The following is a 115,343-nucleotide window of genomic DNA, read 5'->3' on the forward strand; positions in this document are numbered from 1 at the left end:
CAAGTTGTTCTTCATAATCTCTTAATGATCTATCTTGCTCTTCGTCAGAGACAAGAAACAACAAGATAATCTTAACAACTCAACGCTTCGCGCTTCGTTCGTTTCAACATATCTCGTTGGTATGCGCCCATTATAGGGCAATTTCCTACACGCGCAAGCGCTTTTGACTGCTTGCTTTATCGAGTGTAGTTTTTTTATGCACCAAATTGGGTCAATTTTATACAAAATAATTATAAGATCTTGTTTTAAAGCAAAAATATTAATTTTTATATTTCTGCTTTAATTTGTATTACTTTTTCTCGGGTGCTGCTTTAACAGTCACACTAACGATTTTTACTGCTTGCTTAGGTACATTTTGATGCATTCCGAAGTTTGCAGTCGGAACTTGAGTGATTTTATCGACCACGTCCATACCTTTAGTAACTTTACCAAACACGGCATAGCCTGCATTCATCTGGCTTTTATTTAAAAAGTCATTATCTACTGTATTAATAAAGAATTGGCTGCTTGCAGAATTTGGACTATTGGTACGCGCCATCGCTAAAGCGCCACGGATATTTTTCAAACCATTATACGATTCATTTTGAATAGGAGCTTTGGTTTGCTTCTCTACCATGTTGGCATCCATTCCTCCCCCCTGAATCATGAAACCCGGAATCACGCGGTGAAAGATGGTGCCGTTATAAAAGTTATCCTTTATATAGCCTTCAAAATTTTTCGCTGAAATAGGGGCTTTATCATTAAAGAGCTCTATTTCAATATTTCCCATAGATGTTTTCATTTCTACAATCGAGTTTGCCGCGATTGCTTGCAAACTCATAAAGGCAGCACTCACAGCGAATAGCGTTTGTTTTAACATTTCTTTACTCTTCTACTTCAAGTTGTAATTGTGAATGTCTATATATTAATCGTTCATTATAAATAAAACAGCATCTCTTTTTGAGATAAAACGAGAATGACAATGAATGAAGAATTAATTGCTAAAAATTTTCATCATCCTCCTTGGCATTTACATGGTGATGCCTTTATTTTGAATTATTGGTTAACACCGAACTTTATTAAATCTAATCAAGCTTTCCGGCTTGCTCCCTCTCCGATTGGACGCGTTATACAGATCATGTTGGTTCGTTATCATAAATCCCCAGTGGGGCCATATGATGAGCTGCTGATTCTCGATCATCCATTAATGAGCAAAAGACATTTATCTTCGATTCCTAAAATTTATGTATCTACCCAAGCCTCTGTGATAAATGGTCAACGTTTTTGGGGAATTCCAAAACAATTGGCTCAATTCGAATGGGTGATCAAAGATGATGTGGTGTATTGTAATATTTCATTTCAGCAGCAAGAAATGAGTTTGCATCTACAAAAGTACAAACATAGTCAGACTTTTTATATTAATAGCCATCACATACCTGCACAGCTACTCAATATTCATCAGACTTGGCAAGGTTTACATTATCAGTTCAGCCCGCAATTTCGTGGCAAGCTATGTAAACTTAAACAAGCCTCTTGGAAAAATACGCTGGATATCTTTCCAGATTTTTCTCAAGCTAAATATTTACAGAGTTTTTATGTTCCCGAATTTAAACTCACGCTACCTTCAGCCAAAATGAATAAAAAATAAAAAGGTGTTTCACGTGAAACACCTTTTACTTAGATAGTCGAATTTATTAAAAAAGCTTAAGCGTGTTTATCCCAAAACCTTCTATAGTTTTTACTGATTTCAATGAAGTACTTTTTAGCTCGATAAGAAACTGGGGTTAAATTCACGAAGCCATGCGCTTGATCACTATATTCCTGATAATGCACTTTTACGCCCCGATGACGTAACTTATAGGCATAAATTTCACCTTCATCATGCAATACATCATGACCCGCGGTAATCACAAATGCAGGAGGTAATTTTTCATGTTTGCCATAGGTCGGTGAAACCATCGGATCATCCAGTTCAACTTGATGAGTTTGTACATAATAGTGAGTTACAAAATCGACATCTTCACCGGTCAGAACCAAGCCTTCTTTATAAGCATGGAAGGATGGATGACGGCTTTTAAAATCTACCGCAGGATAGAGCAGCAATTGCGCTTGCGGTGCATAAACTTTGTTGGCACTGCGCTGGGCAACGACCGCACTAATATTGCCGCCGGCGCTATCCCCGGCGACCGAAATTCTGTTTTTTAAGATTTTAAACTGTTTTCTATTTTGATATACCCATGCCAGTGCATCTTCACAGCTTTGAATGACTTTTCTTGGGCTGGCTTCTGGTGCCAATGGATAGTCAATACTCAGTACCTGAACTTTTGCATGTACGGCAAGTAAACGACACACCTCATCATGAGAGTCTAGACTCCCCACCACAAAACCACCGCCATGGTAAAACACCACCATCGGAAGTTTTTTATTCGGTGCAGGATGATAATGCCGCGCGAAAATGGTGCCACTATGTAAAGGCAGCCGTATATCTTCAACCCGCTTTACTGGCGTGGGCTTACTCTTAATTGCCTGCATTTGTAAATCAAAATTTTTACGCGCGTGGATAACATCTTCACCAATGAAACCGCTATTGCCCTGTTTTAACTGAGCGGCCATCATGCATTGAATTAAAGGATCAAGTTCAGGATATTGGTGCGGATATCTTAAAATTTTAACTAAAGACTTTTGTGCAAAAACCGGTAACCGATCCAAGGTACGTGCTGCCGTGCCTTGCCCTTTTTCTATCATTGTCTGTAGCGTTCGATTAAAAGCAACCATCGATATTCCTTCCTTTTATTATATTCTTCACATTTTCTACATGATCGGCAAATAAGTGACCATACTCTTATATAAGTCTAATCATCTGTATACACAGTAAAAACATTCATACGCTAATCTTCTTTTTATATCTTGTCATTGACAATTTCCATGTATATTTCGGAGTTTTTTGCTACTCCTTAAAAGAAGAAGGGTGCAAACCATGACTAAAAAACTGATTATACTCGGTTTAACCACTACATTTTTAGCTGTAGGTTGTGTGGCATTTCCCGAAGATGGCGGTTATCACAATGGAGCTTATGATAATCGCTATGACCGTCGCTATGATCGGAATTCTGATAATCAATATGACCGAGAGCGGGACCGTCAACGTTGGGAATATCAACAACGTCAAAATCGAATTGAGCTTGAACGCAAAAAACGTGAGCTTGAACGTCGCCAGTGGGAACAAAATCGTCAAAAGCAGTCTGATTGGGAGCGTAAAAAACGTGAACAGCAACATCAACTAGAACAGCGTAAGCGAGCTGCTGAACAAAATCGAAATAACCAGTCGAATTGGGATCGCAAAAAGCGTGAACTTGAACGCCAACGCTCAGAGCAACAGCGTAAAAAAATTCAACAGCAAGGTAAATCTCAAGAAAAACGTTGGGATGATCATCGTCGCGATACTGATAAGCGCGTTCGAGATCGTCGCGACAATTAAAAATTCTGTTATTTACTCAATGCCCTTTTAACAAAGGGTTTTTTTATAAAAATCATGAGCATCAACATATAATGCTGTAAAGATTTAATTGTTATACAACGGCAGGACAATAATTGACTTAATATCGACTTAAAATAAGTCATGAACAATAGCTTGCTTTATTTTAGGCAAAAAAAAGCTTACCCATAGGTTGGGTAAGCTTAGAAAACAGATTTCACAAATACCAATAAGAAACTACAGCGATAGAATCTGTGTGAGATAATAATTAACCTGTGCTTTTTTGTAAAATAGATAATTTATTTCATAATGATCGTTTTTAAGTATAAGTTGGGTATTCCACCTCACAACATTAATTTCGCTTGGTATTTCCTATCTCTTCCCTATCTTATTTCAAACACTATCCGATATACAGATTGATAGAGCGCGACAAAACTTGATTCTTCCATTAATTGATAATCAAGTTTTCACATAGGCTGCTTTGTTGTTTTATCTATTCGCTCATTATTGACCTATAAAAAAGCTCATAATTTTTACCTGAATGTTCGAAAAACCCTGTTTTTTTGATAATTTTACTCAAATTAAACAGATTTAATTGATTGTCTCGCTTGATTTTTTATCGCCTGCCCCGACCTTTGTATTAATCATGAATTTTATCACTCATGGCAGTTCAGGATTAACCCAGTTAGCACTGAAGCCAAAAGGACTGTACATGTTTAAGAACCCATTTAAACGGAGTAAATCTATGGCGGCTGAGCAAAATCAACAAGCTCAAGATCTAGGACAAGAGCAAGCTGATCAACAAACCACACAAACTCAAGCTGAGACACAACAAGTTGAAGTTGCAGTTGAAGATTTACAAGCCCAGATCACTAATTTGCAAGAAAGTTTAAAACTTGAGAAAGCACGTACAGCCAATGCAGTATATGAAGCGCAAAAAAGCGTGGAACGCATTCAACGTGATGCTGAAAAGCATAAAGAAACTGTGATTGAGAAGTTTGCCAAAGAATTACTCGACACTGTCGATAATTTAGAACGCGCCATTCAAGCTGCAGGAGATATTGAATCTCCATTACTTGAGGGTGTGCAACTTACATTGAAATCACTGTTAACTACACTAGAAAAATTCGGTGTAGTTGAAGTGGATATGAATAATGGTTTCAATGCAGACTTGCATCAAGCAGTGGGTATCGCACCTGATGTTAAAGCAGGTGAAATTGGCACTGTATTGCAAAAAGGTTATACCTTATCGAACCGTTTACTTCGTCCAGCAATGGTCTTAGTCGGTCAATAAGGTAAAGAAATTCGAGAGTTTTTCACTTTTTTTAAGGAAATAAACTTGAAAAATTTTGAATGGCTCTCATATCGGATAACAAGCAAAAAACATTGCAAAAAATAATTTTGAGGAAGCATCCAAATGGCTAAAATCATTGGTATTGATTTAGGTACTACAAACTCTTGCGTAGCAGTACTTGAAGGCGACAAAGTTAAAGTTATCGACAACGCTGAAGGCACTCGTACAACTCCATCGATTATTGCGTATAAAGATGGCGAAATTTTGGTCGGTCAATCTGCTAAACGTCAAGCAGTAACCAATCCTAAAAATACATTATTCGCAATTAAACGTTTGATCGGTCGTAAGTACCAAGATCAGGCGGTTCAAAAAGATATCGGTCTTGTACCTTACAAAATCATTCAAGCGGACAATGGCGATGCTTGGGTTGAGGTAAACGATAAAAAATTAGCACCACAACAAGTTTCTGCTGAAATCTTGAAAAAGATGAAAAAAACTGCAGAAGATTATTTGGGTGAAACTGTAACTGAAGCAGTAATTACTGTTCCTGCTTACTTCAATGATGCGCAACGTCAAGCCACTAAAGATGCTGGTCGAATTGCAGGTCTTGATGTTAAACGTATCATCAACGAACCAACTGCTGCGGCACTTGCGTTCGGTATGGACAAAAAAGAAGGCGACCGTAAAATCGCGGTTTACGACTTGGGTGGTGGTACTTTCGACGTATCCATCATTGAAATTGCTGACCTAGATGGCGACCAACAAATCGAAGTATTGTCGACTAACGGTGATACCTTCCTGGGTGGTGAAGACTTCGATAACGCTTTAATTGAATACCTGGTTGAAGAGTTCAAGAAAGAACAAGGCTTTAACTTAAAACAAGATCCACTTGCGTTACAACGTTTGAAAGAAGCTGCGGAAAAAGCAAAAATCGAGCTTTCTTCTTCTAACGCAACTGAAATCAACCTTCCATATATCACTGCTGATGCGACTGGTCCTAAACACTTGGTGATCAACGTAACTCGCTCGAAACTTGAAGGTTTGGTTGCTGATTTAGTTGCTCGCACCATTGAGCCTTGCCGTATCGCGCTTAAAGATGCCGGTCTTTCAACAAGTGAAATCTCTGACGTAATCTTGGTGGGTGGTCAGTCTCGTATGCCACTTGTACAACAAAAAGTACAAGAATTCTTCGGTCGCGAGCCACGTAAAGACGTGAACCCTGACGAAGCTGTAGCAATGGGTGCTGCAATTCAAGGTGCTGTACTTTCAGGTGACAAAACTGACGTATTGCTGCTAGACGTAACTCCGTTGACTCTTGGTATTGAGACTATGGGCGGCGTGTTAACAGCGATTATCGAGAAAAACACCACGATTCCTGCGAAGAAATCTCAAGTGTTCTCAACAGCTGCTGACAACCAACCTGCTGTAGACATTTCTGTGTTCCAAGGTGAACGTAAAATGGCGCAGCAAAACAAATTGCTCGGTAACTTCCAATTAGGCGACATCCCACCTGCTCCACGTGGTGTGCCACAAATTGAAGTATCTTTCGACATCAATGCTGATGGTATCTTGAAAGTGTCTGCGAAAGACAAGAGCACAGGTAAAGAACAGTCAATTCAAATTAAAGCAAACTCTGGTTTGAGCGATGCTGAAATTGAAGCAATGATTAAAGATGCTGAAGCGAATGCTGAAGAAGATCGTAAGTTCGAAGAACTGGCTAAAGCACGTAACGAAGCAGATGCACTTGTATCGTCCGCGCAAAAAGCAGTGAAAGATCTTGGCGAACAAGTGACTGCAGACGAAAAAACTGCAATCGAAACTGCGGTTTCAGAGCTTGAAGCTTCAACGAAAGAAAATGACGTTGAAGAAATTAAAGCGAAAACTGAAGCACTTCAAAACATCATCATGCCAATTAGCCAACGTGCTTATGAAGCAGCTCAAGGCGCTCAAGGTGGTGCTGAAGGTTTTGACCCGAACGCTTTCCAAGGTGATGCAGGCCAATCTCAAAAAGCGGACGACGGCGTTGTTGATGCTGAGTTTACTGAAGTTAAAGATGATAAAAAATAATTTGTCGCTTTAATTTGGCTTTAAACAGTTAAAAAAGACCGCGCGAAAGCGCGGTTTTTTTATTTTTATAATTCGAATAAATGTTATACAGTCATTAAAATAAATAACTTTTTAAGCCCTTATGCGCTTGGTTGTACTCTGCCTTTTGGTCATGTTCTTTTTGCTCATGACTTATCAAACTCGAACTCATCCCCAAATTCGGCATAATAATGTGTTGGATCGTATTCAGCACCCATTCGACACACGTCTGCGTTATCGTATTGCAGAAGTCGATCCGCGTTTTGGTTTAACTGAAGATGAAGTGCAGCTCATTAGCCAACAAGCCACGGATATTTGGAAACAAGGTACAGGCAAAGATTATTTTGTCTATGATCCAAATGCCAAACTGGCGATTCATTTAATTTATGATCAACGTCAAGATGAATCTAATCAACGCCGCCAACAACTGGGCAATATCGAACAAGAGCAGCAGATCTGGTCGAATAAAAATCAAAATTTCAAACAATTTAAACAAGAAATAGACCGTGCTAATGCCCTGCTCGAGGCTAAAAAAATCCAGCTTGATGACCAATTAAGTCAATATAATCAGAAAATTGCCGTGATCAATCACAATGGTGGTGTAAAGCCTGCACAACGCGATCAATTCATACAACAACGTCATCAATTACAACAACAAATTTTTGCCCTAGAACAGGAAATCAATGTGTATAACCAAAAAATTCAGCAATTGAATAGCCATGTAGATGAACTGAATCAAATTAACCGTCAGTTAAATCAATCTGTTGAGCAATTTAATCAGCGCTTTCGACCGCATTTATTCGATAAAGGCTTATTTAATGGTAAGCAAATTAATATTTATGAGTTCGTGTCAGCAGACGATTTACGTTTAACTCTGGCGCATGAATTTGGACATGCACTGGGCTTAAAACACAATCAAGATCCTCAAGCGCTGATGTATCCGCTAATGAAAGATCAACAGATGCAAAATTTCAGTTTATCGACAGCGGATTTGGCCCTATTTCAGGCACGTAAGGCCAAGACTGAGATACAATGCAAAAATCCCTTACTTTTTATAAGTATATGCATAGTAATAGAGCGGTAAATAGGCTCATTTCATGTTATTGTGATGTCAAGAAATGACAACATAAAATCTCTGGAGACGCGTGTGAGTTACTACCATATTCTGATTGAAATGAATGATCACATTAGTACAATTGAGCAAACACGTGAGATTGAAATCTTTGATATTATTGAGATTCAGCCTTACCTCCATTCTATTTTATTGCCATTTTTAAACGAACAACTGATCGAGCTGGAAGATGAAAATCTTGAATTTAAAGATATTCTGCATTTGGAAATAAAACAGACCTTATTACCTATTCAGCATCTGATTGAAGAAGAACAACGCCTACTGCCAAGCGATACAGATGTCACTATTACAGCGCATGAAATTTTTAACAATCGTGATTTAAGCCAAGACGTGACCACTGTTATTTTTGATATTTTAGAAGCGGCTAAATTAGAACCCTAATAAATTCTCTATTTCATAAAAAAAGTCCTCCAAATCAGGAGGACTTTTTAATTTTTTTATTAAATTGAGAAGGAAGAACCACAGCCACAGGTCGTGGTTGCATTCGGGTTCTGAACCACAAAACGTGAACCTTCTAAACCTTCAATATAATCTACTGCTGAACCAACAAGATATTGGTAGCTTAGAGAATCAACCAGCATCTTCACGTCGCCATTGACAAATTCCGCATCATCTTCGTTCATACTCTCGGCGAAGTTAAAACCATAAGAAAAGCCTGAACAACCGCCACCTGTAACATAAACGCGTAACATTAATTCTTGGTTGCCTTCACTATCACGCAATTGGCGTACTTTATTCGCAGCATTGTCGGTCAGCACCAGAGCTTGGGCATTCATGTTGGATTCCTCTGTTCAATTCAGTTGCCTTTAAAAGATAAAGACCATATTTGAAGTATAGCATACCCAATATATGGTCAGTATTTGAAGATTTAAAGTCAAATCTGAGTATTTTTCTCAAGATTGTTTGTAGTTCTCATCTTGAAGACTACATTCAAAATTCTTCGGATCTTCCTTACAGCGGAATTGCCATAATAATTTCATCATATGCTTATCATATACACCACGTTTGGTTAAATCGACACGCGATTCGCGCATCATTTTTTGATAGCCTGGCTTATCTACTGCAGGAATTTGCATCCAATATTTTTGTGGAATATCTGCTTTCATTTTACCTAAAATACCAAATGCACGCGGTAACTGACTTCTTACCCATTCACGTGATTTTTGTCCATAGCCTGCTGGAAATTTATCTGGACGGATAATAATATTACCAGTCACTTGTAAAATTGGATAATTTACAATTGCGCCTTTATTACCTAAACCTTTATATAATTCTAGAGGTTTAAATACGGCAGCAGGTGCACCAATTATATCGACCTGACCATTGTTAAATTTGGCCCCAAAATTGGTAACATCCGCACTGACCGCCTGTGCACCAATTTGCTGAACCATGATTTTTTGTGCTTCATCATAATCTAGCACTGCAATTTTTTTACCGGCAGCCTTAGCGACTGTGTTAATGCTACGGTCATTGACCATTAAAAAAGCATCTCCAACTGGAATGACACCCACTACTTCATATTTTCCACGTAGCATATGTTTGGCAAAAGTCGGGCTGGCTAAACCTTGCATCACTTTAACCGCAAGTTTTAAATCAGGAATCGCACCAATAGCATCTAGAGAACCGGTAAAATCGTTAAACTGGCGACCCCGCATACCTGTGACACTAATCGCATCGCATTTACCTGCTTTAAAGTCTTCAGCAATAACTGCTTCGTTTTGACCGACACGTAATTCAATATCAGCCCCCCAATTTTTGGCTGCTAATTGATAATCTTTCATTAAGCTAAAGACATCACCACTTTTACCCACCAAATCGAATACGCACATCACCTGTTTTGCTTGACTAACACCCGTTACAGCACACAGACCTACACCAAGTAATAGCGCTTTAGACCATTGCATCATGAATTTTTCTTCCTTGTGTCTTTGTTTTTATTCAGTTAAAAAATGAATTGTTTTAAGTTTTTATTCATCCTAAATTACATGCTTTCTAGGCTTGTTCTTCTTTTTCTGATAAAAATTTTTATCATTATTTTTTAAGATTACGCCTTTTTTGACTGACAACAATGGCAAAAATGACATATTCAATTCAAAAAAAAGCCTAGATTTAAGCTAGGCTTTCTTTTTGAAAATCAAGATTATTCGCCGCCAAGTGAACATTCGAAATTCGCTTTATCGACAGAACAGCGTGCTTTTTTCAATACCGTCATCATGCTTGCATCGTAAACTCCACGTTTGGTCATATCCATACGGCCTTCGCGCAACATTTTTTGATATTTGGTTTTATCATCTGCGGTTAAGTTCATTTTAAATTTGGCTGGAATACTGGCTTCAAGACGATTAATCATCGCAAAACTTTTTGGCAAGTTTTTCACGAACCAATCACGCGATTTTTGTCCAAAACCAGCTGGGAATTGATCGGGACGAATCACAAAATCTGACGTCACTTGCAGTACCGGAAAATTGAACATTGCCCCATTTGTACCTAGACCTTTGTAGATTTCTAAAGGTTTGTACGCATAGGCAGGCGCACCAACCATATCGACCTGACCATTATTAAATTTCGCCACAAAGTTCGATACATCCGAAATTACTGCCTGTGCCCCTACGCGTTGCACCATGATTTTTTGCGCGTCGTCATAACCCAATACTGCAAATTTTTTGCCTGCTGCTTTTTCAATAGAATTGATACTCTTATCACGTACAAAAATAAAAGCTGAACCTAAAGGTGCAATACCGGCAACTTCATATTTTTTACCGCTTAAATTGCTGACCATTTTCGGTGCATTACGCTTATCAAGCGCAAATGTAATTGCACGCTGCGCAATGGCATTGCTTGGTGCGCCGCCGAGAGCATCAATAGAACCCACAAATTTATTGTATTGACGTGCACGCATTGCCGTCATAAAAACGCCATCACATTTGCCCGCTTTAAAATCATTATCCGCAACAGCTTCATCTTGACGTGGAATTAAATTGATATCAACGCCCCAGCCTTTGGCAGCCAACGCCCATTCCTGTGCCATTTGATAAGACTCACCAGATTTACCCAGTAAATCAAATACGCAAACATCCACTTTTTCTGCTTGTGCTGTGGTCGCTAAACCAATAGCAGACAATGCAGCTACTGCCAGAATCGTTTTTTTCATTAGAGTGGTCCTTTTAGAATCTTGTTGTTTGACGAGTTTCCATCCATGGCACAAATATTATGCAAATTTATTAAAAAAAAATAGAGCATTTACTCCATTTTTTTTCAGCTTAAATGTCAATTGATTTATATTTTTTTAATTTAATAATAAAATCAAAATGTTATATGAAAATTTTATACACTATTAATAAGTAAATTTTAGATATTTTACAAATTACTACAGAACATTATTTTTATTCTCCATTCAAAGAACACTCAAAATTGGTTCGTTCCACAGTACAACGGGCTTTTTTCAATACTGTCATCATCGCTGGTTCATAAATTCCTTGTTTGGTTAAATCAACCCGTCCTTCACGCAGAATTTTTTGATATTTTACTTGGTCTTCTTTGCTTAAATTTATGCGGTATTTTGCCGGAATTTCAGCCTCCATACGTTTAACCATCGCAAAACTTTTCGGTAATTGTTTGACGAACCAACTACGAGATTGCATGCCAAAACCTTCGGGAAATTTATTTTTACGTATAATCAAATCGGCGGTGACATTCACTACTGGAAAATTAATCATTGCTCCTTGCGTACCTAAACCCTTATATATTTCTAGTGGTTTAAAGGCATAAGCAGGTGCGGCAACAATCTCGACTTCAGCTTGATTAAATTTTTTGATGAAATTTGAAATCTCGGACATGACCGGAACAGCACCAACACGCGTGACCATAATTTTTTGAGCATAATCATAATGTAATACAGCGAATTTCTTGCCTTCTGCGCGAGCTAAAGAATTAATTGAACGATCACGGACAAAAATATACGCCAAACCAATTTGTCCAATTCCTGCCACTTCAAAAGTTTCCTTGCCCATGGTATTGATTAGACGTTTTTCATTACGTTTATCAAGTACATAGCTTATAGATTTTTGTGCTATATCATTACTCGGCACCCCACCCAGCGCATCAATTGAACCCGCAAATTTATTGTAGGCACGCGCACGCATTGAGGTCATGTAAAAGGCATCACATTGACCTGATTTAAAATCTTGTTCAACTTTAGCTTCATCTTGATAAGAAATAAGAGTGACGTCTCCTCCCCATTGCTTACTGGCCAAAGCCCATTCTTCAATCAATTTATAAGATTCACCGGCTTTTCCCAACAAATCAAAAACACATATATTTTCTTTTGCCTGTGCCAAATTTGAAAGACTGAAGAAAAGTCCAGTGGATAAAATCAAAATTCCTTTTTTCATGCTAATCCCTAATTTTTTTTATATATTCCCTATGAAATGACTATAATGTTGTTTTAATGGTAAAAATAGAGACTTAATTCTATTTCTGATAAAAGGCTTATTTCGCACAACTTATCACCTTTTTATTTATTTACTTAAAGTCCGTGTTTTATCCACATAATAATGCCTCAGTCTTTTTCTTTTCTCGGTCACTTCCTTTAGAATACACACACCATTTTCTCATTTAGATATTTTAATGATTCAGTTAGATCAACTTTCTATACGTCGCAGTGGACGTGTTTTATTTCAAAAAGCATCCATGCAACTCCATCCAGGCTGGAAAATTGGTTTAACTGGTGTAAATGGTGCAGGAAAATCCACGCTATTTTCTGCTCTACTCGGTGGCATGGAATCGGATGGAGGTTCTTTAACTCGTCCTGCGGTTTGGACTGTTGCGCATATGGCACAGGAAATCAAAGCTTTAAATATGAAAGCGATTGATTTTGTGTTGTCTGGCGATGAAGAGTTTTGGGATATTCAAAATAAACTAGATCATCCAGAAAGCTTAAGCGATGATGAACTTGCACATTTATATGGCCGTTTTGACGAAATTAATGGCTATACTGCACCGTCTAAAGCATCACAATTGATGGCAGGTTTGGGTTTCTTTGAACATCAGTCACAACTGGATGTTTCAAGCTTCTCCGGCGGTTGGCGTATGCGTCTAAACCTTGCGCGTACCTTGATGAGCCGTTCAGATCTGTTGTTACTCGATGAGCCGACTAACCATCTAGATTTAGATGCCATTCTGTGGCTAGAGGACTGGTTAAAAGCCTATGAAGGTACATTGATTCTGATTTCGCATGACCGTGATTTCTTAGATGCAATTACCGATCATATTTTACATATCGAAAATCAAGAACTGATTCTATATACCGGCAACTATTCAACTTTCGAACGTACTCGTAGTGAACGTTTGGCTCAACAACAGCAAGCTTATGAAAAGCAATTAGAAACACGCGCACATTTGCAGAAATATATTGACCGCTTTAAGGCACAAGCCACTAAAGCCAAGCAAGCACAAAGCCGGATTAAACAACTTGAACGTATGCAAGAATTATCTGCAGCGCATGTTGACACCCCATTTACCTTCTCATTCCGTGAACCGACTAAAATGAGTTCGCCGCTGCTTGAACTTGAGCATGCGGATATTGGTTATGGTGATAAACTGATTGTGACCAATGTCAGCCTACAAATCACCCCGACCAGCCGTATTGGTTTGCTGGGAATGAATGGTGCAGGTAAATCGACACTGATTAAATCGTTGGTCGGTGACTTACCCCTGCTTCAAGGGACCCGTAAAGATTCTGAATTACTAAATATCGGTTACTTTGCTCAGCATCAAATGGATGCTTTGGATGGTAATGCCAGCCCAATGCTGCAATTGTCCCGTATTGCCGATAAGAAAATCAGTGAAGCCAGTTTGCGTTCTTTCCTCGGCAGTTTCGGTTTTAGTGGCGAACGCATGGATACCCCAAGTGAAAGCTTCTCGGGGGGTGAACGTGCCCGTCTAGCACTGGCACTGATTGTATGGCAACGTCCAAACGTGTTGATTCTGGATGAACCGACCAACCATTTAGACTTGGATATGCGTCATGCATTAACCATGGCATTACAAGATTTTGAAGGGGCTGTGGTGCTGGTATCGCATGAACGCCAACTGATTGCCAGTGTTTGTGATGAGTTAATCTTAGTGCATGGCGGTCAAAGCCGTGAGTTTGATGGTGATCTCACTGCATATGCAGACTGGTTACGTCAAGCGCGCATCGACATGATGAAGTCAGGTCAACAACATGCTGCACCTGTGAAATCGCAAGTAGAAGTTAAACCGACGATTTCTAAACTGGACAAAGAAGCACAACGTAAAGAAGCTGCGCGTCGTCGTGAACTCAGTCGTCCTGTTCGCAAGAATATTGAAAAAATTGAAGCTCAGATTGCCAAAACACAACCACGTTTAGCGGAAATCGAAATATTACTCGGTGATAGCGCATTATATGAAGCAAATCGTAAAGGTGATTTGTTAAAGCTTATGAATGAACAAACTGAGTTAAAAGCGAAATTGGCTGAAGCTGAAGAACAAATGTTAGAGCTAATGATGGAATTGGAAGAGCTAGAAGGTGCTTGCGAATAAGCCAATCCAACACTCTTAAGTAAAACTAAAGTGATGCTTATTTTATGATCGCAGTACAATTTCAAACGTGTACTGCGATTTTTTAATTTTTCTACATAATACGTTTATAGCAATATCCCTTACCAAGATGTCAGTATCTTTAAATTTAAAAATCCCCCTCTATTAATTTTAAATTCAAAACAGACTTTTCAAATTTAAAAAAAATTACCCACATTACACATAAACCAACTTTAAATTTAAAATAAAAGCATCAGTTTAAGTTGTGGATAAATTAATTTTCACATACTTATGAAACAAAAAAAACTTATCCACATTCGGATTTTCAAAAAATAAGATTTATTATTCATCCTGTTGGGGCTTTTTACGTTTTAAAAACCTGAGTTCGATAATTTTCCAAGTACCTTCATTGACCCATAATTCTTGAATCTTTTTCTGATCTTCCAAACCAATCAAAACCTTACAGTGTGTTAGGTCTCGATCAAACTCGAACTCTTCAAATTCTATCAGTGGTTGTTGCGGTTTCCATACACCATTTTTCACGGCATGAGCAATACGTTCATAACGGGTAAAATTGCTTTCAACTCGACCTTCCTGCTCATAAACCACTTTAAATTGCTCATGTTCATACTGAGCCAATACCTCAAAATTACCGGTAAAAAATGCATTGCTCCAAATGTCCCGAATCTGTTCCAGTTGATTATCCATTGTACTAACCTCGTAATATTGCATGATGATCTCCTTTGCACAGGACTCATCATGACAGAGGAATAAGTCACTTTTATAAAATATAGATGGCTAAAAGTTAATCATATTTAAATGAAAATAGCATAAAAAAAGCACCCCGAAGGGTGCTTTTTACAATTTAACTGATCAATACATTAAGCATCGATATCTGCATTTAAAGCATTTTCCTCAATGAAGGCACGACGTGGTTCTACATCATCACCCATCAAACAAGAGAACATACGATCTGCTTCAATCGCATCATCAATGGTAACTTGCAACATGTTACGGTTTTCAGGATCCATGGTGGTTTCCCAAAGCTGCTCCGCATTCATCTCACCCAAGCCTTTATAGCGCTGAATCATCATGCCGCGACGTGAATCGGCTAAAATATGCTGCCATACTTGATGGAAAGTGATGACATTGATTTTACGATCACCTTTCTGCAAATACGCGCCGTCTTCAAGCAAGCTAAACCAGCTCTTCGAATTTTGCAGTAAACGCTTATATTCACCAGAAGCCAGTAGTCCCGAATCAAGTAAATACGACTGCGGCAAGTTGTGTACATAGATGGTCACACGTGGCCAGTAATGTGCCACTTTAGAACCATCAGCATGTTCTTTTTCAAACACTTCTAAACTGATTTCAGGACGTAAACTTGGTTGATATTTTTCAATCGCAATACGTAACTGTTCAGACCATTGTTTCACATACTCTTCATCTTGATTTTGATCAAGTTTAAATGCATCCAGACCCAATAACCCATCCAGCAAACTTGCAGGATAACGTACGGTTAAACGGGTCAAACTTTTCTGTGAAACCTGGTAATCTTCAATGACTTTTGCCAGGGCCTGACCTGAAATTGCAGGAGATTCAGCACTAATATGCAAAGATAAATCATCAATCGCATTTGAAATCAGGAAGGTTTCTAGAGCATCATTATCTTTAAGATATTGCTCCTGTTTACCTTTTTTCAATTTATACAAGGGTGGCTGTGCAATATAGATATAACCGCGTTCCACAAGTTCAGGCATTTGACGGAAGAAGAAAGTCAACAGTAGCGTACGAATGTGCGAACCGTCGACGTCAGCATCGGTCATGATAATGATTTTGTGATAACGCAGTTTATCCGGATTGTATTCTTCACGACCAATACCACAACCAAGTGCGGTAATCAGGGTGCCGACTTCTTGCGATGAAATCATTTTGTCAAAACGTGCACGTTCGACATTCAGGATTTTACCTTTCAGTGGCAGAATCGCCTGCATCTTGCGGTTACGGCCCTGCTTGGCTGAACCACCCGCAGAGTCACCTTCGACCAAGTATAATTCAGACAATGCTGGATCTTTTTCTTGGCAATCAGCCAATTTACCTGGAAGACCTGCAATATCCAGCGCGCTCTTACGACGTGTCATTTCACGCGCTTTACGCGCCGCATCACGTGCACGCGCCGCATCAATAATTTTACCGGCAATTGATTTTGCCGCTTGTGGATTTTCCAGCAAATAAGCAGAAAATTCCTTGTTCATCGCCTGCTCTACAGCAGGTTTCACTTCACTTGAAACCAGTTTTTCTTTGGTTTGTGAAGAGAATTTTGGATCAGGCACTTTCACTGAAACAATTGCAGTTAAGCCTTCACGTGCATCATCACCCGTCACCGCGACTTTTTCTTTCTTCAGAATATTTTCACTATCCAAATACTGGTTTAAGCCCCGGGTTAATGCTGCGCGGAAACCGGCTAAATGCGCACCACCATCTTTTTGCGGAATATTGTTGGTAAAGCAGCGCACATTTTCCTGATAGGTATCATTCCACTGTAAAGCGACTTCAACAGTAATCCCTGTTTCCGGCACTTGACTGGTAAAATGGAAAATATCATTCAAATGGGTTTTGCCCTGATTGATATATTTTACGAATTCAGAAAGACCACCTTCATAATCAAATACATGTTCAGCATCGATACGTTCATCACGCAATACAATACGAACCCCGGCATTCAAGAATGAAAGTTCACGTAAACGACGCGCTAGAATATCAACATTGAAAATGGTTTGGCTAAAGGTTAATTCACTTGGGTAAAAACGAACGGTGGTACCCGATTCGATTGTTTCACCAATTTCACGTAACTTATAAACTGGATCGCCATGCTGATATTCTTGCTCATACACTTTACCGGCACGACGAATATTCAGTAATAATTTACTCGACAAGGCATTTACAACCGAAACACCCACCCCGTGTAAACCACCAGATACTTTATAGCTATTATCGTCAAACTTACCGCCGGCATGAAGAATGGTTAAAATCACTTCAGCAGCAGATACACCTTCTTCTGGATGAATATCAGTTGGAATACCACGACCGTTGTCTGAAACACTGACTGATTCATCTTCATGAATGGTGACTAAAATTTCATCACAATGACCTGCCAAGGCTTCATCGATGGCATTATCCACCACCTCAAATACCATGTGATGTAAGCCTGAACCATCGTCCGTATCACCAATATACATACCTGGACGCTTACGCACAGCATCGAGGCCACGTAATACCTTGATACTAGAGGAATCATAAGCCTTTTCATTGGTTGGTTCTGTTTGAGAAGCAGCTTGATCTTCTGAACTCATGGTTTCTCCCTAGTGAAATATAGGTCTATCCAAAGATGGTTAAAATCTAAAAAACTATTGCACAACAACTTGAACTTGACCGTTTTCAACATTGAATAATTGATATGAAATAGACAAATCATGTAAATGTTTTTTTACTGATTCGTGCTCTAAAGTGGTAATAAAAACTTGACTACCCAGTTGGCTCAATCGCTCAATTAATCGTCGCTGTGCAGTTAAATCTAATTCTGCTGTCACATCATCTAATAATACCACAGTTTCCTTGTTACAGGCATGCAGCATTGCAATCTGTGACAGTTTTAAGGCCACAATCAGCAGCTTTTTTTGACCGCGTGAAAGCACCACATCAGCATCACCCAGTGTTGTTTTTAAACGTAAATCTGCACGATGCGGACCATACTCGGTATAGCGTCTATCCAGGTCTTTTTGATGATGTACAGTGAGGTCATGCAGCAAGCCAAGCTCGGTATGAAAACCAGGAACATATTCCATCTGAATATCCAGATTAGGCAATAAGTGTTTTAAATCCTGCTCAAAGTAAACCTTCCACTGTTCCACAATTCCACTGCGCTGTGAATGCAGCATTTCACCATATTCGGCTAGCATTTTATTCCATGGCTCTAAATCATTCAGATTAAGATTTCGTCTCGATTTCAACAAACTGTTGCGCTGTTTTAAGGCCCGTGAATAATACTGCCAGGCATGATAAAAATCCGGTTCCACGTGGAACATCAGCCAGTCTATCAATTGGCGACGTGGTTTGGCTCCGTAGTCAATAATGTCGGTACTTTGTGGATCAATATGCTGTAAGGGTAAAATTTTAGCCAACTGACCTTGGGTCGCGATATTGTCGCCATTCACTTTAATCAGTTGCTCACCGGATAACAGTTTTTGCATACCAATCTTTTCAGTCGCAGATTGCGCAAAAACAATTGCGTCACTTGTTTCATTCTGAATATAATTCTTTGGGATATGGGTTCGAAAAGAACGTCCGGTCGCCAGCAAATGAATGGCCTCTAGAATCGAGGTCTTACCTGAACCATTTTGGCCATAAAAGACATTAAACGGCTGCAACTCTTGGAGTGCAACCGCTTTTAAATTTCGAACACGTTCTATATTTAAACGCGTGATAAACATAATTTGATCTGCTAAGAAGTCTGCAAATTAAACCCGCATTGGCATGACAACATAGGTTTGATCTTGTTGCGCTGGATCGTGTACTAATACAGATTGATTGGCTTCAGTCATGGTCATATAGACATCATCACCATCCAACGCACCGAGTACATCCAATAAATATTGCGCATTGAACGACATTTCCATCGGTGCATCCGCATATTGAATGGCTAGATCTTCAATCGCTTCATCTTGCTCTGGGTTATTGGCACGCAGTTGTAAAGAATCAGCGCCAAAATTCAGGAATACACCGCGCAATTTTTCATTACTTAAAATTGCGACACGTTGCAGGGACTGTTTGAATACATTATGAGCAATCGATACGTTTTTATCGCCACCACGTGGAATCACACGACGGTAATCCGGGAATTTGCCATCAATTAATTTGGTGGTGAAACGAACCGTGATATTGCCCTGTTCTTTGTCACGGCTTGGTGCACTAATGGTCACGTTCAATAATTCACGACCAATCAGTAGAGACAATTGCTCGTCTTCAATGCTGAGTAAGCGCTGCAATTCTGCCACTGCTTTGCGGGGCACAATCGCTTGGATGGCTTGGGTGGCGGTGGACGTTGCTGCGGTTTCACATAAAGCCAAACGGTGACCATCAGTAGTCACGGCACGAAGCTGGTTTTGATCAATTTCAAGCAGAGTACCGGTTAAATAAAAACGTACATCTTGCACTGCCATCGCGAAAGCAGTTTTTTCAAACAAGCGTTTTAACTCACGCTGAGTTACCGTTACTTGCGTACCTTGAGCATTTTCACTGCTCAATAATGGATAGTCTTCAGCAGGCAAAGTACCCAACACAAAACGGCTATTGCCCGATTTTAAAATGCAGCGATCTTCAGTAATTTGCAGGTCAATCAATGCCGCAGTCGGTAATGATTTACAAATGTCCATCAGCTTGCGTGCAGGTACAGTCGTTTCACCAGTTTGCAGGCATGCACCTTCGGCTAGCGTCGTACTGGCAACCAATTCCACTTCCAGATCTGAACCGGTAATGGTTAATGATTCATTACTGACTTGAATTTTTACATTAGACAGGATGTTTAAAGTATGGCGACGTTCAACCGCTCCTACGACATGTGACAGAACATTAAGTAAGCTTTCTTTCGCGATTTTCAAACGCACGGTACATTCCTCTAACAACTGAAGATAAATAGTAAATAAATGTTTTTTAGCAGTGTACTATGCGGCAGAATATGCCGCATTGCAAGAATAGAATTTGATCAGATTCAATCAGCTTTGCAACAAACGTTGCAGGTTTTTATAGTCTTCATTAAAGATCGGATCTTCCTCACGAAGACTCAATACTTTCTCACAGGCATGCATCACGGTACTGTGATCACGACCGCCGAAGGCCATGCCAATTTCCGGGAAACTATCGCCAGTGAGTTCACGCGCCAACCCCATCGCCAACTGACGTGGACGCGCATAGATACGGGTACGTTTAGGTCCGACAATTTCTTTCAGCGGAATCCGGAAATATTCACTCACTACACGCTGGATATTTTCAGTACTGATGGTTCGGGCACGAATCGCGAGGACATCTTTTAACGATTCCCGCACCACCTCCAAATCAATCGAGGTGCCTTTAAAACGTGAAATAGCCACGACTTTGTTCAGTGCACCTTCCAGTTCACGTACATTGGCGACGACTTGTTGAGCCACAAACAAAGCACAATTACGCGGCAATTCTACCCCGATGTTTTCCGCTTTTTTCAATAAAATTTCGATACGTGTTTCAATATCCGGCGGTTCCACACCCACAGACAAGCCCCAGGAAAAACGCGAAACCAGACGTGCATCCAGTTCAGTCAGTTCTTTAGGATAACGATCTGAGGTTAAAATGATCTGTTTTGATTCATCCAGCAAGGCATTAAACGTATAAAAGAACTCCACCAAGCTGGCTTCTTTGCCGGCCAGCAAATGAATATCATCTACCAGCAATAAATCCAGCGAGCGACAATTTTTCTTAAACTCTTCAACCTTGCCTTGTTGCAAGGAACTGACAAAATCTTGCACAAAACTTTCGGCAGTCATATACATGACGCGCGCATTGGGTTTGGCTTGCAATAATGCATTCCCCACCGCTTGCATTAAATGCGTTTTACCCAAACCTGTGGGGCCATACAAAAATAAAGGATTATGTTGAGAAGCCCCTAACTGAGTCAAAACTTTACGACAGGTTTCCGCTGCCATTTGGTTCGAGCGTCCTTCAACAAATAACGAAAAAGTAAATAATGGATTTAATAAACGCTTACGGCTATTTTTAGGGCCTGATTCTTCTTTTTCTTTTCGCGGTCTAGCCATGGGGGCGGCAACCGATTGCAAAGCAGCAGTCGTGGTTGCAGGTTGTTCATTGGCGGATAGAATGGCACCCGGACGGGAATCGACCAAAATTTCGACTTTGCGTACCCGCCCCTCAGACATTTGTTCTGCCAAGATCGTGATCAGCTCAAGATGGTGTTCCTGAATATAACGGGTCCAATACGGATTGGGTGCATAAAGTTTTAATGTGTCGTTAAGCTCTTCAGCCACCAAAGGGCGAATCCACATTGTAAAGACATTACCCGAAAGCTCTTGTCGCAAACGAGTTAAACAGTCAGTCCAAAGCATGTGAAACCCCTATTTATTCCATTAGTTATAAAAAATCGTTTTGAGCCCGAACAAGCGGGTCGCCATTCTATCGAAGTTATCCACATCTGTCATGGCCCAATTAAAGAAATATCACTCAAAAAAGCAAATTTCAGTTTAAATTTAAATTCAAATCACGGTGTGGATAAGCTTACCCTCAAGCTGTGGATAAAATATACCATAAAGTTATCCACAATTTAATACAATTATAAAAACATGGATATCCACAATTTAAGATATTGTTTACAAAAAATAAAAATAGCTTTTCCACAGAAAAATGGCTCCCTAATAGTAATAAATTTAAATTTATAAATTTGAATTTAATTATAAGAACCCTTGCCCATGGGGATAACTTCCCATATTTTTAAATTTAAATTCAAAAGTCAGGAGAATAATCTTATCAATACTAAGTTGTGGATAATATTGTGAATATTTCTGTTTATAACTTATGTTTCATTATTAATCAAATGCTTATATTGTGTGTAAAATTAAAACAATTTTTAATGTGATAAAAAAATCTTAGATTTATCATTTGTCAAAAAAATACCTTATTTTGAAAGAAATTTTGTTTTTAATTGACAGATCAATGAATGAACACTAAAATCGCGAACCTTCATAGAAGATCATTTTTGGAGTTTCAATATGAAACGTACATTTCAACCATCAGAATTAAAGCGTAAGCGTGTTCATGGTTTCCGTGCTCGTATGGCTACTAAAGCTGGTCGTCAAGTATTAGCTCGCCGTCGTGCAAAAGGTCGTCATAGCTTAACTGTTTAATTAGTTAAGTTATTACGATTTTGGGTGTTATGACACTTTATGGCTTCAGCACAGACGTACGTATACGCTGTGCTGCCGATTATAAAAGTGTGTTTGATGGTGCGCTTTTTAAAGTGCATCAACCCCATTTCTTATTTTTGGCAAAAAATTCCGAACAGCCTTGTAGCCGTTTGGGTATTGTTGTTGCCAAGAAAAAAGTGCGTCGTGCACATGAAAGAAATAGAGTGAAACGTCTTGCTCGCGAAAGTTTTCGCCTTCATCAACAGCAATTAGATTTATTAGATATTGTGGTCATGCCTAAAGTTGGTATTGAAGCAATACCTAATGCAGAATTGCAACAGCAATTACTATTTGCTTGGCAGAAATTGCAACGCCTTGCCAATAAGCATAAAAAGATAGCTCCCTCCCCACAAAAGTAGAGAAGGCCAATGGTACGTTTACTGCATTGGTTGATTCGATTCTATCAGATCGCGATTAGTCCTTTATTGGGACCCCGCTGTCGTTATATTCCAACATGTTCTCAATATTCTTTAGAAGCAGTCCATTCTTATGGTGCTGTGCGTGGTGCGTGGTTAGCTACTAAGCGTATTTGTCGTTGTCATCCTTGGGGTGGTTCGGGTTATGACCCGGTTCCGCAAAAAGCAATTCGTTTTATTTCATTTCAGCAAATGGATTCTCAAACGCTTCACGTTGCTGTACCCTTTCGTGATCGTTTATTGAACCGAAATCACTCTAACTACTTGGGATAATAGATATGCAACAATGGGCCAGGTTTGCAATTCTAGGGGCTATGTTTGTCGTCGCATATTTGCTTATTTTGGCTTGGCAAAAAGATTATGGTCATGCAGAGACTAAACCGCAGCAAGAAGCTGCCGTGGTTTCGCATGAAGTATCTGCAGATTTGCCAAATGCTCAAACAGCTCCGGCAGCGTCTGACGTGCCTCAAGCAAATATTGCCACTCAGCAAACTACAACAGATGCCACTGCACCTGTAAGTCAACAGCTTATTTCAGTACAAACTGACCTTTATCATCTTTGGATTAATCCTAAAGGTGGTGACATTGTTCGTATTGAATTACTCAATCATGACAAAAATAAAGACAGCGATGAACCGTTTGTCATGCTGGAAAGTGATGCGAAACGTACTTACGTCGCTCAGTCTGGCCTGATTGGTTTAAATGGACCGGACAGCAACCGTAATGGTCGCCCGGTGTATGAAGTTGAAAAAGCAACTTATACTTTGGCTGATGCTAAAGCTGAAACAACAAAAGATGGTAAGGCGGTTAAAGTTTTATCGGTACCAATGATCTATAAAACGGCTGATGGTGTAGAAATCATCAAAACATTTACCTTTAAACAAGGTGAATACCCGATTATTGTCAACCACAAAGTTGTGAACCGTAGTGCTCAGAACTGGCAAGGTCAAATGTTTGGTCAAATCAAACGTGACAATTCGGATGATCCAGGTAAATCAGACCAAGGTATTTTTACCCTAGGTACATTCCTGGGCGGTGCTTGGGGTACACCTGATGAACACTACAACAAGCTTAAATTTGCCAACTTCAATGAAGAAAAATTGAATGTTGAAGCGAAAGGCGGCTGGGTTGGTATTGTTCAGCATTATTTCGTAAGTGCCTGGATTCCAGGTGATCTTAAACTGACGCAAGCCAATGGTCAGCCATATAGTGCGAAATTAGAATCGCGTCAATCTACTGATAATATGAATATTATCGGTTTTACTTCACCGATGATCAATGTACCTGCCGGTACTGCGGCTGAGTTGGATGCAACCTTCTATTCAGGTCCTAAAATTCAGTCTGAATTGAAAGACCTAGCGATTGGTTTAAACCAAACCGTGGATTATGGCTGGTTATGGCCAATTGCGAAGTTATTGTTCCTGGGGCTGCAGTTCTTCCATAACATTGTAGGCAACTGGGGCTGGTCAATTATCTTGTTGACTGTGTTGGTGAAACTAATTCTTTGGCCATTGTCGTCTAAGAGCTACCGCTCTATGGCGAAAATGCGTGTGATTGCACCTGAAATGCAACGCATGAAAGAAGAGTTCGGTGAAGACCGTATGCGTTTCTCCCAAGAAATGATGGCGCTGTATAAACGTGAACAAGTCAATCCATTATCAGGTTGCTTGCCACTGCTTTTACAAATGCCGATTTTCTTGGCCTTGTACTGGGTATTGATGGAGTCTGTAGAACTTCGTCATGCACCATGGTTAGGCTGGATTCAAGATTTATCTGCAATGGATCCATGGTTTATCCTGCCGTTATTGATGGGTTTGACCATGTTCATTCAGCAGTCTTTAAATCCGCAACCGGCTGATCCGATGCAGGCAAAAGTCTTCAAAATCATGCCGATTATCTTCACCGTATTTATGTTGTTCTTCCCTGCGGGCTTGGTGTTGTACTGGATTGTCAACAACAGTATTACCATCTTGCAGCAAAGTTTGATCAACAAAAGTGTGGCGAAAGAACGCGAAAAACGTGACGTTGTTTAAGTAACGACTAATTGCGAGTAGCTGAATAAATCCGCTTAAGATGGTAATCTTAGGCGGATTTTTATTTGGCTATGATTTGGGATTTTTTAGGTGAATTTTATGCAAAACCGAACAACGATTGCTGCAATTGCAACTCCGCCCGGACGTGGTGGTGTGGGGGTGATTCGTCTGTCAGGTCCAAAATCCTATGCCATTGCAGAAGCCTTGACGCAAAAGGCTTTACCCAAAGCCCGTTTTGCCGGCTTCCGTCAGTTTCATGAGGCAGCGGGTGAAGTCATGGATGAAGGCCTGGTGATTTGCTTTCCAAACCCAAACTCCTTTACCGGTGAAGATGTGGTGGAGCTGCAAGGTCATGGTGGCCCGGTCATTCAAAATGCTTTATTAGGTCGCTTGCTGGAATTGGGTGCAATTGCGGCCAAGGCGGGTGAATTTTCCATGCGTGCTTTTGAAAATGGCAAGCTGGATTTGGTGCAAGCGGAAGCAATTGCCGATTTGATTGATGCAACGTCACAAGCAGCGGCACGCTCAGCAGTACGTTCACTACAAGGGGCATTCTCGACCCGAGTGAACACCGTATTAGAAAAGTTAATTCATCTACGTTTGCATGTAGAAGCGGCTATTGATTTCCCGGAAGAAGAAATCGACTTTTTGGCGGATGGTAAAATTCTGGCTTTGCTGGAAGATGTGCAAAGTTCAGTCACGGCTGTGCAAAAGTCTGCCCGCCAAGGCCAGTTGCTGCGTGAAGGCTTGCAGGTGGTGATTGCCGGTAAACCGAATGCAGGGAAATCTTCGTTATTGAATACTTTGGCCGGAAATGAACGTGCGATTGTCACCGATATTGCCGGTACCACGCGTGATGTCCTGCATGAAAAAATTACTCTGAAGGGCTTGCCGATTACCCTGACTGATACTGCAGGGCTGCGTGAAACTGGCGATATTGTCGAAAAAGAAGGGATTCGCCGCGCAATTAAAGAGATTGAACAAGCCGATTTGTTGCTGTTGGTGTATGACCTAAGCCAAGGTGAAGAGCCTTTGCAACTGGCACAAAACTATTTTGCCGAACATCTGGAACCACGTCGTCTGATGTTGATTGCCAACAAGTGTGATTTAACCGGTACTGCTGCTGAAATTGGCGATTATCAGGGCTTTCGTCATATTACGGTCTCAGCCAAGCAGGAAACTGGTGTTCAGGCGCTTATAGATGCGATTACAGCACATGCAGGCTTCCAGCCAGAAGAAGATACCTTTATTGCGCGTACACGTCATTTAGACGCGATGAAGCGTACACAGGTGTATTTGGCAGAAGCACATGAGCAGTTAGTGGTGTATCAAGCGGGCGAGTTAGTAGCTGAATCTTTACGTTTGGCACAAAATGCCTTGTCTGAAATTACCGGTGAATTCAGTGCAGATGATTTATTAGGAAAAATCTTTGGATCATTCTGTATTGGAAAGTAATCCAATCGATTTAAAAGAAAAGCCCTCAATTGAGGGCTTTTCTTTAAGCAATTTTCTTATGCCAAACTATCAGTGCAAGACACAGTAAACCAACCCCTAGGCAGAATCCTAAAACACCCAGCATTAAACCAAAATGATCGGCTAAATAACCTACTGCAATAATCGGTATAATCGTGCCTAAGTAACCAATAAACAAATAGGTCGACATTACTGCAGCACGATTATCGGTCGTGGTCATCTGGTGAATTAAACCGAATGCCCCCATCAAGCCAAATCCATGTCCTACACCGACCAAAATATCGCTGATAAAGAACAAAATGCTCCACTGCATACTCATACATAAGCCCAGTAAAATAAAGCTGAGCACGAGCGTTATCAGTCCTAAATTCAGGCTTTTGCCAGCAGGCAAATTTTTAGCAAGAAATTGTACGATGGCGGAAACCATTAAAATGCTGGCAATGGCTGAGCCACTGACCAGAGGTCCATGCCATGGAATCAGATTTTTCACAAAAGATGGGGAAAGCGAGGCAAATAAGCTAAATGCTCCAAAAGCACTAAATGCAGTGAAACCGGCAATAAAGAACAAGGCTTGATGTTGGACTGCAGGCATTTCTAAATGCGGTGCGATTGAAAAAGGTTGGGCTTTAAATTGTCGGACTTTAACCAGAAATAAACCAAAAAAACATAAAACCGCAGCGACAATAACCGGTAAATAAGGGGTAACTAAAGGCTGGCTAGAGAACTGGGCAATCAGCCCACCAATAAATGGTCCTAGTCCAAAACCAATCACGGTAATGATAGAACTTAATTGCGGTGCATTTTGCTTATGACTGTCTGGAATAGTGGTAATTAACCCGAGCATTGCAGAGGTGCTGATCAGTCCGGAGGCGATTCCAATAATAAAGCGACCTAATCCCAGCCAAAGTGCATTCGATGCAACAGAGGAAAGCGCTAAACCCAATATCACAAACACGATACCAATTTGTAATGTACGTAGAAATCCAAAACTGTTGCTGGTTCGGCCTAAAAATAACAAGGTCGCCAGACAGCCGAACATATAGGCGACAAAGATATAAGTAATATGGCTGGGTAATAAATGCCACAGCTCTTGATAGATCGGATATAAGGGACTAGCAAGCGCAGTTCCAATGGTTCCAATACAAAGTGCCAGGCTGACCATTAAAAATGGTCGCCATGATTGTTGAGTCGTCATGTAGGGTCACAGAAACAGCCGCTAGATTATGTGAAAAATAGCGAATATTTACAGAGGAAAAGAAGAGCTATAGATTAATTCTTATCAGCCTCAGAGGTCAATTTAGAAGATGTAAATCATTTAACTATAACGCTTTAATAATTTTAAAAATTCAGTAAGTTCCTGTTCATTAATTTCAGTCTGTTCACCAATCACGTGATGACGTAAATGTGATTCGATCAATTCATTCATTAGACCATTCACGGCGCCTTTAATGGCAGCGACTTGCTGTAATACCGTAATACATGAATGCTCAGGGCTGTTTAAGGCTTGCTCTACGGCGTTCATTTGCCCTTGTAAACGTTTGACTCGATTCTGAATTTTCTTGTCTTGATGTAAATGACCCAACACAACTCTCCAAAAATAAATATACTACGGGGGAGTATATTTAAGCATTAAGATTATGCAAAAACCCCCATTGACCAGAACACACGCTCATCAGTTTGATGAAGGTAATCCCCTCGCCCAAAAACGCATTCTATGGGCCACTATTCTAACGGCAGTGATGATGCTATTAGAAGTGATTGGAGGATGGATTTACAACTCTATGGCATTGCTTGCCGATGGTTGGCACATGAGTTCACATATGCTGGCCTTGGGACTGGCTTATTTTGCCTATCGTTCTGCACGTCATTATGCAGAAGATAGCCGTTTTAGTTTTGGCACCTGGAAAATTGAAATTTTAGCCGGATATAGCAGCGCGATCTTATTGATGGTGGTGGCGATACTTATGGCGTTCCAATCAATAGAACGACTAATAAATCCCATAGACATTCATTATAACCAGGCCATTCCAATTGCCATTTTAGGTTTGGTGATTAATTTAATCTGTGCATGGTTGCTGCATGATGATCACCATCACCATCACCATCACCATCACCATCATGAAAATGAACAGCAACATGAACATCACCACCATGATTTAAACCAGAAAGCCGCCTTTATGCATGTAGTAGCAGATGCGGTGACTTCTGTATTTGCGATTATTGCGTTGTTTGCTGCCAAATATTTGGGATGGGGTTTTCTGGATGCACTCTTGGGGATTGTCGGTTCAATTCTGGTGGCAAAATGGGCGATTGGTCTGATCAAAGAGACAGGGAAAACCTTACTCGATGCAGAGATGGATCATCCTGTGGTTGAGGAAATTCGCAAAGTGATTGCAGAGTTTGCGCTGGTAGAAATTACTGACCTACACGTCTGGAAAGTCGGCAAAGGCAAATTTTCCTGTATTTTGGCCTTAGCCACCGATTCCAACTTGAATGCCGACCAAGTTCGTGAAGCACTTTCTATTCATGACGAAATTGTGCATGTGTCGGTGGAAATAAATCCGCTGTAAATCAGGTTCATGTTCCACGTGAAACCTATAGGAGCGAATATGTGTGCTTTGCGTAAGGGCAGCTAAAATTTTAAGATTATCTGGCTAGTTTTTGAGTAGAATCAACAGGAAAGATTTTGAAGCAATGAGCAAAACAGATGATTAAAAAAACATTGGCATTCGCCTTGGTTAGTTTTATTTCCAGCTTAACTTTGGCAAATGTTGATACGGTTAAAACTAACCTGGGTAAGCAACATCCTAAATTGAAGATTGAAAACATTCAAACCACCGAGATGAAAGGCATTTATAGCGGTTCAATGGATGGTCAAGTAGTGTATTTGGGGGAAGATGCACAACATATTCTGGTTGGTTCAATGTACCGATTAAGTGATCAGAAAAATTTGACCAAAGATTTAGTGCTTGAGCAGAACAGTATTGAATGGAAAAAACTGCCTTTGCAGGATGCAGTAAAAAGTGTACGAGGTAATGGTAAACGCCAGATCGCAATCTTTTCTGACCCAAATTGCCCATATTGCAAACAACTTGAGGCTGAAATAAACAAGTTAAATGATGTCACTATTTATACTTTTATTTATCCAATCAAAACCCAGTCTATTGCTGTTTCCAAACAAGTGTTTTGTGAAAAAGATTCCGCCTTGGCCTGGTCAAATCTGATCAGTAAAGGTATACAACCTAGTTCGAATAAAAGCTGTGCCAACCCGATTGAGCGTAATTTGAGTTTGGGCAAATCTTTAGGTCTAAATGGAACTCCCGCAATTGTTTTCTCTAACGGTTTTAAAGTAATGGGTGTTCGTTCTGCGCAAGAAATTCAACAAATTTGGAAAGAATTAGGTTTATAAACATCGTAATTGACCAATAAAAGCATAAAAAAAGCACCTGATCAGGTGCTTTTTTTAACGGTAACATTGATTATTTTAAATCAACATTTAAACGCGTGATTTTTTAGTGACCATATTATAAATGAACAAAATAATGAGAGCGCCGATCACGGAAGCAATAAAGCCTGCTGCTGAGTTTTCATCGTAAAGGCCGAGTAAACGTCCACCGTAAGTCGCTAGTAAAGAACCTGCAATACCCAACAAGGTGGTCACAATAAATCCTGATTTATCATTTCCAGGATGAATAGCACGCGCAATTAAGCCTGCAATAAAACCTACTACGATGGCAACTATAAGTGTCCACATATGTCTTCTCCATTTATCGTTTGTTTATATCTTTTCATTACGCTTTCATTTTTATAATTAATCATTTATGCAAAAGGAAACAGTTGAGTCCTGCTAAAAACTGTTGTTTTTTTGTTTAGGATTAAATCCAGTGCATAAAAAAGTGGCCTGGGGCCACTTTAAATATAGGAGATCAGTCTTAAAGACCAATTTCACCAATAAATGGAATGTGACGATATTTCTGGTCATAGTCTAAGCCGTAACCGACAATAAACTTATCCTCTACTTCAAAGCCTAAAAATTTCACTTCAAGGTCAATTTCACGACGTGAAGGTTTACTGATTAAAGTACACAGTTCAATAGAATTTGGGCTACGGGTGCTCAAAATTTCCAGTACTTTACTCAGGGTATTGCCTGAATCAATAATATCTTCAACAATCAGAACATCTTTACCGCGAATTTCGCCGTCCAGGTCTTTTAAAATTTTAACATCACGACTTGAAACTGTACCGCCACCGTAACTTGATACCGTCATAAAGTCGAGTTCATGCGGTTTGCTAATTGCGCGACATAAATCAGCCATAAAAATAACTGAACCACGAAGTAAACCAATCAAAACAAGTTCTTTGTCACTATTGGCATAGTGAGCATCAATTTTTGCACCAAGCTCTTTGACTTTCGCATGAATTTCTTCAGTTGAGATCATTACGCTCATTTGAACGGTCATGGGTAGATACCTAAAAGCAGATCAAAATAAAAAAGGTGTTGACCAGCAACACCTCAAAAGATGTTTTAATTTTAATACATCTGCTCAAGAGATGCATCTTTTTTGCGCCTGAAAGTGTATCAAGCCTTGAGCTGTGCGCTATCACGCTTAAGTAGTACCGCACAAAACAGGCCTATTCCAATCAGCAAGAATATCTTTTTACGGGATATTGTTGTGGTCTTATGCTTTGACATATACCGCTTCTCCATAAATATAAGTGGCATGGATATTACGATCATCGCCCATGGTCATTAGGGCAAATAAAGCATCTTCTATACCTTTAGTACGTTCTTGACGCAATGCCTGCAGTGCTGTGGCTTTTAAATCCAGCACAATAAAGTCGGCTTCTTTACCCAGGTTAAAGTTCCCCAGTTTATCGTCCAGATCTAAAGCTTTTGCTCCCCCCAAAGTGGCGTGATACAAGGACTCAAATGCCGAGAGTTTATCGCCCTGAAGTTGTTGGACTTTGTAGGCTTCATTTAAGGTTTGCAGCTGGTTAAATGAAGTGCCCGCACCTATGTCTGTGCCTAAGCCGACTTTGACCTGTTTTTCCCAGGTTTTTTTCAAGGGAAATAAACCACTGCCCAAGAATAGGTTGGAGGTGGGGCAAAAGGCAATCGCCGAGTTGGTCTGGTGCATACAGTCCCATTCAGCTTCTTCTAAATGCACGCAATGGGCAAAGACCGAGCGCTGCCCTGTTAAGCCATAGTGATGATAGACATCCAGATAGCCTTTTTGTTCTGGAAATAGCGCTTTGACCCAAGCAATTTCATTCTTGTTTTCACTTAAATGAGTATGTACATAGGCATCTGGATATTCAGCTTTCAGCTCTCCTGCCCGAGCAAGTTGTTCGGGTGTAGAAGTCGGTGCAAAACGCGGGGTAATCGCATACAGGTTACGGCCTTTGCCGTGCCATTTTTCAATCAGCGCCTTAGAGTCCTGATAAGCACTTTCTGCTGTGTCACACAGATCTTCAGGTGCATGACGGTCCATCATTACCTTGCCGGCAATCAAACGCATTTGCTGCTGTTCTGCAGCTTCAAATAAGGCATCGACCGATTCAGCATGGACTGTACAAAACACCAAGGCAGTGGTGGTGCCGTTTTTTAATAATTCCTGCACAAAAAATTGCGCGATTTTGTCGGCATAAGCTTTATCTTTAAACTGTAATTCGGTTGGAAAAGTATAGGTGTCGAGCCATTCTAATAACTGTTCTCCATACGCACCGACCATCTCGGTTTGCGGGAAATGAATATGGGTATCAATGAAGCCCGGCACAATCAACTGTTCAGGATAATGCTCAAGATCCGTATTTTCATTTAGTACATGTTGCCCCTCTTGCCATGTTCCAAACCAGGTGATTTTTCCAGCGCTAGTGATGAGCAAACCATCTTCAATATAACGAATCGCTTGAGGGATATCGGAGGCTTGGGTGACAGTGTGTTGAATATCAAGAAAGCGACCACGAACGGCGCGTTGAGCCTGAAGAGGAGACATGCATTAACCTTTTAATTTCTCATTTTTTCGATTGATTGTACCTGAATTTTTTCCTTTAAACCCCATCCCCTCAGTTTTAAGCCTGCCCCTGTCCTATAAATTAAACCTGATATTTAGGATTGGAAAAAGTGCTCATAAATTATAATAGATGCAATAAAAAAGCCTTCCATCTCAAAGATGAAAGGCTTAATCATTTTATTTGAAAATTACAGTTGCTCTTGCTTCTTGTTATATCGAATCGATAACCAGGTGGTAATTGCCAGTACAATCACAATAAAGCCAAGTGAAATCCAGATTGGCATATGGAACACATCGAGCATTAGCATTTTGAAACCAATAAACAGCAGGATAATCCCGAGACCATAGGGTAAATAATGCATTTTAGATGCCGCACCTGCCAGTAAGAAGAACATGGCACGCAAGCCTAAAATCGCCATTAAGTTTGCGGTTAACACAATAAAGGGATCACTGGTCACTGCAAAAATAGCCGGAATAGAATCCACCGCGAAAATAACATCGGATGCTTCAACCAAAATCAACACCAGGAATAATGGCGTTGCCCATAACACCCCGTTTTGACGCACGAAGAAGTTATGGCCATCTAGATGCGGCGTAATACGCATACGTTTGCGTAACCACTTGAGTAAGGCCATATCTTCAATATTCGGGTTTTCTTCATGACCTTTAAGAAACTTAAAGCCGGTATAGACCAGAAAGGCACCGAAAATATACAGAATCCAAGAAAATTCTTGAACGAACCATGCACCAATAAAAATAAAGATGGTACGTAAAATAATGGCACCGAGTACGCCATACAGCAGCACTTTACGTTGTAATGCCGGAGGGATGGCGAAGGCAGCAAAAATCATCAGCCAGACAAATACATTATCAATTGCCAGTGATTTCTCTAACAGATAACCGGCAAAATATTCCATGGTCTTTTGATTGGCTAAAGCAATACCCGCCGTTTGCTGTAAATAAAGCCATAAACCGCCTGCAAACAGCATGGAAACACTGACCCAGGCAATGCTCCAGTAGGCCGCTGACTTAATTTTAACGGGCTGGTCTTCTTTGTGCTTAAAACCAATGAAGTCGATGATGAGCATGATTGCCACCATCACAAAAAATGCCAGATACAACCCAGGGTTGCCGATGGATTCCATAAAAAATCTCCACACCCGACAACTGGCCATAAAAAAACCTTGACCTGTTGCCAGATGATTTAAACATCTGTGTCAACATGATCAAGGTCTTGCCTACATCTGAATACCAATATTTTGTAATTTCAGATGCTCAGATACCGACTTTTTGCAAAGTGTAATGACGATATTCTGACACGTCCACCAGAATTGCTTCTAAGGACGCTTGGAGGAGGCTACTCCCCTTGTTCAACTCAATTTTGTTTTGGATCTAATCCAAATGTGGCTGAAGAATCGCATATTTATATGAATTGTGCAAATTTTATCTAGCTTAATTACACTTTAATGAAGTCACGGCGCTGCACCAAAATGAGTGCCAACAGGGTACCGACTAAGGCAATTAAACCACCTGCCATGCCAATCTGGCTTAAACCAAAACTCGCAGTCACTATGCCACCCAGCAATGCGCCACCTCCAATACCGACATTATATAGACCTGAATAAATCGCCATGGCGACATCGGTGGCATCTGAAGCGAGGTTCAGGGTTTTGGCTTGCAATGCCAGGCTAAAGCAAATAATGCTCATACCCCAAAATAAGCTGAGCGTACTCAGGCCAATAAAACCTTGCGCCAGTGGCAGTAACAGCAACATGGAAATGGCGAGTAAAGCACAGCTTAAAGGAATCGCAAGTTTTGGATACCGGTTGCCAAATTTACCAAACAGAAAAGAACCAATAAATCCGGCACCGCCATAGATGAGCAATAAACTGGTGGTTTGCGAGGAACTAAAATGGGCAATATTCAGGGTAAAGGGTTCGATATAACTATAAGCGGTAAATTGTGCAGTAATGATGAGAATGGTTAATCCAAACACCATCACCAAGCTTGGACGTTTAAATAAGATGCCAATACTTTTCAGTGAACCTGAATTGACACTGGGCAGTTTCGGTAGGGTTTTGGCCAAGGTAAGGCAGATGACGGCTGCACCAAGTGCAATTAAGGCAAAAGTATTGCGCCAGCCATAGGCTTCGCCAATCATGCGACCAAAAGGAATACCCAACACCATTGCCAATGCGGTACCTGTCGCGAGTAAACCCAACGCCTGAAATTCTTTACCTTTTGGAGCCACCCGTACCGCTAAGGATGCAGTAATTGACCAGAATAGTGCATGGGAAAATGCAATCCCGATTCGGCTGGCCAACAACACCTTAAAATTCCATGCGAAATACGATAGGCCATGACTCAGAATAAACACAACAAATAACGCGATCAGTAAAAAACGTCGTTCGACATTTCGCGTCATCAGCATCATCGGTAATGAGATCGGGGCAACCACCCACGCATAAATGGTAATCATGATCCCGACATCGGTGGCAGGCATATTGAAACTGTGACCAATATCGCTGAGCAAGGCCACAGGAATAAATTCAGTGGTATTAAAAATAAAGGCTGCAAAAGCTAAAGTGATCACACAAATCCATTGCCGGGTCGGATTGAGTGGTATTTCAGAAGATAGGGATGACATAGTCAGATAATTTGATAAGTAGCGTTAAAGTTTAGGCTTAAATCCTAAACTTGTTAAGTTTAATCCTCAGGATGAAATGTGCTCAGCATTGATAGAAACAACAAAAAACTTAACACTATTGCGCAGCTATTTATGGCATGTTTATTTATATTCACCTGAATGAGAGAATAAAAATGTTGGAAATTAAGCACGAAGATGATGGCAAAAAAGGTGAATTTTATATCGGTGACAATCATCAGCATCTAGCGGAGATGGTCTACACCTGGGCCGGTGAAAGTGTTTTTATTATTGAGCATACCGATGTAGACGATTCGCTGCGTGGACAAGGGATAGGCAAAAAATTACTGGATCGTGCGGTGGCATGGGCACGTCAAAAAAAGGTTAAAATTATTCCACTCTGCCCTTTTGCAAAGTCAGTTTTTGATAAAGATTCCTCTATTCACGATGTTTTAAAATAATCTATTTTTAACGTATTCTGATTTCAGTCAAATAAAAAAGTGAGGGCTAGCAATGCAATTTCAACATAATGATAACGGCCAACAGGGTGAATTTTTTACTTTGAATGATGCAGGTCAACGGATTGCAGAAATCAGTTATATATGGAGTGGTGAGCATAAAATTATTGCCAATCATACCTGGGTAGATGATGCTTTGCGTGGACACGGCGTTGCACGGCAGTTGCTGGATGTATTGGCGGAGTTTGCCCGTCAAAAAAGATTGAAAATTGTACCAACCTGTTCTTATGTCGATGTAATGTTTAGACGCGATAAAAGCTTCGCAGACGTCAGAGCTTAGCTTTTAAATAGATTGAAAAAAGCCCAAATACTGGGCTTTTTGATGTTTTTAAACTATTGCCCTTCAATGATGACTTTCATTGCTTTCTGGTCTGCAGCATGTTTAAACACATCATAGGCTTTCTCAAATTCATTAAATTTAAAATGATGCGATGCCAGTTTTTCCATCGGTAATTTTCCAGAACAGCAGGTTTTAAGTAGCATGCCGGTAGTATTGGCATTGACCAGACCGGTGGTAATGGTCAGGTTTTTAATCCATAACTTGTTGATTTCGAAATTCACTGCTTTACCATGCACCCCGACATTGGCCAGATGTCCGCCTTCTTTAACCACATTCTGACAAATATTCCAGGTGGGTTCTGCACCGACCGCTTCTATCGCACAATCTACCCCTCTCCCGTCGGTAATGTCTAAGATGCGCTGAATCGCATCTTCCTGCATGGAGTTGATGGTGTGTGTTGCACCCAATTCTTTGGCCAGCGCTAAACGGTGATCATCAGTATCTACAGCAATAATGGTGGAAGGTGAATAGAATTGTGCAGTCAGCAAGCAGCCCGTACCAATCGGTCCCATGCCGATAATGGCAATACTATCGCCAGGTTTGACGTCGCCATAGCGCACGCCAATTTCATGCGAGGTCGGCAATACATCGGATAAAAATACCGCCACGTCTTCATTTAAACCTTCAGGTAATGGGTAAAGCGAGGTATCGGCAAAGGGAGTACGCACATATTCTGCGTGGCTACCATCAATCATGTAACCCATAATCCAGCCCCCGCCATTCTGGCAGTGCGCATAAAGTTGTTTCTGACAGTTTTCACAGGTTCCACAGCGGCTAATACAGGAGATAATCACCCGATCGCCTTTTTTGAAATTTTTGACGGCGGAACCGACTTCTTCAATAATTCCGATGCCTTCATGACCTAAAATGCGGCCATTAAATTGCCCGCTTATGGTTTTGGCATGTTCCTGTATTTCAGGATTTTTACCTTTCCATATGCCTAAATCGGTACCGCAAATGGTGGTTTTGGTGACCCGGACCACGGCATCGTCGGGATTAATAATCTGGGGAATTGGGCGCTCTTCAAAGCGGATATCATTTTCGCCGTAGTAGACCATTGCTTTCATTGTTGTCATCAGCTTATTCCTTTTCCATTCCCTCTCGTACATGCTATGGAGTAAATTTTCTCTTTAAAAAATTAAGGAAAAACATTTAAATAAATGAAAATTAAACAAGGATGAGAGGAAAACAGTTGATCAGAGCCTCTGCTGTATTAATAGGACATTGAAGCATTGAGCATAAATACACAGAGCTTATCTATCTAAGCTATCAACACTCAGTGACGAAGTCATTACTTGGACAGCTTTGCTTACAGAATGATCTGATTTGAATGCAGATTTAAATGATTCAAGATAAAAATGATCAATGCAGAATTTTATTTCTGCGTGTTTATAAGAAAGGGACAAGCTGATAAAAATGATCCTAATGTGGTCTTTTGACGAGTATAGTTTTAAACCAGAGATCAGCTTTGCAGATGTTAAGTTTTAACATCTGCATGGTGTAATTGTTGTTTAATGACTAAAAGCTGAACCAATCTTAGAAACATTTATAAGGATTGGGTTTTATTAAAAAGCAGGTTCTGAGATTGGATAAGTTGGGTTAAAACCATACCCAGCACTGAGGTCATCAGCATCATTTCCAACATGGCATATTCTTGGACCGAGAAAAAACATAAGGCCAAGACACCTAAACTAGAATAGATATACAGAGTATTTTGAACCCAAATTTTAAGTGTAATCCCAAGAAGGCCTGAACAAATAGCAATGTTCAGCATCTCTTCAATACCATTACGATGTAGGATAATGATTAGGCTTAAGTAGCTACAAACTAATCCCATCGTGATGAAAAGTTTTTTTAACATGCTTTTCCCCTGATTTTAGATAATTATTTGTTTTGATTTAGCTAAATCAATTTTAATACACCGAATGGTAAAAAATAAGTTAGTTTAAGCTATGCTATGTGTAAGAAAGAAATTACATTTGATTAAAAAATGACCATTATTGTCTTGAGTTAAACTTTAAAAATTAACCTGTGTGGCAGATAAGCAATTTAAAACTCACACCAATACTTATAGGTGCTTTATGCTCACCCAATTGTGCTATGCCAGTAGCCGTGTCGAATATGATAATGATTTATTACAGGATTTAAGCGACATTTTGGCTACCGCGCGTGCTTTTAATCAGGCGCAAGCGATTTATGGCGTACTTTACTATGCAGAAGGCATTTATTTTCAATGTTTGCAGGGTGAACAAAGTCAGCTAGAAAAGCTATTTGCACAAATTTCAGAGGATGCTCGTCATAATCAGATTCACCGTTTTCCAGATCATGCTATTGAAGAAATTCACTTCAAGCAATGGTCGATGAAATATGTCAATCAGCATGGGAAAATCACCACTCTGTTTAAGAAAATGGGTTTAGATAAATTCTTGCCCCATCAATTGAATCATCAGCAAATTAACCAGTTTCTCGATTTACTGTTAAAAATGGAAGAAAGCGGACATGTGACAAAAGCCAAGGTAGGTATAAAAAACCGAGGCTATCAAAATTATTTTTAAATAAAAAGCCCACATGATGTGGGCTTTTAATATTTCAACATCTAGGCTTTTAAAGCACTAATCAACTTCTGATGTAAACCACCAAAGCCACCATTCGACATAATCACCACAGCATCGCCCTCGCCTGCCTCTTGAGCCACAGTTTTGATGATGTCATCCAGTGTACGGACCACAATGGCTTTGTTCTGGGCTGCATCAATGACCGGCTGTAAATCCCAGTCCAAACCTTCCGGTTGATACCAGATCACTTCATCAGCCAAACGTGCGGAATGCGCCAAACCGTCTTTATGGCTACCCATACGCATGGTATTTGAACGCGGTTCAATAATCGCCCAAAGCTTACGTTCACCTAAGCGTTTACGCGCACCGTCTAAAGTGGTTTCAATGGCTGTAGGATGGTGGGCAAAGTCATCATAAACTTCAATACCTTTCACAGTGTCCAGCAATTCCATACGGCGTTTTACACCGCCAAAGTTTGAAAGTGCTTCACATGCAGTTTCAATGGATACACCGACATGCTCAGCTGCAGCAATGGTCGCCAAGGCATTGGCAACACTGTGCTGCCCGGTCATATTCCATTTAACAATGCCTTTGACTACACCATCTTCTAGTACTTTAAAGTGTGAACCATCTGCAGAAAGTTGCTCGGCAGATAATGCTGCTTTTTCATTGGTATCTAATGAAGTGCGAACCACAGGTGTCCAGCAGCCCATGTCTAAAACTTCATCAATATTGGTTTCAGTAATTGGGGCAATAATGCGGCCTTCACTTGGAATGGTACGTACCAGATGATGGAACTGTTTTTGAATCGCAGCCAGATCATCAAAGATATCGGCATGGTCAAATTCGAGATTATTTAAAATCGCAGTTTTAGGATGGTAATGTACAAACTTGGAACGCTTGTCGAAAAAGGCAGAATCATATTCATCTGCTTCTACACAGAAGTATTTGCCGCCGCCTAAACGTGCACTTTCACTAAAACCGAGCGGTACGCCACCAATCAGGAAACCCGGGTTTAAACCGGCCTGATCAAGTACCCACGCCAGCATCGTTGTGGTTGTGGTTTTACCGTGTGTTCCTGCAACGCCAAGCACATGTTTACCTTGTAAAACGTGGTCTGCCAAAAATTGCGGACCTGAAATATAAGGAAGACCTTCATTCAGCATATATTCCACAGCATCAATGCCACGTTTCATGGCATTGCCGACAATTACCAAATCTGGATGCGGCTGCAAATGGCTACGGTCATAGCCTTGCATTAAGGTAATACCTGCATTTTCCAGTTGGGTCGACATGGGTGGATAGACGTTCGCATCTGAACCCGTCACCTTATGTCCTAAATCACGTGCTAATAATGCGAGTGAACCCATAAAGGTGCCACAGATACCCAAAATATGCAGATGCATTCGTTTTAACTCCACTGCTTTTTTGACACATCACTTTGGTGTTGGTGGTGTCATTATTGATTCAATTTGAAAGCAACGATATCAAGGGTTTTGCGGAAAAGATAGTCTTTCTTGTATCTATTCATAGGATTGCATCATACGTTCTATGTCGCTGTTATAAGCCTATGGTTTGCTGGAAAAATCAAGGATGAAATGACATGCTTTTTTAGTGGAAAAACGTAAAATATTCACGATTAATTTAGAAAAATTGACTATGTTATTTCCGCTACTGCTTTTAATTATTTCTAACTGTTTTATGACTTTGGCTTGGTATGGTCATTTGAAGTTTTTACATGGTGCCCCGCTTTGGCAAGCGATTTTATTTGGCTGGGTGGTTGCCCTGCTCGAATACAGTTTTATGATTCCTGCTACTCGATTGCTTGCACAACAAGGCTGGGCGGTGGGGCAAATGAAAATTACCCAAGAAGTGGTGACGTTACTGGTGTTTGTGCCTTTTATGATTTTTCTGTTTAAGCAGCCTTTTAAACTGGATTATTTATGGGCGGGATTGTGTCTTTTAGGTTGTGTATATTTTGTCTTTCGTAGTCAATAAACTGACCACTGCCCTATTTTTACTAATTTATATAAAAAAGATGGAAAATATCCAGCCGCTTGAGCGGTTAAATTTTGGTGAGATGAAAAATCAGTCTATAATATCGGGCTTGTAATTCATTTAAAGCTTGGCACTTGTCGAGATTTATCCTTCCTTACATCCGTTTATGGAATATTTGCAATGAATGCGGCTGCTGCAGACACTCAACCTCTCGTTGGAATTATCATGGGTTCTCAATCTGATTGGGCAACTCTCGAAAACACTGCCAATATGCTTAAACAACTTGGCGTCCCATTTGAAGCGGAAGTTGTTTCTGCGCATCGTACGCCAGACCGTTTATTCGAATATGCTGAAACAGCACGTGAGCGCGGTATTCAGGTGATTATTGCCGGTGCTGGTGGTGCAGCGCATTTACCCGGTATGTGTGCAGCAAAAACTGATTTACCAGTTTTAGGTGTACCTGTGAAATCTTCAATCCTAAATGGTGTCGATTCATTGCTTTCAATCGTGCAAATGCCTGCAGGTATCGCAGTCGGTACATTGGCGATTGGTCCTGCTGGTGCAACCAATGCCGCGATCATGGCAGCACAAATTTTAGGTTTAACGCGCCCTGAAATTGCAAAAAATGTTGCCCAATTCCGTGCTGCGCAAACTGAAAAAGTGGCGAGCAAAAATATTCCTGGTCAAATCTAAAGCCAAGCTTAAAACGGGACACACGTTATGGATAAAACCATCGGTATTTTTGGTGGTGGTCAACTCGGCCGTATGATGGCACAAGCTGCTCTACCGCTGAATATTCAATGTACCTTCTTTGAAGCCAATACAGATTGCCCTTCCGCAGCGATGGGTCGGGTGATCTCAAGCAAAGCTGAAAATGGTTTACAACAGTTCATCGAAAGTGCAGATGTTTTCAGCCTGGAGTTTGAAAATACACCGCTGGCAGATGTTGATGTTTTAACCAAGCAAAAAGAACTGCATCCACCACGTCAGGCTTTGGCCACTGCGCAACACCGTTTGCTGGAAAAAGCTTTATTCGATCAACTCAAGATTCCTGTTGCCCCGTATAAAGCAATCGATTCTTTAGATAGCTTAAAAGCTGCAGTTGCTGAATTAGGTTTACCGATTGTTTTAAAAACAGCAACAGGTGGATACGACGGTAAAGGTCAATTCGTTCTTCGTACCACCGATCAAATTGATCAAGCGTGGGCGGAACTTGGGCCAGCGGGTTCATTGATTGCTGAAAGCTTTGTGACCTTTTCGCGTGAAGTGTCGATTATTGCAGTGCGTGGTCAAAATGGTGATGTGAAAACCTGGCCATTGGCTGAAAATCATCATCACAACGGCATTTTGTCGCATTCGATTGTACCTGCGCCAAATAGTGCAGATTTACAACCTATGGCGCAAGACTACATCACTCGCCTGCTCAATCATTTGAATTATGTGGGTGTGTTGACGCTTGAATTGTTTGTGACCGAAAAAGGCTTATATGCCAATGAGATGGCACCACGCGTGCACAACTCAGGTCACTGGTCAATTGAAGGTGCGGTTTGCTCGCAGTTTGAAAACCACATTCGTGCGGTTGCAGGTTTGCCCCTTGGTTCAACCGAAGTGGTTCGTCCAACAGTCATGATCAATATTATTGGCAAGTATCCGAAATCTGAAGATGTCTTGGCTTTAAATGGCGCACATTTGCACCTGTATAACAAAACTGAACGTACAGGCCGTAAAATTGGTCATATCACGCTAATGCCAAATGATAGCGCTGAATTAACCACTTTATGCCGTCAATTGGCGAAAATTTTGCCGGAACCTTTGGCATTAACTCAAGATATGAGCATTTAATCCTTAGATTGAATGATAAAAAAGCGGTCATGCCAATGACCGCTTTTTTTATGCCTGAAGTTCGGGCATGATTGCGCCTCTTTCGAGCTCATGCATCGTTTATCGGAAAGAATAGAAAATAACTGTATGTAATTTGTACAATCCTTTATAAATAGATTGCATAAAAAACAAACAAATAGAATTGTTCCGTATTTAAGTTTTACTGCTGTAAAATGATGCAGAAATTTTTAAATTCAAAAGATAAAAAAATAAATTCAAAGTCATATGAATTTAAATTCAAACAGGCATATTTGAATTTAAAAAACATGAATTCAAAGTTGTATTTGGGGGTATGAATTTAAACTTTAATTTTAAAACAGACTTTTAAATTTAAAGTTTTACGTATTTAAAGATATAAAAACAAAAGAAATTAACTTATCCACAGCATGTTTGAATTTAAAAACCGTAGTTTAAATTTAAAAGAATCAATTTAAATTCATATTTTGAATGTTTTTGAATTTAAAAAAGGCCTAAAAGCAGGGGTGTGGATAACTTTTTAAATTTAAAACAGAATATGAATTTAAAATGAAGGAAAATGAATTTAAATTTACGATTTGATTCAGAAATTATGAAGGGTTGATGGTATGGTAAAAACATAATTTAAATTCAAATATCGTAAAGGGATACTATGCATCGCTTAGCTTTCGTTTTAGGTTCAGTTTTCCTTGCAATGACTCAAGCCAATGCTGAGCTGATTATTAATGGTCAACCTGTTACGACCACTTCCACTACATCCTCTACGCCAGTTTTTAGCGCCCAAAACAATTTTCAGCAATGTATTGCCAATTTACGGACTCAAGCCCTGACTTCTGGGGTAAGTGCTTCGACCTATGATCGCTATACGCAAAATTTAATGCCTGATTATTCCGTGATTGAAAAACTGAATTATCAACCTGAATTTTCTACCCCAATTTGGGATTATTTATCCGGTCTGGTGGATGAAGAGCGTGTGCAATTGGGGCGACAAAAACTGGCTCAGCACCGTGAAGTTTTAAATCGTGTTGCAGCGGCCTATGGTGTGCCGGCTGAAACCGTGGTTGCGGTTTGGGGTGTGGAAAGTAACTTTGGTGATATTTCAGGAAGTTATCCTTTATTACAGGCGTTGGGAACTTTAAGTTGTGAGGGGCGTCGTCAGAGTTATTTCCGTGGAGAATTTTTTACCACGATGCGAATTTTGCAACGCGGTGATTTAACCGAGCAGCAAATGAAAGGCTCGTGGGCCGGTGCATTTGGTCATACCCAGTTTATGCCTTCAACTTATGAAGAGCTGGCGGTTGATTTTGATGGCGATGGCCGTCGCGATCTGGTTTCCAGTACCACAGATGCTTTGGCTTCAACGGCAAATTTCTTGAAAAAACGCGGCTGGCAAACCGGCATGCCTTGGGGTTTTGAAGTCCGTATTCCTGAAGGTATGTCCATCAATGGAGAAGGGCGTCGCAATAAAAAGTCTTTAAGTAGTTGGGTAAATCGTGGTGTAGTTCGTGCCGATGGCAGTCCTTTAATTCAAGGTAATTTATCTGACAGCAGTGCTGCAGGCTTAATGGCGCCTGCAGGTGCCAATGGACCGGTATTTTTAGTCTTCAAAAACTTTGATGCTATATATAGTTATAACGCGGCAGAAAGTTATGCTTTGGCGATTGCACATTTATCCGATCGTTTACAGGGTCAGGGTGGTTTCAGCAAAGCCTGGCCAACCGATGATGCCGGCACATCGCGTGCAGAACGACGAGAAATTCAGCAATACTTATTGAATAAAGGTTATGCCATTGGTGCAGCAGACGGTTTGATCGGTGACAAAACCCGTCAAGCCATTCGTCAGGAACAAACGCGTTTGGGGTTAAGCCCAACCGGCCGTGCAGGTCAACAAATTTTAGGTGCGATTAGAAGTGAAAATGCCCAGAAAATGATGCAATAATCATGTTCTGGGAATAAAAAAGGTCTGCATTTAGCAGGCCCTTTTTATTGCGAAGCATTTTTAATAGCTATTTACACAGCGGTAATGGTACCTAAAACACGATAGCCTGCAGCGCCTGTCACGGTAGGTAAGTTACCACTTTGTTGGTTGACAAAACGCATTGCCAACCAGGCAAAAGCGGTCGCTTCAACCCATGTTGGTGCTAAACCAATCACAGAGGTGGTTTGTACAGACCAATTGTGCTTACGTAAACGCCAACGCAATTGTTCTAATAAATGTGAGTTATAGGCTCCGCCGCCACAGACATAGACTTCGCCAGTATCCATGTCGGAGCGGTAAATGGCTTTTTTAATCGAACGGGTAGTCAGTTTTAATAAAGTTGCCTGAACATTTTCCGGTGTATTTTCTAACTCGTTATATTCAAGATCATTATGCCAGTCAGCAATCTGTTCATCTAACCATTCCAGGTTGAAGTCTTCACGACCGGTACTTTTTGGCGGTTCTTTAGAGAAATACTCATGACCTTGCAGGCGGTCGAGTAGGCTGCGAATCGGTTGACCGTATGCTGCCCAGTTGCCATTTTCATCATAGGGCTGACCGGTATAACGATGACACCAGGCATCCATTAAAATATTGGCAGGCCCGGTATCGAAACCATACACGCCATCTGTATTGCCTGCCGGCAACATGCTGACATTGGCAATGCCGCCTAAATTTAAAATCACACGATGAATGCTTGGGTGCTGGAACAAGGCCTGATGAAATGCAGGAACCAAAGGTGCACCTTGACCACCAGCGGCCATATCACGACGACGAAAATCTGAAATCACGGGAATTTGCGTTATTTCAGTGATGATATTCGGATCACCAATTTGCAAGGTAAAACCATGTTCAGGACGATGACGAATGGTTTGTCCGTGTGAACCAATGGCTTTAATCTGGCTACGATCTAAATTGTTTTTTTCAATCAGCTGGTTAATGCCATGACCAATCATTTGTGCCAGCGCTACATCGGCTTTGCCCATGCGATCAATTTCGTTGTCCCCAGGCAAAGTCAGCGCCATGAGTTCGTCACGCAAGTCCAAATCAAAGGGCAAGGTGAGGGTGGCATGAAGCTGTAATGGATCAAATGAAGCAGCCACGATGTCAACGCCATCCATGCTGGTGCCGGTCATTACCCCAATATAGATCGCTGTCATGATGATAGTTAAGCCTGCATTATGCTGAAAAAGTGTTAGTATATCGCACAAATTGTATAACTGATGTATTGGGTTTTGTGATGTCAAATTTCCTTCCGGCTGAAGAACAACTTGCCCTCATCCAACGAGGCACTCATGAGATTATTTCTGAAGAGGATCTGTTAAAGAAACTTAAAGAAAATCGTCCATTAAAAATTAAAGCGGGCTTTGACCCAACAGCACCTGACTTACATTTAGGTCATACTGTACTGATTAACAAGCTAAAAGTGTTTCAAGACCTAGGGCATGACGTTACATTCTTGATTGGCGACTATACCGCCATGATTGGCGACCCGACCGGTAAAAGCGCAACACGTCCGCCATTGTCGCGTGAACAAGTATTAGAAAATGCAAAAACTTATCAAGAACAAGTGTTTAAAATTCTTGATCCAAATAAAACCAAAGTTCGCTTTAACTCTGAATGGTTTGCAGAAAAAACCGCAGCCGATCTGATTCAATTGGCATCTCAGCAAACGGTTGCACGTATGCTTGAACGTGATGACTTTACCAAGCGTTATAACAACCATCAACCGATTGCGATTCATGAATTTCTGTATCCGTTGGTACAGGGTTATGACTCAATTGCACTTGAAGCAGATGTCGAGTTGGGTGGTACAGACCAGACTTTTAACCTGTTGATGGGTCGTACGCTACAAGGTCGTTATGATCAAGAAGCGCAGGTCTGTATTACGGTTCCAATTCTAGAAGGTTTGGATGGCGTAAATAAAATGTCTAAATCTTTGGGTAACTATATTGGTGTATTTGATGCACCGGGTGCGATGTACCAAAAAGTCCTTTCAATGCCAGATGCTTTAATCGAGCGTTACTTTGATCTGCTGAGTTTTAAATCACTGGAAGAAATTGCAGTGTTATTGAAAGAAATGCAAGAAGGTCGCAATCCTCAAGAGATTAAAAAAATCCTTGCATTGGAACTGGTAGAGCGTTTCCATGGTGCGGAAGCGGCTGAACATGCACATAAAGGTGCGGGTAATATTATTACTGAAGGTGAACTGCCAGAAGGAACTCCAGAAGTTACTATTTCACGTGCTGAATTTGGTGGGGAGATGTTTATTGCTTCTATTGTACGTACTGCCGGTTTAACCAAAAATGCTGCCCAAGCCAAAGATGCGGTGGCACGTGGTGCTGTAAAAGTCGATTGGGAAGTGGTTGATGCGGGTTTCTCGGTGAATGAGAACAAAACTTTCATCATTCAGGCAGGTAAAAAAGCGATCGCTAAAGTGACCTTCACAGACTAATGATTTCTTAAACTTTCGTTTAAGTTATTGAAATAAAAGCAGGCTTTAGCCTGCTTTTGTTTCTTATATCGTATATTCATATTTTAAATAAGCAAATTCAAAAAAAACCTTATAAAAACAACAGTTAAATTTTTCCAAAACTGTTGCATTATCTTTTGCTTATGTATAAGATTTATCCATCTAGACACTGTGTAGAAAATATATCTAGAGGCTAAGTGTGTAACAAAAAGCTCCACAGTTTTAAGTCTCTTCCCCAATAGACTTTTTTTAATTTTTTACCGATAATTATAATAATGACATCATGGATCGAACTATAGATTCAACTCCAAGGAAGAGGTTTTGGGAGAGATCTCTTTCTTTTTTTCTATCTAAAATTTAGTCAATTTTAATTTATTTCATTTTTCCTACTACTTACATAGCAAAAAAATCTACACTTGAGGAGATTTTACTGAGCTTGTTCATTTTTCATAAGTGATAGGTGTTGCGACATTGAAGTGAAAGAAATTGAGTTTGGGTAAAATCATTTTGATTAAGCTGCCGATACATAAGCGGGTATAATGATTCCTTGGCGCCCATCTATAGATAGGATGTAAGCATCAATAAGTGCTGATTACTGCAATTAAAACGAGTTACAAGTATTTAATACAAAGCTTTCCCAGTCAAAAAGACTAAATTTAATTTTACCACTCAACACACTCCAAATGCCGTGATCAAGCAGCTTAATAAGCATGGAAATTCAAACAGAAAAATAAAACCAAGTTTAAGCAACTACATAATTCTTATTATTCACCTATATAGTTATAAAAATCAATTTTTTGAAGTAAGGAATGTTATTCCTAACGATGCAATCATTCATGATAAATATTTAGTCTTAAATATTCTTAGCTATAGGTAAAAGATGGTTTAGGCGGAGAGATTGGTTGGTTTAGGTAGATTTGAGTTAAGTAAATAGTATTTCTAGCTCTATGGGGACTTTTGAAGATAGATATAGGTATATTAAGAAGAGATTGATCATTTAGGATGTTAGTTAAAATATAAAATTCCAAGAAAATCAAAAAAAACTAATTTTTTCATCAAAAAAGTATAAAAAATGACTAAAAAACATGTTTTTTCACTGATTTTGTAGAAAAAACAGACATGCGTGATAAATATATCCTTTTAGGGGTTGCGCCCCTCGAGAAACTGTATAGAATACGCAGCATCCCGACGCGATACAGCAAACGAACTGAGCTGATTTGGTTAAGTTGTTTATTTTATTGCGTTGAAACTTGTCTCTGACGAAGAGCAAGATAGATCATTAAGAGATTATGAAGAACAACTTGTGTGGATTTTTACCGGTTGATTGATCGAAATTATTTTCATTGATTGATGGTAAGAATTACTCGAAGTTTATTTGAGAAATATTTGTCAGAAAATTGATGAGCCAAGATTGGTGCCCTTTAAGGCACTAAGCAATATTAAACTGAAGAGTTTGATCATGGCTCAGATTGAACGCTGGCGGCAGGCTTAACACATGCAAGTCGAGCGGGGAAATGTAGCTTGCTACATTACCTAGCGGCGGACGGGTGAGTAATGCTTAGGAATCTGCCTATTAGTGGGGGACAACATTTCGAAAGGAATGCTAATACCGCATACGCCCTACGGGGGAAAGCAGGGGATCTTCGGACCTTGCGCTAATAGATGAGCCTAAGTCGGATTAGCTAGTTGGTGGGGTAAAGGCCTACCAAGGCGACGATCTGTAGCGGGTCTGAGAGGATGATCCGCCACACTGGGACTGAGACACGGCCCAGACTCCTACGGGAGGCAGCAGTGGGGAATATTGGACAATGGGGGGAACCCTGATCCAGCCATGCCGCGTGTGTGAAGAAGGCCTTTTGGTTGTAAAGCACTTTAAGCGAGGAGGAGGCTACCTAGATTAATACTCTGGGATAGTGGACGTTACTCGCAGAATAAGCACCGGCTAACTCTGTGCCAGCAGCCGCGGTAATACAGAGGGTGCAAGCGTTAATCGGATTTACTGGGCGTAAAGCGTGCGTAGGTGGCCAATTAAGTCAAATGTGAAATCCCCGAGCTTAACTTGGGAATTGCATTCGATACTGGTTGGCTAGAGTATGGGAGAGGATGGTAGAATTCCAGGTGTAGCGGTGAAATGCGTAGAGATCTGGAGGAATACCGATGGCGAAGGCAGCCATCTGGCCTAATACTGACACTGAGGTACGAAAGCATGGGGAGCAAACAGGATTAGATACCCTGGTAGTCCATGCCGTAAACGATGTCTACTAGCCGTTGGGGTCTTTGAGACTTTAGTGGCGCAGCTAACGCGATAAGTAGACCGCCTGGGGAGTACGGTCGCAAGACTAAAACTCAAATGAATTGACGGGGGCCCGCACAAGCGGTGGAGCATGTGGTTTAATTCGATGCAACGCGAAGAACCTTACCTGGTCTTGACATAGTAAGAACTTTCCAGAGATGGATTGGTGCCTTCGGGAACTTACATACAGGTGCTGCATGGCTGTCGTCAGCTCGTGTCGTGAGATGTTGGGTTAAGTCCCGCAACGAGCGCAACCCTTTTCCTTATTTGCCAGCGGGTTAAGCCGGGAACTTTAAGGATACTGCCAGTGACAAACTGGAGGAAGGCGGGGACGACGTCAAGTCATCATGGCCCTTACGACCAGGGCTACACACGTGCTACAATGGTCGGTACAAAGGGTTGCTACCTCGCGAGAGGATGCTAATCTCAAAAAGCCGATCGTAGTCCGGATTGGAGTCTGCAACTCGACTCCATGAAGTCGGAATCGCTAGTAATCGCGGATCAGAATGCCGCGGTGAATACGTTCCCGGGCCTTGTACACACCGCCCGTCACACCATGGGAGTTTGTTGCACCAGAAGTAGGTAGTCTAACCGCAAGGAGGACGCTTACCACGGTGTGGCCGATGACTGGGGTGAAGTCGTAACAAGGTAGCCGTAGGGGAACCTGCGGCTGGATCACCTCCTTAACGAAAGATTGACGATCGGTAAGAATCCACAACAAGTTGTTCTTCATAAAGATGTATCGATGGGTCTGTAGCTCAGTTGGTTAGAGCACACGCTTGATAAGCGTGGGGTCACAAGTTCAAGTCTTGTCAGACCCACCAAGTCTACTAACTGAAGAGTTGAAAGATGAAAATCTGGAGATGAAGTTACAAACGAAGAGATACATCGATCTAATGATAAGCTGGGGACTTAGCTTAGTTGGTAGAGCGCCTGCTTTGCACGCAGGAGGTCAACGGTTCGACTCCGTTAGTCTCCACCATAATTACAGAACTTAGTGAAAACTGAATTTAAGATTTAGATTTTATTAATTTCTGTGATTTAAGTATCACGGTATTAAACCTGACCTGACGAAGGCAAGTTTATTCATTAACAGATTGGCAAATTTGAGTTGAAATAAATTGTTTAACTCGTTTCAAACAACCTAACAAGCAATTGTGAAAGTTGAATGAAATGAGAACTAGCGATTAACTGAATCAAGCGTTTTGGTATATGAATCTAATAGAAGCTGTGCAGTGATTAAATTCACAGTACTTCAAACTGTATGTTGATTGATCTCCTTGTAGGATCAAGCGACTGTTTGGGGTTGTATAGTCAAGTAATTAAGTGCATGTGGTGGATGCCTTGGCAGTCAGAGGCGATGAAAGACGTAATAGCCTGCGATAAGCTCCGGGGAGGCGGCAAATATCCTGTGATCCGGAGATTTCTGAATGGGGAAACCCACTTAGCATAAGCTAGGTATTGCATGATGAATACATAGTCATGCAAGGCGAACGAGGGGAAGTGAAACATCTCAGTACCCTTAGGAAAAGAAATCAATTGAGATTCCCTTAGTAGCGGCGAGCGAACGGGGAAAAGCCCATTAAGTCATATAAGTTCTAGTGGAATGCTCTGGGAAGTGCAACCGTAGTGGGTGATAGTCCTGTACACGAAAGGGCTTATATGATGATGTCGAGTAGGGCGGGGCACGTGAAACCTTGTCTGAATATGGGGGGACCATCCTCCAAGGCTAAATACTCCTGACTGACCGATAGTGAACCAGTACCGTGAGGGAAAGGCGAAAAGAACCCCTGTGAGGGGAGTGAAATAGATCCTGAAACCGCATGCATACAAGCAGTGGGAGCCGGCATTGTGTCCGGTGACTGCGTACCTTTTGTATAATGGGTCAGCGACTTACATTCAGTAGCAAGGTTAACCGTATAGGGGAGCCGTAGAGAAATCGAGTCTTAATAGGGCGTTCAGTTGCTGGGTGTAGACCCGAAACCGGGTGATCTATCCATGAGCAGGTTGAAGGTTGGGTAACACTAACTGGAGGACCGAACCCACTGTCGTTGAAAAGCCAGGGGATGACTTGTGGATAGGGGTGAAAGGCTAATCAAACTCGGTGATAGCTGGTTCTCCCCGAAAGCTATTTAGGTAGCGCCTCGGACGAATACCATTGGGGGTAGAGCACTGTTTCGGCTAGGGGGTCATCCCGACTTACCAAACCGATGCAAACTCCGAATACCAATGAGTACTATCCGGGAGACAGACTGCGGGTGCTAACGTCCGTAGTCAAGAGGAAAACAATCCAGACCGCCAGCTAAGGCCCCAAAATTATAGTTAAGTGGGAAACGATGTGGGAAGGCATAGACAGCTAGGAGGTTGGCTTAGAAGCAGCCACCCTTTAAAGAAAGCGTAATAGCTCACTAGTCGAGTCGGCCTGCGCGGAAGATGTAACGGGGCTAAAACTATATGCCGAAGCTGCGGATTTACACGTAAGTGTAAGTGGTAGGGGAGCGTTCTGTAAGCCGATGAAGGTGGATTGAGAAGTCTGCTGGAGGTATCAGAAGTGCGAATGCTGACGTGAGTAACGACAATGCGAGTGAAAAACTCGCACGCTGAAAGACCAAGGGTTCCAGTCCAACGTTAATCGGGGCTGGGTGAGTCGACCCCTAAGGCGAGGCCGAGAGGCGTAGTCGATGGGAAATTGGTTAATATTCCAATACTTCTGTGTAATGCGATGAGAGGACGGAGAAGGTTAAGTCAGCCTGGCGTTGGTTGTCCAGGTGAAAGGTAGTAGGCATGCATCTTAGGCAAATCCGGGGTGCTCTATGCTGAGAACTGATAGCAAGCTGTACTTGTACAGCGAAGTGGCTGATACCATACTTCCAGGAAAAGTCTCTAAGCTTCAGTTACACAGGAATCGTACCCGAAACCGACACAGGTGGTCAGGTCGAGTAGACCAAAGCGCTTGAGAGAACTCTGCTGAAGGAACTAGGCAAAATGGTACCGTAACTTCGGGAGAAGGTACGCTGTCGACGGTGATGGAATTTACTTCCTGAGCGGTTGACAGCCACAGAAACCAGGCCCCTGCAACTGTTTATTAAAAACATAGCACTCTGCAAACACGAAAGTGGACGTATAGGGTGTGATGCCTGCCCGGTGCTGGAAGGTTAATTGATGGGGTTAGCGTAAGCGAAGCTCTTGATCGAAGCCCCAGTAAACGGCGGCCGTAACTATAACGGTCCTAAGGTAGCGAAATTCCTTGTCGGGTAAGTTCCGACCTGCACGAATGGCATAATGATGGGGGCGCTGTCTCCAGCAGAGACTCAGTGAAATCGAAATCGCCGTGAAGATGCGGTGTACCCGCGGCTAGACGGAAAGACCCCGTGAACCTTTACTGCAGCTTGACATTGAACTTTGATCTTACTTGTGTAGGATAGGTGGGAGGCTTTGAAACCAGGACGCTAGTTCTGGTGGAGCCAATCTTGAAATACCACCCTGGTAATATTGAGGTTCTAACTCTGCTCCATAATCTGGAGCGAGGACCATGTCTGGTGGGTAGTTTGACTGGGGCGGTCTCCTCCTAAAGAGTAACGGAGGAGTACGAAGGTGCGCTCAGCGTGGTCGGAAATCACGCGTAGAGTATAAAGGCAAAAGCGCGCTTAACTGCGAGACCCACAAGTCGAGCAGGTACGAAAGTAGGTCTTAGTGATCCGGTGGTTCTGTATGGAAGGGCCATCGCTCAACGGATAAAAGGTACTCTGGGGATAACAGGCTGATACCGCCCAAGAGTTCATATCGACGGCGGTGTTTGGCACCTCGATGTCGGCTCATCTCATCCTGGGGCTGAAGCAGGTCCCAAGGGTATGGCTGTTCGCCATTTAAAGAGGTACGCGAGCTGGGTTTAGAACGTCGTGAGACAGTTCGGTCCCTATCTACCGTGGGCGCTGGAAATTTGAGAGGATCTGCTCCTAGTACGAGAGGACCAGAGTGGACAAACCTCTGGTGTACCGGTTGTCACGCCAGTGGCATCGCCGGGTAGCTATGTTTGGAAGGGATAACCGCTGAAAGCATCTAAGCGGGAAGCCTACCTCAAGATAAGATTTCCCAAGGACTTTATGTCCTCTAAAGAGCCGTTGAAGACTACAACGTTGATAGGTTGGATGTGGAAGTGCAGTGATGCATGAAGCTGACCAATACTAATTACTCGTGAGGCTTGACTATACAACACCCAAACAGTTGTATACTTCAAAAGATTGATCAGCAAAATGCTTGATTTAGTGAAGCGTTAGTTAGACAATGTTCAACTCAAACAGCCCAATCTGTTACAGATTTGGAAACACAAGTACGGCATGAGGAACACTGTTCCGCAAGATAAGACCCGAACGTATCCATAACAGTTGTGCTGGCGACAATAGCAAGAGTGAACCACCTGATCCCTTCCCGAACTCAGAAGTGAAACCTCTTTGCGCTGATGGTAGTGTGGGGTTACCCATGTGAGAGTAAGTCATCGCCAGCTCATTATTCCCTAAAAGCCCCGCTCAATAGCGGGGCTTTTTTTATGCTTAAAATAAATGCCAATGAGTTTTATTTTAGCCAGTTTTTGATGAGCCTCAGATTAGAAAGTTATCTTTAAAATTTATTACAAGAAATTTCAAATAAATTTGATTGAAAAATAAACTAAAATCGATCAATAGAAACTGGAAATGAGTGATAATTATTTTAATTTTAGATTTTATTATTACTTGAAATATATTAATAAAACTAAAACTATTAAAATCAAAATTAGTCAATTAGTCGAATATCAAGTTTGTGAATAGCAGACATTTCATCATTTATATATAAAATTAGTTATTCTAATACAATAAGATAGAATGCCTCTCATAAAGAAACACTCATAATCTTTGGTCTTATTGTTAATCGAAATTCATATTAGTATATTGAGCAAAATTGAATTTTAACTTAACAATTCGTGGGCTGTGATGGACAAGTACTCATGGGAGATGAGAGCGAATGACAACGGAAAAAATAGATGTAAATTCTGTAGTGGATCATGCGAAATTTAAGCCATTTCATTTCAATGTGGTTGCTTGGTGTTTGCTCATTATCCTATTTGACGGCTACGATTTAGCAATTAATGGTGTGACTTTACCATTACTCATGAATGATTGGGGCTTAAGTGCTGTCCAGGCAGGCATGTTAGCCAGTACAGCTCTTGCTGGCATGATGTTTGGTGCGATGATTTTTGGCTCCCTCGCGGACAAGATCGGTCGTAAGAAAGTGATCATGATCTGTATTGTATTATTCAGTGGTTTAACTTTTGCGGGTGGTTTTGCTTCAAATCCAACCGAATTCGGTATTTTACGCTTCCTTGCCGGGCTCGGTATTGGTGGCGTAATGCCAAACCTTGTAGCATTAACTTCCGAATATGCACCGCAAAAAATGCGTAGTACTTTGGTCACGACCATGTTCAGTGGCTATGCTGTAGGCGGTGTGATGGCAGCACTACTAGGTTCATGGTTTACTCCAACCTATGGTTGGCAGGTGATGTTCTTTATTGCCGGTATTCCCTTATTTTTATTACCGTTGGTGTGGAAGTTTTTGCCTGAATCACTCGCGTTTATTGTGAAACAGAACAAGCAGGCCGAAGCACGTCAAATCGTACGTCGCTTGGCGCCAAATCTGACTGTAACAGAGAATACGGTATTTACTTTGCCACAGGAAAATGTGCCTGAAGCAGCAAACGTCGTGAGCTTGTTCCGTCGCGGTCGTGCGGTAAATACCTTGCTGTTCTGGGTCGCATTCTTCACTTGCCTGTTAACCATGTATGCTTTAAGCAGCTGGTTACCGAAGTTAATGATGGCGGCAGGCTACTCGATGGACAACAGTCTGATGTTCATGATGGTGATGAACGTTGGTGCAGTCGTGGGTATTGTCGGTGGTGGTATTCTTGCGGATCGTTTCCATTTGAAACCGGTACTGATGGTTCTGGGTATTATGGGCGCGATTGTGATGAGCTTGATGGGTTTCCAGTCGAATACCTTCCTGCTTTACATCTTGGTGTTCTTGGCCGGTGCAGCGTCGATTGGTTCGCAAATGCTATTGTATAGCTATGTTGCACAGTTCTACCCACTTGCGGTGCGTTCGACAGGTATTGGCTGGTCTTCTGCGATTGGTCGTATGGGCGCGATTGTAGGGCCGATTCTGATTGGTGGCTTACTCGGTATGAACTTGCCTGCTTACTTCAACTTTATGGCAGTCGGTTTACCGGTTCTGATTACTGCAATTGCGGTTGCGTTGATCATGCATGACAATGAGTCTGAAAAAATTGGTTCAATTGAACCAGCAGTATCTAAAGCTTAAAGCTAAGGATTAAATAAGAAGCCTCCGAAAGGGGGTTTTTTATTTTTATTAAAATGAGTTATTAAGAAATCAAATAGATTTTAGATAGTAAAGTGAATAATTAATTTATTCTCATATGTAAAAAGTAGAATTTAAATAAAGAGGATTTAATGAAATCTATAAAAAGTAATTTATTTGGAGAGGTATTTGCCCCTCAAAATTTGTCTGAGTTATTACAAGTAGTCTCTGAGCATGCGGGTATAAGACGTAATGTCTATTTATGGAGGGGGCAGGCTGATATTGATTGGCCTATTCATAGCTCAGCATATAGACGCTTAGCAAAAGCTAAAGAAGAAATAAAAGAAAGTTATATTTGTTGCTATGAAGAATACTTATTAAATCAAGCAACTCATCAAGGTTATAGATTTGAAAATGAAAAAGAGCTTAGTGATTTTGAACTATTGTCAAAGTTACAACATCATGGAGCATCTACAAGGCTTATTGATTGTTCAAGAAATTTATTAGTAGCTCTTTGGTTTTGTTGTTCTACTGAGCTAGAAAAAACAGGTTTAATTTTCGGTCTTCACACCGATCATATTCTTGGATCAGAGCGTTCTAATGAATTAAGAAAATATAGAGAGGTATGTAAAGAACTTGAAAAGTCTAAACATCCCCAATCTTGGCAACCACCAATTGTAACTAAAAGAATAGCATCCCAAAGTGCTCATTTTCTTTATAGTAAAGTTGTCTAATAGTCCAATGGGAAGTCTGTCTATTGATCAGGATGAAAAAGTATATATTGCTATAGCTATAGAACCTTCAATTAAACAAAAACTATTAAACGAACTAGAAGGAACATTTGATATAAGCTATTTATCATTATTCCCGGATATAGATGGTTTTAGTCATGCTCATAGCTTTAGATATGAGCAATTCCAAAATGAACTTTGGTGATATCAAGTTATTAAATAATTTTGTAGAGAAATAAATATGAAACTCAACTCATTCTCCCCAATCCCTGAAGATGACGATGAACTGCATCTTCCTGAACTGGTGTACTGGGCATCCTTAGGCGATATTGACCAAGTGGAGCAGGGCATCAACGATGGTCTGGACGTCAACTCTGCTGATGAAGAAGGCTATAGCGCCTTGCATGCAGCTGCTGAAAATGATCATTTAGAGGTTGTGAAGCTGCTGATTAGTAAGGGTGCGGATATTAATCATCGCAGTACTTATACCGCTTTAGAACTTGCCGAAATGGCAGGAAATCAAGAAGTGGTGGTTTATCTAAAAAGCCTAAAAGGAATAGCTTAAATCACCTAAATACAAAAAAGCCCTATCAACATGAGAGGGCTTCTTTGTATGCATTGCTTAGGTATAACGGCTGTTTTACCTCATGTCCCGATGCTCAAACTTATAATTATTGTTTTAGGTTTGGGAAACATCCTGTTTCCTGATGAATTCAGAATAAGAAAATTATCTTGAAGGAGATAGAGGTTTATAGAACTATTTTATGTACGTTATCTCTTACATAATCCACCAGACCAAGTGAAATGAAAAGTTTGTTACCAATAAAAAATAGTGATTTTCAATATTTTACTTAGAATAAAAGTGATGAGCTATTTGAATAGCAGAGGATAATAATGATGAAAATGTTCCGACAGCGTATGCTGACCACACTCATATTAATCAGTACATCAAGTTTAACAGCCTGTAATGCACAAACTGACGCTGTGAACCCTGCATCCAAGTCAGCCCCAGAAACGCCATCTTCCAAACCTTCTTCAGGTTTAGTTAATCAAACTTATAAACTGACGAACGTCGCACAGTTTAATGAACCTTGGGCGATTGCCTCTTTAAAGGATGGACGTTTGCTGGTCACTGAGCGAAAAGGAAAATTGCAATTATTTGATCCAAAAACTCGGCAACAGGTTGAAGTTAAAGGTATCCCCAAAGTGGCATACGGCGGACAAGGGGGCTTGGGTGATATTGCCTTGCATCCACAATTTGAACAGAATCATCAAATTTATATAAGTTATGCAGAAGCAGGATCGGGCGGTTATGGTGCTGTTGTTGCTCGCGGTGAGTTAGATTTATCCGATGCTCAAAAACCACAACTTAAAAATTTAAAAATCATCTGGAAACAGGTCCCTAAAGTCCAAGGTCAGGGCCATTATGCGCACCGGATTTTATTTGGTACAGATGGAAAACTTTGGCTAAGTTCCGGTGAACGTCAAAAGTTTGATCCTGCTCAGGATATACGATCCAATTTAGGCAAAATCTTACGCTTAAATGATGATGGTATGCCAGCTGCAGGTAATCCATTTACGAACCAAGGAGAGATTGCAAAACAGGTCTGGTCATTGGGCCACCGTAATCCACTTGGCATTGCATTTGATCCTAAAGGGAAACTGTGGGTAGTTGAAATGGGGCCTAAAGGGGGCGATGAACTGAATCTGATTGTCAAAGGTGAAAACTATGGTTATCCGTTAGTTTCAAATGGCGATCATTATGATGGAAAAGATATTCCTGACCATCATACCCGTCCTGAATTTAAAGCCCCTGAGATCAGCTGGACACCTGTCATCTCCCCATCTAGCCTAATATTTTACAAAGGCAATGAATTTCCTACATGGAAAAATAAGGCCCTAATCGGTGGCTTGTCTTCTGAAGCGATTGTGGTGGTTGATACAGAAACGAAGCCAGTAAGGGAAGTACAACGCCTAGCTATGAAACAACGTATTCGTGGTTTAGTTGAAGCCCAAGACGGTTCAATTTGGGTACTCGAAGATGGTAAAAATGCAAAATTGGTTAAAATGACTGCAAAATAGTTTCAATTTTATTGGATTATAAAGCCCGATCCAAAGATCAGGCTATAAAAGATAACTGCGTAAATCATTGGGTCGAATTATGTTATGGAGGATTGTTTTGCTGATTGAGATTAAAGTTTTATATTTCAGCATGAGGTAAATTTTGGTTATTTAATTGAGCTTTTCGCCATGTGGGTGGCTCACTTTAAATCACAATACAAATAGTGATACGAATAAAATAAGTTAAAAAAAAGCCCCGACATCCTGTCGAGGCTTTTTTATATTCATTTTAAAGGTATAACTCCTGTCGTACCCGTCAGCGTCCTGCTGTTTATTGCCTATCATTATTGTTTTGTGCTTTAGAGACTTCCTGTCTCTGTATGGCTTAAATATAGCGCTTAAATTAATATGTGAAAAGTGGAGATATTCTGCAACTGTTGTAAGCTAAAACCTACACAGATGCTTAAAAAATATCAGGCACTCACATATTGAATCAGTTTATCCAAAACAGATCTGAGATTTTTGTTATCAAATTCATTCGGTTCAAATTCTTCAGTTTTATTGCGGGAGAAAATGTCCCGAATTTCAATCACCGCATTGCTGTCGACTAAACCGAGCTGGGTTCCAACTTGACGAATTTGATCAATCGAGCGTGAGCCATTGGTTGCGCCATAGCCAATATAGGCCGCCGGTTTACCTTGCCATTCTTTGCCTAAGTAGTCCAAAGCATTTTTAAGTGCCGGACTATAACCATGGTTATATTCAGGGCTAATCAGAATAACCGCATCACCCGAAGCAATTTTGTCTGCCCATTGTTGTTGTTTGGGCTGATCATAAATACCGGTCAGAGGAGGGTGGCTACCTGAAAAAATAGGCAGGTTCCATTCTTTTAAATCGATTAGTTCAACCTGAACGGTACTATAATTGGCTCTTTCAATGCTTCTTTGTACCCAGCGCGCGACTTTAATTGCAATACGACCTTCACGAACACTACCGACAATAATCTGGATTTTCATCTTGAACCTGTGTCTTTTTATAAAGTTATGCTCTAAATTAGTCTGAATGTGCTGGGCTGAATATGAGGAATTTGTATCTTGAGAATGTAAAAAAGCTCCCGAAGGAGCTTTTAAAAAATCAGAGTTTAGATGATTTTTTACATGAGTTTAATGCCTTGTTGACCGGCAGGCGTTACTTTAAAGATTTCTACTTCAAAGGTAATATTTTTTCCTGCAAGCGGGTGATTAAAATCAATTTCAGTAATATCTTCACCGACTGATTTCACTACCCCAAATAGACTTTGTTTGGCTTTATCTTCAAACTCAATCATATGACCGACAATCGGTGTCTGTTCGAATTTAACCGTATCAAATGTTTGTACGTTTTCAGGGTTCCAGGGACCGAATGCATCTTCCGCAGGAAGACTCACGGTACGACGGTCACCAGCACGCAAACCAAACAGTGCTTTTTCAAAACCGGGCAATAAGCTGCCGTCGCCCATCACCAAGCTTACCGGTTCTTCACGGCTACGGGTGTTATCAATTTCTACACCGTTTTCAATGGCCACCGAAAAATGCAGGTCTACTTTCGAGCCTTCATTAACACGGGTTTCTTCGTTTGGATTAATAATTTCAGTCATTGTGTTGCGCTTCCGCACGTTGAATACGTTGCTTTTCTAGGAAAAAAGTATCGATCAGCAGCAAAATAGTACCTAGAGTAATGGCACTATCTGCAATATTAAAAGCAGGGAAGTGGCTGTTGTTGTAGTAAACGTGAATGAAATCGACCACATAACCCAAAGATACGCGGTCAATTAAGTTACCAATTGCACCACCCAAAATCAGGGCAACCGCAATCGGTAAAATCACCATTTTTTTCGGCATACGCATTAGCCAAAATACAAAAATTACAGACACTAAACCTGCCAGTGAAGTAAAGAAATAACGTTGCCATCCGCCGGCATCGGACAAGAAACTAAAGGCTGCGCCATAGTTATGAAGTAATGTCCAATTTAAAAAGGGCAGTACCGGCACAGGATCTGCATAATTTAGATGTGTCGTTGCAATCCATTTGGTCCATTGGTCGAGAATAATCGCGACAATGGATAAACCCACCCACATCAGATTGTGTGGGTAGAACTGGAACAAACCCTTTTTAGTTTGCGGATTAGGCATATTTTCTCTCTTCGCCTTGACCTGTAGGAAGGTTAATAATACAACGAGAACAAAGACCTGGATGTTCGTGATGTGTATTCACGTCCGGCAGCACATGCCAGCAGCGCGCACATTTTTCGCCCTCTGCAGCCGAAACTTTTACCCGTAAGCCTTCAAGATCTGTGGCTTCACCCTGCGCTTTATCAAATGCATTTACAATCACAGTCGAGGTGATTAACACAAAACGAAGTTCATCATCTAACTGATCAAGCACCGCTTTCAATTCAGCATTTGCCCAAAGTTCAACTTTGGCAGACAGGTTAGAACCAATCAGTTTAGCATTACGTGCAGCTTCAATTTGCTTGTTCACTGCGGATTTAACGCTAATTAAAGTTTGCCAATCCGCTTCTGAAACCAAGTTGGCTTTCGAGGCAACCGGAATGTCATACCATTCTGTGGTGAACACATATTTCTCAGTTTGCCCCGGAATTAGAGGCCAAGCTTCTTGCGCAGTAAAGGTCAAGATTGGGGCCATCCAGCGAACGAAAGCTTGCACCAAGTGATACAAGGCAGTTTGTGCAGAATGACGCGCTTGCGAGTCTGCTTTGGTGGTGTATTGACGGTCTTTGATGATGTCTAAATAGAAACCACCCAGATCATTAATGCAGAAGTTGGTCAACGAACTTGCCACGATATGGAAGTTCATATCTTCATAGGCTTGCTGAATGGTTTTTTGTACGTCCGCTGCACGTTGCAGGATGTATTGATCAAGTGCAATCAACTGATCGACTGGCAATGCATCTGTAGCGGGTTGGAAGCCATTCAGGTTTGCCAACAAGAAACGCAAGGTGTTACGGATACGACGGTAACCATCAGAGGCACGGCTAAAAATTTCTTTACCCGCAGTCATTTCATAACGGTAATCCGCAGATGCGATCCAGAAACGCAAACCATCTGCACCCATGTCTTTAATGATGTCTTGCGGTGTAATCACGTTACCAATGGATTTCGACATCTTACGGCCTTTTTCATCGACCACGAAACCGTGAGTCAACAAGCCTTTGTAAGGTGCGCGGTTATTAATTGCGATAGAGGTGAGCAATGATGACTGGAACCAACCACGGTGCTGATCTGAACCTTCAAGGTACAAATCAGCAGGATCAGTCAATTCTTCACGTTCACGCAGTACCGCATAATGGGTTGTACCCGAGTCAAACCAGACGTCTAGCGTATCGCGTACTGCATTGTACTGTTCAGCATCAGCACCGATGAAGTCTTTCGCTTCACGGTTATACCAACCATCAATGCCTTCCTGTTCAATCAGTTTTGCAACTTCTTCGATCAGTTCAGGGGTACGTGGATGCAATTCGTTGGTGTCTTTATGCACGAAGAACGGGATTGGTACACCCCAAGTCCGTTGACGCGAGATACACCAGTCCGGACGGCCTTCAATCATCGCCTGAATACGGTTTTTACCCCAATCCGGAACAAAACTGATGTCGTTTTCAATCGCGTTTAAAGCGCCTTGGCGTAAACCTTTTTCGTCCATGCTGATGAACCACTGCGGGGTGGCACGGAAGATAATCGGGGTTTTATGACGCCAGCAATGCGGATAGCTATGTTTAATCACCACATGTGCCCAAAGCTTATTGGCTTCACTTAATGCTGCAATAATTTTTGGATTGGCTTTATAGATGTGCTCGCCTGCAAAAATAGGTGCAGTCGTTAAATACACACCGTTACCACCGACAGGATTATCAACTTTCAAGTTGTACAATAAGCCCACTTTATAATCGTCTACACCATGGCCGGGTGCAGTATGTACCGCACCTGTACCGCTGGTTGCGATGACGTGTTCGCCTAAAATCACAGGAACCTGACGCTCCGTAATTAAAGGATGTTGTAATTGTAAATTCTCAAGTTTGCTACCGGCAAAATCAGCAATCACTTCAACGGTGGTAAAACCATAGCGTTCAGTGGCAGATTCAACTAAATCTTTGGCCAGGATGAAGTTTTGTGCTGCTTTTTCGTCGCCACGTGCTTTAACAAGTTGATATTCAATATCTGCATGCAGGGCAACGGCCTGGTTTGCTGGAATGGTCCAAGGCGTCGTGGTCCAGATCACAATGTCAGTTGAGTCTTTAACTTCTACGCCCAAACGAGCCGATAAATCTGTTAAATCAACAACAGTGAAACCGACGTCGATGGCATCCGATTTTTTATCTTCGTATTCAACTTCAGCTTCAGCCAAAGATGAACCACAGTCCAAACACCAGTTCACAGGTTTAAGACCCGGTTCGATATGACCTTGTTTTTGGATTTCACCCAGTGAACGCACGATATTTGCTTCTTGCGCAAAATTCATGGTCAGGTAAGGATTGTCCCAATCCCCAAATACGCCCATACGCATAAAGTCTTTTTTCTGTAATTCGACTTGAGTATAGGCATATTCGCGGCAATGTTTACGGAAGGTTGCAGTATCGACTTTAACGCCCACTTTACCGACTTTTTCTTCAACTTTGAGTTCAATCGGTAAACCGTGACAGTCCCAACCCGGAACATACGGTGCATCAAAGCCATCCATAATCCGGCTTTTGATGATGATATCTTTGAGTACTTTGTTTACCGCATGACCCAAGTGGATTTGACCATTTGCGTATGGAGGGCCATCGTGAAGCACATATTTTTTCTTGCCAATACGCGATGCACGAATCTGCTGATAAATGTTGTCGGCATACCACTCTTCTAACCATTTTGCTTCACGTACTGCGAGATTTGCTTTCATCGCAAATTCAGTACCTGGGAGGTTTAGCGTGGCTTTGTAATCCACTGCATTTTCAGGAGTTTGCTTATCGCTCATGCAAGTTGTCTTCCAATTTAATCAGTCTTAGGCTGACGCGTTTTACAATAAAAAATATGGGATTTAAAAAGGGGAATTGGGGGTGTTTTGTCGAAACTCAAGCAGTTTCTCAACATCATCATCAATTCCCGCTTTCAATGCTTCAAGCGAAGGGTAGTCCTTTTCACCATGTAAATAGTTCAAGAATGTCACCCGCATTAACAGGCCATACAGATTAGCAGAAACATCAGGAAAATGTACTTCTAATCGCCATTCTGGCTGCTGCTGTTTAATGGCTGGTCGAGTTCCAACATGTCCTGCGCCAAACAGGGCTGTCGGTTTATAGCCTGCAATCCCCAATTTTTCAGGATTGCCGGCTTTCACTTTATCTTTTAAAGATTCGGTTTCACATAATACTTCAACGCCGTAAATCCCGTTTAAACACGGTTTATGACGGTTGAGACGGACGTTAATGGTGGGGAAATTAATGGTTCGTCCGATCTGATCGCCGTATTGTACCCGGCCGGTAATGCTATACGGACGTCCTAGCAGTTTTGCAGCCAGCGCTAAATCACCTGCTTGTAAGGTATGACGAATCCGGGTCGAGCTGACACGGTGTCCATCTAATGCAATTGTATGCAAGTTGGTGACTTGAAAACCGTAGCCGCGCAAAAATTCACTATTGCCTTGACGGTTTTTACCAAAATGGAAATCGTCGCCCAGAACCAGATGTTCTGCATTGAGTTTGTGTTTGAGAATAGCGGCAAAACTTTCAGCATTTAAGCTACGGAAATGATTATCAAATTTTGCAATCGCGATATAGTCGACACCCAGTTCGGTTAAATATTCAACTTTCTCACGTAATGAGCTAATGCGTGGTGGTGCTTCATAGCCTTTAAAGAACTCTAAAGGTTGCGGTTCAAAAATCATCACCAAAGTTTTTAAATTTTGTGCTGCGGCAAGTTGTTTTAATTGTGCAATCATTGCCTGATGACCCAAATGTACACCGTCAAAATTACCAATCGTAACGGCAGTTTTTGGCAATTGAAAATTTGGCGCTAAAGCATTCAGGCGGAGCAGCTTCATGGGCGAATCAATAAGTGAAAAATTATCAGGGCTATATATTGCCATAATCTTGAGCATTCGTCTTGTTGTTGTGTTTTCATCCAAAAAAATTATCAGATATCTACCTAAAAATAGCGGTATAAAAAGGTCAAAATACAGCTTGATTCAAGGCAGATTTTTAAATTTGCACTCTTACTGTAATTCTTTTTTAATGGGTGCAGTTTTGAATTGGCAAATAAATAAGGTATTACAATGTCAGATTTGGCTTTAATCATGGCACTTCCCAATGAATCAAAAGGTTTATTTGAACAAGAGGGTATTCAAGTGCATTACAGTGGTATTGGTAAGGTGAATGCCGCATTTAAAGCCTTTGAAGTGATTCAAAAAACCGGTTGTAAAACTTTACTTAACTTGGGCTCAGCAGGAAGTTCTCAATTTGATGCACATGTACTAGTCGAAGTGGCGACTTTTGTGCAACGCGATATGGATGTATCGCCACTGGGTTTTGCAGTCGGCGTTACACCTATGGATGATGATCACCCCGCAGAAATTCATTTAGAGTCTTATTTTCAGCAGCTGGAAAAAGGCACTTGTGGAACAGGCGACAGCTTTGAAACAGGTACGCCGAAAGTGCCATGCAATCTGGTGGATATGGAAGGTTATGCACTTGCGAAAGTCTGCAAGAAGCTGGGTGTGCGATTCATTTCAGTGAAATATATTACCGATGGTGCCAATGACACCGCGCATCTGGATTGGGAAGAAAATTTATTATTAGGCGCGCAAAAGTTATTAAAATTATACCAAACGGTCAAATAAGCAGAGTGGGTTTGGAAGTTCGGCGACCATAGTTGTCTATGGTCGTATGCCAAAATTATCCTAGACGATAATTTAAGAGTTATGGACGAGGAATCACGCCGTATAAAATCATATGCACAGTATGTTGGATAATCCGCTGCTGCATACTACGGTTACGCAAAGTCTTGCCTGTAACCATTTCCATTTGGGTCGCGAAATCTGCATAGTTTTGAGTCACCGCCCAAATATTCAGAATTAAAAGCTCAGGATCAATTTCCTTGGAAATTTTCCCTTGCTCTTGCCACATGGTAATGACCTTGGCTTTACGCTTTACCAGTTTCTTTAACGGACCTTTTAAAATTGGCAAAATATGCGGCGCACCTTGAATAACTTCCAAAGCAAACAGTCGCGATGCTTTCGGCTGGGTACGAGAGACCTCAATTTTTTGCAATAAATAATTGGTGATCGCTTCTTCAGGCTCAAGCTCTGTCTCTACCATTTGCAGTGGAGCAAGCCACTTTTGCAATACCGTAGTGAGCACTTCAACGTACAAGGCTTCCTTATTTTCATAATAATAGAAAATATTGGATTTGTGCATTTCGGCAATCTGAGCAATCTCGTCTAAGCTTGCCCCATTAAAACCGTAAAGGGAAAATACATCCAAAGCTGCATTCAGCAGTTGATGACGTTTTTGTGTACTCTTTTTTTGTTCCATTGGCCATTTAAAGACAATTAAAAGTGGAACCTTAAATTGTACGACAAATCATCAGATTTGTGCACAGGCAAAAGTTTTAATTTTATGAATATTGACGATTTATTTTTTAGATCAGCTATCAAATTGCCAAATTTTTGAGCAATGTAAAAAGATGCGGTAAAAGAGTGCAGAAAATAGCTCAATAGAGATTGTTAAATAATTCAATAGGATTGAATTATTATATTTTTTCAATGATTCAGTTAAAGGCTTAATTCATAAATGAATGATTAAATTAATTAAAGAATAAGATGAGGATTATGTAACCTTATCATGAGATGAGCCCAAACTTGATGATCAGAATGTGCTCATTTCAAATGTAAAATATCAGGTTGCTAATACAGCATTCAGAACTTGTTGCTCTAACTCGCTAAACACGTAATCTTTTTTACGCGGTCGTGGTAAATCGACTTTAAACTGCTTAGCAATATGTCCTTTATCGAGCAAAATAATTCGATCGGCCAGTTGTACCGCTTCACTGACGTCATGGGTCACTAAAATGGCGGTAAAGCCTTGCTCACGCCATAGTTTTTCAATCAAGCCCTGCATGTCTAAACGGGTAAGTGCATCCAGTGCGCCGAGTGGTTCATCTAAGAGCAAGATGCGAGGCTTATGTGACAATGCACGTGCAAGCGCGGTACGCTGACGCTGCCCTCCCGAAAGTTGTGAAGGCCACAATCCCGCTTTTTCTTTCAGTCCGACTTTTTCTAGCAGGGCAGAGGCATTGCCTTGATGCGCTTTGGATAAACCCAACTGTACATTTTGTTCAATGCTACGCCATGGCAAAAGTCGCGGGTCTTGGAACATGACACGGATGTCATCACTGCTAATGCCTTCGCGAATATGTCGTGCCGATTTAAATTTGATTTCACCATAGCTGGGTTGTTCTAAATCCGCTATCAGACGAAGCAGGGTACTTTTACCACAGCCACTACGACCGACAATGGCAAGAAACTCACCCGGTTGAATATGCAGGTCTAAATCTTCCAGAACCGTTACATCACCATAGAATTTATGCAGTTGCTCAATCAGAATTTCTGCACCGACCACAGCGGTTGGATGGATATCTGTAGTTGCAGGCTGTTCTGATACGGTCTTATCTTCTGCTACATGTCGCCCTATACTTAAATCAGTCATGACTTATTCCTTATTTTTGATATCCCGCATGCCAGCGCAGTAAGTATTGTTCTAAGCCTACTGCCAGTACATCGGCCAATTTTCCAAGCAGGGCGTAGAGCAAAATCCCAACCAGCACCACATCGGTTTGTAAGAATTCACGTGCATTCATGGTCATGTAGCCAATGCCGGATTGTGCTGAAATGGTTTCTGCCACAATGAGCAGTACCCACACCAGACCCAATGCAAAGCGCAAACCGACCAGAATGGAGGGCATGGCACCCGGTAAAATAATTTCTTTGTATAACTGTCCACGAGTCAAACCGTAGCTTTTACCCATCTCGATCAGTTGCGGATCAACTGAACGAATCCCATGATAAGTGTTGATATAAATCGGGAAAAAAACACCGACAGCGACTAAAAAAAGTTTGGCTGACTCATCAATTCCGAACCATAGAATCACCAAAGGAATTAAAGCCAAAGCTGGAATATTACGGATCATTTGCAAGGTGGTGTCGAGCAGGGTCGATGCCGTCTTAGAAGAACCATTCAGTAGACCAAGTAATAAGCCTAAACCACCGCCAACCAATAAACCGAGTAAGGCACGTCCAGCACTGACTTTGACATGCTGCCAGAGTTCACCACTGAGAAGCAGGTGCCAGAATGCAGTTATGACCGCCGTCGGTGCAGGCAAAATACAGCTTTCCAAAAGCCCGGTAGTAGATGCAATTTGCCAAATCAAGATCAGGGCAATGGGAACCAACCAAGGCAGCAAATGCTGCCCAAATTGTGTTCCACGTGAAACCTTTTTTTGAGCCAAGGCTTCGGCAGAAACGCTTTTACTCATTAGGCCGGCTCCTGAGTTTTTACTTCTTGTTTCGCCTCATCTGGTACGTAGTTATTTGCCACGATTTCACCAAAAGGACCAGTCAGATTCGGTTGGGTCAATTTTTTACGGGTTTGCAAAGGCAGTAACGGGAACACCAGTTCAGCAAAACGGATGGATTCTTCCAGATGCGGATAGCCTGAGAAAATAAAAGTATCAATACCCAAGTCAGCATATTCCTGAATGCGGTCTGCAACAGTTTGTGGATCGCCCACCAATGCCGTACCTGCACCACCACGAACAAGACCTACACCTGCCCACAGGTTCGGAGACACTTCAAGTTTGCTGCGGTCACCGTTATGCAGTTCAGCCATGCGACGTTGGCCGACCGAATCCATTTGTTTGAATTTTTGTTGTGCAGCGGCAATGGTTGCATCATCCACATACTGAATCAGTTCTTCCGCGGCAGTCCATGCCTGTTGATTGGTTTCACGAACAATCACGTGTAAACGGATACCGTAATTTAGGCTACGCCCTTTAGCTGCAGCTTTGGCTTTGACATTTTCAATTTTTTCTTTCACTGCTGCAGGTGGCTCACCCCATGTTAGATAAGTATCGACCTGGTCGGTGGCCAAATCGACTGCGGCATCTGAAGAACCTCCAAACCAAAGTGGGGGATAGGGGTGTTGCACAGGTGGATAAAGCAATTTGGCGTCTTCCACTTGTAAACGTTCACCATTGAAACTGAAGCTTTCACCGCTATGTGAACGTTTTAAAATCTCACGCCATATGGTGGTGTATTCAGCGGCAGTTTTATAGCGCGTCGCATGATCTTCATAAACGCCGTCACCTTTCAGCTCTTGCTCATCACCACCGGTAACCAGGTTAAGCAGAACACGACCATTCGATAAACGGTCAAAAGTGGCAGCCATACGCGCAGCCAGTGCCGGAGTCGTCACCCCGGGACGTAGCGCAACCAGGAATTTTAAATTTTTGGTGGCATCAATCAGGCTGGCTGCTGTAATCCACGGATCTTCACATGAGCGGCCGGTTGGAATGAGTACGCCTTCATAACCCAAGTTATCTACCGCTACGGCAATCTGTTTCATATAAGCATGATCGACCTGACGTGCGCCTTTGCTTGTGCCTAAATAACGACTGTCACCATGCGTAGGTATAAACCAGAAAATTTTCATTGCTTTGATCCTTAGATTATTTGCCTGCCCAAACGGCTTGCTGAATATTGATGTGATTAGGAATGATTTTGAGTTCACTAAAGCGATCTGCCAGTTGCTGCTGTTCCGAAATCACTTTTTTAGTCAAAGGTGCTGCAAGAGAGGGGCGCTGACGGCGCTGAACAAAAGTGAGGCTCACGTTAGGCTTTAAGCCGGTGTTTTTTGCAATTAAATTTGCAGTCGCGTGCTGATTCTTTTGTACCCATGCATCGGCTAAATTAATCTGTTGAATTACACCTTTAATGGCTTGTGGATGCTGTTTTACAAATTCAGGTGCCGCCAGATAGAAGGTGTAATTTGGACTGAGGCCTTTACCTGAGGCAAGGGCTTTGGCTTGATCTTCAAGTTGAGTCGATGCGTAATATGGATCCCAGATGGCCCATGCATCCACAGCACCTTTTTGAAATGCTGCCCGTGCATCTGCAGGGCTGAGCCATATCGGTTGAATATCTGTCCATTTCAAGCCAGCCTTCACTACGGCTTGAACCACCAAATAATGAGCACTTGAGCCTTTTTGCAATGCAATACGTTTGCCCTTCAAATCACTCAGTTTTTTTAGGCTCGAGTTTTTAGGGACTAAAATTGCGGATGCCAAAGGTTTAGCTGCCTCATAAGCAATGTAATACAAAGGCTTATTGGCTGCCTGTGCATATACAGGCGGCGTATCGCCAGTGACGCCAATATCTACCGAACCTACAGCAAGTGCTTCTAAAATTTGCGGACCGGCTGGAAATTCATTCCATGTTATTTTTGCGTTTGGAAATTCTTTCTCATATAGCTTTTGCTCTTTGGCTACAGCAAAGTTAATGGAACTTTTTTGGTAACCAATCCGCAGTTCTTTAACCGAAGGATCGACTGCCCAAGCTGCACTTGAACCCAACATCGCACAAGCAATCAGCATCGCGTTCATGCCATGACTGGAGGTTTTGAACCAGGAAGTTGCTTTGTTGTGTTGCTGATGTTGATTCATTGTCGAGTCCTCTGTTGTTCTGTTATTACTTGGCTAAAAGTGCAGCTTGAATATTAATTTTGTTTGGAATCAGTTTCTGGTTATAAAATGCATCGGCAACATCTTGCTGCTTTTTCACCACTTCGTCAGAAATTGGTTGTACACCAAAACCCATACGGGAAATGGAGGATTGAAGGATGCCGCTGGACAGTCCTGTTGGTTTTTCCAGGAGTTTGGCCGCTTCATCTTGATGTTGTGAGACCCACTGTGTAGTCGTGTTTAATTCGTTTACGACAGCTTTCAGCACATTCGGATGTTGCTCGGCAAATTTACGATCTGCCAAATAAAACTGATGATTGCTGACCAAGTTTTCACCTGTTGCAATGACACGTGCCCCAATTTGCTGTTCAGCAGCCGCAAAGAATGGATCCCAAATCACCCAGGCATCGACTGCACCTTTTTCAAAAGCGGCACGTGCATCGGAAGGCGGTAAATACACCACTTGAATGTCATCCAGTTTCAGGTTGTTGGCTTGAAGTAATTTGAGTAATAAGTAATGCACGTTTGAGCCTTTGTTCAGGACAACACGTTTACCTTTTAAATCCTGGATGTTTTGAATAGCTGAATTTTTTTGCACAATTAAGGCTTCAGCTTTAGGCGCTTGCGGTTGGTTGGCGATATAAACCAGATTCGAATTGGCTGCCTGAGCAAAAATAGGAGGTGCTTCACCGGCCTCACCCAAGGAGACACTGCCGACATTTAAACCTTCAAGCAGTTGTGGACCGGCAGGAAACTCCACCCATTTCACATGGACGCCTTGGTTTTTTAATGCTGTTTCTAAAGTGCCGCGTTCTTTAATAATCGGCAACAGGCCATATTTTTGAAAACCGATATTTAAGGTGACCGTTTCAGCTTCTTTTTTGCCACAGCCAGACATCATCATTGCACCAGCAACTACTGAAGAAAGGAGTAGTGATTTCGCCCAGAATTTTGCTTGAATGGTGCTCATGAATGTCGCTCCGCAACAGGAAGTATTGAATAATGAACAGACACGCTAAAGCCTTTTCTTTTTCGAAAAAAATAAAAAAATAGGAATTCTTAGTGAGAAAAAAAGATAAATAAAAAAAAGAAAAACTTAGGAGAAAAAGTGATTTATAAGAACAATAAAATAGACTGTTTTAATATTTTAAATTATTGATATTTCTTTATTTTAATTGTAAATACGGTGCAGCTATATGTTTATGAAAAAAATAGCATAAGTAAAAATAGTCCGATTCCTCAAAATAAAACATAAAGATATAAAAAATAAAGCTATAGCAGCGATAAAAAAAGCCACTTTAAAGTGGCTTTTTAAATACCAGAGAATTGCGCTGATAGTTATACAGCGCCTGACGTGCATTGGGCAGATCATCGACACTCGCGGGTTCAAAACCGTGTTCGACAAACCAGTGTGCAGTACGTGTGGTCAATACAAACAGTTGCTGAATGCCCATTTTTTTGGCTTTGTCTTCCAAATAATACAAAATTTGACTACCACGATTGGACTTGCGATAGGTGGGATCGACCGCGACACAGGCAATCTCGGCCGATTTGATTTCATGGGCTGAAGCTGGAATCGGATAAAGCGCAGCACAGGCTAAAATCATACCATCACGTTCAATCACAGAAAACTGCTCAATTTCACTTTCTAAGCGTTCCCGTGAGCGATAAACCAAAATGCCTTCAGCCTCAAGCGGGCGAAGTAGTTTCATCAAGCCACCGACATCCTGAATATTTGCAGTACGCACTTCTTCATAATGTGAATTGGTCATCATGGTGCCTGTACCATCACGGGTGAACAGTTCTTCCAGCAATGCGCCATCATAGGTATAAGAAATTAAATGTACACGACGTACACCTTGCAGTGAGGCATTTTTCGCACCACGTAACTGCAACGCAATATCCGGATTGGAGTCCTGATATTGCAGAATATGCTGATCAAGTTGATGCGGCGGAATTTCACGCTGCAATTGCCCCAATCCATTGACCAGACCTTGTTGTTTACCCAGGAAAATCAGCTTGTCGGCTTTAAGCAGAATGGCGGTATTGGTGGCGACTTCTTCCGCGACCAGGTTAAATACTTCACCTGTGTTGGAATAACCGGTTGGACCCAGCAAGACAATATTATGATTTTTAAGATGACGTTGAATGGCATCGGTGTCTACGGTACGCAGTTCACCGGTCAGCTGGAAATCAATCCCATCACGAATGCCATAGGGTTTTGCGGTGACAAAATTACCTGAAATGACATCAATTCGTGCGCCGTACATCGGTGAGTTGGCCAGACCCATTGAAAGCAGCGCTTCGATTTGCAAACGAATTGAACCCACTGCATTCATCACGCAGCTTAAAGATTCACGTGTGGTAATCCGGCGATGATTATGAAATGGGGTTTGAATGCCGCTGGCTTTTAGGTTCTGATTGATTTGTGAACGTGCGCCATGCACCAGAATCAGACGAATACCTAAAGAATGCAGCAGGGCAAGGTCGTGAATAATATGCTGGAAATTTTCATGTTGTACCGCTTCACCATCAAACATAATAACAAAGGTTTTATTGCGGTGGGCATTGATATAAGGCGCAGAATGTCGAAACCAATGCACATATTGCAAAGTTGTGCTTTGTGATGTTTCCGATGAATTCGCGTGCATACTTATCTCAAATTAAAAAAAATTCCTGCTTTGATTCTAATGAAAAAATGACTGTGGGGAAGCTAAAAATTAAAAAAACACCTGAATCACATTCAGGTGTTTTTAAGTAATCAGAAATTTAAACCGATTTTAGTTGATAATGCGGACAATACGGTCGGTACGTTCGTTTACCAGTACATAGTCGCCATTCACTTTATACCATTGTTGATAACGGTTGGTATTCGGTAAGCGGCGTGCATCACGGTCGCTCACTTTATAGCTCGATGAGCTGAATACACGCGGGAAATTTTGCCCTGCACGCCAGTCACGACTCGGGTTTACCCGTTTATTATCATAACGCTTGTTATTATCCCAACGGTTGTCCTGATGTGAGGGTGCATGGTTATAGCGTTGACGATCATCATAACGATGATCCGGCGCTGCCATCGCAGAAGTAGCCATCAATGCAGATAAAGACAGTGCAATTGTTGTTAAAACTTTTTTCATGACGTTCACCTTAGATCATTTTTAAATATATTTTCGATAAGACAAAATTAACCAAAAATTAGAGATAAAAAATGAGAGCTATATAGGTGAATTGTGAAATTGATGGAGAAAAAAAGAAGATTTTTAAAAACCCTGAAAAGCTTACAGTCAAAGCCTTGCTGTTAAAACAAACGATTTTTTAAAAATAAAAAAAAGCCCAAACCGGAGTTTGGGTGTAGAGAATATAAAACTGAATTTAGAAACCCTGAATACGAATAATATTATTACTGTCAGTGTCGACTAAAATATAGTCATTATTAATTTTATACCACTGCTGGTTACGAGAGGGTCTTGGCAAGTCATGGCTTTTGTAATCGACTTTATAACCGTTACCCCGATAATGCTGCGGCATTACATAACCGGTTTGCCATTTATGCTGTTGTAGACGTTTTACCCCACGTTCTTCCCGAACACGGCGTTTATCTTGCATACGATCATCGCCATCATCCTGGTCACGAAAATCTCGACCATTATTTGATTGCTGATGACGTGATTGATCCCAACCACGATTGTTATCGTGTTTCTCGTGAGGTGCAGCAGTGGTTACACTGTTTGCCATCAATGCACTGAAAGAGATTGCCAAAATTGTCAAAATCTTTTTCATGTTGAATCCTCATAGAAAAATTATTAATTTCAATCATGCTAATGTACGAAAAAATTGCAGAGAAACTGTGAAGATAAATCACTCATTTATTAAAAAATGCAGAGATAATAAGGATATTATGCAGAAATATCTCACGATTTAAAAATCTAAAGAAATTTTATATCGATATTAAATACTACAAAAACAGGATATTGATGAAAAATTTGTATCAAATTTTTGATAGTGCTTTATTTGCTCGAAATTGTTCTGATTAAAGGCTGCAACAGCCCTATGCTGACTGTTCAATAAAACTGTTCTAGTTCCATTGCTCAGCAAGGTCTTGAAGTGAGTTCACAGCCTCTGCAATTGCGTCTGCTTGTCCTGCATCATCTAAACGGGTAATCAATGTATTTGAAAGCTGTAATTTTTTAATACTACGGATCGTTTCAATTTTACGTTGTTGATCAGCCATAATCTATTCCTTATATGGGGTTTTTTTCAATATCAATAAGCATAAGCTTAACCTTTAAATTTGAAAAACCGAATATTATTGTTAAATTTATTTAAAAATACGATTTATAATTTTTTATTATCTAAAAATTCTCTCCTCAAAGGAGGTAATAAAAAAAGGGAGCATAGGCTCCCTTTTTGATCTTTTTAAAGATTAATCCTGCGCATCAATACTTTGACCATTCAGATGCAAGCTGTCGTCACCCATTAAATACAGGTAGGCCGGCATAATCATTTCAGGGGTTGCCAAGGTTTTTGGATCTTCATCCGGATAGGCTTTGGCACGCATGGCCGTCCGTGTTGCGCCCGGATTAATACAGTTAAAACGCACATTGGGATAAACATTTTCTTTGGCAAAAATCTGATTGACTGCTTCAATGGCAATTTTTGATACAGAGTAGGCCCCCCAACGCTCACGTGCTTCACGACCTACACCGGAACTGGCAAAAACCACAGAGGCATGCTCAGATTTTTGTAGTAGTGGTAACAGGGTTTGTGTCAGTAAAAATGGCGCACGCAGATTCACCGCCATCACATCGTCCCAGACATCGACCGGGTAATGGGCGAGTTCTGTGCGTTCACCCAGAATACCGGCGTTATGCAAAATGCCATCGAGGTGACCAAATTGTTTTTCTAAAGTATCGACCAGTAACTCATAGTCTCGAGAAGAGGCGCTGGAGAGTTGCAAAGGCAGAATAGCGGGTTGGGGTGCACCCAAGCTTTCAATTTCATCATAAATGACTTCAAGCTTGTTTAAGGCACGTCCATGCAGGACGACTGTTGCCCCATGCAGGGCATAACTAATTGCAGCTGCACGACCAATACCATCGCCCGCCCCTGTAATCAGGATAATGCGATCTTTTAACAGATCGGGGCGAGGTTGATATTCTGAATATTTCATTGCATACCTCCTCGTTTATCGTATTTTTATGTCTTTATGAAATCAGAGAATTGTTATGTTGCTTTGAGATGACCAACTGATTAATTACCTGATGTAATTCGGCAACTGTTTTGACTATACAATCAGCCTGCCATGCTGTTAAGTCATCTTTGTGTTGCAATGGTAAATAGCCATAGCCGGCCAAAATGGTGTACATATTGGCATTACGACCGGCATCAATATCACGTGGATGGTCGCCAACATAGATACAGTCTTCAGGTCGAATCTGAATGTGCTGGGCTGCCAGATACATCGGTTCAGGATCAGGCTTGGTTTTGCTGACATCTTCCGGGCAAACCAGAACGGCACAGCGATCAGTCAAATTGAGCGCTTTTAGCAGGGATTCACTGAGCCAGCGTGGTTTATTGGTCACAATCCCCCAAGGAATATCGTGGCTTTCCAATTCTTCAAGCAGCGGATACATGCCTGCAAACAGGTCAGTTTCTACTGCAATATCTTCGCCATACAGATCTAAAAAACGTTGCCGATGGGCGAGAAAAACCGGATCTTCTACCTCAAGTTCCGGATAGACCAGTTTCACCATGGCACGTGCGCCTTCCGACACTTGAGTACGAATCAGATCATCAGCCACGATCTCGCATTGTTTATCGCGGCACATGTCTTGAATAATACGGATAAAGTCAGCAGCGGTGTCAATCAGCGTGCCATCTAGGTCAAACAGTACAGCTTTCATTCAGCACCTTCTTTTACCGTATAAACCATGTAGTTCACATCGACATTCGGTGCCAGCCAATAACGTTTGGTAATGGGATTAAAATGCAAACCGGTCATGTCTTTAAGTTTTAAGCCGGCACTGCGAATGTCATGCGCAAGTTCCGAAGGTTTGATAAATTTATGATAATCATGCGTGCCTTTGGCGAGCATTCGAAGGACATATTCCGCACCAATAATTGCAAACAAGTAAGATTTTGGATTACGGTTAATGGTCGAGAAGAATACATGACCACCCGGTTTGACCAACTTTTGGCAAGCTTGAATAATGGATGCCGGATCGGGTACATGTTCCAGCATTTCCATACACGTGACCACGTCATATTGTCCTGCTTGTTCTTCTGCCAACTGTTCTACTGGAACTTGGCGATATTCAATATTGGTCACATTTTCTTGTTCTGCATGAAGACGCGCTACATTTAAAGGGGCTTCACCCATATCGATGCCTAAAACTTGGGCACCACGACGTGCCATGCTTTCAGACAAAATACCGCCACCGCAGCCGACATCGAGGACTTTTTTGCCGGCAATGCCACCTGAATGTTCATCAATCCAATTTAAGCGTAAAGGGTTAATTTGATGCAGGGGACGGAACTCAGAATGCTGATCCCACCATATGGCTGCGAACGCTTCAAATTTGGCAATTTCTTGTGGATCAACATTCAATTGCGACATCGGTCTCACCTCAATCAAGTCGTTATATTTTAAAAAAAGTTATAGGGGCTTAGTGTAGCGTTTATTCTCAAAAAAGCGATAAAAGCTGTAAAAAAGTTCACAGAATGAAAACGAATTCGGCATAATTGATTTATAGTCATCGTATAACTTAATCATAACGATTTAGAGGACAATAAGGTCAATGAAAAAATTCCTTTTAGGTAGTGTTGCTACTGCTGTTTTTGCCTTTTCGGGCACCGCAATGGCTGCCAATTTTGTCGCGGGTAAAGATTACACCGTGGTTGCCAACCCAGGTAAAGTTGAAGTTCCTGGAAAAATTGAAGTACGTGAGTTCTTTTGGTATGGCTGTCCACACTGCTTTAAATTAGAACCACATATGCAGGCTTGGCTCAGAAAAATTCCTAAAGATGTCAACTTTGTGCGTACACCTGCTGCGATGAACCCTCTATGGGAGCAAGGCGCGCGTGGTTATTATGTGTCTGAAGCATTAGGCGTTCGTAAGAAAACTCACTTGCCTTTATTCCATGCCATTCATGCCGGTGGTCAACAGATTTTTGATCAAAAATCACAAGCCAAATTCTTTGTAAAATATGGCGTACCAGAAGCCAAATTTAACAGCATGTTTAATTCATTCGCGATTACTTCTAAAGTGGCTCAATCGAAGAAATTGGCACAACAATACCAACTGAGCGGTGTGCCTGCGGTCGTGGTAAATGGTAAATATGTGGTTCAAGGTGAAGATGCGAAAGTAACTCAAGTGGTGAGCTACCTGGTGGAAAAAGAGCGTAAAGCCAAATAAGTTGGATGTACTAAAAAACCCGCAATCATTGCGGGTTTTTTTATCTCTCATCTTGAGCGATTACTTGTTTACTGCTGCCAGTGTGGTATCCCAGTTGGAGATTCCGCGAAAAATGACATGTACCTGGGTAATGGTTTGCAGCTTAAATTTTATTTGTTGTTCTATCCGTTCATCCGCCTGATAGTGACGATTGATATCCATCCAAGTCATTGCCCAAGTAAAGGATAAATTAATTAAAATATTTGAAATCACCTGAAGGTCTTGTAGATTGCGGATGTGCTGTACTGTTTCCATTTTGCATAAATCGTTGGCCAAGTCTTCAATTAAGAAATTAATTTCCCGTGCAATGGCCTGACGAATCACTTCTGATCCACCCCAGCGCTCGGCAATCATGAATACCCACGGTTCAGGATTATGCTCAACCGCTTGGAAAAACAGGTCTAGGCTGATTTTCGCTTTGGTATTCGGTTGGTAGATATAAGCTTGTCCAAGTTGATGCAGAATGCCTTTTAGATGCAGGGCAACGTGATCGACTAATTCGAGTCCAAGCTCATTCATGTCTTGAAAATGGCGATAAAACGCAGTCGGCACCAAACCGACGTGGCGCGCGATTTCACGCAAACTGATACTACTAAAAGAACGTCCAGACGTGCTTAAAGCAAGCGCGGCATCCAAAAGTGCTTGGCGGCTTTGTTGTTTACGCTCATCCCGTATCGACATTCGACTACCCTAAAAAAATTCTGCCTGAAGTCTATCAAAAAAAAACAAATTAAACGACGAATGTCAGTGAACAGGTGTTGACTGAAGTAAAAAATAATAATAGTGTACAAGTGTTCACTGTAAGAACACCTGTTCACTCAAATAAATAACCAGCAATAAAAAAGAGGAACCTCATATGAGTCATGTGATGCAGTACCAACCGCAATGGATTCGAGAAGATTTCATCGATTTTATTGCTGAAAAAGTGAATCCAGTTTGGGCATGGAAAAAAGTGAAAGCCAGTATTGTCGATGTCCACATGCTGAATGAAGACTTTTATCAAATTCAGCTTCAGCCTAATCATAACTTTCAGGCAAAAGCATTTAGTGCTGGGCAAAGTATTTTAGTGACTGTGGTGATTGCAGGTGTTCGTCAGCAACGTAGTTACTCGATTGTAAAAATTACCGCTCAGGGCAACATTGTGATTGCAGTAAAACGCCAAGGTAAAGTATCCAATGCCTTAACGCATTTAGCCCGAGGCAGCGTGGTAGAAATTTCTCAAGTTCAGGGCGATTTCACATTAAGTTCATCTCAGGATTCTATTCTATTACTGGCATCAGGTAGCGGCATTACTGCTATTTATTCACTGTTAGAGCAGGCACTGACTCAAAAGGTAAAGCAGATTGATCTGCTCTATTTTACTCGTGACAATGCTTTTCATAGTGAATTAATGCAATTGGCTGAACAATATCCACAGTTCCACTACCATCATTTTAATACCGTAGCCCAGAAGCAGCATTTAAGCGTAGAACTCCTCGAAAGTAGGGTAGCCGATTTCAAGCAACGCCAAAGTTATGCCTGTGGTGCCAAGGGGATGATGCAAAGCCTGAACCAGATTTATCAACACTTGGGGATTGCCGATCAACTCAAACAGGAATATTTCCAGGTCGTTGTCGATGAAACTGCAGCCGTACAACCGGTGGTATTTCTACGAGCCCAACAAGAATTTGAAGCAAAAACCAATTTACTTGAAAGTGCCGAACAGGCGGGGCTAAGACCAGCACATGGTTGCCGTATGGGTATTTGCAATACCTGTACCTGTACCAAAGTCAGCGGCTCAACCAAAAACTTGCTGACCGGTGAAATTGACCACGATAGCAATACTCAAATTAAATTGTGTATTAGCCAAGCTGTCAGTCCTGTAGTGATCAACCTTTAAAAATTTTAGTTCTGCTCACACTTGCGATGAATAGGTGCTGGAGCATGACTCAGGAGAAAAATAATGAATATGTCAGTTAAATTTCTAGAAAACAGCAAATCAAAACATCTGAGCGCTAAACAAACTGCTGAATTTGGTGAGAAAGTCGATGCCATTCGCCGTGAAATTATGGACAGTATTGGCGAGCAAGATGCGCAATATATCTATAAAATTCGTGATTTTGTCCGTTATAGCGAAATCGCCTCTCGCGGTATGCTAATGTTTGGCGGCTGGATTCCACCAGTATGGTTGATGGGTACAGGTTTGTTGGGTCTGTCCAAAATCGTGGAAAATATGGAACTGGGTCATAACGTGATGCATGGTCAGTTTGACTGGCTGAATGACCCGAATCTGAATGGTGCCAATTATGACTGGGATACCATGGCAACCGGCGATGACTGGAAGCATACCCATAACTATATTCACCATACTTATACCAATATTATTGGCAAAGACCATGATGTTGGCTATGGCCTGATTCGTGTCAGTGAGGCGCAAAAATGGGAACCACGCTTTTTATTCAATATTCCTTTAGCCATGCAATTGATGGTGTTTTTCGAATGGTATGTGGGCTTACAAAACCTACATTTGGAAGATGCAATTGCCTATAAAACCAAAACCTGGAAAGAGGTTTGGGTCGACTCAGCGAAATTCCGTAAAAAAGCGGTGCGTCAGGTGGCCAAAGATTATGTATTTTTCCCGCTGATTGCGGGGCCGAATGCTTTACCTGTATTTGCCGGAAATGCCGTGGCGAATGTGATTCGTAGTCTATGGGCATCAGCGGTGATCTTTAATGGTCATTTCACTGAAGATACAGAAACTTTTGAACCAGATAATACCGAAACTGAAACCCGGGCAGAATGGTATTTACGTCAAATTCGTGGATCGAGTAACTTTAGTGGCACAGAATGGTTGCATATTTTAAGTGGTAATTTGAGTCATCAAATTGAACACCATTTATTCCCGGATATGCCGGCTAACCGTTATGCAGAAGCGGCACCCAAAATTCGTGCCTTATGCGCAGAGTATGGCATTCACTATAACGAAGCCAGTTTTATGAAACAGTTTGGCAGTGTTTGGGTACGTTTAGCCAAATGTTCTTTACCGAATTCCTGGACAGCTTCGATTATGCAATCGAAACAGAAGTTAAAAACATTATTTCGCTTTTAAAGTGAAATAGAAAGGGGTTTGAGCTAAGCATAATGGGAGGCTAATTCAACTGGTGGCTAAATAGAAGCAGCGTGATTTTATGGTTTTTGTCAATCGACAGTCTGTCAGCAAAACCTTCAAGCTTGCTTCTGTTATACTAGGCCGCAATGAATTTTAGCCAAAGAGAACCCATTATGCGTATCGACCAACGTACAGTAGATCAATTACGTGACGTAAAAATTACCCGCAACTATACGCGTTATGCGGAAGGTTCAGTATTGATTGAATTTGGTCATACTAAAGTTCTTTGTACCGCAAGTATTGATAATTCAGTACCACGTTTTCTTAAAGGTAAGGGACAAGGTTGGGTCACTGCTGAATACGGTATGTTGCCACGTTCAACGCATACCCGTAGTGACCGTGAAGCCGCTCGTGGTAAACAGAGTGGCCGTACTCAAGAGATTCAGCGTCTGATTGGTCGTAGCTTGCGTGCCATGGTCGATTTGAAAAAACTGGGTGAAAATACTATTACCATTGACTGTGATGTGATTCAGGCAGATGGTGGTACACGTACCGCAGCTATTACTGGGGCAGCCGTAGCTCTCATTGATGCAATGAATGTATTGCTTGAGAAAAAGAAAATTAAGCAAGACCCACTTAAAGGCTTGGTGGCTGCGATTTCTGTCGGTATGTATAAAGATGAAGCGTTATTGGATCTGTGTTATGAAGAAGATTCAAGCTGTCAAACCGACTTAAATGTGGTCATGACACAAGCAGGCGAATTTATTGAACTGCAAGGTACTGCCGAAGAAAAACCCTTTACGCGTGCACAGTGTAACGAGATGCTTGAACTGGCTGAAAAAGGCATTCAAGAATTAATCAAAAAACAACAGGAAGCTTTAGGCTGGTAAGTTGTTTAATTAAGAAATAAAAAACGCACCTCAAGGTGCGTTTTTTATATAGATCTGCTGAAACGACTGGATACAAAAAGGCTGCAATAGCTGCACCTTTTGAAACGCAGGCTTAAGATCAAGTTCATATTCAGTGCTTAGAATCAGGTTTTATTTTACAGGAGGAGTAGATGTTAAATATCATTATCTTAGTTTTAGCCGTGGTAACGCTGGCGCTGATGACCAGTGATCCAAGGGCTTCAAAAAAAGAATCGATCCAATCCGCTTGGCAACAGAACACACTCTCCAGTGAAATTCAGGATTTCACATCTAAACCGAAATCTCAATCAAGAAATGATACTGAGCAGACTTAGGCATTAAAGCGCATTGATAAATCAACCGCTTTGACGTCTTTGGTTAAAACGCCCATCGAAATATAGTCGACACCAGACGTTGCCACTTCACGTAAGTTGTCAATGGTGATGTTGCCCGAAGCTTCCAACTTACAACGACCTGCCACATGCTTTACCGCATCAATCATTTGCTGTTGACTGAAATTATCCAGCATTACGATATCGGCATGGGCTTCCAAGGCTTGATTGAGTTCATCCCAAGTTTCAACTTCAACTTCTACAGGTTTACCCGGTGCAATGTTATGCGCTTTGGCAATCGCCTGAGTAATGCCACCTGCTGCCATAATATGGTTTTCTTTAATTAAAAAGGCATCAAACAAACCAATGCGATGGTTTTGACCACCGCCAATCGCTACGGCATATTTTTGTGCAATACGTAAGCCGGGAAGGGTTTTACGGGTATCGAGCAATTTGGTGTTTAAACCTTCTAATTGTTTTACATATTCCGCTGTTTTCGTTGCTACCGCAGAAAGTGTTTGTACAAAATTTAGTGCAGGGCGTTCAACCGTCAGTAAGCTGCGTGCAGAACCGGCCAGTTTTAAAAAGGCTTCATTGGCTTGGACACGGTCACCATCATTTTTAAGCCAAGTCACTTGTACCGATGAATCATAGGTCTGGATTAAAGCATTCACCCAAGGTTGACCCGCCAGAACCATATCTTCACGGCTAATGATGGTTGCAGTGGCTTGTTCGTCTTCAGGAGTCAATAAAGCGGTGATATCACCCTCGCCAATATCTTCTTGTAAAGCCTGTTGAATATTGATCTGGATTGCGTGTTCTAACAAAGATTGAGAGATGCTCATCAGAATTCCGTATCTTTTTTAAGCCATGAAAATTGCGCGTTATATTAGCACTGTTCATTTAAAAGAAATGGTTTTTCAATGGATTTTATTCGGGGAGTTTGAGATTTTAAGTTTAAAGTTTTAGGATTACGCTAAAATCATCTACTTAGACGAATAAAACTGAGGATAGGAATATGCAACAGGCACCGTCTTTTCAGGTCATCGATGGTCAGTTGATCGGTGCAAGGCAAGTACCATCCCCGAACTATAATCAACGCCCCGAACATACTGAAATTCAGTTAGTGGTGGTGCATAACATCAGTTTGCCGCCCTCGCAATTTGGCGGTGGCTATATTGAACAGTTTTTTCAAAACCAGCTGGATTGGTCGGTTCATCCTTATTTTCAAACCATTGAAGGCATGCAGGTGTCGACCCATCTGTTAATTTTGCGCAGTGGTGAGGTTTTGCAATTCGTGAATTTTAATGATCGCGCCTGGCATGCAGGGCGTTCCAGCTATTTGGCCAAAAAAGAATGTAATGATTATTCCATTGGTATTGAACTGGAAGGCAGCGATGACCAGCCTTTTGAGGATGTACAATACAATACATTGGCAAAGGTGATTACGACCTTGCAGGAGACCTATCCGAAGATATTGCAACATCTGGCAGGGCATTCGGATATTGCGTCAGGACGTAAAACTGATCCTGGGCCTTTTTTTGATTGGCCAAAAACCAGAGCTTTAATACAACAATATAAAGCAGATCAATAGCTGCTCGAGTTTATGATTTAACAACGAAATTCCTGTGAAGTTTCTTTACAATAGCGACTTATTTTAATACTGGGTGGAAATGATGGCACTGTGGCGGTCGACCTTTATTGTCAGTGCAATGACCATGTTGTCTCGGGTTTTGGGTCTAGTCCGGGATGTGGTTTTGCTGAATGTGTTTGGTGCAGGTAAAGATTTTGATACCTTTGTGGTTGCCTTCCGTATTCCGAACTTCTTTCGGCGGCTGTTTGCCGAAGGGGCCTTTTCGCAAGCCTTTATTCCGGTTTTAACCGAATACAAAACCACAAAAACCCATGCTGAAGTGCAAATTCTGATTAGTCGGGTATTTGGTTGTCTGGCGACCTTTATGACCGCACTGACCTTTATTGCCATGATTGCTGCACCGGCGATTTTGTATATCTATGCACCGGGTTTCCATAGTGATCCAGAAAAATTTGCCTTAGCCACGGACATGTTCCGTCTGACGATTCCATATTTACTGTTTATGTCGCTGACTGCTTTTGCCAGCAGTATTTTAAACAGTTATGGTTCATTTTCGACCCCAGCTTTTGCGCCAGTCTTACTGAATATCACCATGATTGCAGGCGCATGGTGGTTAACGCCGTATATGGCTGAACCGATTATGGCCTTAGGTTGGGCTGTAGTCGTTGCAGGTGTATTGCAACTGGTGATTCAAATCCCGGAGTTATGGCGTAAAAATCTGCTGATTCCACCGAAAGTTGATTTTAAACATGAAGGTGTAGATCGCATCATGAAATTGATGCTGCCTGCCTTATTTGGTGTTTCGGTGACGCAAATCAATTTGCTGCTGAATACCATCTGGGCATCCTTCATGCAAGATGGTTCGGTGTCCTGGCTATACAGTGCCGAACGCATGACTGAATTGCCTTTGGGCTTAATTGGGGTGGCAATTGGTACGGTTATCCTGCCATCACTTTCTATGCGTCATGCCGAGCAAGATCAGTCCAAGTTCCGTGGCATGATCGACTGGGCTGCCAAAGTGATTATGCTGGTCGGTATTCCCGCCAGTATTGCCTTGTTCATGTTGTCCACGCCCATCATTCAGGCCTTGTTCCAGCGTGGGCAATTCACCCTAGAAGATACACAGATGACGGCATTGGCTTTGCAATGCATGAGTGCTGGGGTCATTTCCTTTATGCTGATTAAAGTGTTTGCGCCGGGCTTTTACGCACAGCAAGATACCAGAACCCCTGTACGTGTCGGCTTAATGGCCGTTGCAGCCAATGCGATTTTAAACGTAGTCTTTATTGGCTTCTTTAAACTGATCCATTGGGAAGCAGAACATATGGCGTTGGCGTTGGCCTCTTCAGGTTCTGCACTGGTAAATGCCGGAATGTTGTATTTTTATCTGCACCAACGCGATATTTTCCGCTTTGGAGCGCACTGGAAGAAACTTTTCCTTCAGTTTGCTATTGCCAATGCCATCATGATTGCGGCACTTTGGTATGCCTTGACTTGGTATAACGGCGATGTTTCACAATGGATTCGCGTATTTGAAGTAATTGGACTTTGTATAGTGGGGGGTTTGGCTTATGCGATTGGTTTATTGATCACAGGGTTCAGACCACGTCACTTAAGACCCTAATCAAAAGATCTCGGATTTATTCTTTAGCTTGAAATAGTGACTTGAGTTAAATGTGTGAAAAATACTTTAAATTTTTGCTTAATTTGATTCAGGTTGTTTTGAATGGGATAGATGGATTCTTAATATAAAAAAGAGCCTAAATAGGCTCTTTCTTATGAAACTAGAGGTATAAAGAATTTATACTTTCCCTCGAGAGAGGAAGCCGACAATTGCTAGAATAACTGCAATGACAAGTAGAATAACCGCGAAGTCTTTAGATAGACCGGCGACACCACCGAAACCTAACAGACTGGCTATAAGTGCAATCACTGCAAAAATAATCGCCCAACGGAACATAAGCTTTCTCCAAGTGTTGTTATTTTCAAAGTAGATTTAGTATAGGACGTTGAAATTCCTAAAAGTGTTATTCTTATGTTGAAAAAATGTTCACTTTGACAGTAAATATATGATTCAAAGTAAAAATAACATTCCTACATTGTGAACTTGAACACGCTATAATAATGGCTAAGCTCTCTTCTTTTTTTTCGTTTTATGACTGCCAAATTACGTCCGGAATTTTGGAAAAAATATCCTTTAGCTGAACTGAATCCTACTGAGTGGGAGGCACTTTGTGATGGGTGTGGTTTATGTTGTCTGATTAAACTGGAAGATGAAGAAATTGGTGAAGTAGCTTATACCAAGGTCTCATGCAAACTTCTCGATTGCAAAACAGCGCATTGCAGTAATTATGCCGAGCGTTTTAAGTATGTTCCTGATTGCATTCAACTGACTCCTGATAAATTGGCCACCATTCACTGGTTGCCACCCAGTTGTGCTTACCGTCGCTTAAAAGAAGGCAAAAAGTTGCCGTCTTGGCATTATTTAAATACCGGTACACGGCAGAGTGTGATTAAGGCGAAAAAGTCGGCCGCAGGGCGCTGTATTTCGGAAGTTGAAGTCAATGAAGCAGATATTGAAGACTATATTGTTCGTTGGGTACGCTAATTTTGACCGTACACTTCTTGGAAAAGATCTTCTAAAAAATATTTAGTTGATCTCAGTTTAATCCTGCCAAGTTTGTGCTGCCTGTTGCAAAACTGCTGGAATCAACAAGCTTCAAAACCAGATGATTTTTTTGTAAAACATTTCAATTGAAATACGCGATATTAAAATTACATAGTAGACTGGTTTTAAGCATAGTAAAGAAATAACAAGATGTCAGATAGTCATATTCCACTGCCTGAACGGCTCCGCCCACGTGATTTAGCAGAAATTATCGGTCAGGATCACTTATTAGGTAATCAAGCCCCTTTACGCCAAATGATTGATCAAGGGCATTTACCCTCGATTATTTTTTGGGGACCACCGGGGGTAGGGAAAACCACCATTGCTTTACTTCTGGCACAGGCGGTTGATCGACCTTTTGTCAGTCTATCTGCCCTGAATACTGGAGTGAAAGAACTGCGTGAAATCATTGCTCAAAGTGGTGATTCACTTAAACCTGTAGTCTTTATTGATGAAATTCACCGTTTTAATAAGTCACAACAAGATGCCTTATTGAATGCGGTTGAAAAGGGTAAAATCACGTTGATTGGCGCAACAACGGAAAATCCTTCCTTTGAGGTGAATAGTGCATTGTTATCGCGTTGTCAGGTGTATAGCCTGAATGCTTTAGATGCCGATGCAATTCAAACCTTATTGAATCAGGCTCTACAAAACGATGCCTTTTTAAAAGAACGATATATTCAAATTGAAGAATATGAAGCACTGATTCAATTTGCTGCCGGAGATGCACGTAAGGCCCTTAACCTGCTAGACCTGATTGCCAGCACCTTTGAACCTGAACTTGAAAATATCATTACCAATGCCATTGTGGTGAAAGTTGCGCAGCAGAATATTGCCCGCTATGACAAATCGGGCGAGCAGCATTATGACCTAGTCTCGGCTTTTATTAAGTCAATTCGCGGTAGTGATCCGGATGCGACTTTGTATTGGATGGCACGCATGCTCAAAGGCGGTGAAGATCCGGTCTTTATTGCCCGTCGTATGCTGATTGCGGCGTCTGAAGATATTGGTAACTCGAATCCGAATGCTTTGCTTCTTGCGGGAGAATGTTTCCGTTCGGTTCAAGCTGTAGGTATGCCGGAATGCCGTATTATTTTGGGACAGTGTGCAGTCTATCTGGCCACCAGTGCCAAAAGTAACAGTACTTATTTGGCCATCAATAAAGCTTTAAATCTGGCTGAAAAAACCGCAAATTTACCGGTACCCTTACATTTAAGAAATGCACCGACTAAATTGATGAAAGAGCAGGGCTATGGCGTGGATTATCTTTATCCACACAATTACCCAGAGCATTTTGTCTTGCAAGACTATTTGCCGCCTGAATTAAAAGGTACTAAGTTATATGAGTCCGCGCGGAACAAACGTGAAGTGGAAGGTGAGCGTTTACAGCAACGTCGTTGGCAGCAGGAACAGCAGCAGCAATAAAAAAAGCCCAATTCATGGAGAATCGGGCTGAAAATAGGATGTCTTGGGGGAGATACATCCTATAGGATAAACAATGATCTGGTGAGCAAGGTATCAATCAAGATTCAATTGCAATGTTGCCAGCTATGAAATTATATTAGCGGCTTGAGTAGAGAGTGTAAAAACGATGATTTTTTATTAAATAAATTTATTTATTCGATTGAATCCTTTATTCACGATCATAAAAAACCGAGCTTAAAGCCCGGTTTTTTGAATCTGTAGACGGATTAAATATCTGAAAGATCGAGACCTAAACGTGTCGCCACTTCTTCATAAGCTTCAACCACACCGCCTAAACCTTGACGGAAACGGTCTTTATCGAGTTTTTTCTTGGTGTCTTTATCCCATAGACGGCAACCGTCTGGAGAGAATTCGTCACCCAGAACAATACGGTCGTGGAATACACCAAATTCAAGTTTGAAGTCAACAAGAAGCATATTGCCTTTGTCGAACAAATCTTTAAGGACTTCGTTGACTTTATAAGTCAGCACTTTCATTTGTTCAAGTTGTTCAGCAGTCGCCCAACCTAAAGCAATTGCTTGAGATTCGTTCACCATTGGATCGCCAAGAGCGTCGTCTTTGAAGAACAATTCAAAAGTAGAAGGTGTTAACTCTTTGCCTTCTTCAACCCCTAAACGACGGCACAAGCTACCCGCTGCGTAGTTACGAATCACGCATTCAACAGGAACCATCTTTAATTTTTTCACTAAAACTTCAGTCGGAGAAAGAAGTTTTTCAAAGTGAGTTTCAATGCCAGCAGCAGCTAATTTTTCCATGATGAAGGCGTTAAAACGGTTGTTCACCTTGCCTTTACGATCTAGCTGTTCGATTTTTTCGCCGTTAAATGCAGAGGCATCATCACGGAAGACTAGGATTAGGTGATCTGCACTGTCTGTTTCATAAACAGATTTCGCTTTACCAGTATAGAGCAAGGTTTGTTTCAACATGGGGGAACCTTTTTCAAAAAAAAATGCCTAGTACGACTAGGCTGGCCAATTTTGGTAAATCTGGGTTAACAGTTCTGCAGCTTTTTCTTGGTCTGCAAAGCTATTATCGGCATTGAACACAGCGATATTGTTACTCGTTCCTACAGAGGTAAGTCTTAAGACATAGACCTGTTGATCGACCTTAATCGTTACTTCATAACGATTTTTACTTTGACCAACAATGGTATGGTTCAGGCTGCTGAGAGTAGCAAGTGTGTACTGCCAAATTGTAGCAGAATTTCCATCAATTTTGAGCAACGGATTTTGATTTCCATCACGAACTAACTGAGGGCGACCGACATTTGTACTGTCATCCTGGCGATCTGTTGGCGCATTTGCCTGAGCGTTGTCAGGGCGAGGTAAAGCAAAACGGTTGCCACGCTTATTTTCAAGCTTGGGTGCATGTTCAATCGCAAGTGGGTCAACCGTCGGAGACGGATACAATGGCGTTGCAGGTCGAACCATTGAACCTTCAGGATACTTCAGAGGTTCAAAGGTTGCAGTATTTTTATAATCCAGAGAACCATTGTTGATTCCCATTGAACTACAACCAACTAAACTGAATGCTGAAAGTGCAAGGGCTAAACCAAAACGTAATTGCATAGTGTTGTGCTCTTTATTTAATGACACCAGAAGCGTTCAGTGCTTCACGCAACGGTGTACGATATTGTTCTGCAAGAGGAGTTAATGGTAAACGAATACCTGTACCAATTAATCCCATTTCATGAAGCGCCCATTTCACAGGAATTGGGTTGGATTCACAAAATAGAATATTGTGTAAATTTGCAACTTCATTGTTTAAAGCTTCAGCGAGTTCTGTATCACCTGCAACCGCAGCAGCACATATTTGGCTCATTTCTTTAGGTGCAATATTGGCAGTCACAGAAATATTGCCTTTCGCACCGAAGCCCATCAATTGGTATGCAGTCGCATCATCCCCAGAGTAAACGGTCATATCTTTACCGTGTAATCCTTGAATAAGTTCTTGACCACGCGGTACATCACCAGTTGCGTCTTTAATCCCGATAATTTGCGGGATATCGGCCAGGCGAATCACTGTTTCATTGAGCATGTCGACGCCAGTACGCCCCGGCACATTGTATAGAATTTGTGGTAAATCAACAGCTTCAGCAATCGCTTTATAATGCTGATATAAGCCTTCTTGTGTAGGCTTGTTGTAATAAGGTGTGACGAGGAGTGCTGCATCGGCACCGAGATCTTTGGCTTCTTTGGTCAGTTCGATCGCTTCATGGGTAGAGTTTGCTCCCGTACCTGCAATGACAGGAATACGTTTGTTGGCTACACGAATGATTTCCGCGATGACTTTGGTGTGTTCTGCCATGCTTAAGGTCGAGGCTTCACCAGTTGTGCCTACAGCAACAATACTGTTTGTACCTTGTGCTATATGCCACTCAACGAGCTTTTCTAGACCCTTCCAATCTACGCTGCCATCTTCAAACATCGGGGTGACGATTGCGACAATTGAACCTTGGATGATCTGTGCTTGCTGAGTCATTTTAAAAAAATATCCTATTTGTCCATCCGGCTGAGGTAGAAAAACATAAATTTGGATGGTTACCTATTCTGATTTATAGCATTTTCAATATGATTTAAACGTAATTGAATTCATGCTTATGCAAATTATGAACGAACAAACGATGAAGAACAATATGCTTTAGTCAAACCATTTAAAATCTTTATGAAAAGCAAGTGAAAAGTCTACCAAACAGAACAAAAGCCCCTTTTACAATCGAATTCCACTAAGTTTTTGATCGGGATCATTATATAACTGACCGCTTGTTATAACTCAAAAGTGCCAGTGAAGTTGTTATAAAAGTGATTTAAAGTCAATACCATCGCCAATTCCGGGTAAAAACCTCGGAATTTAAGATTTAATAAAGATGACCATAGACTTGAAAGCTATATAAACCAAGAGTTTAAAAGATAAAAATCATCATTAAAAACCTAAGGAATAATCAGTTAAAACTATTAATCTATTGTTGACGTTTTCGCACAGGATGATTTTCATAATTGAAATTCTGATTGTCGTATTAAATTTTTTGTGCTGATTAGTCGCGATTAAGTGTTTTTATGACTATCAGTTATTGCGCTAAAAAAACGCTAGATATCTACTATTTTTGCCAATCAATGGGCGCTTGTTCCACTTATTGATAGTTATTTGTATTTTCAGACTCATGGATGATGGTGATCTATTTTGGACACTGATTGAACAAGGAGTTTGCAATGGAAAGATCAGATAACAAACACTCCGTCATTACAGTCGCTATCTGTTTTTTAATTGCAGTTATTGAAGGACTGGATATTCAAGCAGCAGGTATTGCCGCAGCCGGCATTCGTGAAGCTTTTGGCTTGGATAGTTCGCAATTGGGGGTGTTTTTTAGCGCAGGGATTCTGGGTTTGTTACCCGGAGCGCTGATTGGTGGAAGATATTCAGACCGTATTGGGCGTAAAAAGGTACTGATTTGGTCGGTTGCAGTATTTGCTGTATTTACCTTATGTACAGTATGGGTAAACAGTTTTAACACGCTTTTACTGGTTCGTTTTTTAGCAGGTGCAGGTTTAGGCGCTGCCATGCCAAACTTGATTACACTGGCTTCCGAAGCGGTTAGACCTGAAAACCGTGGTCGTGCTGTGGGTTTGATGTATTGTGGTATGCCAGTGGGTGCGGCTATTTTGTCGTATGTTGCGAGTTTAGATTTTGGCTCAGACTGGAAAAATATTTTCTATCTAGGTGGTTTGTTGCCGATTATCGTGCTTCCTATCATGATTAAGTTTTTACCAGAATCACGTGAATTTTTAAAGGCGAAAACCAATGCGGAAACAACCACGGTAACCACTCAAGGCTCTTTTAAAGACTTATTTAATAGCAGTAACGTAATGCGTACCTGCTTAATTTCAGTAAGCTATTTCTTCACCTTGATGGTGGTTTACATCATGTTGAGCTGGTTGCCTTCATTGTTTATGGAACTGGGCTTTACTCGTAAAGAAGGCAGTACCGCACAATTCTTCTTCATGATGAGTGCAACAATCGGCACGATTATTTTAGGGATGCTGACGGACCGCTGGAAAAAAGCCTATGTCATCATTTTGATGTACGGCGGTATTTTGGCAGGTTTATTCTGCTTAAATGCAGCAAGCTCCTTGACGCAAATGTATATGGCTTCAGCCTTGGTCGGTGCATTCGTGATTGGTTGCCAAGGTGTACTGTATGCTTTCGGTAGTATTGTTTACCCGACGGAAGTGCGCGCAACAGGTTTGGGTATGGCATCAGCCGTAGGACGCGTAGGTGCAATGCTTGGACCCGCAATTGCAGGTCAACTCCTTGCCGCAGGTTTCGGGGCAGCAGGTGTTATTTCAGCAGCTATTCCATGTATCGTGATTTCAGCAGTTTTCATGTTGATTCTGGTTCGTCGCTTACAAACTCCAGCTTAATTTTTTGATGTCTAGAATAGCTCGCAGATTGCGGGCTATTTTTTTAACTTCAATTTTATTTCTACTTTTTTAGCCCCACAAAATTAACAACTTTGCCAATGCTTTGAATCAAGTTGAGTATCGGACATACTTATTATCGAATCTGTATAGAGGCGAATTTGCCAAAGCCTCTCTATGATTTAAATGGACAGTCATTTTATTTTTACCATCTAGCCTGAATACTGCAATTTATTTTGTTATATGCTTAACCAAAATGACAACATGCAAAGAATGGACTGCGAATTATGCAAAACAATACAGCCTTGATTGTGGTGGATGTACAAAATGGTTTTACTCCAGGGGGTAACTTAGCTGTGGCCCAAGCGGATCAGATCATTCCGAACATTAACCAATTGGCGCGGTATTTTGACAATATTGTGATTACTCAAGATTGGCATCCACATAACCACGTATCATTTGCTGAAAATCACATAGCTAAACAGCCTTTTGAAACGATTCAATTAGATTATGGAACTCAAGTGTTGTGGCCTGCGCATTGTATTCAAGGCACGCCAGATGCCGAACTACATCCAGATCTTGACCTACCCATCGCACAGTTAATTATCCGCAAAGGTTTCCATGCACATATAGACAGCTATTCTGCTTTCATGGAAGCGGATCGAAAGACCACAACCGGTTTAGCGGGTTACTTAAGGGAGCGTGGAATTGATACCGTTTTTATTGTCGGCATTGCCACAGATTTTTGTGTAGCATGGACGGCGATAGATGCTTGCAAACTGGGCTTTAAGGCTTATGTGATTTCGGATGCCACCAAGGGCATTGATCTGGATGGGTCATTGCAGCATGCCTGGCAAGATATGCTTGCAGCAGGGGTGAAACGCATTTTAGTCAAAGATATTATTCAGCAGCTGGCATCATAAAGGGCGCAATTAAGAGGCAGGAATAATCAATAATTTCCTCATGCTTCTTGTATCAGATAATATTGAGTACAGGATGCCAGAATAAATATTGGATTGAACCATGTCAGCTTTTTTGCGCTTTACGCAGTTTATTCAAAAAACCTTTGCGCTTTGGGTAGTGCTATTTGCAGGTATTGCTTTAATTGTGCCCGAAGCATTTGTCTGGCTGAAAGTTTATATCATCTGGATGCTCGGCATTATCATGTTCGGAATGGGCATGACCATGACCGTGGATGATTTTAAAGGAGTCTTACAAAGTCCTAAAGCAGTCATAGTTGGAGTGGTCGCACAGTTTATGGTAATGCCAGGACTGGCTTATCTGTTGTGTCATTTGTTTCAACTGCCGTCTGAAATTGCGATTGGAGTGATTTTAGTGGGCTGTTGTCCTGGAGGCACAGCTTCAAACGTGATTACCTATATGGCCAAAGGCAATACTGCTTTATCAGTGGCCTGTACCTCGGTTTCGACTCTTTTAGCACCTGTGTTGACACCTGCGATTTTTTATCTTTTGGCTAGCCAATGGATTGAAATTAATGCCCTGTCGATGTTGGGTTCAATACTTCAGGTCGTGCTGTTCCCAATCATTTTAGGTTTAATTGTCCGCGCTGTATGGAAGCAAAAAGTAGATAGTTATATTCAGGTGATGCCACTGATTTCTGTGATTGCGATTGTTGCCATTGTGGCGGCAATTATTGGGGGGAGTAAGGCACAAATTTTAGAATCAGGTTTACTGATTTTAGCTGTAGTCGCGTTACACAATGGTTTGGGGTATTTACTGGGTTTTTGGGCAAGTCGAGTGTTTAAATTGCCTTATGCGGACAGTAAGGCGATTGCCATTGAAGTCGGCATGCAAAATTCTGGTTTGGGTGTGGCTTTAGCGGCAGTGCATTTCGCTGCATCGCCGGTTACTGCAGTGCCGAGTGCCATTTTTAGTTTATGGCATAACATTTCAGGACCCGCATTGGCGACGTATTGGGCCAGTAAAGCCAATAAAACGAAATAGGGGTTGCATGAAATTTCTATTTTAAATAGATAAAAAAGCCGAGCAAATGTGCTCGGCTTTTTTATGAATCCATTTTAAGAAGCTTTAGATTGTTTGGCTTTTAAAATTTCAGTTCTGAAAGTCTGTGCCAATTCAGCCACTTCAGTGTCCATTCCGTTCATCATAAACGCATGACGGGTCAACACATTGGTTGGATTCGGCATGCTGACCAATTGAAAACGATCGGAAATATTTTTGAGTAATTCATTCGGTAAATGAATGGCACTTTCTTTTGCTGCTAACTGTTGAACCAGACGTTCTGCCGCTTGGACTGGTGTTAGCTGCATGGCATCGACATGACTTGAAATCGCACTGCGGGTTTGTAAAACAAAGCGCTTTTCTTCGCGATAGCGTTTATATAACACATCCGACAACAGCTGGAACACGGTACTGATCATCACCAGACATTGCACTGCATTTGGTGTTTCAACCGACATGCTAATGGTGGCACCATGTTCATCAAATTTATGTACGGTGGAAATATCGGAACTGTTTAATTTGTAGTGTTGAACACACAATTCAGCGGTTTTATTCAGGAAAATCTGGCACAAATTGAAATACGGCACGGATACAGTTTTATTAACTGAATCCATGAGTTGTTTTGGATCATAAAATTGAATATTTAAGGCAATACATTTGTCATCCAGCATCACAGGTTTTGATTCTTTGACTTTAACTTTTGCCTGAGCATTTTGCTGTGCTTGTGCAACTGCGACAGCAGCATTGTGTTGTTCTTGTTCTAAGGCCTGAGCCAAGGTTTGAATTTCATGTTTTAGACGTGATTCATTATTGATACGTGCTAGATATTCAGTCCGACTTGGACGGGCAATCGCACGATAAGCCAGCCACAATAGACCATGAATCATCAGCGATAATAAAATCGCCAGCCATTGAGTCCGTAAAATTTCACCAATACTGGACTGGATTAACGTGATTTCAATGGTGCCGACTTTCTTTTCATTTTGCAGTGCTTCACGAACAAAGACTTCACCTTGACGTGTCTTGGTTAAACCACCTGTTGCAAGTACCTGATTATTCGCATCTAAAATTCGAATAGAGGCTACACTCGGGTTAGTTGCATAACGGTCGGCTAATAATGCCAATGACACTGTATTGGCCGGTTCAAGCTCGGATAGGCTGTCTGTGACCAGTTGCGTGGTCATCAGCTGTCCCTGACTGGCGCGATTTGCATTCAGTTGATGCGTCGTCGCAAGAACCAGTAAAAAGGTGTGTAAAGCAAAACTTACTATCAGTAGGCTAGCAAATAGCCCTTGTCTAGGCGCATTCAACGTAAACTTCCAAGGCATTTATATTCAAATTCGATTATGATTCTTACAATAGTTGTAGCTCAGATCCGAGTCAATTCATGCGAGAAATCATTCTTATATCATTTTTGGGACCTGACCAGCCTAATCAATTTACACGATTAATGCAGGTACTGTCCGTACATTCTTTACAAATTTTGGATGTTGGACAAGCCGTCATCCACAACCAACTGACTTTAGGTATTGTTGTTTCTTCAGATGACCAAACTGCTACAGCATTAGCCATGAAGGAGATCTTGATTCTAGCACATGATATTGGTTTAACTGTGCGCTTTAAACCAATCTCTACAGCAGAATATGATCAATGGGTCAGCGAGGGTGGGCAGACCCGTTATATTGTGACTGCACTTGCACCAGAATTAACCGCATCTCAATTACAAGCAGTCACCAATATTGTGTCTAACCAAGGCTTTAATATTGAAACTGTAACCCGTTTGTCGGAACGTCCAAAGTTAGCGGGTCAAGCTGACGGGCCGAAACGCTCTTGCGTACAATTTGGTTTGAAAGGACAAATGCTGGATGCCACGGCAATGCGTGCAGCTTGCCTGCGTTTATCGACTGAACTTAATGTCGATGTCGCGGTTCAAGAAGACAATGCTTACCGTCGTAACCGCCGTTTAGTCTGCTTCGACATGGACTCTACCCTGATTGAACAGGAAGTGATTGATGAGCTGGCGATTGAGGCAGGCGTAGGGGAGCAAGTTGCTGAAATTACTGAACGTGCCATGCAAGGTGAACTTGATTTTCAACAAAGCTTCCGTGCCCGTGTCGCCTTATTAAAAGGAATGGATGCTTCTGTTTTACCTCAAATTGCAGAACGTTTAACCGTGACTGAGGGCGCAGAACGCCTGATTTCAACCTTGAAAGCATTGGGTTATCGAACTGCTATTCTTTCTGGGGGCTTCCAGTATTTTGCTGAATACCTGCAAGAAAAATTAGGAATTGATGAAGTTCATGCCAATTGTCTTGATGTTGCTGATGGCATGGTTACAGGCGAAGTCAAAGGCCATATTGTCGATGGTGCGCGTAAAGCGTTCCTGCTGCGTGAACTTGCTGAACGTATGGGTATTTCACTTGAACAGACCATTGCGGTGGGGGATGGTGCAAATGATTTACCCATGTTATCTATAGCCGGTTTAGGTGTGGCATTCCGTGCAAAACCTTTGGTTCGCCAAAATGCAAATCAGGCCATTTCTAGCGTAGGTTTAGATGGTGTATTGTATCTACTTGGTGTACATGATAAAGATTTGAGTCGTGCTTAATTTTTCTCCTAACTGTTGAAGTTTATTGACAAAACGCGACATTGATGTTGCGTTTTTTATTCTAGAAATAGTTAAAAATACGATGAGCGGCTGAGTTAAATTGCTGATAAAAACGACAATCAATCCATTCGTTAAAAATATTTTTTTAATATTTTTAACGCGTGTTTTTTTTGTAATGACACGGCAAGTCCGTACCCATCTCACTTCCAGAAAAAGTTAAAAATAAAAAAATGTAATGACAAAATAATATTGCGACAAGGTGTGTCGCTTTATGAAAATACAAGACTTTTTTTCTTTAAAAAACTACGCATAATGCTTGCATAGAGATTGATATAGACATATTCATCATTTATTTAACGGTATCGGGAATCAGGTTGAGACAAACATTCAATGTCGAAACCTTATCTTAGACGGAGGTTTTTATGGTTACAGCGAATTTAGCAACCATCGTAGGCTTAAGCTTGATTGCGGCTGCTTTGATAGCTGTTTTCTTCTCGCCTTATCGTCGTTTGTTAAGCTTTATGTTTGCAGGCATGCTGTTTTGGGGATTGATTGAAGTTGTCCGCTTCGGTACACAAGCAATATTTGAATTACCTATAACCTATAGCTATCTTACGGCATCAATGTCGGCAATGATGGTCGTCGCCATGCTTTTGATACGTGAAGATCGTCGTGCAGAACGTGCTTTGACTGAACGTCGTTGTATTGAACATACACCTGTATATGAAGAAGATCAGCAGCACTGCTCAAGCCGTTAAATTCAAGTATCCAAGAATTCTAAAAAATGTGCCTAGAGCACATTTTTTTGTTCCTTCAATATTGTTATACAAAGCCTTACTTCAAGAAACATAAGTTATGTTAGGATAAGTCGTCAATTTTCCAACAATTACAATAGGCTTAAATGTCATGAAACTATCTTCGATTCCTGTCGTAAAATTACCACTGGTCGATGTAAGCACGGATCCGCTTGATTTATTGGTTGCGGGTTTGGCTTTGCGTATGAAACAGTTGGCTCGTACCAGTCCAAAATTTATTGAGTTAGTTCATGAACGTCAGTTTCGTATTCAAATTGGTACAGATTTAGGCGTTGCGCGTCAAATTCTGGTAAACAATGGACAAATTGATACTGTATCTGGCGATGCCGAAAAAGCTGACTTTATTTTACAGTTTGCAGACAGTGAGCAAGGCGTAAAAACTTTGCTGAAAGGTGATCCTACAGCTTTCATGACTGGCATGCAAAATGGCACGATTAAAATGGAAGGGGATTTTGGGCTTTTGGTGTGGTTTAACAAAGTAGCCAAATTGATTCCACCAAAATTACCTAAACCAGTACAAGAAAAAGTGAAATGGGTGCGTTCATTTATTCGTGAAAAAACCGGAAAATAATATTTTTTATTGAATATTAAGTTCTTATTGATAATAATGCCCCCTATTTTTAGGGGGTATTTTATATGAAAATTTTTCTAACGACAGCTTGCTTAGCGGCAACTTTAACAATGACCGGTTGTGCGAGCATTTTTTCTGGTTCAACTCAGACACTAACTTTCAAATCAGTTCCAGATACAGCGAATATTACGATTACCAATAAATCAGGGGAAAAGATTCATACTAGCTCAACTCCTGCTACTGTAACTTTAAAACGTGGTAATGGTTACTTTAAACCGGCTGGTTATGAGATAACTTTCTCGAAAGAAGGTTTCCAAACTAAAACTGTGCAAGTAAAAGCGACAGTAAATGGTTGGTACATTGCAAATATTATTTTTGGTGGTTTAATTGGATTCCTTATTGTTGATCCTGCAACGGGTGCAATGTATACCTTATCTCCTAGCGATATAAACAGTGTATTGGATCCTGCGCAGCTGTCTACGACAAAAAATAAAGGTTATCAATCGCTCACCGTTATGCTGGTACAGGATATTTCAGTAGATATAATGAAACGCGCTAAATATATTACTACATTATAAAATTAAAAAGCCCTCATTCGAGGGCTTTTTAATGACTGAGGTTTTGCGCAATTTATTCAACTTCTAGATTAAAGGTCACGGGTCCATCATTGAGCAAATGGACTTTCATATCGGCTGCAAAAATGCCAGTTTGCACATTTTCAAATTGAGTTTGAGCATAAGTGACCAATTGTTCATAAAGCACTTTGGCTTCACTTGGCGGCATCGCGGGTCCAAAGTCAGGACGCAAGCCTTTTTGTGTTTGCGCCATCAAGGTGAATTGAGAGACCAATAATAATCCGCCACTCGCTTGGCTGACATTCCAGCCCATCTTGCCTTGTTCATCATCAAAAAAACGATATTTCAGGATCTTGTCGATCAGCTTTTTGCCTTTTTCAAGATTATCTTCTTTGCCTAGACCCAGAAATACCAAAATACCGTGTTGGATTTCACCAGTGGTTTCACCATTGACCACGACTTTGGCTTCTAGGACACGTTGTAATAAGGCTCGCATAATTTAACCAGATCAGTTATTTCAAATTTGCTGTGAATTGTAGCAAATACACGCTTAATAGCTTTAAAAAGTCGTAGTGTGTAGATGTGGATTTAAAAAATCTCCATAAATAGATCAAGATGAATGTACCTTTTAATATCTGTGCTTTAGTAACACTCGTTAAAAATGAGGGTAAAGAAACTGTTAAGCATAATTAGAAGGATTGACCAGGAGTAAATTTTGTTTTAGCCCTTGATGTATGAACCTTAATTTATTTAATAGTTTTCAGCATTTACCAAAACATTAGTTTTATAGTGAAAAAAATATGCTTTAATGCGGATAGTTGATAAAAACTGAAAGTGATATGTCCGCAATCATCCATTCATTATTAGATACCGACCTGTATAAATTCACCATGTTACAGGTGGTTCTGCATAAATTTCCTCAAACTCATAGTGTTTACCATTTTCGCTGTCGCAATTTAGAAGATACTGTTTATCCACTCACGGATATTCTGGATGATTTAAATGAGCAGCTTGACTATTTATGTCAGCTCAACTTTAAAGAAGATGAGTTGCAATATTTACGTAGCTTGCGTTTTATTAAAAGTGACTTCGTCGATTACTTAGAATTATTCCAACTGAAACGACGCTTTATTAAAGCCAGTATTGATGATCAAGGCCGTCTGGATATTTGGGTTGAAGGCCCGATGGTTCAGGCGATGATGTTTGAAATCTTTGTGTTGGCGCTGGTTAACGAATTATATTTCCGTCGTATCCGTACCGATGAGGTTTTGGCTGAAGGTGAACGTCGTTTACAGGCCAAAGTGGCTTTGCTTAAAAAGTACGAACAAGAGCAGAATCCGAATGATCCACCATTTTTAGTATCCGACTTTGGTACTCGTCGTCGTTATAGCTATGCTTGGCAGAAACATGTGATTACCCAGTTTCATCAGGCCTCGCCGTATATTTTCCGTGGTACCAGCAATGTGCTAATTGCCAAAGAATTGGGAATTACTCCTATTGGCACCATGGCCCATGAGTTCCTGCAAGCCTTCCAAGCCTTGGATGTACGGTTACGCAATTTTCAAAAACTGGCCCTAGAAACCTGGGTACAGGAATATCGCGGTGACTTGGGAATTGCCTTGACCGATGTGGTCGGGATGGATGCCTTTCTACGTGACTTCGATTTGTATTTTGCCAAACTGTTTGATGGTTTGCGTCATGACAGTGGCGATCCCTACGAATGGGGTGACAAGGCCTATGCCCATTACAAAAAACTTAAAGTTGACAGCAAAAGCAAGATGCTGACTTTTAGTGACGGGCTGAACCTGGAAAAAGCTTGGGATTTGCATCAGTATTTTAAAGATCGTTTCCAGGTGAGCTTTGGTATTGGCACCAATTTGACCAATGATTTGGGGCAAACGCCACTGAATATTGTATTGAAACTGGTGGAGTGTAATGGTCAATCGGTGGCTAAAATTTCCGATAGTCCTGGAAAAACCATGACCGATAACGATACTTTCCTGGCTTATTTACGTCAGGTATTCCAAATCACTGAAACTAAATAACAGTGACTTTTCTATAGCTGATTTTTTGCTAAAAGAATGCAAAAAATCAGCATAATAGTGAAAATGAGTTGTGCTAAGATCGTGAATGTTGATCTGAATAAAACTCGAAAAAGTATGACTGTTTCTGTATTTAATTTTGGTCTGCTCATTGAAGCAGAAGACCTCTTGCCACATTTGGGTAATGAGAAATTACGTATTGTCGATTTAAGCCGTAGTTCTGTTTATGATCAGCTGCATATCCCGCATGCGATTCATGTCAAGCCTAAACAGCTGCTTCGCCAAGAAGAGCAAGCCTCGGGTTTACTTCCCGATATTGAAGGCTTACAAGCACTGATTGAATATTTGAATATTTCTCCAGAGCATCACGTTGTTGCCTATGATGATGAAGGCGGGGCATGGGCAGGACGCTTGATCTGGAATTTGCATTGTCTCGGCTTTGAAAATACCAGTTTGCTGAATGGCGGTATTCATGCATGGTTGGCTGCAGGTTTTCCAACTTCTTCAGAGGTCGAAAAATTAGCGCCTGTTGCACATTTGGTTGAAATTAACCAGGCTCAAATTGATCTGTACCGTATTCAATACGCAGAACTTTTAGAAAAAGTAAAAAACAATAACATCCAAGTGTGGGATTGCCGTACTGAAGATGAATACACCGGACTTCGGCTTGCAGCGCGACGCGGCGGTCACATTCCAAATGCCCGACATTTTGAATGGAGTACTGCCCTTAACCGTGAAAATCATTTAAAATTACATCCTTTAGAACGTACCCAACAATGCTTAGAACAATTGGGATTCAATTTAAATGAACCTGTGGTGGTATATTGTCAGTCACATCACCGTTCGGGTTTAGCTTATATTTTGGGTCGATTACTCAATTGGAATATTCAGGCTTATGATGGTGCGTGGAGTGAATGGGGCAACCGCCTCGACAGTCCGATTATTACCGGGGAGTTACCGTCTTGAGTTTCGCATCACGATTAAAAAAACAAATTTTTATTCAAGCCCAACGTGTTGTGCCACAACACCAGTTATCACGTGTGGTGGGGAAACTCGCGGCCAGTGAAAACCCGATTGTCAAAAATACCGTGATTCAGGCTTTTAAAGCCCAATATGGTATTGATATGTCAATTGCTGAACAAAGTGATGCATTGAAATATAAGTCTTTCAATGAATTTTTTACTCGTTCATTGAAAGACGGAGTCCGCGCGATTGACGATCATCCCAACAGTATCGTTTCACCTGCGGATGGTGCAATTTCACAATTGGGCAAAATCAAAGATGGCGATATTTTTCAGGCCAAGGGTCAAAGCTTTTCAGTTGAAAAATTAATTGCCGATCCACAACTGGCTGAACCGTTTAAAAATGGCCAGTTCGCAACCGTGTATTTATCGCCTAAAGATTATCACCGTGTGCATATGCCTTTTGCGGGAACTTTAACTGAAACTTTATATGTACCCGGTGAGTTGTTCTCGGTGAATCAAACGACTGCGGAAAATATTCCGGGTTTGTTTGCACGTAATGAACGTATGGTGTGTCTGTTTGATACTGAACTGGGACGTATGGCTGTGGTTTTAGTCGGTGCCATGATTGTTGCCGGTATTGAAACAGTGGCGACAGGTAAGGTGAAACCCACAGGTCGTCTGGAACTCAATCAACATAATCTATTCCTTGAAAAAGGTGCAGAGCTGGGTCGTTTCTATTTGGGTTCTACCGCGGTGATTTTGTTTGAACAAGATAAAATGGCTTGGGATGCGATGTTTAAAGCGAACTCAGTCGTAGTGATGGGTGAAGCTTTGGGGCATACGGTTTAATAATATTCTTCCTCTCATAGCAGGAGCTTAGGTAGAGGGGCTTTTACGTACAGCCTTTTCCGTTGCGAACTCAGAATATATTCTGAGGATCCTCATCTCCTGGCAGGAGATGGAATTTAAACTATAAAAAAAGCGCCTCATTTGAGACGCTTTTTTTATGAATTCAACTTAACGTTTAACCACAATCGAATCAATACCACTGCGTTGTAAAGTTTGCTGGGCTAGGATTGCAGCTTCAGGCGAATCGTAAGGACCGGAAATTACCCGATACCAAGTTTGCCCATTTTCAACCGATTTAACCACATCGGCAGATAAACCATTCAAAATAATTTCAGCGCGACGAGCATCCGCACTATCTGGATCAGCATAGCTACGAACTTGAAGAATATAACTTGGCTGATGGGCAACCGGAGCTTCAGCGCTTTCAAGGCCTGGCTCAGTAGCTTCCGTGTTAACTGTCGGTTTTTCTTCAGGCGCTTCAACAATCACGACAGTTTCTGATTTTTTAGTTTCAGGCACTGCCTGATCAGGAATAGGCGTGACTTGTTGCTGAGGCAATAAATCATAGAAACGATAGTCTTTGTTGGTATCTTCTTGGTAATGTTCAGAATTAATCTGATTCTTCGGCTGAACCGGTGCCCACGGTTTCCATAGCATTAGAGCTACAGCAAAACTCAGCACGATTAAAATGACGACAAGTGTTCCAAGCCATGCCGGAATCAATGGCTTCTTAGGCTTGTTCGGTCGCTCAGATACACCGCGTTGCGTTTTTCCAAACACGTGGGACTTCCTTTTGTTCTAATTACATTGAGGTAGGGGCAGATACACCTAATAATTCTAAACCATTACGTAAGACTTGTTGTACATTTACTGAAAGTAATAAACGGGCTTGCGTAAGGTCGGCATCATTGTTGAGTACTTTATGCTCATTATACCAACCGTGAAATAATGCTGCCAATTCTTTCAGATAGTTACCGACTTGATGCGGTTCGTAACTGTTAGCTGCCCGAATTACAATTTCAGGATATGCGGCAAGCTTGGCTAAAATTTCAGTTTCAGCATCAAGATCCAGTTTCGCTGCAAATTGACGTGCATTTACGGCATCAAAATTCACATGAGTAGAGGCTGCTTTCTCTAACATACGGCAAATACGTGCGTGGGCGTATTGAATGTAATACACCGCATTGTCTTTGCTTTGTGACACTGCAAGGTCAAGGTCAAAGTCAATGTGCTGTTCAGATTTACGCATTACATAATAGAAACGCGCTGCATCATTGCCGACTTCTTTACGCAAGTCACGTAAAGTGACGAACTGACCTGAACGAGATGACATTTGTACCATCTCGCCGCCACGCCATAGGCTGACGAACTGAACCAAAAGCACAGTGAGTTTTTTAGAGTCATAACCCATCGCATCAATCGCAGCTTTGACACGTGCGATATAACCGTGGTGGTCTGAACCCCAGATATCCACGATATCGGTATAGCCACGTTGTAATTTATTTAAGTGGTATGCAATGTCAGATGCGAAATACGTGGTTTGACCATTACGGCGTTTGACTACACGGTCTTTTTCATCGCCGAATTCAGTCGATTTAAACCAGATATTGCCGTCTTGTTCATACAAGAAACCGCGTTGATCAAGAGTTTGAAGCGCTTCTTCAATTTTATCCGTCAATGACTCTTCACTGAACCATTGATGGAAGGTTACACCGAATTCGCCAAGGTCATCTTTAATGTCATCAAGAATGGCTTTTAAAGCCGCTTGTAAAAATACGCGGTAGCCTTGACCAATTAATTGTTGTGAATTGAAGATCAAACCATCGATATGTTTTTCTTTATCGCCTGAAAGCACAACCTTGTTACCATCTGCATCAAGTTCAGCTGCAAATTGCACATCTTCAGGCACGTCTTTATAGACATCCGCAACAGGGCGTACATAAGCATCCCCATCTTTGTCGATAATGCTTTGTGCGATTTCTTTAACGTAGTCACCTTGGTAAGCATTTTTAGGGAATACCAGTTCTTGACCGGTTAATTCTAAATAACGCAAGTATGTGGATGTTGCCAGGATATCCATTTGACGGCCGGCATCATTGACATAATATTCGCGGTCAACTTTTGCACCCGTTGCTTCAAGCAAGTTGGCCACCGTCATACCATATGCTGCACCACGACCATGACCTACGTGTAGGCTAGAGGTTGGATTTGCAGAAACGAATTCGACTTGAATACGTTTTTCAGCGTTGGCCTGGGTACGACCGAATTGATCCTTTTGCGCTTGGATCTGATCAAGCACAGTAAAGCGTTGGTCGGCATTTAAAAAGAAATTAATAAAGCCAGGGCCAGCAATTTCTGCTTTACTGATATCAGAAACTTCAGGAAGACTGGCGAGGATTTTTTCCGCGAGATCACGAGGCTTCATGCCAGCAGCTTTAGAACCGATCATCGCGATGTTCGAGGCGAAGTCACCGTGGCTTCGGTCTTTGGTTCGCGTTAAGTTGCCACTGTTATTAAAGTCGGATGGGAGTACACCTTCAGCTTGAAGAGATTGCACTGCATGTTCGAGAGCTGCTTGGATTGCCGTATTCATAATCAGTCGAAAAATAAACGTCGCGGAAAAACAGCAAATATAGCAAATTTCATCGTCTTTAGGTGAACCCATTTGTATTGAATAAATCTTGTCCGACAGTCTACCTAAAGGGGCAGAAGATAAAACAAGGAAAAAATCCCAAAAAGCATGATTTATGGCATATTGGAGGGCTTAAAAGAATGAACAGAACAGACAATATGCGACCTGAACGCCCAACGATTATCGGAAATATTCCCAAACTTCCAGCAAAATGGGCCACGGTGGTGATGCCGTTTATTTTATCTGGACTGATGAGTGGCATTATTTCCTTGATTAATATGCTGCGTAATCTGGGTTGGAGTGATGGTTTTATGAATTTATGGTTTCACAACTGGATGATTTCTTGGGCTTTTGCTTTTCCAATTGTATTAATGCTTTTACCTTTAGTCCGTAAATTAACTGCCAGACTGGTTGATCTATCAGATTCGAATGGGCCGAAGTAATTTTGTCCTTTTAGGCTATAGTCTGTTCCCATCTTTCTACTTTTTTCGTTTGAAAGATTTATAGTTTAGAGACCTTAAAAACTTGAATGATTTTAACAAGCATATTTTGCTTATTGAGCAAAGTCTGCTGTAATTTAAATACCTGAATCAAACTAAAGCATCACATCAACCAAAGCGCGAATAATCCCAAGCACCAAACCAATAAATGCCCCCACCACCACACCATTGACGCGGATCATGTGCAAGTCGCCACCGACTTCATTTTCAATTTTGTCGATCATTTCCCGCGAATCCCATTCATGAATGCGTTCGCTTATAAACCGAATCACTTTTTCACTGTACTGGTCACTCAAATTAACTGCAATTCCACTCATCCGGTCATTGAGTAATTCACGTACTGCCGGGTTGGAAATGATATTTTCCCCCACTTGCTGAATAGCGACACGCAGGTTTTGAGCAATACCTGAATCGTCTTTTAATAAGTCAGCTTTAATGGCATCACAAAGAATGACCACAGCCCCACTAATAAAATTCAGCACTTGCGGGCTGTCCAGCAAGGCATCTTTGGTGCTGTTTAAACGATGACTGGCACTACTTTCATCATCTGCCAGTTCCAGCATCAATTGATGACCCATTTCTTCAATTTTTTGACGCCACGGATGTTCCGGGTCGGCAAGCATCGATTCTACTCGTTCAACCAGTGAGTCGATGGTACGTTGCTGTACATCAATTCCAATCCAGCTTGCACCTTTCGCCAGTTTCCATACCCCTAACTCTTTGAATAAGGTACGTGTCAGTTGACGGGTTTCTTCCGGATGTGACATTACCCATTCATGCGCAAGATCGAGTCCGCGTTGTAAGACATCTTGATGAAAATCATTTTCCAAAACCGCGCGCAGCATTTCACTGGCCAAGGTATTGATTTGGGTATTGCGCACCCATTGCACGCTATTATTTTGAATAAAACGTCCAATTTGTTCCTGTCCCACGAATTCAAAAATTTTCGGTACAGTTTGCTGAATGACTTGGGTGACTTGAGCGTTATTTTCAGGTTTGGCTAACCATTGTCCAATGGCCAGACTAAGATCGGTATTGTGCAGGCTTCGCTTCACCACCTGCGGCGATAAAAAATTTTCCTGTACAAAACGTCCCATTGATTCTGCAATACGGGCTTTATTGCGCGGAATGATTTCGGTGTGATCACGCATGAATTTGGGAATCGGCATTTTCCCAAACGGGTTACGGAACAGCACGGTAATGGCGTACCAGTCGGCTAAACCGCCCACCACACCTGCTTCGGCAGCCAGCATGAAAATATGAATCAGCCAGACATATTCAGGAAGTAGTTTGGCCACCACCATCAACACTAACCAAGTCAGAATCGCCAAGATTAGAGCAATGGTGGCAAAGCGTTTACTGCGTTGCAAACTAGGTGGAGGAGTTACTTCCGCTGGAGTCATGCAATATTCCTGTTAATAGGGGAGATCGGTTATTTTTTTGGTGTCACGACTGGAGGCTGTAAAACTTGTCCAGTCGGGCTAAGTCCGTATTTTTGCCCTAACGATTGTAAAATTAAATAGGCATCGAAGGCATCATTTGGTGCTTTTTTCTGATCTTTATAACATTCAATAGTATAGGAAACCTCTACTGGGTCAATATTCACTACGCGCGGCATATCATAAAATGGATCAGGCCAGAAACCAGGATAACGGCTGTAATAGCCGTATGGATAGTACATTGGGGTGGAGTAGACCACAGCTTGTCGTGGGGCTTGGCTACGATTACTTGGATCATTCAGGACTTTAAAATAGCGAAATCCGTTTTGTAGGGTGGTTTGAGCTGCTTTGACCAAGGTGATTTCCTCGGCTGTCCCAAAACTCATGTTGGGACGTGCCTGGAAACTGATGCGATAGGACTGTGAATTTAAAGGGATATTACTGAATTGACCTAATTGGTCAAAAGTCAGCGGTTTGGAAGGTGTGGTTGCACAGCCAGAGAGGGCAATTGCCGCCACTATGCTGAGGCCCATAATGCTATTTTTCATGTTAAACCTCCATACCAATTTACTGTGCGAGGGAGGAGACACAATAAATGTTTAGAAACTGCTGTTGGGTTGGGTTAAAAATTCGAGCTCTTCTGCAGTCGAGGTACGCGCTAAAATTTGATTACGGTGCGGATAGCGCCTGAAACGGTCAATAATTGCTTTATGCATTTTCTCGTAATCCAGATTCATGGGATTACCCAGTCGTTGAAATAATTTTAACGCGAATTCATGGATGAATTTCGATTCACTGTGCATAAACGGCATATATAAAAACGCACGTTGTTCTGGACTTAATTGTTTATCCAAATCCAGGCTAATTGCTTCTTGGGCAAGGGTCAGTGCCAAAGCATCTTGGGCAAAGGCTTGCGCTTGATCCCGGAACAAATTTCGTGAAAATTGGTCCAGTACAATAATTTCAGCCAGGCGGCCTTCGGCAGTTTTTCGCCACGACCAAAGCTCGGCTTGTGCTGCTTGCTGGTGAATATCACGAAACTTTTGATTAATTAATCCATCAAAATCATCACTTTTTACAAACCATAAAGGCTGTGTTTCGGGGTTAAACCAAAAGTCCAGAATATCCTGATAATTCATAATATTTACAATTCCTTAGCACTTATTATTCAATACAATCACAAATTGTAGGTGTCTTATAGAGTAACTTTGTGATAAAAATTTGCCAGAAATAAAATCGACATTTGCTTGAAAACTATACTCGGTTTAATGTGACAGTCCAAAATCACGTTATACTGCTATAAACTGATGATTTTATTTTAGTAGTTCTATTTAGTAGTTATCTTCCGATAAGCGAGATTGTAATGAGTCAACCCGAATCGACCTCTCAAGTTGTATTACCAGCTTGGGTGGATTCTTCGCTGTTTAAAGGCATGTTGCGCGGTATTGAGCGCGAAAGCCTGCGTATGCAAAGCAATGGTTTTTTGTCGCAAGCATCGCATCCAAAAGCACTCGGGTCGGCTTTAACACATCCGCATATCACCACAGATTATTCAGAAGCTTTGATGGAGTTTATTACTCCGCCACAAGACAGCATTAAAAAAGCATTGCATTATTTAGAAGATATTCATGCGATTGCCCATCGCTATTTAGAAAATGGTGAAAAACTGTGGCCATTGTCGATGCCATGTATGCTCGATGATGAGGAAAACAATATTCGTTTAGCACAATATGGCACCTCCAATGCGGGCCGTTTTAAGACGTTATATCGTCATGGCTTAGGCGTGCGTTATGGTCGTCGCATGCAGACCATTTCAGGGGTGCATTATAATTTATCATTCCCTGACCAAGTGTTTGAAGCGCTGCAACAACAAGAAACTGACGACACACTAAAAAGTTTAACTTTGCAGGATTATCGCAGTCATCGTTACTTTGGTTTAATTCGTAACTTTATTCGTTTGACCCCCTTGGTAATGTTCCTGGTTGGGGCCAGTCCCTCAGTGTGCCAGTGCTTTATGACTGGACGTGAACATCACTTATTACCTTTATTAAAAGGAACCTTGTTCCTGCCATATGCGACAGCACTGCGCATGGGTAATTTTGGTTATCAGAATTCTGCCCAGAAAGAATTGGGCATTCACTACAATAACCTGTCCGGTTATTTAGAGGGATTGCAAAAAGCGGTAAAAACGCCTTATGCGCCGTTTAGCCGTTTGGGTCTAAATGATGAACAGGGCGAGCCGATTCAAATCAATGACCATGTGCTGCAAATTGAAAATGAATACTACAGTTTAGTCCGTCCGAAACAGGTGCCTCAAGCTAGGGAAACCCCCTCTGAAGCGCTTGAGAAGCGTGGGGTGGGCTATGTCGAACTGCGTGCCGTAGATGTCAATCCCTATAGTCCGATCGGGATCGATGAAAACACAGCGGCATTCCTGGAAGTGTTGGCATTGTATTGTTTATTGCAAGATAGTCCGGATTTACTGGATCAAGAACAAGAACAGATTGAGCGTAATCAGACTGAGGTGGTGAATCGTGGTCGTGCGCCAAATGCATTGATTATTGATGCAGCAGGTGAACATGCCATTGAAGACTGGTCACGTACTCAGCTTACAGCAATGCAACCTTTGGCTGATTTGCTGGATGCGACTTATAGTACCAATCTGTATTCAGCTGCATTGGCGATCATGCTTAAACGCATTGATGAAGTGGATGAAACTCTGTCTGCACAAGTGATTGCCGATACTTTAGAAAATGGTGGCACATGGAACTTTGGTAGTTTTATGGCACAACAACATGCAACGACCTATGCGCAGCATCAATTAAGCCCGGATACAATGTCTTATTTTGAGGGGCTGGCTGAGCAATCTTTGCAACAACAACAGCAACTCGAACAAGATAGCAGTCTCAGCTTTGAGCAATATCTTGCCGATTATCGATAAAAATTAAGAGGATTCACCATGCAATGGAGTTATCGCTTCGTGAGTGGTTTTTTGTTTTTGGCCAGCGTCATTGGAATGGCGTTTGCGTTATATCTGGAACACGTACAAGGGCTTGAACCTTGTCCATTATGTGTGTTTCAACGCATTGGCCTGATTGGCTTGGGGGTTGTTTCTCTGGTCGCTTTTTTACATAACCCGAACTCAAATGTGGTTAAACGTATTTATGCCTTATTGGGTTCAATCAGTATTCTCTGGTCGGCAGGTGTGGCAGCGCGTCATGTCTGGCTACAAAATTTGCCACCCGATCAAGTTCCCAGCTGTGGTCCAGGCTTGGATTACTGGGTAGAAACTTTGCCTTTAAAGTCGGTGTTTGAACAAGTACTGACAGGTTCAGGCGAATGTGCCAAAGTAGATTGGACTTTCCTAGGGCAATCCTTGCCGGTATGGTCGCTGTTATTCTTTGCGATGTCGGTTTTACTCAGTCTGTGGCAATTGTTGCGTAGCTATCCATTTGTAACGCATAAACCTATCAAGAAGAAATAAAAAATCTCATAAAAAAGCCAACTTTAAGTTGGCTTTTTTCTTATTCGTTTAAGTCAGCGCAATACCCGATAAATCTTCTAATTGCAGCCTGTATTCATGCACCTGTTCTTTCACTGGTTCATCTTGTGGCGGATAAAACCATTTCGCAATTTGTTCAGCCACACTGGCATGATAGTGCAGTTCAAAATGATTTAAGCCATAGAAAATAGCTTTATGCGATTCAGGCACTTTCAATTGAAACCGTGGATTAGGATGTTCGCCTAAAGCACTTTTAATACTGACCAGATAATCACCCAATACATTTAAAGGGCGATTTTTTCTACTCTCATAGGCAATGGAGGCAGCAACGAAAAAAGTATTGATATGGGAAGGCAAGGGAGCAGGTTTACGATTGTCATCCATCCCCCCAATCCGGGCATGATTATGTTCCCAGTCATCATCACGTACGCTGCCATAACGTAAATCTAAAATGCCGTTACTGCGAATATTGACGATATGTCGAATAATTTTTACAAAGGGGAAGTGTCCCAGTTTATCCTGCATGATAAAACCAAAACGTTCTAAAACCGCACCATGATGCGGTGACCCTAAACAGACCAGATTTTCTGTCAGGTGTATCCATGGATACATGTTCTGTTTGCCATAAAACAAGGCGCTACGTAAGACCAGGCCGCCCATACTGTGACCGATTAAATCAATACTGGTAATCAATGGGTTACGATGAATCAAATCTTCTAAAGTATTGGCAAGGCTACGTCCATTGGCAGAGATACGTCGTCCGGTATTGTAGTTCAGGTAGAGCATGGTTTTATTGCCACGCTGTGCCAATAACTTCTCTCCAATACCGCCATATTGATGCGTTGACCAATCTAAATGGTTTAAGCATAAGCCATGCACAAAAATTACCACCCGACCGGATAGATCACCTTTTTGCAGTTCACCGTAGTGATCGTATAACACCATCGGCAGGGCAAGCGGGTTTTGATATTTGAGTAAATAATCCCCCAGTACCCCATTTAAGACACCGATTAAAAAGTGTAGTGAGGGTGTAAGCGGTTTATCATGTAATTTTGGATATTTTTCAATAATCTGGCGTAAACTTGGTGCAAATACATAAAGTCCGGAATTAAGCAAAGTATCGTAGGAGAACTGGTACAGTTTTTCAATGTAAGGGATTCGCTGTAATTTTTTCGAGCGTTGTTCACTCATGCCAAATAGACTGATCATGATTTCGCGTTGAATCACCTGAATCAGATCTTGTACCACATCCCCTAAGCGGGTCGTGACCAGTTGAGCCAGACCTTCTAATACATCGGCTTGGCTGGGTGGAGTACGATCCCATCTACAATAGGTTTCATGCAATGGTGTTAAACTTGGCATTTTATCCTATCCTTTTTCCAATCATGTTCCACAGGCACTTTATTTTTTCTTGAGATCCGGGTATAAATTCTTAGATTTTAATCTTCTAGGGTTCATCTCGAACAGCTTTTACAATAACGAGAATTGTGTTTTAGTTGTAATTTTTTTGTCTGACAATTCCTGTAAAATGCAAATTAAAACGAATTGTTAAAGTCGTTCTCATTTTAGAATAAATCAGATTCATTTAAATTAATATGAAATAAAAAACGATGAACATTATTTATTTACATGGATTTCAAAGTAGTAGCTTGTCCATAAAAGGGCAACAGATTAAAGCATTTTGCCAGCAGCAGAACAATTTTGTGGTCTATTTACCTGATTTAAATATGCCACCCAAACAGGCTTTAGCTTATGTTTCGGATATGATTGCAACTTTAGATCAAGTGGTCCTCATTGGAAGCAGTCTTGGAGGCTTTTATGCGACACAACTGGTCGCAAAACATGGGGTGCCGGCTGTTTTAATTAATCCTGCCATGCGACCATGGCAACTGTTTCATAATTTGTTTGGCAGCGAGCAGATTCCCTATAAGGTGAATGCCCAATGGACTTTGGATCATACACAACTTGATCAACTGCGGCAGATGGCGGTTCCATTTGTGCAAGATGCAGCCAAAATTTTGGTGTTACTGCAACAAGGCGATGAAGTTTTGGATTATCGTGAAGCACAGCGCTATTATAGCAACGCTTCACATCAGTCTATGATCATCACAGAAACGAATGGCAAGCATGCGATGGACAATTTCGCAGACAAAATACCAATGGCATTACAGTTTTTATCGGATTGTATAAAATAAGGAAACAGTACAACGTGTCTCAATATACGGCTCAATCACTTGAAGTTTTATCTGGTTTAGATCCGGTTCGTCGTCGTCCGGGAATGTATACCGATACCACTCGTCCAAACCATTTGGCACAAGAAGTCATTGATAACGCTGTGGATGAGGCACTTGCAGGGCATGCCAATAAAATTACCGTGACGGTGTATAAAGATGGATCTTTGTCTGTCGAAGATAACGGCCGGGGGATGCCTGTCGATATTCACCCTGAATATGGCCAAAGCGGGATTGAAATTATCCTAACCAAGCTGCATGCTGGCGGTAAATTTAGCACCGACAATTACCAGTTTTCAGGTGGTTTGCATGGTGTGGGTATTTCGGTAGTAAATGCCTTGTCAAATCGGATTGAAGTTGAAGTTCAGCGCCAAGGCAATGTCTATAAAATGGCATTTGAGCATGGTGAACCGGTTTCACAGCTGGAAGTGTTTCAAGGTAAAGCACCCAAGCGTGCTTCAGGCACCAGGGTTCATTTCTGGCCAGATACAAAATATTTTGATTCACCCAAATTTGCCTTAAAAGCGTTAAAACATAATTTAAAAGCCAAAGCCGTTTTAGCGGCCGGCTTACAAATTGTGTATGTCGACCAAATTAATAACGAAAAAATTGAATGGCAATTTGAAAATGGTCTGGTCGACTATTTGATGGATGAATTGCAAGATCGCGAGATTATTCCATGTCCTGCTTTTGTGGCGACTGGAGAAGCAGAACGTGCCAGTGCAGAATTTGCAATTTGCTGGAATACTGAAGGCGGTGAACAGGTTCAGGAAAGTTACGTTAACCTGATTCCCACTGCACAAGGGGGTACCCATGTGAACGGTCTTCGTTCAGGTGTCACGGATGCCATGCGCGAGTTCTGTGAACTGCGTAATTTATTGCCGCGTAATTTAAAGCTGTCTGCGGAAGACGTTTGGGATGGTGTGAATTACATTCTGTCTTTAAAGTTTCAGGAACCACAATTTTCCGGTCAAACCAAGGAACGTCTTTCAAGCCGTGAAGCATCAAGCATTGTACTGAATATCGCCAAAGATGCTTTTGCACTGTGGTTGAATCAAAACTCTGATACGGCAATGCAGCTTGCTGAAATGATGATCGCCAAAGCTGGTCGTCGTTTAAAAGCGGCTAAAAAAGTTGAACGTAAAAAAATTGTGGCAGGGCCAACTTTGCCGGGGAAACTGTCCGATTGTGTCGGTCATACGCTGGATGAATCTGAACTGTTTATTGTGGAAGGAGATTCTGCCGGGGGTTCTGCCAAACAAGCGCGGGATAAAAATTTTCAAGCAATCATGCCGATTCGCGGGAAAATTTTGAATACCTGGGAAGTGGCATCTGATGAAGTTCTAGCTTCTCAGGAAGTACATAATATTGCCATTGCGATTGGTGTAGATCCTGGCAGTGATGACCTTTCAGAATTACGTTATGGCAAAGTGTGTATCCTTGCTGATGCCGATTCAGATGGTTTACATATCGCGACGCTATTATGCGCATTGTTTGTAAAACATTTCCCCACCTTGGTTGAAGAGGGGCATTTGTATGTTGCCATGCCGCCTTTGTTCCGGATTGATGATGGCAAGGATGTCCATTACGCACTGGATGAAGACGAATTGGAATCAATTCTGAAGAAAACCAAAACCAAAACGCCGCAAATTACCCGATTCAAGGGGTTGGGGGAAATGAATGCCAGCCAACTCCGTGAAACGACTTTAGACCCGGATACGCGCCGTCTGGTACAGCTCGATTTAGATGACATGCAATTTACTGCAGGATTACTCGATAAGTTGCTTGCCAAGAAGCGTGCCGGTGATCGTAAAGAATGGCTCGAACAAAAAGGTAACCTGGCAGATTTAGTGGTTTAAGCATTTATAAAAAAAGCCCCCAAAAAGGGCTTTTTTATTAGATTTCCACACTTTCTAACCACAGAAAATAACCACCGTATTGGCTTGTCCTAAATTCTCCGCCCATGGCTTTGCCTTGTTCTGTGAGTAAATGTTTGCCATTTTCATTGAGGGTTAAAAATCCTTTTTCAATAAACTTATCTAATAAATCAGCAGTTTTTAATTTATGTTTTGCCGCTAATTTTGATGAAGTTAATTTAGTTAAATGATCAGTGTCCTCATCGTTTTTCTCTTCAACCTGAGCTTGTCCTGTTTTTACTTCATCTAATGAGATTCGAAGTTCATCACTGATGCGAATAATGCGCTGAGATTCTTCATAAGCATCTTTAAATACTTCATCATCTTCATATTTACGAATTAAAATACCCATTTCATTATTATTCACTTGACTAAATTCGTAGAGATTTAAACTTGAAATAATGCATTCCGATTCATTCATATAACATTTTGCATGCAGGTTTTTACAAAAGCTGAGGCGTACATAATCAAGTTTTTGCATCCATTTGATTTCATCAGGATGTAAATCACTTTTTCCATAAACAATCCGGATATCAATTTTTAAACGGTTTTTGTCTTCTAAAAGTTCTTTAATACGGTCGTTTAAACGCAGATAAGGACTGATTAAGATGAGTCGCTCTTTTGCATTTGTTTAGCAGTAAATAAACAAACTTAAAGCATTATTTTCAGAAGATTGAATAGTTTAATACTTAATCGAGTATCAGCTGCATCAACACTAAATCGCGCCATTGTCCAAATTTTTGTCCTA

General features: G+C 41.4%; 105 protein-coding genes, 2 tRNA genes, 3 rRNA genes and 2 pseudogenes (1 of these 112 running past the window's edge). 56 read left to right on the forward strand and 56 right to left on the reverse strand.

Annotated features, from left to right (window positions below; translation table 11 throughout):
- Positions 1-289: 289 nt before the first annotated feature.
- Positions 290-859 (reverse strand): peptidylprolyl isomerase, encoded by a 570-nt coding sequence (locus AC3CAU_RS03095; RefSeq protein ID WP_447053826.1) that lies wholly within the window; start codon positions 857-859, stop codon positions 290-292.
- A gap of 102 nt (positions 860-961) precedes the next feature.
- On the opposite strand from AC3CAU_RS03095, the gene AC3CAU_RS03100 reads away from it, so the two are divergent.
- The gene (locus tag AC3CAU_RS03100; RefSeq protein ID WP_424619902.1) at positions 962-1,627 is read left to right on the forward strand and encodes an acetoacetate decarboxylase family protein; all 666 of its coding nucleotides are present in this window, start codon (positions 962-964) and stop codon (positions 1,625-1,627) included.
- A 56-nt stretch (positions 1,628-1,683) separates the two neighbouring features.
- Here the strand turns inward: AC3CAU_RS03100 and AC3CAU_RS03105 are convergent, their stop codons facing one another.
- Positions 1,684-2,754, reverse strand: coding sequence for an alpha/beta hydrolase (locus AC3CAU_RS03105; RefSeq protein ID WP_447053825.1), 1,071 nt, complete (start codon positions 2,752-2,754; stop codon positions 1,684-1,686).
- A gap of 202 nt (positions 2,755-2,956) precedes the next feature.
- Between AC3CAU_RS03105 and AC3CAU_RS03110 the strand changes: the two genes are divergently transcribed.
- The 5 genes from AC3CAU_RS03110 (at position 2,957) to AC3CAU_RS03130 (ending at position 8,346) form a co-directional block, all read left to right on the forward strand.
- On the forward strand, positions 2,957-3,457 hold the full coding sequence (locus tag AC3CAU_RS03110) for a hypothetical protein (protein WP_424619898.1): 501 nt from the start codon (positions 2,957-2,959) through the stop codon (positions 3,455-3,457).
- Positions 3,458-4,199: 742 nt separating this feature from the next.
- Entirely contained in the window at positions 4,200-4,748 is a 549-nt protein-coding gene (gene grpE, locus AC3CAU_RS03115) for a nucleotide exchange factor GrpE (protein WP_424619908.1), read from the forward strand.
- Between the two features lie 123 nt (positions 4,749-4,871).
- Positions 4,872-6,815 (forward strand): molecular chaperone DnaK, encoded by a 1,944-nt coding sequence (dnaK, locus tag AC3CAU_RS03120; RefSeq protein ID WP_131218056.1) that lies wholly within the window; start codon positions 4,872-4,874, stop codon positions 6,813-6,815.
- Between the two features lie 121 nt (positions 6,816-6,936).
- Entirely contained in the window at positions 6,937-7,917 is a 981-nt protein-coding gene (locus tag AC3CAU_RS03125) for a matrixin family metalloprotease (RefSeq protein WP_424619895.1), read from the forward strand.
- A 51-nt stretch (positions 7,918-7,968) separates the two neighbouring features.
- Complete coding sequence (locus AC3CAU_RS03130) at positions 7,969-8,346, forward strand: hypothetical protein (RefSeq protein WP_131218121.1); 378 nt, start codon at positions 7,969-7,971, stop codon at positions 8,344-8,346.
- A gap of 59 nt (positions 8,347-8,405) precedes the next feature.
- On the opposite strand, the gene erpA is transcribed toward AC3CAU_RS03130, so the two are convergent.
- The 4 genes from erpA to AC3CAU_RS03150 form a co-directional block, all read right to left on the reverse strand.
- The gene (gene erpA / locus AC3CAU_RS03135; RefSeq protein WP_131218060.1) at positions 8,406-8,741 is read right to left on the reverse strand and encodes an iron-sulfur cluster insertion protein ErpA; all 336 of its coding nucleotides are present in this window, start codon (positions 8,739-8,741) and stop codon (positions 8,406-8,408) included.
- Positions 8,742-8,858: 117 nt separating this feature from the next.
- Positions 8,859-9,869: a putative solute-binding protein gene (locus AC3CAU_RS03140; RefSeq protein WP_447054349.1), complete on the reverse strand. Its 1,011-nt coding sequence runs from the start codon at positions 9,867-9,869 to the stop codon at positions 8,859-8,861.
- Positions 9,870-10,105: 236 nt separating this feature from the next.
- Positions 10,106-11,116: a putative solute-binding protein gene (locus AC3CAU_RS03145; protein WP_131218064.1), complete on the reverse strand. Its 1,011-nt coding sequence runs from the start codon at positions 11,114-11,116 to the stop codon at positions 10,106-10,108.
- Positions 11,117-11,348: 232 nt separating this feature from the next.
- Complete coding sequence (locus AC3CAU_RS03150; protein ID WP_424619892.1) at positions 11,349-12,356, reverse strand: putative solute-binding protein; 1,008 nt, start codon at positions 12,354-12,356, stop codon at positions 11,349-11,351.
- Between the two features lie 235 nt (positions 12,357-12,591).
- Between AC3CAU_RS03150 and AC3CAU_RS03155 the strand changes: the two genes are divergently transcribed.
- Positions 12,592-14,526 carry an ATP-binding cassette domain-containing protein gene (locus AC3CAU_RS03155; protein ID WP_447053823.1) on the forward strand — a complete coding sequence of 645 codons (1,935 nt, stop codon included), beginning with the start codon at positions 12,592-12,594 and terminating at the stop codon, positions 14,524-14,526.
- Positions 14,527-14,865: 339 nt separating this feature from the next.
- On the opposite strand, the gene AC3CAU_RS03160 is transcribed toward AC3CAU_RS03155, so the two are convergent.
- The 5 genes from AC3CAU_RS03160 to dnaA form a co-directional block, all read right to left on the reverse strand.
- Positions 14,866-15,231: a hypothetical protein gene (locus AC3CAU_RS03160; RefSeq protein ID WP_131218122.1), complete on the reverse strand. Its 366-nt coding sequence runs from the start codon at positions 15,229-15,231 to the stop codon at positions 14,866-14,868.
- Positions 15,232-15,404: 173 nt separating this feature from the next.
- Positions 15,405-17,876 carry a DNA topoisomerase (ATP-hydrolyzing) subunit B gene (gene gyrB, locus AC3CAU_RS03165; RefSeq protein WP_447053822.1) on the reverse strand — a complete coding sequence of 824 codons (2,472 nt, stop codon included), beginning with the start codon at positions 17,874-17,876 and terminating at the stop codon, positions 15,405-15,407.
- Positions 17,877-17,930: 54 nt separating this feature from the next.
- Positions 17,931-19,013, reverse strand: a complete 1,083-nt coding sequence (gene recF, locus AC3CAU_RS03170; RefSeq protein WP_424620770.1) for a DNA replication/repair protein RecF — start codon at positions 19,011-19,013, stop codon at positions 17,931-17,933.
- 27 nt (positions 19,014-19,040) lie between these two features.
- Positions 19,041-20,186 (reverse strand): DNA polymerase III subunit beta, encoded by a 1,146-nt coding sequence (dnaN, locus tag AC3CAU_RS03175; protein ID WP_424620772.1) that lies wholly within the window; start codon positions 20,184-20,186, stop codon positions 19,041-19,043.
- A gap of 108 nt (positions 20,187-20,294) precedes the next feature.
- A complete protein-coding gene (gene dnaA / locus AC3CAU_RS03180; protein ID WP_424620774.1) occupies positions 20,295-21,674 on the reverse strand; it encodes a chromosomal replication initiator protein DnaA in 1,380 nt (459 codons plus the stop codon).
- A 660-nt stretch (positions 21,675-22,334) separates the two neighbouring features.
- Between dnaA and rpmH the strand changes: the two genes are divergently transcribed.
- From rpmH to mnmE, 5 genes are all read left to right on the forward strand, one after another.
- Positions 22,335-22,469, forward strand: coding sequence for a 50S ribosomal protein L34 (rpmH, locus tag AC3CAU_RS03185; protein WP_000831329.1), 135 nt, complete (start codon positions 22,335-22,337; stop codon positions 22,467-22,469).
- A gap of 29 nt (positions 22,470-22,498) precedes the next feature.
- Positions 22,499-22,888 (forward strand): ribonuclease P protein component, encoded by a 390-nt coding sequence (gene rnpA / locus AC3CAU_RS03190; protein ID WP_131218078.1) that lies wholly within the window; start codon positions 22,499-22,501, stop codon positions 22,886-22,888.
- Between the two features lie 9 nt (positions 22,889-22,897).
- Complete coding sequence (gene yidD / locus AC3CAU_RS03195; protein ID WP_424620776.1) at positions 22,898-23,218, forward strand: membrane protein insertion efficiency factor YidD; 321 nt, start codon at positions 22,898-22,900, stop codon at positions 23,216-23,218.
- Positions 23,219-23,223: 5 nt separating this feature from the next.
- The gene (gene yidC / locus AC3CAU_RS03200; protein WP_424620778.1) at positions 23,224-24,978 is read left to right on the forward strand and encodes a membrane protein insertase YidC; all 1,755 of its coding nucleotides are present in this window, start codon (positions 23,224-23,226) and stop codon (positions 24,976-24,978) included.
- Positions 24,979-25,077: 99 nt separating this feature from the next.
- Entirely contained in the window at positions 25,078-26,433 is a 1,356-nt protein-coding gene (mnmE, locus tag AC3CAU_RS03205) for a tRNA uridine-5-carboxymethylaminomethyl(34) synthesis GTPase MnmE (RefSeq protein WP_424620780.1), read from the forward strand.
- A 43-nt stretch (positions 26,434-26,476) separates the two neighbouring features.
- On the opposite strand, the gene AC3CAU_RS03210 is transcribed toward mnmE, so the two are convergent.
- Entirely contained in the window at positions 26,477-27,646 is a 1,170-nt protein-coding gene (locus AC3CAU_RS03210; RefSeq protein WP_447053821.1) for an MFS transporter, read from the reverse strand.
- Positions 27,647-27,766: 120 nt separating this feature from the next.
- Positions 27,767-28,033, reverse strand: a complete 267-nt coding sequence (locus AC3CAU_RS03215; RefSeq protein WP_424620782.1) for a metal/formaldehyde-sensitive transcriptional repressor — start codon at positions 28,031-28,033, stop codon at positions 27,767-27,769.
- Positions 28,034-28,088: 55 nt separating this feature from the next.
- Between AC3CAU_RS03215 and dmeF the strand changes: the two are divergent.
- Positions 28,089-29,077, forward strand: a pseudogene (dmeF, locus tag AC3CAU_RS03220) (CDF family Co(II)/Ni(II) efflux transporter DmeF).
- An 81-nt stretch (positions 29,078-29,158) separates the two neighbouring features.
- Positions 29,159-29,860, forward strand: coding sequence for a DsbC family protein (locus AC3CAU_RS03225; RefSeq protein WP_447053820.1), 702 nt, complete (start codon positions 29,159-29,161; stop codon positions 29,858-29,860).
- A gap of 87 nt (positions 29,861-29,947) precedes the next feature.
- On the opposite strand, the gene AC3CAU_RS03230 is transcribed toward AC3CAU_RS03225, so the two are convergent.
- The 5 genes from AC3CAU_RS03230 to AC3CAU_RS03250 form a co-directional block, all read right to left on the reverse strand.
- Positions 29,948-30,205: a GlsB/YeaQ/YmgE family stress response membrane protein gene (locus AC3CAU_RS03230; RefSeq protein ID WP_086198927.1), complete on the reverse strand. Its 258-nt coding sequence runs from the start codon at positions 30,203-30,205 to the stop codon at positions 29,948-29,950.
- Positions 30,206-30,383: 178 nt separating this feature from the next.
- The gene (gene hpt / locus AC3CAU_RS03235; RefSeq protein WP_447053819.1) at positions 30,384-30,911 is read right to left on the reverse strand and encodes a hypoxanthine phosphoribosyltransferase; all 528 of its coding nucleotides are present in this window, start codon (positions 30,909-30,911) and stop codon (positions 30,384-30,386) included.
- Between the two features lie 219 nt (positions 30,912-31,130).
- Entirely contained in the window at positions 31,131-32,447 is a 1,317-nt protein-coding gene (guaD, locus tag AC3CAU_RS03240; protein ID WP_447053818.1) for a guanine deaminase, read from the reverse strand.
- Between the two features lie 206 nt (positions 32,448-32,653).
- Complete coding sequence (locus tag AC3CAU_RS03245; RefSeq protein WP_447053817.1) at positions 32,654-33,610, reverse strand: TerC family protein; 957 nt, start codon at positions 33,608-33,610, stop codon at positions 32,654-32,656.
- 311 nt (positions 33,611-33,921) lie between these two features.
- Entirely contained in the window at positions 33,922-35,112 is a 1,191-nt protein-coding gene (locus tag AC3CAU_RS03250; protein WP_447053816.1) for a sugar transporter, read from the reverse strand.
- A 173-nt stretch (positions 35,113-35,285) separates the two neighbouring features.
- Between AC3CAU_RS03250 and AC3CAU_RS03255 the strand changes: the two genes are divergently transcribed.
- Positions 35,286-35,570 (forward strand): GNAT family N-acetyltransferase, encoded by a 285-nt coding sequence (locus tag AC3CAU_RS03255; RefSeq protein ID WP_447053815.1) that lies wholly within the window; start codon positions 35,286-35,288, stop codon positions 35,568-35,570.
- 52 nt (positions 35,571-35,622) lie between these two features.
- Positions 35,623-35,907: a GNAT family N-acetyltransferase gene (locus tag AC3CAU_RS03260; protein WP_447053814.1), complete on the forward strand. Its 285-nt coding sequence runs from the start codon at positions 35,623-35,625 to the stop codon at positions 35,905-35,907.
- A gap of 53 nt (positions 35,908-35,960) precedes the next feature.
- On the opposite strand, the gene AC3CAU_RS03265 is transcribed toward AC3CAU_RS03260, so the two are convergent.
- Both AC3CAU_RS03265 and AC3CAU_RS03270 read right to left on the reverse strand, forming a co-directional pair.
- Positions 35,961-37,043 carry a zinc-dependent alcohol dehydrogenase family protein gene (locus AC3CAU_RS03265; protein WP_447053813.1) on the reverse strand — a complete coding sequence of 361 codons (1,083 nt, stop codon included), beginning with the start codon at positions 37,041-37,043 and terminating at the stop codon, positions 35,961-35,963.
- A 470-nt stretch (positions 37,044-37,513) separates the two neighbouring features.
- Complete coding sequence (locus tag AC3CAU_RS03270; RefSeq protein WP_447053812.1) at positions 37,514-37,828, reverse strand: hypothetical protein; 315 nt, start codon at positions 37,826-37,828, stop codon at positions 37,514-37,516.
- A 220-nt stretch (positions 37,829-38,048) separates the two neighbouring features.
- Between AC3CAU_RS03270 and AC3CAU_RS03275 the strand changes: the two genes are divergently transcribed.
- Positions 38,049-38,522 (forward strand): BLUF domain-containing protein, encoded by a 474-nt coding sequence (locus tag AC3CAU_RS03275; protein WP_447053811.1) that lies wholly within the window; start codon positions 38,049-38,051, stop codon positions 38,520-38,522.
- Between the two features lie 41 nt (positions 38,523-38,563).
- Here AC3CAU_RS03275 and mpl read toward each other — a convergent pair whose 3' ends face one another.
- Positions 38,564-39,928, reverse strand: a complete 1,365-nt coding sequence (gene mpl / locus AC3CAU_RS03280) for a UDP-N-acetylmuramate:L-alanyl-gamma-D-glutamyl-meso-diaminopimelate ligase (RefSeq protein WP_447053810.1) — start codon at positions 39,926-39,928, stop codon at positions 38,564-38,566.
- Between the two features lie 253 nt (positions 39,929-40,181).
- Here mpl and AC3CAU_RS03285 point away from each other — a divergent pair, with 253 nt between their 5' ends.
- From AC3CAU_RS03285 to AC3CAU_RS03300, 4 genes are all read left to right on the forward strand, one after another.
- Positions 40,182-40,520 (forward strand): DMT family protein, encoded by a 339-nt coding sequence (locus AC3CAU_RS03285; RefSeq protein WP_447053809.1) that lies wholly within the window; start codon positions 40,182-40,184, stop codon positions 40,518-40,520.
- Positions 40,521-40,700: 180 nt separating this feature from the next.
- Entirely contained in the window at positions 40,701-41,213 is a 513-nt protein-coding gene (gene purE / locus AC3CAU_RS03290) for a 5-(carboxyamino)imidazole ribonucleotide mutase (RefSeq protein WP_131218111.1), read from the forward strand.
- A 27-nt stretch (positions 41,214-41,240) separates the two neighbouring features.
- Positions 41,241-42,362 carry a 5-(carboxyamino)imidazole ribonucleotide synthase gene (locus tag AC3CAU_RS03295; protein ID WP_447053808.1) on the forward strand — a complete coding sequence of 374 codons (1,122 nt, stop codon included), beginning with the start codon at positions 41,241-41,243 and terminating at the stop codon, positions 42,360-42,362.
- A gap of 667 nt (positions 42,363-43,029) precedes the next feature.
- On the forward strand, positions 43,030-44,316 hold the full coding sequence (locus tag AC3CAU_RS03300; protein WP_447053807.1) for a lytic murein transglycosylase: 1,287 nt from the start codon (positions 43,030-43,032) through the stop codon (positions 44,314-44,316).
- A gap of 71 nt (positions 44,317-44,387) precedes the next feature.
- Here AC3CAU_RS03300 and AC3CAU_RS03305 read toward each other — a convergent pair whose 3' ends face one another.
- Complete coding sequence (locus AC3CAU_RS03305; protein WP_447053806.1) at positions 44,388-45,515, reverse strand: anhydro-N-acetylmuramic acid kinase; 1,128 nt, start codon at positions 45,513-45,515, stop codon at positions 44,388-44,390.
- A gap of 80 nt (positions 45,516-45,595) precedes the next feature.
- Between AC3CAU_RS03305 and tyrS the strand changes: the two genes are divergently transcribed.
- From tyrS to AC3CAU_RS03355, 10 genes are all read left to right on the forward strand, one after another.
- Positions 45,596-46,810: a tyrosine--tRNA ligase gene (gene tyrS, locus AC3CAU_RS03310; RefSeq protein ID WP_131218118.1), complete on the forward strand. Its 1,215-nt coding sequence runs from the start codon at positions 45,596-45,598 to the stop codon at positions 46,808-46,810.
- Positions 46,811-48,269: 1,459 nt separating this feature from the next.
- Positions 48,270-49,807 (forward strand): 16S ribosomal RNA (locus AC3CAU_RS03315).
- A 61-nt stretch (positions 49,808-49,868) separates the two neighbouring features.
- A tRNA-Ile gene (locus AC3CAU_RS03320) sits at positions 49,869-49,945 on the forward strand.
- An 82-nt stretch (positions 49,946-50,027) separates the two neighbouring features.
- Positions 50,028-50,103 (forward strand) — tRNA-Ala (locus tag AC3CAU_RS03325).
- Positions 50,104-50,433: 330 nt separating this feature from the next.
- Positions 50,434-53,330, forward strand: a 23S ribosomal RNA gene (locus AC3CAU_RS03330).
- Between the two features lie 180 nt (positions 53,331-53,510).
- Positions 53,511-53,625, forward strand: a 5S ribosomal RNA gene (rrf, locus tag AC3CAU_RS03335).
- Together the 16S, 23S and 5S rRNA genes with 2 tRNA genes alongside form the textbook arrangement of a ribosomal RNA operon.
- 494 nt (positions 53,626-54,119) lie before the next feature.
- Positions 54,120-55,469 (forward strand): aromatic acid/H+ symport family MFS transporter, encoded by a 1,350-nt coding sequence (locus tag AC3CAU_RS03340; protein WP_424619177.1) that lies wholly within the window; start codon positions 54,120-54,122, stop codon positions 55,467-55,469.
- Between the two features lie 149 nt (positions 55,470-55,618).
- Complete coding sequence (locus AC3CAU_RS03345) at positions 55,619-56,200, forward strand: FRG domain-containing protein (RefSeq protein WP_424619175.1); 582 nt, start codon at positions 55,619-55,621, stop codon at positions 56,198-56,200.
- A 238-nt stretch (positions 56,201-56,438) separates the two neighbouring features.
- Positions 56,439-56,762 carry an ankyrin repeat domain-containing protein gene (locus AC3CAU_RS03350; RefSeq protein ID WP_424619173.1) on the forward strand — a complete coding sequence of 108 codons (324 nt, stop codon included), beginning with the start codon at positions 56,439-56,441 and terminating at the stop codon, positions 56,760-56,762.
- A 338-nt stretch (positions 56,763-57,100) separates the two neighbouring features.
- Positions 57,101-58,279 carry a PQQ-dependent sugar dehydrogenase gene (locus tag AC3CAU_RS03355; protein WP_424619187.1) on the forward strand — a complete coding sequence of 393 codons (1,179 nt, stop codon included), beginning with the start codon at positions 57,101-57,103 and terminating at the stop codon, positions 58,277-58,279.
- 452 nt (positions 58,280-58,731) lie between these two features.
- Here AC3CAU_RS03355 and AC3CAU_RS03360 read toward each other — a convergent pair whose 3' ends face one another.
- From AC3CAU_RS03360 to ribF, 5 genes are all read right to left on the reverse strand, one after another.
- On the reverse strand, positions 58,732-59,274 hold the full coding sequence (locus tag AC3CAU_RS03360) for an NADPH-dependent FMN reductase (protein WP_424619171.1): 543 nt from the start codon (positions 59,272-59,274) through the stop codon (positions 58,732-58,734).
- 137 nt (positions 59,275-59,411) lie between these two features.
- Positions 59,412-59,894 carry an FKBP-type peptidyl-prolyl cis-trans isomerase gene (locus tag AC3CAU_RS03365; protein ID WP_131216967.1) on the reverse strand — a complete coding sequence of 161 codons (483 nt, stop codon included), beginning with the start codon at positions 59,892-59,894 and terminating at the stop codon, positions 59,412-59,414.
- Positions 59,887-60,429: a signal peptidase II gene (gene lspA / locus AC3CAU_RS03370; protein WP_131216966.1), complete on the reverse strand. Its 543-nt coding sequence runs from the start codon at positions 60,427-60,429 to the stop codon at positions 59,887-59,889. The genes AC3CAU_RS03365 and lspA overlap by 8 nt, the downstream gene beginning before the upstream one ends.
- Entirely contained in the window at positions 60,422-63,268 is a 2,847-nt protein-coding gene (gene ileS / locus AC3CAU_RS03375; protein WP_447053805.1) for an isoleucine--tRNA ligase, read from the reverse strand. Before ileS ends, lspA begins: the two co-directional genes overlap by 8 nt.
- 63 nt (positions 63,269-63,331) lie before the next feature.
- A complete protein-coding gene (gene ribF, locus AC3CAU_RS03380; protein ID WP_131216962.1) occupies positions 63,332-64,333 on the reverse strand; it encodes a riboflavin biosynthesis protein RibF in 1,002 nt (333 codons plus the stop codon).
- Positions 64,334-64,564: 231 nt separating this feature from the next.
- Between ribF and AC3CAU_RS03385 the strand changes: the two genes are divergently transcribed.
- Positions 64,565-65,128, forward strand: coding sequence for a phosphorylase family protein (locus AC3CAU_RS03385; RefSeq protein WP_424619163.1), 564 nt, complete (start codon positions 64,565-64,567; stop codon positions 65,126-65,128).
- A gap of 79 nt (positions 65,129-65,207) precedes the next feature.
- Here AC3CAU_RS03385 and AC3CAU_RS03390 read toward each other — a convergent pair whose 3' ends face one another.
- The 13 genes from AC3CAU_RS03390 to ubiG form a co-directional block, all read right to left on the reverse strand.
- Positions 65,208-65,822, reverse strand: coding sequence for a TetR/AcrR family transcriptional regulator (locus AC3CAU_RS03390; RefSeq protein ID WP_131216958.1), 615 nt, complete (start codon positions 65,820-65,822; stop codon positions 65,208-65,210).
- 363 nt (positions 65,823-66,185) lie between these two features.
- Positions 66,186-66,995: an ABC transporter ATP-binding protein gene (locus AC3CAU_RS03395; protein WP_424619160.1), complete on the reverse strand. Its 810-nt coding sequence runs from the start codon at positions 66,993-66,995 to the stop codon at positions 66,186-66,188.
- A gap of 10 nt (positions 66,996-67,005) precedes the next feature.
- Entirely contained in the window at positions 67,006-67,821 is an 816-nt protein-coding gene (gene ssuC / locus AC3CAU_RS03400; protein ID WP_447053804.1) for an aliphatic sulfonate ABC transporter permease SsuC, read from the reverse strand.
- A complete protein-coding gene (gene ssuD, locus AC3CAU_RS03405) occupies positions 67,821-68,996 on the reverse strand; it encodes an FMNH2-dependent alkanesulfonate monooxygenase (protein ID WP_131216953.1) in 1,176 nt (391 codons plus the stop codon). Before ssuD ends, ssuC begins: the two co-directional genes overlap by 1 nt.
- Positions 68,997-69,012: 16 nt before the next feature.
- The gene (locus AC3CAU_RS03410) at positions 69,013-69,945 is read right to left on the reverse strand and encodes a sulfonate ABC transporter substrate-binding protein (protein ID WP_447054348.1); all 933 of its coding nucleotides are present in this window, start codon (positions 69,943-69,945) and stop codon (positions 69,013-69,015) included.
- A gap of 85 nt (positions 69,946-70,030) precedes the next feature.
- Positions 70,031-70,993 carry a sulfonate ABC transporter substrate-binding protein gene (locus AC3CAU_RS03415; RefSeq protein ID WP_424619156.1) on the reverse strand — a complete coding sequence of 321 codons (963 nt, stop codon included), beginning with the start codon at positions 70,991-70,993 and terminating at the stop codon, positions 70,031-70,033.
- Positions 70,994-71,321: 328 nt separating this feature from the next.
- The gene (gene argA, locus AC3CAU_RS03420; protein ID WP_447053803.1) at positions 71,322-72,674 is read right to left on the reverse strand and encodes an amino-acid N-acetyltransferase; all 1,353 of its coding nucleotides are present in this window, start codon (positions 72,672-72,674) and stop codon (positions 71,322-71,324) included.
- 129 nt (positions 72,675-72,803) lie between these two features.
- Positions 72,804-73,160 carry an RcnB family protein gene (locus AC3CAU_RS03425; RefSeq protein ID WP_424619152.1) on the reverse strand — a complete coding sequence of 119 codons (357 nt, stop codon included), beginning with the start codon at positions 73,158-73,160 and terminating at the stop codon, positions 72,804-72,806.
- A gap of 235 nt (positions 73,161-73,395) precedes the next feature.
- Positions 73,396-73,803, reverse strand: a complete 408-nt coding sequence (locus tag AC3CAU_RS03430; RefSeq protein WP_424619150.1) for an RcnB family protein — start codon at positions 73,801-73,803, stop codon at positions 73,396-73,398.
- A 295-nt stretch (positions 73,804-74,098) separates the two neighbouring features.
- Positions 74,099-74,254: a hypothetical protein gene (locus tag AC3CAU_RS03435; RefSeq protein ID WP_165494044.1), complete on the reverse strand. Its 156-nt coding sequence runs from the start codon at positions 74,252-74,254 to the stop codon at positions 74,099-74,101.
- A gap of 192 nt (positions 74,255-74,446) precedes the next feature.
- Complete coding sequence (locus tag AC3CAU_RS03440; protein ID WP_131216942.1) at positions 74,447-75,193, reverse strand: YciK family oxidoreductase; 747 nt, start codon at positions 75,191-75,193, stop codon at positions 74,447-74,449.
- A gap of 34 nt (positions 75,194-75,227) precedes the next feature.
- Positions 75,228-75,926 carry an HAD family hydrolase gene (locus AC3CAU_RS03445; RefSeq protein ID WP_424619147.1) on the reverse strand — a complete coding sequence of 233 codons (699 nt, stop codon included), beginning with the start codon at positions 75,924-75,926 and terminating at the stop codon, positions 75,228-75,230.
- Positions 75,923-76,639 (reverse strand): bifunctional 2-polyprenyl-6-hydroxyphenol methylase/3-demethylubiquinol 3-O-methyltransferase UbiG, encoded by a 717-nt coding sequence (gene ubiG, locus AC3CAU_RS03450; RefSeq protein ID WP_447053801.1) that lies wholly within the window; start codon positions 76,637-76,639, stop codon positions 75,923-75,925. The genes AC3CAU_RS03445 and ubiG overlap by 4 nt, the downstream gene beginning before the upstream one ends.
- Positions 76,640-76,820: 181 nt before the next feature.
- Between ubiG and AC3CAU_RS03455 the strand changes: the two genes are divergently transcribed.
- Positions 76,821-77,438, forward strand: coding sequence for a thiol:disulfide interchange protein DsbA/DsbL (locus AC3CAU_RS03455; protein ID WP_131216936.1), 618 nt, complete (start codon positions 76,821-76,823; stop codon positions 77,436-77,438).
- A 60-nt stretch (positions 77,439-77,498) separates the two neighbouring features.
- On the opposite strand, the gene AC3CAU_RS03460 is transcribed toward AC3CAU_RS03455, so the two are convergent.
- Positions 77,499-78,158 (reverse strand): TetR family transcriptional regulator, encoded by a 660-nt coding sequence (locus AC3CAU_RS03460; RefSeq protein ID WP_447053799.1) that lies wholly within the window; start codon positions 78,156-78,158, stop codon positions 77,499-77,501.
- Between the two features lie 175 nt (positions 78,159-78,333).
- Here AC3CAU_RS03460 and AC3CAU_RS03465 point away from each other — a divergent pair, with 175 nt between their 5' ends.
- From AC3CAU_RS03465 to AC3CAU_RS03480, 4 genes are all read left to right on the forward strand, one after another.
- Positions 78,334-79,356 carry a ferredoxin reductase gene (locus AC3CAU_RS03465; protein ID WP_447053798.1) on the forward strand — a complete coding sequence of 341 codons (1,023 nt, stop codon included), beginning with the start codon at positions 78,334-78,336 and terminating at the stop codon, positions 79,354-79,356.
- A 63-nt stretch (positions 79,357-79,419) separates the two neighbouring features.
- Positions 79,420-80,565 (forward strand): fatty acid desaturase family protein, encoded by a 1,146-nt coding sequence (locus AC3CAU_RS03470; protein ID WP_424619140.1) that lies wholly within the window; start codon positions 79,420-79,422, stop codon positions 80,563-80,565.
- A gap of 173 nt (positions 80,566-80,738) precedes the next feature.
- Positions 80,739-81,455 (forward strand): ribonuclease PH, encoded by a 717-nt coding sequence (rph, locus tag AC3CAU_RS03475; protein WP_131216929.1) that lies wholly within the window; start codon positions 80,739-80,741, stop codon positions 81,453-81,455.
- Positions 81,456-81,625: 170 nt separating this feature from the next.
- Positions 81,626-81,808 carry an ABZJ_00068 family colistin stress protein gene (locus tag AC3CAU_RS03480; protein WP_447053797.1) on the forward strand — a complete coding sequence of 61 codons (183 nt, stop codon included), beginning with the start codon at positions 81,626-81,628 and terminating at the stop codon, positions 81,806-81,808.
- On the opposite strand, the gene nadC is transcribed toward AC3CAU_RS03480, so the two are convergent.
- Complete coding sequence (gene nadC, locus AC3CAU_RS03485; RefSeq protein ID WP_447053796.1) at positions 81,805-82,650, reverse strand: carboxylating nicotinate-nucleotide diphosphorylase; 846 nt, start codon at positions 82,648-82,650, stop codon at positions 81,805-81,807. The two genes, AC3CAU_RS03480 and nadC, sit on opposite strands and share 4 nt — an antisense overlap.
- A 173-nt stretch (positions 82,651-82,823) precedes the next feature.
- Between nadC and ampD the strand changes: the two genes are divergently transcribed.
- Positions 82,824-83,399 (forward strand): 1,6-anhydro-N-acetylmuramyl-L-alanine amidase AmpD, encoded by a 576-nt coding sequence (gene ampD, locus AC3CAU_RS03490; RefSeq protein ID WP_131216923.1) that lies wholly within the window; start codon positions 82,824-82,826, stop codon positions 83,397-83,399.
- A 73-nt stretch (positions 83,400-83,472) separates the two neighbouring features.
- Positions 83,473-85,023 carry a murein biosynthesis integral membrane protein MurJ gene (murJ, locus tag AC3CAU_RS03495; protein WP_447053795.1) on the forward strand — a complete coding sequence of 517 codons (1,551 nt, stop codon included), beginning with the start codon at positions 83,473-83,475 and terminating at the stop codon, positions 85,021-85,023.
- A 177-nt stretch (positions 85,024-85,200) separates the two neighbouring features.
- Here murJ and AC3CAU_RS03500 read toward each other — a convergent pair whose 3' ends face one another.
- Entirely contained in the window at positions 85,201-85,359 is a 159-nt protein-coding gene (locus tag AC3CAU_RS03500; protein ID WP_005006601.1) for a DUF1328 domain-containing protein, read from the reverse strand.
- Between the two features lie 195 nt (positions 85,360-85,554).
- Between AC3CAU_RS03500 and AC3CAU_RS03505 the strand changes: the two genes are divergently transcribed.
- Positions 85,555-86,007 (forward strand): YcgN family cysteine cluster protein, encoded by a 453-nt coding sequence (locus AC3CAU_RS03505; RefSeq protein WP_131216919.1) that lies wholly within the window; start codon positions 85,555-85,557, stop codon positions 86,005-86,007.
- Between the two features lie 210 nt (positions 86,008-86,217).
- Positions 86,218-87,492 carry a replication-associated recombination protein A gene (locus AC3CAU_RS03510; RefSeq protein WP_447053794.1) on the forward strand — a complete coding sequence of 425 codons (1,275 nt, stop codon included), beginning with the start codon at positions 86,218-86,220 and terminating at the stop codon, positions 87,490-87,492.
- A gap of 266 nt (positions 87,493-87,758) precedes the next feature.
- Here the strand turns inward: AC3CAU_RS03510 and purC are convergent, their stop codons facing one another.
- From purC to dapA, 3 genes are read right to left on the reverse strand one after another with little or no spacing between them, the layout of a single operon-like run.
- Positions 87,759-88,478, reverse strand: coding sequence for a phosphoribosylaminoimidazolesuccinocarboxamide synthase (gene purC / locus AC3CAU_RS03515; protein ID WP_131216914.1), 720 nt, complete (start codon positions 88,476-88,478; stop codon positions 87,759-87,761).
- Between the two features lie 36 nt (positions 88,479-88,514).
- The gene (locus tag AC3CAU_RS03520) at positions 88,515-89,120 is read right to left on the reverse strand and encodes a lipoprotein-34 precursor (NlpB) (protein ID WP_447053793.1); all 606 of its coding nucleotides are present in this window, start codon (positions 89,118-89,120) and stop codon (positions 88,515-88,517) included.
- A gap of 13 nt (positions 89,121-89,133) precedes the next feature.
- Positions 89,134-90,033 carry a 4-hydroxy-tetrahydrodipicolinate synthase gene (gene dapA / locus AC3CAU_RS03525; RefSeq protein WP_131216911.1) on the reverse strand — a complete coding sequence of 300 codons (900 nt, stop codon included), beginning with the start codon at positions 90,031-90,033 and terminating at the stop codon, positions 89,134-89,136.
- A gap of 728 nt (positions 90,034-90,761) precedes the next feature.
- Here dapA and mhpT point away from each other — a divergent pair.
- From mhpT to AC3CAU_RS03540, 3 genes are all read left to right on the forward strand, one after another.
- Positions 90,762-91,970, forward strand: coding sequence for a 3-(3-hydroxy-phenyl)propionate transporter MhpT (gene mhpT, locus AC3CAU_RS03530; protein ID WP_447053792.1), 1,209 nt, complete (start codon positions 90,762-90,764; stop codon positions 91,968-91,970).
- A gap of 284 nt (positions 91,971-92,254) precedes the next feature.
- Positions 92,255-92,890, forward strand: coding sequence for a bifunctional nicotinamidase/pyrazinamidase (gene pncA / locus AC3CAU_RS03535; protein ID WP_131216907.1), 636 nt, complete (start codon positions 92,255-92,257; stop codon positions 92,888-92,890).
- Positions 92,891-92,990: 100 nt separating this feature from the next.
- Complete coding sequence (locus AC3CAU_RS03540) at positions 92,991-93,932, forward strand: bile acid:sodium symporter family protein (protein ID WP_447053791.1); 942 nt, start codon at positions 92,991-92,993, stop codon at positions 93,930-93,932.
- Between the two features lie 74 nt (positions 93,933-94,006).
- Here the strand turns inward: AC3CAU_RS03540 and AC3CAU_RS03545 are convergent, their stop codons facing one another.
- Positions 94,007-95,260 (reverse strand): hypothetical protein, encoded by a 1,254-nt coding sequence (locus AC3CAU_RS03545; RefSeq protein ID WP_131216987.1) that lies wholly within the window; start codon positions 95,258-95,260, stop codon positions 94,007-94,009.
- 77 nt (positions 95,261-95,337) lie between these two features.
- Here AC3CAU_RS03545 and serB point away from each other — a divergent pair, with 77 nt between their 5' ends.
- From serB to AC3CAU_RS03565, 4 genes are all read left to right on the forward strand, one after another.
- A complete protein-coding gene (gene serB / locus AC3CAU_RS03550) occupies positions 95,338-96,558 on the forward strand; it encodes a phosphoserine phosphatase SerB (protein WP_131216903.1) in 1,221 nt (406 codons plus the stop codon).
- A gap of 422 nt (positions 96,559-96,980) precedes the next feature.
- Complete coding sequence (gene aciT, locus AC3CAU_RS03555) at positions 96,981-97,316, forward strand: ciprofloxacin tolerance protein AciT (RefSeq protein WP_447053790.1); 336 nt, start codon at positions 96,981-96,983, stop codon at positions 97,314-97,316.
- A 148-nt stretch (positions 97,317-97,464) separates the two neighbouring features.
- A complete protein-coding gene (locus AC3CAU_RS03560) occupies positions 97,465-97,944 on the forward strand; it encodes an SCP-2 sterol transfer family protein (RefSeq protein WP_447053789.1) in 480 nt (159 codons plus the stop codon).
- A gap of 65 nt (positions 97,945-98,009) precedes the next feature.
- On the forward strand, positions 98,010-98,522 hold the full coding sequence (locus AC3CAU_RS03565; RefSeq protein WP_447053788.1) for a hypothetical protein: 513 nt from the start codon (positions 98,010-98,012) through the stop codon (positions 98,520-98,522).
- Positions 98,523-98,574: 52 nt separating this feature from the next.
- Here AC3CAU_RS03565 and dtd read toward each other — a convergent pair whose 3' ends face one another.
- Entirely contained in the window at positions 98,575-99,015 is a 441-nt protein-coding gene (gene dtd, locus AC3CAU_RS03570) for a D-aminoacyl-tRNA deacylase (protein ID WP_447053787.1), read from the reverse strand.
- 343 nt (positions 99,016-99,358) lie between these two features.
- Between dtd and pncB the strand changes: the two genes are divergently transcribed.
- The 3 genes from pncB (at position 99,359) to asd (ending at position 102,375) form a co-directional block, all read left to right on the forward strand.
- Positions 99,359-100,564 (forward strand): nicotinate phosphoribosyltransferase, encoded by a 1,206-nt coding sequence (gene pncB, locus AC3CAU_RS03575; protein WP_131216896.1) that lies wholly within the window; start codon positions 99,359-99,361, stop codon positions 100,562-100,564.
- Between the two features lie 114 nt (positions 100,565-100,678).
- Complete coding sequence (locus AC3CAU_RS03580; protein WP_447054347.1) at positions 100,679-101,527, forward strand: sulfurtransferase; 849 nt, start codon at positions 100,679-100,681, stop codon at positions 101,525-101,527.
- Positions 101,524-102,375 carry an archaetidylserine decarboxylase gene (gene asd / locus AC3CAU_RS03585; RefSeq protein ID WP_447053786.1) on the forward strand — a complete coding sequence of 284 codons (852 nt, stop codon included), beginning with the start codon at positions 101,524-101,526 and terminating at the stop codon, positions 102,373-102,375. The genes AC3CAU_RS03580 and asd overlap by 4 nt, the downstream gene beginning before the upstream one ends.
- 168 nt (positions 102,376-102,543) lie before the next feature.
- On the opposite strand, the gene AC3CAU_RS03590 is transcribed toward asd, so the two are convergent.
- Positions 102,544-103,155, reverse strand: a complete 612-nt coding sequence (locus AC3CAU_RS03590) for an SPOR domain-containing protein (RefSeq protein ID WP_447053785.1) — start codon at positions 103,153-103,155, stop codon at positions 102,544-102,546.
- Between the two features lie 22 nt (positions 103,156-103,177).
- Positions 103,178-104,968: an arginine--tRNA ligase gene (argS, locus tag AC3CAU_RS03595; RefSeq protein WP_131216888.1), complete on the reverse strand. Its 1,791-nt coding sequence runs from the start codon at positions 104,966-104,968 to the stop codon at positions 103,178-103,180.
- A gap of 197 nt (positions 104,969-105,165) precedes the next feature.
- Between argS and AC3CAU_RS03600 the strand changes: the two genes are divergently transcribed.
- On the forward strand, positions 105,166-105,450 hold the full coding sequence (locus tag AC3CAU_RS03600; RefSeq protein WP_131216984.1) for a DUF2798 domain-containing protein: 285 nt from the start codon (positions 105,166-105,168) through the stop codon (positions 105,448-105,450).
- A gap of 152 nt (positions 105,451-105,602) precedes the next feature.
- On the opposite strand, the gene AC3CAU_RS03605 is transcribed toward AC3CAU_RS03600, so the two are convergent.
- From AC3CAU_RS03605 to AC3CAU_RS03615, 3 genes are read right to left on the reverse strand one after another with little or no spacing between them, the layout of a single operon-like run.
- A complete protein-coding gene (locus tag AC3CAU_RS03605) occupies positions 105,603-106,910 on the reverse strand; it encodes a DUF445 domain-containing protein (protein WP_131216886.1) in 1,308 nt (435 codons plus the stop codon).
- Positions 106,911-106,939: 29 nt separating this feature from the next.
- Positions 106,940-107,494: a CC0125/CC1285 family lipoprotein gene (locus AC3CAU_RS03610; RefSeq protein WP_131216884.1), complete on the reverse strand. Its 555-nt coding sequence runs from the start codon at positions 107,492-107,494 to the stop codon at positions 106,940-106,942.
- 51 nt (positions 107,495-107,545) lie between these two features.
- Positions 107,546-108,085 (reverse strand): DUF924 family protein, encoded by a 540-nt coding sequence (locus tag AC3CAU_RS03615; RefSeq protein WP_131216882.1) that lies wholly within the window; start codon positions 108,083-108,085, stop codon positions 107,546-107,548.
- A 224-nt stretch (positions 108,086-108,309) separates the two neighbouring features.
- Between AC3CAU_RS03615 and gshA the strand changes: the two genes are divergently transcribed.
- Both gshA and AC3CAU_RS03625 read left to right on the forward strand, forming a co-directional pair.
- On the forward strand, positions 108,310-109,887 hold the full coding sequence (gene gshA / locus AC3CAU_RS03620; RefSeq protein WP_131216880.1) for a glutamate--cysteine ligase: 1,578 nt from the start codon (positions 108,310-108,312) through the stop codon (positions 109,885-109,887).
- An 18-nt stretch (positions 109,888-109,905) separates the two neighbouring features.
- Positions 109,906-110,430 carry a disulfide bond formation protein B gene (locus AC3CAU_RS03625; protein ID WP_447053784.1) on the forward strand — a complete coding sequence of 175 codons (525 nt, stop codon included), beginning with the start codon at positions 109,906-109,908 and terminating at the stop codon, positions 110,428-110,430.
- Between the two features lie 48 nt (positions 110,431-110,478).
- On the opposite strand, the gene AC3CAU_RS03630 is transcribed toward AC3CAU_RS03625, so the two are convergent.
- Positions 110,479-111,810, reverse strand: coding sequence for a PGAP1-like alpha/beta domain-containing protein (locus tag AC3CAU_RS03630; RefSeq protein ID WP_447053783.1), 1,332 nt, complete (start codon positions 111,808-111,810; stop codon positions 110,479-110,481).
- Positions 111,811-112,058: 248 nt separating this feature from the next.
- On the opposite strand from AC3CAU_RS03630, the gene AC3CAU_RS03635 reads away from it, so the two are divergent.
- Positions 112,059-112,643 (forward strand): YqiA/YcfP family alpha/beta fold hydrolase, encoded by a 585-nt coding sequence (locus tag AC3CAU_RS03635; RefSeq protein ID WP_447053782.1) that lies wholly within the window; start codon positions 112,059-112,061, stop codon positions 112,641-112,643.
- A gap of 14 nt (positions 112,644-112,657) precedes the next feature.
- Entirely contained in the window at positions 112,658-114,538 is a 1,881-nt protein-coding gene (parE, locus tag AC3CAU_RS03640; RefSeq protein ID WP_131216873.1) for a DNA topoisomerase IV subunit B, read from the forward strand.
- A gap of 37 nt (positions 114,539-114,575) precedes the next feature.
- Here parE and AC3CAU_RS03645 read toward each other — a convergent pair.
- Both AC3CAU_RS03645 and AC3CAU_RS03650 read right to left on the reverse strand, forming a co-directional pair.
- Positions 114,576-115,223: pseudogene (locus tag AC3CAU_RS03645) on the reverse strand (phospholipase D family protein); the annotation flags it as partial.
- A 61-nt stretch (positions 115,224-115,284) separates the two neighbouring features.
- Positions 115,285-115,343 carry the end of a GNAT family N-acetyltransferase gene (locus tag AC3CAU_RS03650; protein WP_131216871.1) on the reverse strand. It continues 445 nt past the right edge of the window, so the window shows 59 of its 504 coding nt (coding positions 446-504); the start codon falls outside the window, past its right edge — the gene reads right to left on this strand; the stop codon is at positions 115,285-115,287.

Source organism: Acinetobacter sp. GG23 (assembly GCF_057766365.1).

Excerpts from the sequence above, each read along its gene's own strand:
- AC3CAU_RS03095 (WP_447053826.1), bottom strand. The coding sequence starts at position 859 with ATGTTAAAACAAACGCTATTCGCTGTGAGTGCTGCCTTTATGAGTTTG.
- AC3CAU_RS03100 (WP_424619902.1), top strand. The coding sequence starts at position 962 with ATGAATGAAGAATTAATTGCTAAAAATTTTCATCATCCTCCTTGGCAT.
- AC3CAU_RS03105 (WP_447053825.1), bottom strand. The coding sequence starts at position 2,754 with ATGGTTGCTTTTAATCGAACGCTACAGACAATGATAGAAAAAGGGCAA.
- AC3CAU_RS03110 (WP_424619898.1), top strand. The coding sequence starts at position 2,957 with ATGACTAAAAAACTGATTATACTCGGTTTAACCACTACATTTTTAGCT.
- grpE (WP_424619908.1), top strand. The coding sequence starts at position 4,200 with ATGGCGGCTGAGCAAAATCAACAAGCTCAAGATCTAGGACAAGAGCAA.
- dnaK (WP_131218056.1), top strand. The coding sequence starts at position 4,872 with ATGGCTAAAATCATTGGTATTGATTTAGGTACTACAAACTCTTGCGTA.
- AC3CAU_RS03125 (WP_424619895.1), top strand. The coding sequence starts at position 6,937 with ATGCGCTTGGTTGTACTCTGCCTTTTGGTCATGTTCTTTTTGCTCATG.
- erpA (WP_131218060.1), bottom strand. The coding sequence starts at position 8,741 with ATGAATGCCCAAGCTCTGGTGCTGACCGACAATGCTGCGAATAAAGTA.
- AC3CAU_RS03140 (WP_447054349.1), bottom strand. The coding sequence starts at position 9,869 with ATGCAATGGTCTAAAGCGCTATTACTTGGTGTAGGTCTGTGTGCTGTA.
- AC3CAU_RS03145 (WP_131218064.1), bottom strand. The coding sequence starts at position 11,116 with ATGAAAAAAACGATTCTGGCAGTAGCTGCATTGTCTGCTATTGGTTTA.
- AC3CAU_RS03150 (WP_424619892.1), bottom strand. The coding sequence starts at position 12,356 with ATGAAAAAAGGAATTTTGATTTTATCCACTGGACTTTTCTTCAGTCTT.
- AC3CAU_RS03155 (WP_447053823.1), top strand. The coding sequence starts at position 12,592 with ATGATTCAGTTAGATCAACTTTCTATACGTCGCAGTGGACGTGTTTTA.
- AC3CAU_RS03160 (WP_131218122.1), bottom strand. The coding sequence starts at position 15,231 with ATGGATAATCAACTGGAACAGATTCGGGACATTTGGAGCAATGCATTT.
- gyrB (WP_447053822.1), bottom strand. The coding sequence starts at position 17,876 with ATGAGTTCAGAAGATCAAGCTGCTTCTCAAACAGAACCAACCAATGAA.
- recF (WP_424620770.1), bottom strand. The coding sequence starts at position 19,013 with ATGTTTATCACGCGTTTAAATATAGAACGTGTTCGAAATTTAAAAGCG.
- dnaA (WP_424620774.1), bottom strand. The coding sequence starts at position 21,674 with ATGCTTTGGACTGACTGTTTAACTCGTTTGCGACAAGAGCTTTCGGGT.
- rpmH (WP_000831329.1), top strand. The coding sequence starts at position 22,335 with ATGAAACGTACATTTCAACCATCAGAATTAAAGCGTAAGCGTGTTCAT.
- rnpA (WP_131218078.1), top strand. The coding sequence starts at position 22,499 with ATGACACTTTATGGCTTCAGCACAGACGTACGTATACGCTGTGCTGCC.
- yidD (WP_424620776.1), top strand. The coding sequence starts at position 22,898 with ATGGTACGTTTACTGCATTGGTTGATTCGATTCTATCAGATCGCGATT.
- yidC (WP_424620778.1), top strand. The coding sequence starts at position 23,224 with ATGCAACAATGGGCCAGGTTTGCAATTCTAGGGGCTATGTTTGTCGTC.
- mnmE (WP_424620780.1), top strand. The coding sequence starts at position 25,078 with ATGCAAAACCGAACAACGATTGCTGCAATTGCAACTCCGCCCGGACGT.
- AC3CAU_RS03210 (WP_447053821.1), bottom strand. The coding sequence starts at position 27,646 with ATGACGACTCAACAATCATGGCGACCATTTTTAATGGTCAGCCTGGCA.
- AC3CAU_RS03225 (WP_447053820.1), top strand. The coding sequence starts at position 29,159 with ATGATTAAAAAAACATTGGCATTCGCCTTGGTTAGTTTTATTTCCAGC.
- AC3CAU_RS03230 (WP_086198927.1), bottom strand. The coding sequence starts at position 30,205 with ATGTGGACACTTATAGTTGCCATCGTAGTAGGTTTTATTGCAGGCTTA.
- hpt (WP_447053819.1), bottom strand. The coding sequence starts at position 30,911 with ATGACCGTTCAAATGAGCGTAATGATCTCAACTGAAGAAATTCATGCG.
- guaD (WP_447053818.1), bottom strand. The coding sequence starts at position 32,447 with ATGTCTCCTCTTCAGGCTCAACGCGCCGTTCGTGGTCGCTTTCTTGAT.
- AC3CAU_RS03245 (WP_447053817.1), bottom strand. The coding sequence starts at position 33,610 with ATGGAATCCATCGGCAACCCTGGGTTGTATCTGGCATTTTTTGTGATG.
- AC3CAU_RS03250 (WP_447053816.1), bottom strand. The coding sequence starts at position 35,112 with ATGTCATCCCTATCTTCTGAAATACCACTCAATCCGACCCGGCAATGG.
- AC3CAU_RS03255 (WP_447053815.1), top strand. The coding sequence starts at position 35,286 with ATGTTGGAAATTAAGCACGAAGATGATGGCAAAAAAGGTGAATTTTAT.
- AC3CAU_RS03260 (WP_447053814.1), top strand. The coding sequence starts at position 35,623 with ATGCAATTTCAACATAATGATAACGGCCAACAGGGTGAATTTTTTACT.
- AC3CAU_RS03265 (WP_447053813.1), bottom strand. The coding sequence starts at position 37,043 with ATGACAACAATGAAAGCAATGGTCTACTACGGCGAAAATGATATCCGC.
- AC3CAU_RS03270 (WP_447053812.1), bottom strand. The coding sequence starts at position 37,828 with ATGTTAAAAAAACTTTTCATCACGATGGGATTAGTTTGTAGCTACTTA.
- AC3CAU_RS03275 (WP_447053811.1), top strand. The coding sequence starts at position 38,049 with ATGCTCACCCAATTGTGCTATGCCAGTAGCCGTGTCGAATATGATAAT.
- mpl (WP_447053810.1), bottom strand. The coding sequence starts at position 39,928 with ATGCATCTGCATATTTTGGGTATCTGTGGCACCTTTATGGGTTCACTC.
- AC3CAU_RS03285 (WP_447053809.1), top strand. The coding sequence starts at position 40,182 with ATGTTATTTCCGCTACTGCTTTTAATTATTTCTAACTGTTTTATGACT.
- purE (WP_131218111.1), top strand. The coding sequence starts at position 40,701 with ATGAATGCGGCTGCTGCAGACACTCAACCTCTCGTTGGAATTATCATG.
- AC3CAU_RS03295 (WP_447053808.1), top strand. The coding sequence starts at position 41,241 with ATGGATAAAACCATCGGTATTTTTGGTGGTGGTCAACTCGGCCGTATG.
- AC3CAU_RS03300 (WP_447053807.1), top strand. The coding sequence starts at position 43,030 with ATGCATCGCTTAGCTTTCGTTTTAGGTTCAGTTTTCCTTGCAATGACT.
- AC3CAU_RS03305 (WP_447053806.1), bottom strand. The coding sequence starts at position 45,515 with ATGACAGCGATCTATATTGGGGTAATGACCGGCACCAGCATGGATGGC.
- tyrS (WP_131218118.1), top strand. The coding sequence starts at position 45,596 with ATGTCAAATTTCCTTCCGGCTGAAGAACAACTTGCCCTCATCCAACGA.
- AC3CAU_RS03340 (WP_424619177.1), top strand. The coding sequence starts at position 54,120 with ATGACAACGGAAAAAATAGATGTAAATTCTGTAGTGGATCATGCGAAA.
- AC3CAU_RS03345 (WP_424619175.1), top strand. The coding sequence starts at position 55,619 with ATGAAATCTATAAAAAGTAATTTATTTGGAGAGGTATTTGCCCCTCAA.
- AC3CAU_RS03350 (WP_424619173.1), top strand. The coding sequence starts at position 56,439 with ATGAAACTCAACTCATTCTCCCCAATCCCTGAAGATGACGATGAACTG.
- AC3CAU_RS03355 (WP_424619187.1), top strand. The coding sequence starts at position 57,101 with ATGTTCCGACAGCGTATGCTGACCACACTCATATTAATCAGTACATCA.
- AC3CAU_RS03360 (WP_424619171.1), bottom strand. The coding sequence starts at position 59,274 with ATGAAAATCCAGATTATTGTCGGTAGTGTTCGTGAAGGTCGTATTGCA.
- AC3CAU_RS03365 (WP_131216967.1), bottom strand. The coding sequence starts at position 59,894 with ATGACTGAAATTATTAATCCAAACGAAGAAACCCGTGTTAATGAAGGC.
- lspA (WP_131216966.1), bottom strand. The coding sequence starts at position 60,429 with ATGCCTAATCCGCAAACTAAAAAGGGTTTGTTCCAGTTCTACCCACAC.
- ileS (WP_447053805.1), bottom strand. The coding sequence starts at position 63,268 with ATGAGCGATAAGCAAACTCCTGAAAATGCAGTGGATTACAAAGCCACG.
- ribF (WP_131216962.1), bottom strand. The coding sequence starts at position 64,333 with ATGAAGCTGCTCCGCCTGAATGCTTTAGCGCCAAATTTTCAATTGCCA.
- AC3CAU_RS03385 (WP_424619163.1), top strand. The coding sequence starts at position 64,565 with ATGTCAGATTTGGCTTTAATCATGGCACTTCCCAATGAATCAAAAGGT.
- AC3CAU_RS03390 (WP_131216958.1), bottom strand. The coding sequence starts at position 65,822 with ATGGAACAAAAAAAGAGTACACAAAAACGTCATCAACTGCTGAATGCA.
- AC3CAU_RS03395 (WP_424619160.1), bottom strand. The coding sequence starts at position 66,995 with ATGACTGATTTAAGTATAGGGCGACATGTAGCAGAAGATAAGACCGTA.
- ssuC (WP_447053804.1), bottom strand. The coding sequence starts at position 67,821 with ATGAGTAAAAGCGTTTCTGCCGAAGCCTTGGCTCAAAAAAAGGTTTCA.
- ssuD (WP_131216953.1), bottom strand. The coding sequence starts at position 68,996 with ATGAAAATTTTCTGGTTTATACCTACGCATGGTGACAGTCGTTATTTA.
- AC3CAU_RS03410 (WP_447054348.1), bottom strand. The coding sequence starts at position 69,945 with ATGAACGCGATGCTGATTGCTTGTGCGATGTTGGGTTCAAGTGCAGCT.
- AC3CAU_RS03415 (WP_424619156.1), bottom strand. The coding sequence starts at position 70,993 with ATGAGCACCATTCAAGCAAAATTCTGGGCGAAATCACTACTCCTTTCT.
- argA (WP_447053803.1), bottom strand. The coding sequence starts at position 72,674 with ATGCACGCGAATTCATCGGAAACATCACAAAGCACAACTTTGCAATAT.
- AC3CAU_RS03425 (WP_424619152.1), bottom strand. The coding sequence starts at position 73,160 with ATGAAAAAAGTTTTAACAACAATTGCACTGTCTTTATCTGCATTGATG.
- AC3CAU_RS03430 (WP_424619150.1), bottom strand. The coding sequence starts at position 73,803 with ATGAAAAAGATTTTGACAATTTTGGCAATCTCTTTCAGTGCATTGATG.
- AC3CAU_RS03435 (WP_165494044.1), bottom strand. The coding sequence starts at position 74,254 with ATGGCTGATCAACAACGTAAAATTGAAACGATCCGTAGTATTAAAAAA.
- AC3CAU_RS03440 (WP_131216942.1), bottom strand. The coding sequence starts at position 75,193 with ATGAAATATTCAGAATATCAACCTCGCCCCGATCTGTTAAAAGATCGC.
- AC3CAU_RS03445 (WP_424619147.1), bottom strand. The coding sequence starts at position 75,926 with ATGAAAGCTGTACTGTTTGACCTAGATGGCACGCTGATTGACACCGCT.
- ubiG (WP_447053801.1), bottom strand. The coding sequence starts at position 76,639 with ATGTCGCAATTGAATGTTGATCCACAAGAAATTGCCAAATTTGAAGCG.
- AC3CAU_RS03455 (WP_131216936.1), top strand. The coding sequence starts at position 76,821 with ATGAAAAAATTCCTTTTAGGTAGTGTTGCTACTGCTGTTTTTGCCTTT.
- AC3CAU_RS03460 (WP_447053799.1), bottom strand. The coding sequence starts at position 78,158 with ATGTCGATACGGGATGAGCGTAAACAACAAAGCCGCCAAGCACTTTTG.
- AC3CAU_RS03465 (WP_447053798.1), top strand. The coding sequence starts at position 78,334 with ATGAGTCATGTGATGCAGTACCAACCGCAATGGATTCGAGAAGATTTC.
- AC3CAU_RS03470 (WP_424619140.1), top strand. The coding sequence starts at position 79,420 with ATGAATATGTCAGTTAAATTTCTAGAAAACAGCAAATCAAAACATCTG.
- rph (WP_131216929.1), top strand. The coding sequence starts at position 80,739 with ATGCGTATCGACCAACGTACAGTAGATCAATTACGTGACGTAAAAATT.
- AC3CAU_RS03480 (WP_447053797.1), top strand. The coding sequence starts at position 81,626 with ATGTTAAATATCATTATCTTAGTTTTAGCCGTGGTAACGCTGGCGCTG.
- nadC (WP_447053796.1), bottom strand. The coding sequence starts at position 82,650 with ATGAGCATCTCTCAATCTTTGTTAGAACACGCAATCCAGATCAATATT.
- ampD (WP_131216923.1), top strand. The coding sequence starts at position 82,824 with ATGCAACAGGCACCGTCTTTTCAGGTCATCGATGGTCAGTTGATCGGT.
- AC3CAU_RS03500 (WP_005006601.1), bottom strand. The coding sequence starts at position 85,359 with ATGTTCCGTTGGGCGATTATTTTTGCAGTGATTGCACTTATAGCCAGT.
- AC3CAU_RS03505 (WP_131216919.1), top strand. The coding sequence starts at position 85,555 with ATGACTGCCAAATTACGTCCGGAATTTTGGAAAAAATATCCTTTAGCT.
- AC3CAU_RS03510 (WP_447053794.1), top strand. The coding sequence starts at position 86,218 with ATGTCAGATAGTCATATTCCACTGCCTGAACGGCTCCGCCCACGTGAT.
- purC (WP_131216914.1), bottom strand. The coding sequence starts at position 88,478 with ATGTTGAAACAAACCTTGCTCTATACTGGTAAAGCGAAATCTGTTTAT.
- AC3CAU_RS03520 (WP_447053793.1), bottom strand. The coding sequence starts at position 89,120 with ATGCAATTACGTTTTGGTTTAGCCCTTGCACTTTCAGCATTCAGTTTA.
- dapA (WP_131216911.1), bottom strand. The coding sequence starts at position 90,033 with ATGACTCAGCAAGCACAGATCATCCAAGGTTCAATTGTCGCAATCGTC.
- mhpT (WP_447053792.1), top strand. The coding sequence starts at position 90,762 with ATGGAAAGATCAGATAACAAACACTCCGTCATTACAGTCGCTATCTGT.
- pncA (WP_131216907.1), top strand. The coding sequence starts at position 92,255 with ATGCAAAACAATACAGCCTTGATTGTGGTGGATGTACAAAATGGTTTT.
- AC3CAU_RS03540 (WP_447053791.1), top strand. The coding sequence starts at position 92,991 with ATGTCAGCTTTTTTGCGCTTTACGCAGTTTATTCAAAAAACCTTTGCG.
- serB (WP_131216903.1), top strand. The coding sequence starts at position 95,338 with ATGCGAGAAATCATTCTTATATCATTTTTGGGACCTGACCAGCCTAAT.
- aciT (WP_447053790.1), top strand. The coding sequence starts at position 96,981 with ATGGTTACAGCGAATTTAGCAACCATCGTAGGCTTAAGCTTGATTGCG.
- AC3CAU_RS03560 (WP_447053789.1), top strand. The coding sequence starts at position 97,465 with ATGAAACTATCTTCGATTCCTGTCGTAAAATTACCACTGGTCGATGTA.
- AC3CAU_RS03565 (WP_447053788.1), top strand. The coding sequence starts at position 98,010 with ATGAAAATTTTTCTAACGACAGCTTGCTTAGCGGCAACTTTAACAATG.
- dtd (WP_447053787.1), bottom strand. The coding sequence starts at position 99,015 with ATGCGAGCCTTATTACAACGTGTCCTAGAAGCCAAAGTCGTGGTCAAT.
- pncB (WP_131216896.1), top strand. The coding sequence starts at position 99,359 with ATGTCCGCAATCATCCATTCATTATTAGATACCGACCTGTATAAATTC.
- AC3CAU_RS03580 (WP_447054347.1), top strand. The coding sequence starts at position 100,679 with ATGACTGTTTCTGTATTTAATTTTGGTCTGCTCATTGAAGCAGAAGAC.
- argS (WP_131216888.1), bottom strand. The coding sequence starts at position 104,968 with ATGAATACGGCAATCCAAGCAGCTCTCGAACATGCAGTGCAATCTCTT.
- AC3CAU_RS03600 (WP_131216984.1), top strand. The coding sequence starts at position 105,166 with ATGCGACCTGAACGCCCAACGATTATCGGAAATATTCCCAAACTTCCA.
- AC3CAU_RS03605 (WP_131216886.1), bottom strand. The coding sequence starts at position 106,910 with ATGACTCCAGCGGAAGTAACTCCTCCACCTAGTTTGCAACGCAGTAAA.
- AC3CAU_RS03610 (WP_131216884.1), bottom strand. The coding sequence starts at position 107,494 with ATGAAAAATAGCATTATGGGCCTCAGCATAGTGGCGGCAATTGCCCTC.
- AC3CAU_RS03615 (WP_131216882.1), bottom strand. The coding sequence starts at position 108,085 with ATGAATTATCAGGATATTCTGGACTTTTGGTTTAACCCCGAAACACAG.
- gshA (WP_131216880.1), top strand. The coding sequence starts at position 108,310 with ATGAGTCAACCCGAATCGACCTCTCAAGTTGTATTACCAGCTTGGGTG.
- AC3CAU_RS03625 (WP_447053784.1), top strand. The coding sequence starts at position 109,906 with ATGCAATGGAGTTATCGCTTCGTGAGTGGTTTTTTGTTTTTGGCCAGC.
- AC3CAU_RS03630 (WP_447053783.1), bottom strand. The coding sequence starts at position 111,810 with ATGCCAAGTTTAACACCATTGCATGAAACCTATTGTAGATGGGATCGT.
- AC3CAU_RS03635 (WP_447053782.1), top strand. The coding sequence starts at position 112,059 with ATGAACATTATTTATTTACATGGATTTCAAAGTAGTAGCTTGTCCATA.